This is a genomic window from Dehalobacter sp. CP, assembly GCF_047652685.1.
Classification (GTDB): domain Bacteria; phylum Bacillota; class Desulfitobacteriia; order Desulfitobacteriales; family Syntrophobotulaceae; genus Dehalobacter.
Genome location: NZ_CP157399.1, coordinates 2,482,797 through 2,598,139, shown reverse-complemented (window position 1 = coordinate 2,598,139; position 115,343 = coordinate 2,482,797). Strand labels below are relative to the sequence as shown.

Here is a 115,343-nt window from a genome sequence, read left to right as displayed (position 1 = left end):
CCAGTGAGGACTGGCTGGAACCGATATATGAAGAGATGAAGCTTAGATTATGTGAGCATGAAGTGCTCCACGCAGATGAAACCACGCTGCAGGTGTTGAAAGAACCGGGAAAGACGGCGCAGTCAAAGAGTTACATGTGGCTGTACCGCACCAGCGGAGATACAAAACACCAGATTGTAATTTATGACTATCAAGTTGACAGAAAACATACCCATCCTGGAAAATTCTTAAAAGATTTTACAGGTTACCTTCATACAGATGGATACGAAGGTTATCATAAGCTTCCTGAAAACATAATCGTTGTGGGCTGCCTGGCACATCTTAGGCGGAAGTTTTTCGATGCCTTTAAAACCCTGCCCAAGGAGAAACAACCGGAATCCAGTGCGGCAAAAGGGGTTACCTATTGTGACAAGCTGTTCCACCTTGAAAAACAGTTTGCTTCCCTTACCCCGTATAAACGCCTTCAAGAGCGCAAACGCTTGTCAAAGCCTGTATTTGATGACTTTTACAATTGGATCAATGGGCTTGCTGCTTTGCCTAACACACTTCTTGGTAAGGCGGTACATTATGCCAAGTCCCAACAAAAATATCTTAAGAGATACCTGCTGGACGGACGTCTTGAAATTTCAAACAACCGTGCGGAACGTAGTATTAAACCTTTTGTAATCGGTCGAAAGAACTGGATCTTTACTAACACACCAAACGGCGCCAGGGCCAGTGCGATTTATTACAGCCTAATTGTGAGTGCGAGAGAAAATGGCTTGAATCCATTTGAATATTTAACATGGATTTTTACAAATGCCCCTAACTTAGGAAGAGCGGGTTACATATCTGAAATTAAAGACTTTTTACCTGGTAGTGCAGCCTTGCCGGAGAAAGTATTCACCCCGCAGCCCGGTAACGGAAGTCCGGAAAAATATGCGTGGGAGGAAGACTGATGAAGGTTGGAAAACATACGGCGTTTATGATAGATTTTATCTCTGATTTTGCTGACGGAAAGATATCAAGATATCTCTTCGAAATGGATTATTCAGGCTATGTTATTGAGCATTTTCCGAAGATGAAAAGGGAGAATGCTCGTTTAGCACAAAAATTCGTCAGCACTGTCGATGATGTCTTCGAATATGCTCAAGCTAACAACATATCTGATGATGATTTTAGGATAATGGTTAACAATGCTCTTTGCGATCTTCTTGGAGTGGATGAGCCTGATTTAATGTAGCTCACGTCTGAATCTGTTTGACGCTTACTAATATTGGAATGGTTCAGCACGTTTCTATAATGACTTACGTACTCTTCATGTATGATAAAAGAAACTTTTCCTGTGAGGCACTTCAGGTGTCTCTTCTTTTTTGGGGGTATTGCTGATTTCGTTCCTTTCCTATTCCAGTAGTGCCGCAAATTGCCCGGCGCTCGTCTGGTCGAGCCAGGCCAAGGACCAGCAGCCTATCCCTCCGAGGTTAAATTCGTTTAGCAGGCTGAGTTTGCCGGACCAGCTCCGGCTGTCATCGTAGTACACAGTCCAGCGATGACCGTGTTCATCCGTATAGCAATACGTCGGTGTCCCAATAGGATTGGAGGGCGAGGTCTCTCTATTCGTTATTGCGCGGTATCTTTCAGCAGTCTGGGTTGCTGCCGTAAGGCCCAACGCCTTGGATACCCAGCGTGTCCCGTCCTGCCGCCAGGCTCTGCCGTAGAACGGTATGCCCATCAGCGCCTTCGAGGGAGGAATCCGTGTAACGGCATACGCCATGACCCGGCGCACCCAGTCCGGCGGCGCGATCGGACCCGGGGCAGAAGTGGCGTAATGCAGGTCATAGGACATAATCTGTACGTAGTTGGCATATCCGGATAGCTCGGCGTAGTTATACTGAACGCACCAGGGCTCTGCTATTTCGGAAGTCCGGGACATCACAGAGACGAGCGTGAGCTTTCCTTTGGCGGATAACTGCGCATAGAGGTCTTTCATTAAAGCGGTAAGTCCCGGACCTGTATCGGTCGGGAGCGCTTCAAGATCGACCAGAATCCCGTCCGCTCCGGTATCCCGGATGAGCTTCAGGCAGCTTTCCTTGAAAATACTGTGTTTCAGCGGGTCACGCAGCATATCCCCGGCAGACTTGCCGCTGCCCAGGACCATCGGAACCACTTTGGCTCCACTGCGCTGTCCGAGAGCGACCAGGTACTTCGGTATTTCAGGATCGGTAAAGACGTTGCCAAAGCTGCCATCCGCCTGCAGCGGTCCTGCAAAATTCGGCGATAAGATTGAGAGGGTGGCCGTTGAACTCGCTGGAACACAGGGCAGCTGTTTTTCGTAGGCAGCCTTGCTGCCGTATCCGTCCCAAAAATACAGGGATGTTTTCACGTTAACGCCTCTTTTCAGTTAATTGCTCTCAGTCTTTGTTGTATTGTTATTACAAAATATGCATATACAATGATTATAGTATTCCTGAGACGTTGATCGTGATTATAACTTCAACGAATTTAGAAGAGCTGCAAGCGATATTTGCCTTCAGCTCTTTGCCAGTTCTCGTTTTACTGAGGGATCGTTTGTTGAGCAAATGTAACTACTGAATACGTTCTTTCAACAGCGGATATAATTCCGGCGCACTGACGTCATTGACCGACCCCATGGACCAGCCGGCAATGCCACCGAGGTCGAATTCATTCACCAAGTCCAGTTTCACGCCCCAGCTTAGCCTGTCATCAAAATAACAAGAATGTTTTCTATTGTTTTCATCGACATACGTAAAGGTCGGGACGCCTATCGGATCAGTCAGCGTGTTTGCTCGGGTTATCGTTGCTCCGGCTTCTGCAGCAGTTTTCTTCGCTATAGTCCAGCCAAAAGTTTGAGATATTACCCAGCCGTCACCGGTGTTATTAACCCGCCAGTCCCGTCCGTAATAGGGGATACCCATTAGAATTTTTTCTGAAGGGACCTTTGTAACAGCGTAAGACATCACCTTACGAACCCAATCGACCGGCGCGATCGGCCCCGGATTCGATGTAGAATAATCATAGCTCATGATTTGCAGATAATCCGCATACTGTGCCATATCATGATAATTGAATTCAGCGTACCATGTTTGCGCATCAGATGTTTTGGACATTACTGAAGCAATTACCATCTTGCCCTGCGGATGCAAAGTGGAATAAAGCTGGGCCAGTAGGTCAGTAACTTCTTCTTCCAGATCATCATCTAGTATTTCAAAATCAACGTCGATGCCGTCTGCATTTGTTTCCTGAATCATCTTCACAGCGCTTGTCACAAATTTATTCCGTTTGGCAGGATCGCTCAGCATATTGTTCCCTAACTCCCCGTCAACCATAACCAGCGGGAGGACTTGGACGTTCTTACTGTGTCCCAGGGATACGAGATACGTGGGAGTTTCGGCAGTGCTAAAGCGATAAGCAAAGCTGCCGTCATCCTGTAAACCCCCGGCGAAATTCGGAACAAGGATATCGATATAGTCAGCAAAGCTATCGGGCACGTAGGTAAGCAACCGTTCATATTCAGACTTCACCCCGTAGCCCGTCCAGAACTGCAAGGATATTTTGGAACTGGTGCTTCCGATCCGGACAATATTTTGTATTGCTGTACTGATCACATCAAAACCGCCCAAGAAAAAGAAATTATTCACACTGGCTCTGTTTGTTCCAAGATAAGCTGTAGTCGGCGTATTCAGCAGGGCATTTTCATCCTTCGGAACCAGTAGAATCGGGTTATTGTTTCTAGCGGCGAGCACAGAGCCTGCCAGTGCATCCGGGAAGGAGCTGCCTGTCGCGATGATCATCTTATCCATATTGAAAGGAAGGCCTTTCAGAATGGCCACATTGGTCTTGTAGCGGTCCAGATCACTCAGCCTGCTGACAGTATACCCGGCTGTTTTGAGCTGATTTGCAGCCGAAGCGCTAATTGCGCTTTCACCGCCGATCAAGGTGATCTCCGTGACACCGAGTTTCTGCAGCGCATTCAGGGTTGCCGTGGGGACTTTCTGCGTATCGGTCAGCAGAAGCGGAATTCCATTGGCTGCGGCGTAGGAAGAAATGCTCAACGCATCGGCAAAGACTTTGCCGGAAGCTAGGAAAGCCCGTGTGCTGCTTTCCACAGAAGTGGTTGAAATATTAGCAGCTGTTTCATAACGATCATTCCCTTGAATCCGGTAGGTCGTTAAGCCATTTGCTTTCAACGCATTTTCGACGCTTGCCGATATCGCGCCTGTTCCGCCAAGGATAAAGACCGAGGAAGCATTCAGACGCTGGATTTCCTGAAGGACTTCCGGGCGCAGCCGGTTGGATTCGGTCAGCAGCAGGGGTCCGCCGCCTACCACAGCACTGTTGGCCAGAACAGCCCCGGCCAGGGCGTCAGGAAATGCATCTCCGCGGGTCAGGACGACGCTGCTGGCATTGGTCCAGTTATTTGAAGATATTTCGACTGCGGTCTCATATCTGGTCTCTCCGGCAAAACGAGTAAAAGAAGTGGTACTGCTGTCTGCAGCATAGGCGGATTTAGGCATTTCTCCCGTCCCCATAAACAGGCTGCACGTAAAGAAAGAAGCCAGGGTCAGAGTTGCTATTCCTTTTCTAACCAGGCTTGTCGCTCGCTTTTTTTGATGACTATTCATTTTTAACTTGAACATAAAGATTCTCCTCCATATATTCTGTCTGGCAAAAAACTGGATATCTCTTTATTTCGCCATCAGACTCGAAAGTCCTGTTCAAAATGCAGGAAAATATAAGATCTTGCCGAATTTGTGAAAAACATACAAAAACACAAAAAATGTGAGGACACAAAAATGCTGCCTATAAGCACCAGGAATCCGCTAAAACAAAAAACGATCCGATTGAGAATAAATTCCCTTCTAAGCGTAAAAAGTTTTTCAGCATTTTTGCTTTGTTTTATTCTGGTATTTCAGGGCATACCAGACGGCCTGGGGGAGGCCACAGCTGCTATAGAGATATCTGATTCTTCGACACTGCCGGCCCAATCTGAGCAAACCCTAAGCGAAAACAGCGAACAACTGTTTATAACGGAAGAATACGATCCGGCATCCGTACGTTTGGTCGTTGAGACAACTCAGAACACCGATCTCGATACACTGGCTGAAGCTGTCGGAGGCGAGATGGTAAGGACCGGACCGCTTGATTATTGCACACTGCAGTTTGAAGGAACCAAAGATACAAATGAAGCAGCGGATATCCTGCAAAAAACACTTCAAGTCCCGGGAGTTCTAAATGCGTCCTGGAGTAAAAAATATCAGACGGAAGGTGCTGTAGATACGAAAGTTTTCACTACAGCTGTCAGTGATCCCGAATACAGTTATCAGTGGGGGCTGCAAAGGGTAAGGGCCGACCAGGTCTGGCAAGAAGGTGTAACCGGCCAAGGGGTCGTGATTGCCGTGATTGACACCGGCGTAGACCTCGATCATCCGGATCTGGCGGATGCAAACGGCAGCAATCTTGTGAAAGGGTATAACGCGATTACGCGAAGTACCGCGACCTCAGCTGTACAGGACGACAACGGACACGGCACTTCTGTGGCCGGACTGATTGCCGCCCGTAATAATAATAAAGGCATTATCGGAGTCGCCTATAATGCGAAAATCATGCCAATTAAGGCCATGGACAGAAACGGCGAAGGAGAGGATGCCGTCATCGCGGACGGTATTATCTGGGCCGTCGATAACGGTGCTAAGATCATTAATATGAGCCTCGGTTCCGATGAAGAAACCAAAATTCTTGACGACGCGCTGCAGTACGCAGCTGATAAAGGGTGCCTGCTGATCGGAGCTTCAGGTAATGTTTCCGGAAGCACTTCCCAGGTCTACAGCCACCAGACGGTTGCGGGAACCAGCGAGGTGTCTTATCCTGCGGCGAATCCGAACGTTTTGGCTGTCTCGGCTTTGGATTCCTCTGATGTGATTACGGATTTTTCCCTGACAGGACCGGAGGTGCTGCTTTCCGCTCCGGGCAAAAGGATCCTTACCGATTACTGGTCAAATACAGAGACGGGCTGTGCCTATATGACGGGGACCTCGATCGCGGCACCGTTTGTTACGGGCGCCGCAGCCCTGCTCTGGAGCAAATATCCAGGATTGACGGCCGATCAAATTAAGCAGGCCCTGATGGAATCGGCCTATGATCTTGGACAGAAAGGCCGGGATGATGATTACGGTTACGGCCGGCTGGATATCTATCGTTCACTGAAGACATTTGGAGCCCTGCAGCGCTATACCTCTCCGGCCGCTCTGGGCTGGGAAGGCGGCATCGTATCTGCGGGCAGTGCCGGAGAGGAACCGGCTGTCGAGCTGGCCGTCCCGACCGGAGCCTTTGCGTTGCAGGTCGACAGCACCGGAACGGAAAAAAAGATCAACATTTCCATATCTGAAGCAAAATCTCCGGGCAGTTTTCCTGAAGGGATCATTTCCGGCAGTGAAGCGTTTGCAATCAGTTGGGGAGAAGTACTGCCTGAAAAAGTCCTTAATCTGACGGTCAAAGCAGAACTGCCTGCCTCATATGCATACGGATCAGAATCAGGCTATCTTGCCTATTTATATCGATGGAGCGGCTCGAGATGGATCAGGGCTGGCGGGGGATTTTCGACAGTAGTTGCAGCGGTCAAAGTCTCCATCTATGAGCCTGGGACTTACCAGGTCGGCTGGAGTCCGGCTCCTGCTAACGACCGGATCGCCGGATCGGACAGGATCACGACCGCGCTGGCCATTGCGAGGGAGGCGTTCCCTACCGGCGCGGATACCGTCGTGATTGCCCGGGCTGATGATTTTCCCGATGCGCTGGCCGGAGCACCGCTTGCTTACAAGTACCATGCACCGATCCTGCTGACGTACCCTAACGAGCTGCCGCAGGAAGTCTATCAGGCGGTGCAGGATTTAAATACGAATAAAATTATCATTCTCGGCGGCACAGGGGCTGTTTCAGCTAACGTCGAAGCCAAGCTCGCCAATATTGCCGCTGTAAAGCGGCTGGCCGGAAACAACCGATATGACACTGCCGCGGCTGTCGCCGACATGCTTGGCACAAAAGGGCAGGCAGTCGTGGTCAGCGGGGCCAACTTTCCGGATGCAATTGCAGCGGCTTCTTTCGCGGCAGTAGAAGGCAAACCAATTTTATTGACGTCTTCCGGAATATTAAACAGCGAAACCCTGCTTGCCCTGAAGAAAAGTTCCATTACCGCTACGGAAGTGATCGGCGGGAGCGGAGCAGTCTCCGGAAATGTACTGTCAGAACTGCCTTCCCCGGTCAGAATCGGCGGTGCGGATCGTTATGCAACGTCTGCAGGCGTTCTCCAAGAACATAAAACTGCAGGACAGGTACTATATATAGCCACAGGAATGAATTTTCCCGATGCACTGACCGGAGGAATTTTGGCAGCGACAGGCTCATCCAATATTTTGCTCGTTTCCCAAAGCGGTCTGTCTGCCAGTCAAAAAGTTTTGCTGTCATCATACAAAGGTAAAACGGTGATAGCGATCGGCGGGGCAAAAGCATTGCCGAGTACTGTCTTGACGGAGATGCGGCAGCTCGGATTACTGTAAAATAAGAAGCAATTGGGCTCCTGCGTCAGTTAAATGGCCAAAAAATCGTCTTTATAGAGGGACTGTGAACAGAATGTCACTAAAAAAACACTGGAAATTTCTGCGCGAATATTGTAGAATAACATAGCGCGATTAATTTGGGTGATTATGTCAATTTCTTAAGGAATACCAATGTTTCCTGTGAAAAAAGTTGTGTTCTTATGCAGGAATATTGAGTTCTTTAAAGAATAATATATGGAGGTATGAGAAGCTCATTACATAAGCTTCTCTTTACCCATAGAACGTCTAAAGGGATAACCGCCCCTGAGGAACGAGGCTCAGAGGGGGGACGCCCCCGGGTTGGGTGGTGCCTTTAGATATTGCGCAATGTCTAAGGATAATCTTTGCGACACTGTTAAGGGGGGTGAAGTTAGAGGTTCCGCATCGAGTAAAGGGAGACCGAATTCAAAAATAAAACATAAATTAAACAATTGAATTAAGCTTTCCCGAAGACAAAAAAACCCTTTTTAAAGAAAGAGAGGAGATTTGACTAAATGAGTAGAACGAAGAAGATAGCCGTATTAGCTATCATTGCTATGGTTCTGACCCTGATGCCTGCTGCGTTGTTTGCTGCTACAGCTGACAGCACCAGACTTTCCGGTGCAGGCCGCGTAGAAACCGCTCTTGATATCGCCAGTGCAGGAACGTGGGGTTCCACAGTAATTCTTGCTCCTGCCGACGATGCCAACCTCGTTGACGCTCTGGCTGCCGCACCTTTGGCAGGCCAGGAGAATGCCCCGATCCTTTTGACCTTCAAAGGTTCCTTAGATGCTGCTGTTAAAGCTAAGATCGCAGCTCTGGGTGCAACTAAGGTTTATGTTGTCGGTGCTATTTCCGATGCTGTTGCTGCTGAAGTAGATGCTATGACTGGCGTAACTGTTGAAGCACTGAAAGGTAATGGCCGTCAGGCTACTGCTGCTGCTATCAATGCTAAGTTGACCAGCCCTGCAGGTACTTTTGTAGTTGGCTATGATGCTGTTCCTGACGCTCTGTCAGTTGCATCCTATGCTGCTAAAAACAAATTCGCTATCGTTCTGGCTAGCCAGGATGGAAGCGCTGCTGGTTCCAGCCTCGTTGGTGCTACCAAGTATATTGTTGGTGGTACTGCCAAAGTTGATGACATTACCGGTGTAACCCGTATTTCCGGTACTGACCGTTTTGCTACCAACTCCGCTGTGGCTTCTACACTTACTTTCACTTATGACAGAGTATATGTTGCTAACGGTGTATCCTGTGTAGACGCACTGGCAGTTGCTCCTTTAGCAGCTAAACACAGTGCATTCGTAGCTCTGGCTAGTAGCAGTGATGTTGCTGCAGCTGCAACTGTGAATGCTAAACTCTTATCAACCAGCAAAGTAATTGCTGTAGGCGGAATCAATGCTGTTTCTGATGCTGTCAAAGGAAAAGTTGCTTTTGGCCTTAACACGATGGCTATTAGCTCATTGACAGTCACAGGTGCAAAGAAATTGACTGTGAACTTCACCCAGGCAGTTGACACAGCAAAAGCTGTTGTTGCTGTTAAAAAAGGTGGAGTAACTGTCAATATTGCTTCCACTACTTTCTCAACAGATAAAACTTCTGCAGTAATTGAACTTTCTGGGAAAATCACCAAAGGTGATTATACAGTATCCGTAACTGGACTTACTGCAGAAGCTATCGCGAAAACTGTTACCGCAGCTGACGAAGCTGTAGCTAAGATTGATATTGCAGCTAATGCAATTTATGTCAATGCTACAACCGCGACTGCATATTATCATGTTTACAATCAGTATAATGAAGAAATTACTAAAACTGCTAGCCTAACCAGTGCTACATCAGCCTCTGGTGGTGTTGTACTCACAGCTTCGACTGGTATTGCCACATTTACGTTTGCTGCAGTCAAAGTTGGTGATAGCGTCACTTTAACCTTAATCGACACTGCTTCTGCTGTATCTGTGGCTAAAACGCTTACAGTATCTGATAAAGCAGGTGCCAATGATTTCACAATTGAATCCCTTTACAACGCAGACGGCAAGACCTTAAATGCTGATTCAACAGTTGGTGACTATAAATTAGTCATTCAAGCAAAAGATCAGTATGGTAATAAGATGGGTGCTGCTGCTCTGGCTGCTGATCTCTTAGTAACCGTGAGTGATACCACTATTGCAAGCCTAGCTGGATACAATCCTACAACAAATGTTGCAACATTTGCTACAACAAAAATAAACAATGTTGACACAGTAACGATTGCTCTCGCGGGCGCTCTGAAGGCTGGTACTACTAAGGTTACCTTAATTTCTAAGACTACAGCGAAGATGGCTACCTTTGATATCGTTGTTAAAGACGGTGTACAAACTGATGCCATCGGCCTGACTGCTCCTGACGTATTAGCAGTAGGCGAAGATGCTGTTATCCAGGTTGCTGCAACTGACAAAAACGGTGATGCAATCAACAAGGTCGCTGAATTTGCAGCTACGACTGTCAATGTAACCGATACTGCCGGTGCATCTGCTGCAGTAGTTGGTGCATTCAAGCTTAACCCGACGACAAACAAAGTTGAGCTGGTAATTCCTACCGCAAACATTGGAGTTGTAAAAGGTAAAGCTACTGTTACAGTGATGAGCGAAACCAATAAAGTGACAATTCTTCAACTGGATGTTAAGGACAAAGCTGTCCCGACTTCCTTTGTTGGTTTCACTGCTAAATCTAAAGTAGTTCCTAACCTTTATATTAACGGAACGATCGCTATTTCTACTGCTGATTTGATCATTGAAGACCAATATGGCAGAACACTTAAAAAATCCCAGATTGATGCCTTCCTCGGCACAGATGCAGATGCGACAGTTGCAAATGCAGGAAAGTATATCATTGCATTTGAATCTGATAATGCAAGCATCGTTGTAACTGACAACTTAACTGCAACTGTGACCGGCGGTGGTTTCACAACTACAGACGCCGCTGTAAACCTTACAGCAGCTGCTACTAAGGGATCGGCTACAATCTCTGCAAAACTGTATGTTGGCGCTGCTGGCACAGGCACTTATGGCGTAGTCGCTGGTTCTGGTTATGACTATGCAATGGGCGTTAAAGACAAAACTCAAGTTGTAAGCTATGAAGTTAAAGATCCGGGCAAAATTTATGATGACGTTGCAGCAGGTTATACAAAGACGTTAACGCTCTATGGTATACTCTCCAATGGCACAAAAGTTGAGATCCCGAATACTCTCTATACCGTATCAAGCAATAATCCTACAGTTACCTTAGCAGCCAACGTAGTTGATGCTAATGCTACTGTCGGAGCTGACAAAAAAGATGTTACCGTTACTTTAAGCTTTATCGTTGATGCTCATCTCTCTACTGTACAGCTAGCAAAAGATATTATTGTTTCTTCAGCTCCGCTTACTGCAGTTGAATTAGAAACAGCCTCTGCTGGTGGCTTGACAGTTAACGGAAATGGCGTTAAAGGCGCTGCAGCTGACGTAACTGTAGCAAAACTGAAGGCTTTGGTTCAGACTGTTGACCAATACGGCGCAAAAGATGCAGGCGGTGTTGGCGCTAACGTTTGCACCATGACAATCACAAATATAACTGGTGGTACCGTTCTAACAGGTGGTACAAATGGAACTGTTACTCCTACCTTTGTTACTCCTCCAGCTGCTGGAGACACCTTCGATGTAACTATGGTTTATGGAGCAAAAACCATAGTATTCAAAGTTGTTGCCCAGTAATTATTTAAGATAGTGCTTAATCTTCGAGAGAGCATATCTTGAAAATGGATGACTGAATGCAGAGCCGGTTACCTCAATGGTAGCCGGCTCTCTGTTGTGTGGTAAGCGCTTAACAACAGAGTGCCTTATGTAAAAAGGTGATCCATGTGATAATAGACTTCAAAGTTTTCAGAGTTTTTCAAGTCAAAGTTTTTCAAGTTTTTCAAGTACTCTGAAATACGATAGTGGAGGGATCACAATGGATGAAATAACCCCAGTTAAAAGTAAGCGTCAAAGACACCATCACATAGAATTGTAGCCTTGAAGATAGTACAATCACAATAAATATGGTTGAAAAAGTTGAAAAAGTTTGCACACTTTTTCAACCAAAGCGGAGTGGTTGTATGAATATACAAAAAGTCACAACAGAGTACCGACTATCACAGTGGATGCAGGTGATACAGGACCGGCAATGCAGCGGACAGAGCATTAAGGATTTCTGCCAGGAGAAAGGAATAAGTAAGCATGCATACTTTTATTGGCAGCGACAGTTACGAAAGGTTGCATGTATGGAACTTTCAAAACGGAAAGAAGAAACCATCGTAAGCTGTGTCCCGGAAGGGTGGATGCAACTTTCCCAAGGTCAAGAAATAAAATCAACGCTGGATATTGAAGTCGGTGGCTGTCACGTCACCGTGGATGCGGAGACGGATCCTGAACTTCTGAAAAAAGTCTGCCGCATATTGAGGGTGCTGTAATGAGATGGAGTGACAAACCCGTGTACCTATGCTGCGGGCATACCGATATGAGGAAATCAATCAACGGACTCATGGCGCTGGTTAAAGACAACTTTTCCATCGATCCGTTTTCAGAAGCATTGTTTGTATTCTGCAACCGGCATCGGAACAGAATAAAAATCCTGGAATGGGACGGCGACGGATTCTGGTTGTATTTCAAACGTCTGGAGCGCGGACATTTTCGCTGGCCGGCAAAGGGAGACACTGCCACCATGGTTCTTGAAACCAAAGAATTATCTTATCTTATTGAAGGTGCGAAACTGGAGAAAAAGCTGAAACGAGAAGAAGTTTTCGAGCGGCAAATCTCTTGAAATATTTATCTCGAAACAGCGTTTAGAACCGCATGAAATCTAGCTTTTTTGCGGTTTTTATGGTATAATTTTCTTATGAAAACGCAAGAAACTTCAGCAGAACAACTGCTTGGAATAATTGAAGAAAAGGACCGCAAAATTGCTGAATTAGAGCAACAAGTACAGTGGTTTATGTCACAGATCCGCCTTGCTAAGCATAAACAATTTGGCGCATCAAGTGAAAAGACAGACGGTATTCAGATGCTCATATTCAACGAGGCCGAATCAAGCGCCGATATAAGCAAGCCGGAACCGAAGCTTGCCGAGGTAAAAGCGCATTATCGTAAACGGACACGCCTTACAACTGACAAATTGCCGAAGGATTTACCTGTTGAGGTAATTGAACACGAGCTTCCGGCAGAAGAGTGTATTTGTCCGAATTGCAGCAGTCAGTTACATACAATGGGCAGGGAAACTCGCGAAGAACTCAAAGTCATTCCTGCCAAAGCAATCATTGTACGGCACGTACGGCATATTTACGCCTGCCGTAATTGTGAAGGAACTGCCGAGCATGTTCCTATCATAAAAGCAGATATGCCGGAACCTGTCATCAAAGGCGGATTTGCTTCCCCCGAGACAATTGCCCATATAGCGGTACAGAAATTCATGATGGCATCCCCACTATACCGACAGGAGCAGGAGTGGAAACAAAACGGCATCCTGCTTTCCCGGCAGACGATGTCAAACTGGATGATCAAAGCCAGTGAGGACTGGCTGGAACCGATATATGAAGAGATGAAGCTTAGATTATGTGAGCATGAAGTGCTCCACGCAGATGAAACCACGCTGCAGGTGTTGAAAGAACCGGGAAAGACGGCGCAGTCAAAGAGTTACATGTGGCTGTACCGCACCAGCGGAGATACAAAACACCAGATTGTAATTTATGACTATCAAGTTGACAGAAAACATACCCATCCTGGAAAATTCTTAAAAGATTTTACAGGTTACCTTCATACAGATGGATACGAAGGTTATCATAAGCTTCCTGAAAACATAATCGTTGTGGGCTGCCTGGCACATCTTAGGCGGAAGTTTTTCGATGCCTTTAAAACCCTGCCCAAGGAGAAACAACCGGAATCCAGTGCGGCAAAAGGGGTTACCTATTGTGACAAGCTGTTCCACCTTGAAAAACAGTTTGCTTCCCTTACCCCGTATAAACGCCTTCAAGAGCGCAAACGCTTGTCAAAGCCTGTATTTGATGACTTTTACAATTGGATCAATGGGCTTGCTGCTTTGCCTAACACACTTCTTGGTAAGGCGGTACATTATGCCAAGTCCCAACAAAAATATCTTAAGAGATACCTGCTGGACGGACGTCTTGAAATTTCAAACAACCGTGCGGAACGTAGTATTAAACCTTTTGTAATCGGTCGAAAGAACTGGATCTTTACTAACACACCAAACGGCGCCAGGGCCAGTGCGATTTATTACAGCCTAATTGTGAGTGCGAGAGAAAATGGCTTGAATCCATTTGAATATTTAACATGGATTTTTACAAATGCCCCTAACTTAGGAAGAGCGGGTTACATATCTGAAATTAAAGACTTTTTACCTGGTAGTGCAGCCTTGCCGGAGAAAGTATTCACCCCGCAGCCCGGTAACGGAAGTCCGGAAAAATATGCGTGGGAGGAAGACTGATGAAGGTTGGAAAACATACGGCGTTTATGATAGATTTTATCTCTGATTTTGCTGACGGAAAGATATCAAGATATCTCTTCGAAATGGATTATTCAGGCTATGTTATTGAGCATTTTCCGAAGATGAAAAGGGAGAATGCTCGTTTAGCGCAAAAATTCGTCAGCACTGTCGATGATGTCTTCGAATATGCTCAAGCTAACAACATATCTGATGATGATTTTAGGATAATGGTTAACAATGCTCTTTGCGATCTTCTTGGAGTGGATGAGCCTGATTTAATGTAGCTCACGTCTGAATCTGTTTGACGCTTACAGTTAAAATCCAGTTCCGTATGGAACAGTGGGTGCGGTTGATTAAGGAATTTCAGGCTAGTGGTATGACCGTAAAATCTTGGTGTCAACAGAATAATATAAGTGAATCGGCATACTACTACTGGCTGAAACAAATCCGCATGAAAGCATATTTACATCAACTTCCGACTACACAGCCTGAAAACAAGAAGCCCGTCGAATTTGCAAAACTTCATGTGGATACATTAAGAACTGGTGCTGCCGTCATCATTCATCTTCCATCCGCAACGGTTGAAGTCAAGGAAGGAACATCCCAAAAAACTCTTGAAGCCGTTTTGCTAGCTTTAAAATGAGACATTACAGCAGCAAAAGAGATCTACATCGTAAGCGTCAAACAATAAAGTGTATAGAAAAAAAGCAAAACCCAGTGTAAACTGAGGTTTTGCTCTATTTACAGATTTCCTGAACTTCCGGACTCCACGGCAGATAATCCTCAAGGATTTCAGGATACTGACCGAACTGTTCACCCGGTAGCCGGTTAAGAATATAGTAAAGATATTTGTAAGGACTTAGGCCATTGGCTTCAGCGCTTTCAATCATACTGTAAACGGCTGCGCTTGCCGCGGCTCCTCTGGGACTTCCGCTGAACAGCCAGTTTTTGCGTCCAATAGTGAAGGGCCGAATACAGTTTTCTGCCAGGTTATTGGAAATACAGCAGTTACCGTCTTCCAGATAATTCATCAGTTCTTGCTTTTGGTTTAAAGCATAATTTAAGGCCTTACTCAGTTTGGATTTGGGAAGAACTTTGTTTTCGACAGAATCAATCCATGCCCAAAAAGCATCCAATACTGGTTTTTCCTGTTTCAGACGTTCGAATTTGCGTTTTTCACTTGTCAGATTTTCAAGAGTACTTTCAATTTCAAAAAGTTTGTTGCAATAAGTAATCCCCTGACCAGATAGCGTATCATCGGGACCACGGATGTCTTTAGGCAAAGCATCGACAAAATTTCTGCGAAGATGTGACCAGCAAAGACAGCGTATGATGTTCTCGACCTTTTTGTAACCGGCGTAAGCATCCGAGTGAAGGTATCCCTTAAATCCCTCCAGAAATTTTTGTGGGTAAATTCCATTTCTTCCGGGCTCATACTCAAAGATCCGGATAGGATGCTCAGTATGCTTTCCGGTAGTGTATACCCACATGTAAGAATCACTTGTATTCTTGCGACCTTCCTCATTCATCACCTGAACAGGAGTCTCATCAGCATGAATATATTTTTCTTTAAGGAGCTCTTGATGCATAACTTTTAGGATGGGGGTCAGCCAATCGCGGGACGCAGCTATGATCCAGTTAGCCATGGTAGCGCGGCTTAAAGACAAACCGAGCGTCTTCCACTCTTTTTCCTGACGGTAAAGGGGAAGCGCGTTTACAAACTTCTGGTGCATGACCCAAGCCACTGTGGAAGGAGTCGCTAAGGAGTGCTGAATAACCGAATCAGGTATCGGGGATTTCTCCATGTAAGGCAGACCATTTTTGCGGCAGCTGCGGCATTCGAAGGTCTCACGGTAAAGGTCAATTACCCTAAGCTTAGCCGGAATATATTCAACTTCTGTACGCACAAATTTTTCACCGACGGATTTAAGCGGGGTATTGCACGTTTCGCAAAAACGTTCATCTTCAACAAGGGTACAGAGCTTTTTTTCATGCGGCAGATTTTCTAAAAGTTCTTCCCGCCGGCCATTTACTTTCTTTCTCCGGTAACCCTCGACCTTTTTCAAGTCAGGTTCCTTGGACTTCGGATCGGTCTCGGTTTCCGCTTCATTAAAAAGAGACATCTGTCCTAAGGATAGAACGGATGTCTTCTCTGTGCTTCGGCCATAGAGTTTACGCGTTAGATGGTGTACGGTTTCCAGAAGGAGTCTATTTTCCTTCTCCAGTTCGGATATGCGATTTTCCAGCGTTTTGATCTGTTCAGCCGTACTCATCAAATTACGATATCCTTTGCGTTTTTCGCTGCTTATATTTTACCATAAAAATACCAAACAATCCAGCATTTATGCGGACTTTCGGCACTTTTCCCAAAGTTTTTACAGGGAAAAACACTTCTCTTTACCCAGTTTTTTTACGGCTTTTGGTTGATCAATGGACAGTCCTTCCATAAGCCAGCGAAACTCCTGGGAAGTGACGTTGCGGACTGCTTCGGAATTCTTCGGCCACCTGAATTTACCGGCTTCCAGCCGCTTATATAATAATACGAAGCCATCGCCTTCCCAGTAGAGTGCTTTCAGTCGATCATGCCGGTGGCCGCAGAAGAGAAACAGACTGTTCTGGAATGGGTTTAGCTGAAAGTTCTGCTGGACTAAAGCGGCCAGCCCGTTAATGGATTTGCGCATGTCGGTATACCCGCAGGCGATATAGATTTTCTCTGCTTTGGAGATATCACCGAACATTTTGGAGCGCCCTCAAGGTATTTTCTATTAAGGCAGGTGCTGCGCTGTTGTGGATTTCCAAGCTTACGGCACCCAAGCTCACAACAATATCTGCTGATGAGTCCTGACGTTTATGGTCAGCGTCGGCTACAGGAAACGCAATATTTACCGGCACGATTGGATTCTTTTCGGCATTCAGCGCGGGAAGGGCTTCGCAGGCTGCTTCACGGACACGTTTCAGCCAGTAGAAGTAAGTCGTCTCGCTTAAACCGTGCTCCGCACACCAGTCGGCAATTTTCTGCCCGCTGCTGCGGCATTCACGGATGCGCTGGGCCCACTGATTCAATCGATATTGTCGAGTGGCTTCTCTGCTATCCATCACTAACTCCTCCTTTTGGAGTTTTTAAAGTAAACTTGAAAAACTCCAATAACTCTAGTTTAGAGGATATTATCTCACTGCTTTAGTGATGTTTCCATACACCGACTTATTAGACGGTTACTCTACATCGCTTGCGGTTATACGGATATGCGTAAATCTATTGACGGACTAGCAGCCCTTGTCCAGGAAACCTTCGGCATTGATCCTTTCGCATCCAGTCTCTATCTGTTCTGTGGCAAGCGTCGGAATCGTATCAAAGCCTTGCTCTGGGAAGGCGACGGATTTGTACTTCTTTATAAGCGCCTCGAAAACGGAAACTTTAAATGGCCCAGGTCTGCAGATCAGGTGAGGTCTCTTACATGGCAGGAGTTCAAGTGGCTGATGGAAGGTCTGGAGATAGATCAGCCAAGAGCCATAAAGAAGGTGAAACCAGGCGCTTTTTGCTGAGGTTAAAACGGCTGAAAGTGCCGTATTTACTGGATTTTAGCCCATTTTTGTGGTATAATAAAACCATAAAAACCGTTGGGAGAAAAGCCGTTTTATGGTTTCAAAGGACACCTACATCGAGCAGCTGGAAAATACAATAAAGAGCCTGGAACAGCAGGTAAGTAACCTTACCGAGATGGTGCTCCTTCTCCGCAAAGGGAAATTTGGCAGTTCCAGTGAAAAAACGCCGCGTGAGGAAATCAGTGACCAACTTAGCCTGTTCAATGAGGCAGAGTTAGAAGCCGATCCTCATGTCCCTGAACCCGTCGTAAAGGACGTAAACGGCTATAAGCGGCGAAAGGCCAAAACGAAACGGGAGGTATTACTTAAGGATCTTCCTGTCAAAGAAATCTTATGTGAGATTCCCGAGGAAGATCTTTACTGCGGCAACTGCGGAGTCACGCTCAAGCCGATTGGTAAAGAGACCGTCGTGAGGAACTGGAATACATTCCACCAAAATTGCAGATTATCCGGTATGTGCGAATGTCCTATGAGTGTCTCAAATGCAAGCATACGGATACACCTTATATAGAAAAAGCACTGACACCATCTTCTCTCATGCATCATTCTCTGGCATCGCCCAGCACGGTAGCAAATGTCATGTACCAGAAGTACGTGAATGCCATGCCACTCTACCGCCAGGAAAAGGACTGGGAGCAGCTTGGTTTTTCCCTCTCAAGGGCGACGATGGCCAACTGGATCATCCGGTGCTCACAGGATTACCTGTATCCCGTTACCAGATACCTTCGGGAACAGCTCCTGAAGCGAGATGTCCTCCATTGTGATGAATCACCGGTCCAAGTATTGAAGGAGAATGGCCGAAGGCCACAGTCCAAGTCTTACATGTGGCTGTACCGTACTGGAGAAGACGGGAAGGAGCCCATTATCCTGTATGACTACAGGACAACAAGAAGCGGCGAAAATGCCGCCGAATATCTGAAGGGATTCAGCGGGTTCCTGCACAGCGACGGATACTCAGGATACAATAAGCTGGCAGAAATTGTTCGATGCGGCTGCTGGGCTCACCTCCGCCGCAAGTTCATAGAGGCCATCCCGGATAACCGGGCGAAAGATTCTCCGCTAACAAATGCGGAAATCGGTCGGGATTATTGCAATCGGCTGTTTAAAATCGAAGATGGGCTGTCCGAACTTACATCGGAAGAAAAATATGCCAAGCGTCTTGAGCTGGAAAGGCCGGTTCTAGATGCCTTTTGGTGCTGGCTGGACTCCCTTCATATACTGCAGAGCTCTGCCCTCGGCAAAGCAGTGACCTATGCAAAGAACCAGAAACAGTATATGGAGAACTACCTACTTGATGGAAGGTGTTCCATTTCCAATAACGCGGCCGAAAACAGCATCCGTCCCTTTACTCTAGGAAGAAATAACTGGCTATTTGCCGATACCCCAAAGGGTGCCTCCGCAAGCGCTGCTGTGTACAGTATTGTGGAGACCGCTAAGGCGAATGGGCTTAGTGTCTATACATACCTGAGCTATCTGCTCATGTACATGCCGGATACAGATTATCGAAATAATCCGGAGGCTTTGGAAGAACTGATGCCTTGGTCGCCTCGAGTACAGGAAGAGTGTAAAAAATGATTCGCCGCGCCGGTTGAGGATTGCCATTATAGCTTATTTGAATTGATATTTAAAGGCACTCTGTTGTTAAGCGCTTACGAATAATAAGTTTAAAGATAGTACAATCACAATGAATACGGTTGAAAAAGTTGAAAAGGTTTGCAAACTATTTCAACCAAAATTGGAGTGGTTGCATGAATATACAAAAAGTCACAGCAGAGTATCGGCTAACACAGTGGATGCAGGTGATCCAGGAACGACAAAGCAGCGGACAAAGCATAAAAGAATTCTGCCAGGAGAAAGGTATAAGCAAACATGCCTACTTTGACGCTTACTTTTAGATTGAGGATTATCGCATCATAGTGTATACTCTTTGTGGAGCTTATCAAATAATTTAGAGTAATCGGGGGTAGTCCAATGCATAAAAAAGCATATATTATCGTGTTGATACTGGTCTTGGTACTTATTGTGCCTTATACAGCTTTTGCAGATACTGATGATGACGATGATAAACTCGTTCCTATTAATACACTTGAGTTCAACGAGATAGAAGATCTCATGCTAGCAAGAAACCCAGTAATTAAAGGAAATATGAAAAGCTTCAGTGATTCTTATGACGGCAAGAACAAGGGGATTACAGTGGCTAACGACTATTTGTCCGAATGGAATGCCAAGAACATTGCCTTTGGTACCGGTGATGGTACTAACCCTAAAGATGAGGCAGCGATCGCATATTTACTAAATGCTCAGAAAAATTTACTTTTAATGCAAAAAGCCTCCTATGAAAGTGGGGATAGTATTAATACGATAGTCAATATTCAAAAAGGGAATAATTCGCTGATTTGGGGTGTCGAAAACCTTTATATATCATATAATACTCTCATTACTCAGTTAGAAGATTCAAAGGCAAAACAATCATTGGCCGAACGACAGGTCAAGATTATTAAGATTCAAAAAGACCTCGGTATGGCCACGGAATTAGACGTGGCTAAGGCGGAAAACACGTTGTCCGAGCTTGAAATGAATATTCAAAGGATTAATGTTTCCCAAAAAGCAACGATTCAGCAGTTAAATGTGAGTTTGGCACAGGATAATAATACAGAATTAACAGTCAAAAAGGTACCTGAAGTTACAGCAGCTCAAATGCTTGCTATTGATCCTGATGCCGATTATCTTATAGCCAAGACCAAAAGTTATGATATTCAGATAGACTCTAGCTCAGATGATTCTCAAAGAAAGTTTAAGAATAGTTTTTACCAGGCTTATCAAACTGTGCTGGATAAGCAAAGAATACTTGACATAGAGCAGAGAAAACTTTTAGCTGTAGAGAGCGAATATAAGACTGCACAATTAAGTTATAAGTTAGGGAAGATTTCACTGGTACAATTCGAATCAACGAAGTGCACTTTTATTAGCCAGCAGACAGCTATTGAGACTGCAAAAAACACGCTTGCTGTAGCGTATAGAGCATATGAATGGGCTAAACTTGGGCTTATCGTAAATTCTGCTTTGTGACCAATGGGCGCTGCAGTTCTCTAACAATATTACGAGAAAGACCGATTACTTAGGTGAACGGAAAGACCTTTTTTACCACTGGCAGATTGGGCTTGCTCGACCAAAACATACGGTGATAAGGACCAAAGTCCCTTTTCTACCTCCCATTGGTCTGAAAAGACCCAAAACAATTGAACTTCAAAAGTATCTGTACTATAATGGCTTCAGCCAAAACGATAATGGCAAATCTGTCGAAAGACGGAGACGCAAAGCCACGGGTCTAACACCGAAAGGTTATGACAGCCGGGTTACCGAAAGGGGTAGATAGAATGATCCATAAGAAGATTCTGGTTTCAATTCTTTGTGTCCTGCTAATCATTGCGGTCGCTCCAACTTGTGTATTTGCTGAAACAACCACGGATGGAACCACAGTTATCGAGGATGTTTCAACGAGTGCTCCTGATACGGCCATAGAGCCCGCTACAGATTCAATAACGACTGACCCAACGACAGACACAACAACTGATTCAACGACGACTGATACAACAACAGATACACTAACAACCGATTCCACAACAATGGATTTGACCGGCCGGGCCTCAGCTGAAGATGAAGCCGGCGTAACACCGGACAGCTGGCTCTATTCAATCGAACAGATGATTGAAAGTGTCCAGGTTGCTGTAACTTTCTCTAATGAAGGAAAAGCGGAACTGCTCGTTGAGTTTGCCAATGAAAGGCTGGCCGAGGCGGAAATCATGTCCGAACAAAACCAGTTGGATTTGATGAAAAAGGCTCTGATAGCGTACTCGGATACAATAAAGAAGGCGAACTTCCAGGTGCAGCAGATGATCGAAGATACCCAAGCAGCTGAAGGTAGGAACACGACGGCTACAGATGCTACTGGGGATGATGGGACCGTCACTACTTTCACAGATGAAACAGCTGTAAATGATACTGCCGAAAAGGACACGGTCGCAGCTGACACAGAAGAGAATACGGTGATCAGCAATCTGCTTGCCAGCATTGAGCTTGTTCAAAGCGATGCAGATAAAGTCGTCTTAAAAATCAGCGGCAATCTGACAGAAGATCAGGCTGAGATCATGCAGAATATCATTAAAGTCGAAGTTCAAAACACCATTGCGATCAAAGCTTATGTGGCTGCCAAAAAAGCCTATGGGGATGCGGTGCAGCAATTTGCAGCGGCCAAAGCAGAGTTGGGTGAAGCCCGTGCTTCAGGTGACGAGGCTGCCGTTGCCGCTGCCCTGGAAAAAGTCGAACAGGCTGAACAGTACAAAAACGACATGCAGGAGCTCAGGAAAGATGTTCAGAAGATCAAAGTAGAGACGAACAAAGAAACGAAGGAAGTCTTGAAAGAGCAAACCCAAAACATAAAAGAATATAAGAAGGCCAATAAGGGCCAAGCCGTGAGCGACCAGGAAGATAGCCTGGAAGCAGGGGACGAACAGGATGCAACGGCTGTAGATAATCAGGATGTAACGGTTACTGGCGATCAGACTGCCATAGCCGATGACCAGCCTGCTTCGGATGAAACAACAGTGGATGGCACAAGTGATGAAAGTGGTGGAACAGTCAATGCTCAAAGTATTCAGAACACAGTCACGAATACCTCTTCAAATAACGGACATAACGGTAAAGGGCAAGGAAAAAGATAGGACTTTATATTTTCGATAACTGAGAATCATTCAAATAGCATAAAATGCAATGCCTCCCAAAAAGAAAACAGACAGCCACCAGGCAAATGATATGCTCCCTTCGTAGTCAATGTCATTAAGTTAAGGCCTAAAAAACACAACCATCCAGATTAAGATGGTTGTGTTTTTCTTATACATACAGGTGGGCATATAAAATTTATCAATTGTAAAAAAACACTTGACAAATAAATAAAAATCGAAGGCTTCGCCTTGAAAATGAGGACATTTTTAAGGAGGCCTTCTAAAATGAAAAAGAAAGCATATCCAGAGCAGGTACGAACTGCGCTGCACCAAGCAATACGCTCAATCACAGCAGATTTACCGGCTTGCGTGAAACGACCAGGGCAAGATTTTTCACGCGAACGGAAATTATCACTGCATACTATGCTGCTTATGCTTGTAGGCATGGGAGGCAATAGCCTTTCAAAAGAATTATATGATTGGCTGGGTTATTCGTCAGAGACTGCAACCGCTTCAGCATTTGTCCAACAGAGAGACAAAATTCGTCCAGAAGCACTGAAACTACTGTTTCACGAATTTACAAGATTAGCAGTATCGGAGAATTCATTACAAGACTACAGGCTGCTCGCTGTTGACGGTTCGGATTTGAGACTTCCGTCAAATTCAAATGATGGATTCTCCTCCATCAGGAACAGCGAAGATAGCAAAAATTACAATCTTGTGCATTTGGACGCTATGTATGACCTGATGGGCAAGGTTTATGTCGATGCATCCGTGCAACCCAAGAAAGGCATGAATGAGCATAAAGCCTTAGTATCCATGGTAGACCAGTCTGAAATCAGCGGAAATGTAATTGCAATCATGGATCGGGGATATGAGTCATTCAACAATATCGCTCATTTTCAGGAGAAATCATGGCACTATATCATCCGGGCGAAAGAATCCTATGGGATTATATCAAGGCTTTCTCTACCAAATTGCCCGGAATACGATGAAGAAATCACGTTAACCCTCACCCGGTGCCAAACCAAAGAAACGTTACCGCGTAAGCGTCAAAGACACCATCACATAGAATTGTAGCCTTGAAGATAGTACAATCACAATAAATATGGTTGAAAAAGTTGAAAAAGTTTGCACACTTTTTCAACCAAAGCGGAGTGGTTGTATGAATATACAAAAAGTCACAACAGAGTACCGACTATCACAGTGGATGCAGGTGATACAGGACCGGCAATGCAGCGGACAGAGCATTAAGGATTTCTGCCAGGAGAAAGGAATAAGTAAGCATGCATACTTTTATTGGCAGCGACAGTTACGAAAGGTTGCATGTATGGAACTTTCAAAACGGAAAGAAGAAACCATCGTAAGCTGTGTCCCGGAAGGGTGGATGCAACTTTCCCAAGGTCAAGAAATAAAATCAACGCTGGATATTGAAGTCGGTGGCTGTCACGTCACCGTGGATGCGGAGACGGATCCTGAACTTCTGAAAAAAGTCTGCCGCATATTGAGGGTGCTGTAATGAGATGGAGTGACAAACCCGTGTACCTATGCTGCGGGCATACCGATATGAGGAAATCAATCAACGGACTCATGGCGCTGGTTAAAGACAACTTTTCCATCGATCCGTTTTCAGAAGCATTGTTTGTATTCTGCAACCGGCATCGGAACAGAATAAAAATCCTGGAATGGGACGGCGACGGATTCTGGTTGTATTTCAAACGTCTGGAGCGCGGACATTTTCGCTGGCCGGCAAAGGGAGACACTGCCACCATGGTTCTTGAAACCAAAGAATTATCTTATCTTATTGAAGGTGCGAAACTGGAGAAAAAGCTGAAACGAGAAGAAGTTTTCGAGCGGCAAATCTCTTGAAATATTTATCTCGAAACAGCGTTTAGAACCGCATGAAATCTAGCTTTTTTGCGGTTTTTATGGTATAATTTTCTTATGAAAACGCAAGAAACTTCAGCAGAACAACTGCTTGGAATAATTGAAGAAAAGGACCGCAAAATTGCTGAATTAGAGCAACAAGTACAGTGGTTTATGTCACAGATCCGCCTTGCTAAGCATAAACAATTTGGCGCATCAAGTGAAAAGACAGACGGTATTCAGATGCTCATATTCAACGAGGCCGAATCAAGCGCCGATATAAGCAAGCCGGAACCGAAGCTTGCCGAGGTAAAAGCGCATTATCGTAAACGGACACGCCTTACAACTGACAAATTGCCGAAGGATTTACCTGTTGAGGTAATTGAACACGAGCTTCCGGCAGAAGAGTGTATTTGTCCGAATTGCAGCAGTCAGTTACATACAATGGGCAGGGAAACTCGCGAAGAACTCAAAGTCATTCCTGCCAAAGCAATCATTGTACGGCACGTACGGCATATTTACGCCTGCCGTAATTGTGAAGGAACTGCCGAGCATGTTCCTATCATAAAAGCAGATATGCCGGAACCTGTCATCAAAGGCGGATTTGCTTCCCCCGAGACAATTGCCCATATAGCGGTACAGAAATTCATGATGGCATCCCCACTATACCGACAGGAGCAGGAGTGGAAACAAAACGGCATCCTGCTTTCCCGGCAGACGATGTCAAACTGGATGATCAAAGCCAGTGAGGACTGGCTGGAACCGATATATGAAGAGATGAAGCTTAGATTATGTGAGCATGAAGTGCTCCACGCAGATGAAACCACGCTGCAGGTGTTGAAAGAACCGGGAAAGACGGCGCAGTCAAAGAGTTACATGTGGCTGTACCGCACCAGCGGAGATACAAAACACCAGATTGTAATTTATGACTATCAAGTTGACAGAAAACATACCCATCCTGGAAAATTCTTAAAAGATTTTACAGGTTACCTTCATACAGATGGATACGAAGGTTATCATAAGCTTCCTGAAAACATAATCGTTGTGGGCTGCCTGGCACATCTTAGGCGGAAGTTTTTCGATGCCTTTAAAACCCTGCCCAAGGAGAAACAACCGGAATCCAGTGCGGCAAAAGGGGTTACCTATTGTGACAAGCTGTTCCACCTTGAAAAACAGTTTGCTTCCCTTACCCCGTATAAACGCCTTCAAGAGCGCAAACGCTTGTCAAAGCCTGTATTTGATGACTTTTACAATTGGATCAATGGGCTTGCTGCTTTGCCTAACACACTTCTTGGTAAGGCGGTACATTATGCCAAGTCCCAACAAAAATATCTTAAGAGATACCTGCTGGACGGACGTCTTGAAATTTCAAACAACCGTGCGGAACGTAGTATTAAACCTTTTGTAATCGGTCGAAAGAACTGGATCTTTACTAACACACCAAACGGCGCCAGGGCCAGTGCGATTTATTACAGCCTAATTGTGAGTGCGAGAGAAAATGGCTTGAATCCATTTGAATATTTAACATGGATTTTTACAAATGCCCCTAACTTAGGAAGAGCGGGTTACATATCTGAAATTAAAGACTTTTTACCTGGTAGTGCAGCCTTGCCGGAGAAAGTATTCACCCCGCAGCCCGGTAACGGAAGTCCGGAAAAATATGCGTGGGAGGAAGACTGATGAAGGTTGGAAAACATACGGCGTTTATGATAGATTTTATCTCTGATTTTGCTGACGGAAAGATATCAAGATATCTCTTCGAAATGGATTATTCAGGCTATGTTATTGAGCATTTTCCGAAGATGAAAAGGGAGAATGCTCGTTTAGCACAAAAATTCGTCAGCACTGTCGATGATGTCTTCGAATATGCTCAAGCTAACAACATATCTGATGATGATTTTAGGATAATGGTTAACAATGCTCTTTGCGATCTTCTTGGAGTGGATGAGCCTGATTTAATGTAGCTCACGTCTGAATCTGTTTGACGCTTACGTTACCGCTTCTAAAAGCATACCCCCATCGGTATCGATGGATACAGCCACATACGACATTTGACTTCATTAAACCGAAAGATTCCAAGCTTTATGATTTACATTTTCGTGCCGTTCGCTTCGCTATTGCTGATGGTGTGTATGAAACGGTTTATACAAATCTCAATGCCGAAGATTTTCCGCCGGAGAAAATAAAACAATTCTATAATCTGCGCTGGGGAATTGAGACATCTTTTAAGGAACTTAAATATGCTGTGGGTTTGGCGAGTCTGCACAGCAAAAAGAAGGATTTTATATTGCAAGAGATTTTTGCCAGACTAATTCTATACAATTATTCTTCCATTATCATGCACCACATCAGTATTTCGGAAGATTTGCGAGTAAATTTTCCAGTGGCTTTAAATATATGCCGTCAATTTTTGAGAGAGTTAATTCCAGCGGTCCAAGTTCTTAAACTGATAGGTAAGCACCTTTCCCCAATACGCCCTGGCCGACAATTTCCTAGATATCAAAATCCGATTTCAGCAGTAGGGTTCCAGTACAGAATTATTTGACATGCGTGAAAGGACTTTTAAGATGCTTTTCGGGCATCTGCTTTTGTGTTGCTCAAAATTCAAAAACACCTGCGTTTTCTATGTTATTCCGTGTATACGACAACCCCAGCGGTATCACTTTTCTACTGCTGGGGTTTCTTAATAAGCTTATCTTAATGACATTGCCTTCGTAGTAGACAGTTAAAATAATAAAACTGTTTCTATGAAGGGAGCATATTTTTTATGGGACGGAAAACAAAAGTTCCAATAGAGGAAAAATTGAGAGCAATTGAAGATTATCTTTCTGGCAAAAGTGGGACATCTCAAATCTGTTACGCTTAAAGACCTTGAACAAAAGAAATCTTTAGCGGAGAAACAGCTGATTGTATTGAAAAAGCAATACGTCCTCGGAATGATCACAGGCTTATCTGTAGCGAATGCGACAAATTCTCTTGACTAGCTCAACGCAAATATTAAGAAGCTGACTTATACTAAAACTGCCATGGTATAGCAACTAAACGTGAATCTGGGGCAGGATGCTGATATTGATCTGGCTGTCGGCATAGTACCGGTGATATCAAAACAACAAATTTCCGCTATCAATGTCGATGCGGACTATTTGACTGCAAAAGGCCGGAGCTATGATGTGTTATTGGATTCTAATTCAGATAATTCTAAGAGTAAGTTTAAAATCGACTTCTACCAAACGTATCACACACTTTTAGAAAAACAAAGCGCTTTAGGCTCCGCGCAACAAAAGCTGACAGCGGCGGACAGCAAATTTAAAATTTCCGAGTTAAAATATAAAATGTCCAGTATTTCACTGCTCCAATACGAAGCGGATAAGAGTGAGTATCTGAGTCAGCAAATAGCCGTAGAAATAGCGGAAGAGACGCTTACCCAAGCTTATCGTGCTTATGAATGGGCTAATCTAGGATTAATTGTAAGCGCTGGGTATTAGAAAGGTCCTAACGTGTAGGTATTGGAATAGCCATGATTGGATCCGCCATTAACTACTAGTCGGAAAGTATATGTCTGGCCACTGGCGAGACCCGTTACCGTTGCCGACGTAGAATTTTTGTCCAGCCACGTTGTATTGGAATTGACCCAGGCCGTTCCTCCATCAGTAGATTGCTGGAGGACAACGCTAGACGCATTGGCGGCTGCGCTAAATGTAAAGCAGGCCAGTCCGCTGACAATTGTACCACTGAAATCAGATATTGGGACACCTATAGGGACAAGGGAGAAGGTATTGGAGTCTCCTGCCCGATTCCCTCCCGTTACAACCAGTTTGAATAAGTAGGTCTGACCGTTGATAAGACCTGTAACTACAGCAGAGGTAGAACTGGAACTCAAGACAGACGTCGTCGAGGAGTTCTGCCAGGTTGCGCCGCCATCAATGGATTGTTTTAGACTAATCTGCGTAGCCCCTCCCGGGGGGCTAAAATATAACGTTGCGTCACCGTTACCTGTAACTCCGGAAAGATCATATATGGGGATATTTGCGATTGAAGTATTGTTTTTTCCTTCGGAAAGCCATTGGCCGGAGACATAAGCTACATAACCTTTAGCTACGTTCGCTGTTGTGGTGGTCACATAAATTACGACTTCGTTACTGTTAATGTTAGCTGTACTGATCGTTCCTGTACCGCTTATGGTTTGTGTCGCGTTGGCGTTAAGCGTTTTAATCGTTGTCATTTTTCGCGTTGTCGTCTCCAACTTTGCTGTTATTCCATCGCAGGCAACGTTGACCGTGCCGAAATCTCCTTTTAAAGTCACCTGGTCGCCACGAATCATATTTACTATGGAGAATCCTACCGATGAGGTGTTCTCGTAACCATCAAGAGTGCAATTCGATAAAACTATCGTATTCTGTACTTGGGATTTTCCTTTAAGATGGATGACTGCTTCTTTTCCAGAGGGGACATCGATTACCAGGGTTTTAGACATAAATGTATCGCAGCAAATACCATCCACCGATCCCCCTCCCCGAATGGTCGTTCGGCCTTTGACGGTTACATTTTCTAAGGTTACTGTTCCGTTTCCGATACCTTCACCGAGTAGTAGGTCGCCTTCAATGACCGTATTTCGGACCGTGATATCCGATGCTTCGATTGCCAGACTTCCGGATATTGTCGTTTCCCCTGATGGAGGCCCATAGGTTCCCTTTTGGTTAAAAATGCTCCTTAAAACTTGGTTTTGACTGTGGGTATAGCCATTTAGAACACTGTTAGGAATCGTTTCTTCTCCGCCCAGGGTAAGTAGATGGCTGGAAACGGTCATTTTTTTGAGGATAAAATCTTCGGATGGCCCGATAGGAATTTTACCACAGAGGACAAGGGGAGATGATGTTTGGGCCGCAAGAGCTATCCCTGCAAGTGAGTTCGTTAAGCCTGCTTTGTTTTCCGCGCTAGCGAGATATATTATATTAAAGTCGAGGTCTTTGGAGAATTTATCAAGAACTGCGCGGTTCGTAGCATAGCGGTCGTTGCCTGCCAGTCTGAGGGGAGAAGGGGCTTGATCCTCAATATTTTTGCCGACGACTCCCGTGCCGCCGATAATATAGGTGCGAGTTATTTTATAATTACTCAAGTGCATTTTTACCACCTCAGGCAAGTTATCCGCTGGCGTAAGCAGGATGGAGTACCCTTTAGCGGCGGCCACTGCGGAGATAGACAGTGCATCCGCGAAGTTTACTCCGCTAACTAGTGCGACCTCTTTGGTGCCAAGTCTCTTCGCAATTTCGACAGAAGTCACATATCTGTCCGAACCATAGATCCGGTCAGTGGTTTTTATACCAATTGTTTTCAGGGTTTGCTCTACATCGGCGGAGATTGCCTCGTATCCGCCTACGAGGATCGCCTTGGTTGCTCCTAATCGTTGTATTTCGTTTTGGGTATATCTATTGATAGTATTTTTTTCTGTGAATAGGATGGGGGCATCGTATTTTTTGGCTAAAGGACCTGTACAGAGTGCATCAGCCAACGCGTCTCCTTCGACTAGAACCACATAATCGGATTTTTTCCATCCTTCCTGCGAGATGGCCACAGCTGTTTGGTAGCGATCCGTACCCGCTAGCCGATTTTCATCAGCCCTAGCAATGTTCGGACTAGGCAGAATGATTAGCATCAGAACAAAAAAGCCTATTATAAGAAATGTAGAAAGTACTTTTTTCCTTAGATGTAGATATTCTAGATATTTCACTGCCAAATCTCCTTCATATAATATAGAATTATCGCTATACAAGTTATTATTTCCCATTCTAATCCTTATCACTTTCTAATTCTCTGTGTGTGACAATATTCCTCCAAATAATATGATAGAAAAAGTCATAAAATGTACAAATGTAATTAATCTACTAGGTACTTATTGAAAAAAACGATGGGATAAATAAAACATAAAGTACATAACAGGGGCACCCGAGAGGCACCCGAGGGGACAGGTTCATGATTGATATCATCCTCACAAGTTGATCTAGATTTGACAAACATTATAAGAAAAGAGAGGGGACGTAACCGAAACATGAAGTTACGCCCCCATGGGTATCAAGTTTACCATAGTTTAGACCCTGGGATCACAGTGGTAGGATGCCTAGCTCACATGAAGAGAAAATTTACGGATGCGATTAAGGCCTTAAGCCCGGAGGAGCAAAAGAAGACCGTTTACTTCAAGGGACAGGAGTACTGCGATTACCTGTTCCACATTGAAAAGAAATACAATGATGCTGACCCTGGAGAGCGTCGGATAAATGGCTGTTTCATGATAATCTTGTTATGAAAGAGTAACAGAAAAATGAGACAAATAACGCTGAAATCCACTTTAATCCTCCTTAGAGTTTTTTGAGTAAACTTGAGAAACTCTAATTTAGAGGATTTTCTCACGGATCTAAGAGAGTTTTCATACACATTCTTATTAGACGCTTACAATGATTTTAATATGATTCGGGCCTGCTGGTTTACAGTGAGCTCTTTTTTACGCCACTAGAGTTTACGCTTACTTTTTAATTATTTAACATGCGAATATTTTATATAATTTCAACATAAAGTAAATTTAAAATTAATTTTTATGGGACAAAAGTCTCATTTTTTATACCCCAATGGTCTGGAATAAGTCCGAAAACCTTGATTTTCAAAGTATTCTGGAATATAATGGCCTCAGCCAAAACGATAATGGCAAATCCGTCGAAAGACGGAGACGCAAAGCCACGGGTCTAACACCGAAAGGTTATGACAGCCGGGTTACCGAAAGGGGTAGATAGAATGATCCATAAGAAGATTCTCGTTTCAATTCTTTGTGTCCTGTTAATCATTGCGGTCGCGCCAACCTGTGTATTTGCTGAAACAACCACGGATGGAACCACAGTAACCGAGGATGTTTCAACGAGTACTCCTGATACGACCACAGATCCCGCTACAGATTCAACAACGACTGACCCAACGACAGACACAACAACAGATGCAGTAACAACCGATTCCACAACAATGGATTCGACCGGCCAGGCCTCAGCTGAAGATGAAGCCGGTGTAACGCCGGACAGCTGGCTCTATTCAATCGAACAGATGATTGAAAGTGTTCAGGTTGCTGTAACTTTCTCTGATGAAGGAAAAGCGGAACTGCTCGTTGAGTTTGCCAATGAACGGCTCGCCGAAGCGGAAATCATGTCCGAACAAAACCAGTTGGATTTGATGGAACAGGCTCTGAAAGTGTACTCGGATACGATAAAGAAAGCCAACTTCCAGGTACAGCAGATGATCGAAGACAACGAAGCAGCTGAAGGTACGGATACGACGGCTACAGATTCTGCTGCGGATGATGGGGCCGTCACGACTTCCACAGATGAAACAGTCGCAGAGGACACGGCAGCAACTGACACAGAAGAGAATACGGTGATCAGCAATCTGCTTGCCAGCATTGAGCTTGTTCAAAGCGATGCAGATAAAGTCGTCTTAAAAATCAGCGGCAATCTGACAGAAGATCAGGCTGAGATCATGCAGAATATCATTAAAGCCGAAGTTCAAAACACCATTGCGATCAAAGCTTATGTGGCTGCCAAAAAAGCCTATGGGGATGCAGTGCAGCAATTTGCAGCGGCCAAAGCAGAGTTGGGTGAAGCCCGTGCTTCAGGTGACGAGGCTGCCGTTGCCGCTGCCCTGGAAAAAGTCGAACAGGCTGAACAGTACAAAAACGACATGCAGGAGCTCAGGAAAGATATTCAGAAAATCAAAGTAGAGACGAACAAAGAAACGAAGGAAGTCTTGAAAGAGCAAACCCAAAACATAAAAGAATATAAGAAGGCCAATAAGGGCCAAGCCGTGAGCGACCAGGAAGATAGCCTGGAAGCAGGGGACGAACAGGATGCAACGGCTGTAGATAATCAGGATGTAACGGATACTGGCGATCAGACTGCCACAGTCGATGGCCAGTCTACTTCGGATGAAACAACAGTGGATGGCACAAGTGATGAAAGTGGTGGAACCGTCGATGCTCAAAGTATTCAGAACACAGTCACGAATACCCCTCCAAATAACGGACATAACGGTAAAGGGCAAGGAAAAAGATAGGACTTTATATTTTCAATAACTGAGAATCATTCAAATTGCATAAAATGCAATGCCTCCCAAAAAGAAAAACAGACAGCTATCAGGCAGATAAAGTGCCAGGGCTGTCTGTTTTTGTGGTCTTCATCTGTTTAGGCCGGTACTGCCCGCTTACGCTTGCGGAGGATCATAAAGGTCATTGGTCGTAGTTTCGATGACCTTTATATCCTTTACCCCTGTAAGGGCACCGTTTGCCGTGAGGAATATCCCGCCTGCTATAAGCGCGTTCATAACGTCCATGGCTTCAGCCAGCTGAATATCCTCTCGCGGTTGGGGAACTGTTAGGGAAAACGTGTTCTCTCCGGTGGTCGCGAAAGTTAATCTTGCTGTTCGGTTGGTGGTCACAGCCAATTGAATCACCTCCTTGACGCCTGAAATTGCCCTCCGCTTTACGCTTCGTTTGTCAATTCATCCGTTCTTCTGAAGTAAACGTCAAGCAGCGTATATTCCGACAGACTGAAGATGGCGTGAGCCGCCTCATAGACAGCTTGATTCGAAGCATTGTAAACAATATTGTTAAGGGTTCGCTGTTTGGTTATCGGAGCATCGGAGGTGCTGACTCCGGTCTGATAAACCAATACCAGAGCGGCGCCGGATGGTGCTGAAACAACGGCCATTCCAATCATCTCCTTTCTCTTTTATTGGACAGCTTACTTGCTGTCTTGTATATACTATGCTTGGCTTGTCCAAAGGTTCCCAAAAAAAATCAGGAACGAACTCTAAGCGGTTTCTTGGGGGGCGGCCACTCTTTAATCGTCTCTGCCATGTATTCAATCAGTCGATTGGCCTCTTTTCTTTTTTCTTCTTTCAGGTTCGGATCGATATGGGCCAGATTGGTGAGCGCTGTCGTCAGATCGAAGAAGGTATCGGCGATTGTTTTGCAGCAAGCGTTGCATTTTTCTACATACTTGATGTGAGCGTCCGGGTCATGTTCGGTTTTAAGGTTGTGGGTAAAAGGGGCTGTTATTGCAGAGGGGGCATCACCGGCAGAGGAGGCATTGTTGGCAGATTGCGCTTCTGCATTGATATTTTCCGGATTCGTTGGCCTTGTTGCAGCCTTAGCGTGCTCCTTTTTTAATTCGGAGATGGTGCTGTCGATCGTCTCCAGCCCTTTTTTAAGTAGCTGATTCTCCTGAAGCACCTGCTCCTTCGCCTGATTGGCCTGATCTCTGTCCTTCAGAGCCTGCTGAAGCTCCTGTTTCGTCATACTGCCGACGTCATTGTGCGTGATGAATTCCTCCCGTTCCTCTGCCGGGAAACCCAGTAAGAGGAGGGCCTGGGTATAAGTCAAATGGGACACTGGTGTCCCATTTGAGCTGTCGGATACTTCAGGGAAGTTAGGCCCGTACTCTTCGTAGAGCTTTATCAGCCTGGAGGCAGTTCGGCGAGAATAGTTCACGGACTCTTCCAGCCACTTAATCCATTCCCCGTGTTTGACCAGATCTTTGGCTTCCAGCAATCGACGGCCGATTTCAATGGCGCCGGCAAGCAGGATTTTTTTGGTTTGGCAGGTTATCATATTTATCTCAGCCGCTATGACAAGCGGTGTGCGTTCGGTGATCGGATTATCCATGCCGCCCGCCCTTTCATTATGAGTCTAATTACAGCATATGCAGATGGGTTTCGGATGGTGAGGGCTTGGTTTTGTGACGTAACAGACAGAAGTAATAGCAATGGCAAAAGATAGCTAAAGATAGCAGGAATAGCTATAGACAATAAACGCAGCGCAATAATAAATAAATCCCACGGGTTTTGAATCCGTGAGATTTTTAATATCAAAATGATTTGTTATTGAGACTTTGTTTTATACGGGCCTTCTCTGCAGGGATCTGATGGAAATTTCATGTTCGCCAAGTACCTGGATAATCGATTTTTGGTCATCTGAGATCTTGTCTAATTTATGATTGGTCTCTGTCCGAAATTCCATCAGTCCGGCTGTTTGCTCAACAACAACATCCAGTTTATGTTCAACCTTACAGAGTCGTTGATCCATGGAATCCAGTCGTTGGTCGATATCGTCGAATCGTTGGTCGATACCGTCGAACCGTTGGTCGACACCATCGAATTGTTGGTCGATACCATCGAATTGTTGGTCGATACCATCGAATCGTTGATTAATACCATCAAATCGTTGAGAAATGTCTTTCTTCATTTCTCTGATTTCACGAAGCACGATAGTCTGAAACTCATCATTGGACATAGCGGCTTCCCTCCAAAACAAAATGGATCCTTTAATAGATATTATGCAATATAAAAAAGAAAAAAACAACCATAAAATTCCAAAAATTTACAAAATAATGTTGCCATTTATGGGAAGAAAATATTTGGTAATATCTAACTTGAACCCATTGACCCAAGGCACAAAGGAAGATAAGATAAGAGAGGTGACGTGCCGACTGACCAGTCGGTCGCGACGGCCACGGCCGCAACCACGACATTCATGAATATGTCCCAAAAAGAATAGACTTAGAAAGATATTGATTTACGGGGGAGTAGAAAAATGAAATTCAAAATGAAACGGTCTGAGCAGGGTGGCAGCCCGGACTTGAAAAAACCGATTGGGAAGAAGAAAATGATCATTACCGTGATTGCAATCCTGCTTGTCCTTCTGGTCGGGGTAAGAATCTACGGTGCGATACAATCTGCTGCTGAAAAGAAGGCGGCAGAACAAAACAGACAGAATTATGTCCCGGTGGAAGCGTTGACCTTACATAAACAGAGCATCTCTTCTGCGATTACCTTAAGCGGCAAAGTTGAAGCGGATAAAGAAGCTTCCGTGGTCGTCGGCACCCCGGCCAAAGTGGCGGCGGTCTATACCAAAGTTGGGGACCGGGTCAGCAAGGGCCAGGTACTTTTCAGCCTTGATAAAACCGATCTGATGTCCAGCTATAACCAGGCTTCAGCGGCCTATCAGCTGGCGCAGGCCGGCTATGAAACCAATATGGCCAATTATGAAAACAGTAAAAAGAATTATGAGAATATGAAACAGCTGTATGAAATCGGCGCGGTCAGCAAGTCGGAGCTTGATCAGGCTGCCGTGGCGGCTTCGGATGCGGTTCTGGAAACGTATAAAGGCCAGCTGGCTCAGGCCAAGGCTGCTTATGACGCGGCGCAGAAAGCCCTGAATGATATGGATGTCAAGGCGCCGATCGACGGTGTCCTTACAGCGCTCGATGTGAAAATTGGGTCGATGGTGATGAGCGCCGTTTCTCCGGCCAGGGTGGTGGATTTGAATAAAGTGTTTGTTACAGTAAGCCTCAGCGAGCAGGAGATCAACAGCGTGCACAGCGGCCAGTCGGTTCAGATTGAAGTGCCTGCGGCTTCAGTGAAAGTCAAAGGGGTTATTGACAGTGTAAGTATTGCAGCCAATGCCCAGGGCAAATACGCGCTCAGAACCTATATCGATAATAAAGACGGAATCATCAAACCCGGCATGTTTGCCAATGTGACCTTAAACATTGCCGGCAAAGATAATGTCTTGGCTGTGCCGACCGATGCGGTGATTTTTCACGGCGGAAAAGACGTCGTGTATGTTGCCAAAGATAATGCTGCAGCCGAGATGGAAGTAACGACAGGACTTGAGAGCGGCACCGAGACGGAGATCGTCGGCGGACTGACGGAAGGGGACATCGTCATTATCAAAGGGCAGAACTTTGTGCAGGATGGTACGGAAATCAAAGTCGTAACTGTTGACGGCAAGCAGGTTGCTCAGGAAACGACGGATACGGCAGCTTCGGCGCAAACAGGGGGAGGCGTTCAGAAGTGAAAATATCTGAAACGTCGGTAAAACGCCCTGTTACAGTCCTGATGCTTGTTTTTATTATCATCATTCTCGGATTTGTGTCCTTCACGCGTATTCCGCTGGACTTGATGCCCGAAATGGAATTGCCTTATGCAATCGTGAGTACATCCTACAATGGAGCAGGCCCTCAGGAGATTGAAAACCTGGTCACGCAGCCAATCGAAAAGGCTGTTTCCACAGCCCAGAATGTCAAAAATATCAGCTCCATCACTTCGGAAGGCAGTTCGCTTGTTATTCTGGAGTTTAATTATGGAGTCGATATGGATCAGGTTGCCCTCGACCTCAGAGAAAAAATTGACCTGATTAAAGATTACTTCCCCGACGGCGTCAGCAGCCCGATGGTCTTGAAACTCAATATGAATTCAACCCCGGTCTTGACGCTTTCTATTTCGTCATCGACGATGAGTCTCTCCGAACTGCAAACCCTGTCGGAAGATACGATCCAACCGAGACTGGAAAGAGCGGAAGGGGTTGCTTCCGTGTCCGTGACCGGCGGAACCAAGGATATTATTGAAATCCGGACAAAAAGTGAGAAATTAGCCGGTTATGGCATTAGCCTCGCTTACCTTCAGGGAATCCTGGCTTCGGAGAATGTCAACCTGCCCGGAGGTACAGTCAAGAAAGGGACCCAGGAGCTGACTGTCAAAACGACCGGGGAATTCATGTCGGTAGCTGAGATCGAGCAGCTGCTTATTCCGCTGCCTACCGGCGGAAATGTTCAGCTGAAAGATTTAGCCGATATCGAATTAAAGCCGGATCAGCAGACAACCATTTCCAAAGCGAACGGCAATCCCGGTGTCAATATTTCGATCCAAAAACGTTCCGACGCCAATACAGTCCAAGTTGCGGAAGCAGCCTATGTAGAGATCGACAAAATCCAGGATGAACTAAAAGACGTCAAGATTACGGTGGTCATGGATAATGCAGCCTATATCAAGGCTTCATTGTATTCGGTCGCGGAGCATGGGGTTATCGGCGCTCTCCTGGCGGTACTGGTCCTGTACATTTTCCTGCGAAATATCCGTTCTACCCTGATTATTGCTTCAGCTATCCCGATTTCCATTATTGCGACGTTTTGTCTGTTATATTTTACCGGCATTACGCTGAATCTGATGACGCTGGGCGGATTAATGCTTGGTATTGGCCGTCTGGTTGACGATTCGGTCGTGGTGCTCGAAAATATCTACCGCTTCCGACAGAACGGCTATTCCAGGGTCGAAGCGGCAGTGAAAGGATCTTCGGAAGTAATCATCGCTGTCATGGCTTCCACGCTGACGACGGTCGCAGTCTTTTTGCCGATCGTCTTTGTCCAGGGATTAACCTCCACACTATTCCGGCAGTTTGCCTTGACGATCGCGTTTTCGCTCGGAGCATCGCTGGTCGTTTCGATGACGGTTGTCCCGATGCTCGCTTCCAAGCTGCTGAAAGTAGAGCGGAAGAATCAGACTGCTGGTTTTGCTGATGCTGGTAAGACAGGGGAAACGGATAAAGCATATACACAGACCGAAACGGCTGAAGCATCCGAAACATCCGAAACATCCGAAACAGTGAAAGTAGCCATAACGGATGCAGCGGAAGATGAAGAAAATGGCAGGGGGTTCTTCCGTACTCCTGCGTTCCTGGCGAAAGCCCACGATAAATTTGACCAGGGCTATGAAGCGCTGCTCCAGGGGTATAAAAAACTGCTCAGATGGGCCCTGGGCCACCGGAAACGCGTTTTTATCGTTACAACCATTGTCTTTGTCGTTTCCATTGCCTCTGTTGCCGCTGTTGGGACAGAATTCTTCCCGACGACGGATGAAGGCATGCTCTCGATCAGCGTTACGCTTCCTGACGGGGCAAAGGTCGGCGATACCTCGGCGGTCATGCGTGAAATTGAAACGAAGATAGAAGATATTCCCGAGATCGATACCATCTTCCTGGATGCCGGATCATCCGGAACCATGAGCCTGACAGGCGCACAAGGCAACGTTGGTACCTTTACTGTGAAGCTGCTTCCTTTAACGGATCGGAAACGCGGCGTTGTGGAGATCTCCGATGAAATCCGGGACCGGATTAAGGACGTACCCGGGGCCAAAACCAGTGTCGCAGCAACCCAGTCCGTGATGAGTGCCGGTGATCCGATCAGCATCACCATCAAAGGTGAAAATCTGGATCAGCTGAAGAAGATCGGAGACGATTTTGTCACCGTGATTAAAAAAGTCCCGGGAACCCGGGAAGTTAAATCCAGCTATGAAGACGGAATACCGGAAGTTGAAATCAACGTGGACCGTAAGGCGGCCAGCCAGTATGGTCTGAGTGCCGGAACAATCGCCTCTGCGGTAAAAGCATCGATCAGCGGGGCAACCGCGACACAGTTTAAATACAATGGGACCGAAATCGATGTAAAGATCAAAGGGGACGAAACGTTTAATCGGAATCTCCAAGCCCTTGAGCAAATCCCGATTACCACGAGCCTCGGCTATACCGTTACGTTGGGCGAAGTGGCGGATGTTTCCGTCAGCCGCGGTCCTGTCAGCATCAGCAGGGACAACCAGGCGAGGACCCTGACGGTCTCCGGTCAGATCAGCGGCAGGGACGTCGGCAGTGTCTCCAAAGATATTCAGACGGCGCTGGCAGATTACCGGATGCCGAATAATTATACCTATGAAATGGGCGGACAGCAGCAGGAAATGGTCGATGCATTCAGTGACCTATTCCTTGCGCTCGGACTTGCCGTGATTCTGGTCTATATGGTCATGGCTTCCCAATTTGAGTCGCTGGTTTATCCGTTTGTCATCATGTTTTCCATCCCGCTTGGATTTGCCGGAGCGTTCTTAGGATTATTCATCACCGGCAAACCGTTAAGCGTTATGGCGATTATCGGGGTGATCATGCTGGCCGGTATCGTTGTTTCCAATGCGATCGTTCTGGTCGACTATATCAATACACGACGAAGAACGTACAAGGAGGACGTGCATGAGGCAATCATCAATGCAGGACCGATCCGCTTGCGGCCGATCATCATGACGACGCTAACGACTGTTCTGGCCATGCTGCCGCTTTCACTCGGGATCGGGGAAGGCTCGGAGTTTCAGGCGCCGATGGCCATTGTCGTTATCACAGGTCTCCTATTTTCAACCCTGGTTACCCTGGTGCTGATTCCGGTCATGTATTCTTTCACGGATGATCTGTCCAACAAATTCAAACGCAAATTCAGAAAAGACAAAAAATCTAAACCGGTGATCGCAGTAAACACGGATCAGCATACCCTTTAACCTGTAATCAAGAGAAAAAGCTTTACTCAAAAAAGCTGTAATTAAAAGATGGAGAATTTGATTTTACAGGCATCGGATAAAGGGGGGAACAACGGTGACCAAGGAACGGAAAAAAACTGAAATCCTACGGGCAGCCAGCAAAGTATTTTATATCAAAGGCTTTGAAGGAACAAAAATGGACGATGTCGCCAAAGAAGCCGGGATCGGCAAAGGGACCGTCTATGAATATTTTGACAGCAAGCAACAGCTCTTTGAGGAGATGGCCGTTTATAACTGCGAAGAGCATGGACGCAATATTCAGGACATTTTGGAAAAAGGAGGCTCTTTCAAAGAAAAAATCAGAGTTCTGGCAAAATATCAGGCAGAGCTGGTCAAGGAGCATATGCCGATTGCCAGGATGATGTCCTGTTCCAAGATTATGGTCCGGGAAATGGGAGCGGTCTTTATCGAACAGAATATCCGGGTCGGAGAGATTATCAAAAAGCAAGTCGTGCAGGCCATAGACCAAGGGGAAGTCAGGGCTGATATTGATCCGGAATTTGCTTCGGCGGCAATCATGGGCACAATCATGCAGTTTTGCGGCAAAAAAGTGATATTTGCTGAGGCCATGCCTGAGGAAGCGGACTACGATAAAATCGTTCAGGTCCTGATATCGGGGATTGGAAACGAAGCCGGATAATAACAGAAGATAGTGAGCAGATCATAAAAAAATTAAAAAACAAAATTAAAAAAACAAGTACGTTTCCGATGAACTCAAGGCTCCGGGACGTACCTGCTTTTTATTAGGTAGAATGTTGACTCGAATATAGCTTCGTTATATCTTGAAATTCAGCTTGATGACGCCGACCTTGACAAGGGCTCTATAGAAAATACAGGCCAGCGGGAACAGGAATACGCCGAGGACCCCCATCACTTTGAAACCAACCCAGATACTGATCAGGGTCGTCAGAGCGCTTAAACCGATTCGTTCGCCCAGTATTTTGGGTTCAATCACTCTCCGTACGACAATGATAATGATATACAGAATGACCAGACCTGCGGCCAAGAACAGCCGATCCTGGAAAAGTGAGACAATAGCCCAGGGCATGAGCACGGATCCGGTACCGAGGATCGGCAGGATATCTACAATTACAATCAATAATGAAATGACTGCCACGTATTTTACATGGAGGATAGCGAGACCGGCGAAAGCAATAATATAGGTGATTGTGCTCAAAATGATCTGCGCTTTAAAAAACCCTAATGTAGCATTGCGCAAATCACTTAAGACGTAAGCGACTTTCAGCTTGGAGGAATCTTTGAAGAAGGAGTAGAAGAAACGGTGGATATTGCTTAACTGGAATGTGAACAGGAAAACGGATACCAGGTAGATAATCGACAGGAAGAACATGTTCGGTATCGCCGTGGAGATACTAAGTGTTGAGGAACCGATCGTGGATACCAGGTTGATGTTAGCCAGGTCATTGATCCATTTCATGATCATATCGTTTATTTCGGGAGGCAGCAATCCGATCGTTTCCTGGATACGCCCCGTAAGGTTCAAAAACCAAACCTGAATTGCCGGGCCGTTTGATTGAATAAAGTCAAGCAGGTCCAAAAACTGAACATAGAGCTTACTGATGATCAGGTAGAGGAAAATAAGAATACTGGTAAGAAAAAACAGGTAGGTCACAGACACCGAGAGTGTCTTGCTTTTAAATCTAGTGACCTTGCTCAACCATGCTGCGGCAGGCTCCAGAAAAAGGGCCGTGAAGTAAGCAAGGACAAATGGCATAAAATGCGGAAGAATCTTATAAAGGCCATATGGAATGACGAGGGTTGCAACAATGATTAATACGGCGATAAATACTTTTTTGGAGTAATCAAGAAGATTTGACATTGTCCGAACCTTTCTTATCAGCGATGATCAGAAAAATATGTTTTTAAAATAGTCCTGTTTAGATAATATTATCGGAAAAGCCTTGAATATGCAATCAAAGTCTGGGAAGTACATGACAAATAATCTTGAAACGGAAAGGGGAATGCCCGTTTCCGTCGAATTACTGCTAAGATAAAAACTTAAACAAAACTTAAACAAAACTTAAACAAAACTTAAACGAAGCTTGAACATGTAAGATCATTGAATTTAGGCCGGACCTGCAAATCATACAGGAGGAAATAAGAACGTGAAACTTGGCAAAAGTCTAAGATTTTTGATGACAGTGCTTCTGATATTCTGTCTGGGGTTGGGACTTCCGCTGCAGGCTTATGGCGCGGAAAACGATACCCTGGATGAAGTCAGAACAATCTTGCAGGAGCAATATGTCGATGTTGTTCCGGATGAGGTACTGAACGCGCCGACGGTCGAAAAAATGCTTCAGAGGTTGGGTGATAAATACACCGAGTATATGACCGCGGCCGAATATGATGAGATGATCAGTTCACTGAATATGTCCTTTTCCGGAATCGGGATAGAACTGGAAATGGTACAGCAGGGGGTCAAGGTTACCCGGGTCATTACTGGTTATGGGGCTGATAAGGCAGGAATCAAACAAGGGGACATTATCCTGGAAGCAGATGGCTATTCCCTGGCGGGAAAGACCTCGGAATATTGCGCCGGCAAACTTCGGGGGCCGGAGGGAACCAAGGTTCGGGTAAAAGTCAAAAGAAACGCTCAAATCCTGAGCTTCACTGTCGTACGGATGAAGATCGCGATGCCGCTAGCTGAAGGCCGGGTGCTGGAAGGGCATATTGGCTATATCGCAGTTAATTCCTTTGGCGAGGATGTTGCATCGCAGTTCGGCAAGCAGGCCCTGGCCCTGCAGGAAAAAGGTGTAGACTGCTGGATTATTGACCTGCGTAATAACTCCGGAGGGTATACAAAAGCAGCAATGGAGCTGTTGGGTTATTTTATTGGGGATAAAAGCGCGTATATTATGAAAGCAAGGGGAAACCTGGGTATTGTCGATACAGCCGTCAAGCAGGCTTTCACGTTGGAAGGGCCGATTGTCTTGCTGATCAACGGGTACACGGCAAGCGCTTCTGAGATTACATCGGCCGCGCTGAAGGACTATGGCAAGGTGACCGTCATCGGGGAAACGACCTACGGTTCAGGCCGGGTTAAGGCTTTGATCCCATTAAGCAACGGAGACTATTTGAAAATGTCCGTTTACAGGTTTTTCTCTCCGTACTATAACCCGATTGATGAGATCGGAATCAAGCCTCATCTGGATTTGACCGGTGTTAATGAGCTGAGTACGGCTGTTTTGATGCTTAAACACTATAAGGCTGATGAGAAAGTGAATGGCATAGGAGACAACTCAGCAGATAACGCAGGAGATAAATCACAAGATAAATCAGAGTATATCCAGCTGGAGGCGGGCCCTTATCTTTATCCGCTTTCGGTAAAAGAGCTTCGTCAAACCGAAAATTGGGTACTTGGCAAGAAAATCTTGGATTCCGCTTATGTAACCACAACACTTAAACTCGGAGGCCCCAACGGTTGGGAGCCATTTCCCGAAGAGGTTCTCCAGGACCGCTGGCAGATCTACTACCCGCGATATGAAAAGGCCGGAGATCTTAAGAATATCCCACTCGGTAAGGTGTTCAACGTGAGCTTTAACCGGGAAATGGATTGGAATTCCGTAACGGCAGACAGTATTGAACTGATCAATACTGCTACAGGAGAAAGAGTCAAGTGCGCATACACGTTTGTCGATCAGCAGCGTATGACGGTGAAACCGGCAACGAAACTTCAGGCCGATACCGGGTATTGGCTGGTGATACATCCTACAATCAAGGATGCTAAGGGCCAGGTAATTACCGGGGGTGTAGCGTCAGCCACAACGGTGAAATAACTTTTCTTTGTGATTCTTATAACAAATGACGTATAAAAATCACCTTTTATGGGAAAGAATAGAAATAGATTAATCCCAAGAGGTGATTTTTTTTGGAAGACCGACGATGCCGGAAAGGTTTGGCGGTGATGCTGACCACGGCGATTATCCTGACTGCTACTGCCCAGACCGTATATGCTGTACCTGAAAAATCAAGAGAATTGCTCTATTCCCGGGTATTGGAAATCCAACAGACTGTCCTTGAGAATGTCATGTCAGATGCCAGAGATATTATTCTGACGAAAGCAAATGAGAATCGTATATTTCGAATTCTTTTGGACAAATTTTCCGGACAGACGGAAAATCAGATTTCCTTCGTGATCGAACAGCTGCCTTTGAAAAATAAAGTGAGTACTGCAAACATAGAGCCAGATACGGTGATTGAGACGGCTAAACTGGCCGAATCGGCTGATTCAGCAAATTTGATTAATTCGGTGGATACACCCCAGAAGCCTGAACGGGTTACTTCGGATGTTTCCCGCAGCAGTCAAATTGTTTATGACCAGGAAGATGTGATACTTTTAGCAAAAATCATTTATGCAGAAGCCCGTGGAGAAAGCTTTGAAGGTCAGGTTGCCGTAGGGGCAGTGGTTCTAAACAGGGTGGAAAGCCCGAAATTCCCGGATACGATCCGGGAGGTCATTTACCAGCCGGGACAGTTTTCTGCAGTCCTTGACAGGCAGATTGAACTGACACCGGGAGATGAGGCCTATCAGGCTGCGCTGGAAGCGCTTGCGGGGCAGGATCCAAGCGAGGGTGCTCTCTTCTATTACAATCCGCAGACAGCAACCGACAGTTGGATCAAAACCCTAGATGTTGTAAAAAACATCGGAAACCATAATTTCTGTGTCTAACACAGGAAGAGATATGGTTAATAAGATAAATAAGGGTATATGGCTATAAAGCTATAAGACTTAGGGTCCTTTCCTCAAAGGAAGGCAGCTGAAGCAAATCAAAAGATTTGTCTGCAGCTGCCTTCTGTGTCAAGGAGGACATAACGGTCGAAAGCGGAACTGCGGCCCCCAGACTTGCTCTAACAAGATGAAAGAGTTAAGTAAGCTTCACGGTGTCACAGCTGCAGCCTGCTTTTCATATTATGACATAGCACAACACAGCGCAATTTGTAAACATATGAGGAGGTTAAAAGATGTTCGGACATAACAAAGGGTTAGGAATCTTTCCCCAGAGTATGGGGGGTATGCCCGGAGAATCGATGGGTATGACGCCGAGACAGCTCAATTTGGTCGCTTCCGAAGGCTTTAGCGGAAACGGAATGGCGACGATCGGGATGGATAACAATTTTTCGGTCATTGCGCACCTACCGCCCGCCCATACATTTAGTCCTTATGCTCCGGCAGTTTATGTGGCTTATCTGGTTGACGGCAAGGGAAAGAACGGATTTTATGCCGGAACGCTAAGACCGGCCGGCAATGGAATGTATCAGGCTAATTTCAGAAGTCCCGTGCCGCTCGTACATTATGACAAAGTTGTCATTTCACTGGAGAGCCCGCAGTCCATCATGCAGTCCCCGCAGGGTCCTATTGTCATGAAAGTCAAAGAAGGCTTTTTCCCAGGGCTGGGACCGGTTAAAAAAGCCGGCAGCAATATGTGGGGAAAGGTGAGAGGTTTTGTCGGCAGCAGGTTTGGCAGCAAAGATGAAATCAGCCAAAATCAACCTTCTTCCGGGCAAAATTCCGGGCAGACTCCTGCCCAGCCGCCAGTTCAGCAGTATCCTCAGCAGCCCCAACAGTCCCAGACTCCGCAATATTCACAGCAGCCTCAGAATCAGCAATATCCCAATTATTCGCAGAATCCTCAGTATCTTCGGAATTCACAGCAGCAGTATCCGCAGTATGCTGCTCAGCAACGTACTTATCCGCAGCGTTATCCGCGATGGGGAACGCAGATGCAGCCAAACAGGCAAAGGTATGACCGACCGTATATGCCGCAGGGCGGATATCAGCAGGGAGCGGTTTATGGACAGAACGCTGCTTCACAAGCTTCAGCTATGCAAAGTCCGATAATGCAAACTCCAGTGTCCCCGCCACCGGTTCAACCTCTGGAATTTCAGCCGGCCGCTGAGGTGACAGAACAACCTAAGAGCCAGACGATACAGCAAGTATCGGCTGACGAGATGAAGGAGTCATAACGGGCAGTAAAGTTCATCTTTTACGTAATCTTGGAACCAATATGGATAATCCGACAAAACGTTGATAAAACGCATCTGACTAACCGGATGCGTTTTATCACGAGCTCTCATTCGCTGAATCCGTTCCGTTAAAAATAGCCAGCAGGCCGTAGAGGATAAGGGAAACCAGCGGTATCAAGTATCCCGGAACATTATCGATAGATGTAAGCTTAAAAGCATATAAGGTTGAGGCACGGCTTTGCACAGGCGTAAAAGGAGCACTCAAAGAAATGTTAATGATCAATCCTTCTTTAGGAATCAGCGGGGTCCCAGTCATTTTAAGCTGGAGTGTTCTGTCTTCCCTTAAAGCGCTGATGTCCGGCAAAGCCTGACCGTATTCTCCCGGAAAGAATATTCGCGCCGAAACCGGAACAGCGGACCATTTATAGAATAGGGCCGTTGCAAGTTCCAGACCGACAATAATAAAATACCCATGCGGAATCATGATTTTGGTTAGCGGGATGATCAGAGTACCGACTGGACCGTTGTTACTTGGATGGAGTGCGTTGGAGAACAGGAGGGAGATATAAAAAGGGACCGCTGCCGCTATTATATTTTCTTCAATTGAAGACTTGGTAGAAACAGTATTTTGATAAATTTGACTGCTGTGATGGGATACGGTAGACATTTTTGGCATTGGCCCCCTTTAAATTATTCAGTATTGCCCTAGTTATTTTGTGTTTCAGCTAAATCTTTTCGCTCCGGCAGAGCTATGAGTTTCTACTGGTTTTCATTGTGATTACTGCCCGTTCCGGGAGCATTTCACAGGGAAGATGGGGGGAGACCGTCAAAAAGTAGTCTGAGATTCAGGGCAATCAATAATAATCAGCTAACTGAGCAGGATATTGATTTCCTATCCCTTTTAGAGCGAGAAAAGGTTAAGCGACCGAATAGGATGTTTACTTATTTGCCTTTAGGGTTTAGCCGGTTTAACAGCTCTGAAACATTGAGCCCTTCAGGGATTTGAAAGCCTTGCGGGATCGTCATGGCAGGGCCGTTTTTGTCGCCTCCGATCGTATCCAGAAGCTGCTGGGCAAGATTTTGGATTTCTTTGGGGAAAGGCAGCTGTTCGGCACTGGGCATACCGTAAATTGTGGTTGTGATCGTCAGGTTCACAGTTGCCATTATTTTCTCCAGATCCTGCTGGATGGAGAAGAAGCTTCGGATGGAAGGATATAGTTTGATCAGGCGCATTTTTAAGTCGATGAGCGCTAAGGTATCCTTTTCAGATACCACTTTACTGAACATTTGAGCGGTCAGGATTTGGCGTTCTTTATCCTGATATGCCGCAAAAGCTTTGGCAGCTTCAGGTTCGTTCTGGATTTTGGCTTCTGCTTCTTTCAGCCTTTGCACTTCCGGCGTTTGCAGAAGCGCTTCGCCGAGTTCCCGTGCTTTAACAATGTATTCCATAAGAATCAGGCACCTCCTTATGTATCAGGTTATGCAGTTCAAAATGCCGGAGTGCCTTAAAATGCTAAACAAACTGTAATCAACAGGAAACGGAGAACGAAAAAAGTTTTATTCAGGAAGGATTTAAGGGAAATATGTAGAAAAATATTGCGATGAGGAGGAATGTACATTGCGCACTTACCGTATGGAAATTAGGGTTATTCAGCTTTCCGTATTGATGGCTGTTATTGTATTGGTCTTCGGGTATGTAAATGTTTGGAACGGAGGAACACCGGAACAGTCCGCCAGCGGCAGCTCGACAGGCCAGAACAGCGGAGAAGGCACTAAAGCCGGTACAGAAAATGGAGCCGGCAATACCAATGGTGATACTGTTTTGAATGGCAGCGGCACGACTGTCAATACCAAAATAGTATGTCTTGGTGATTCATTTACATACGGTTATCCGGGTGAACCAAGTAATTCCTGGCCGAAGCATCTTGCGGATGTCCTGAAAGTGGAAGTGGTCAATGCCGGTCAGACCTATCAGAATGCATCCAGCCTGCTGGATCGCTTTGAAGAGGATGTAATTGCTGAGAAACCGGGCACAGTCATTATTTTTGCCGGCGTTGGAGATGCGATCCGCGGAACCCCATTGGAAGAATACCAAAACAATATCAAAGCCATGGTCGAAAAAGCCACGGCCAATCAAATCAGGCCTGTTCTGGTGCTGCCGGTTCCTTTCCCTGACACGGATGAGCTCTATAAACAATACAGGGAATGGGAAACAGCTTATGCACAGAAGCAAAAGATTACGACACTTGATTTTAAAGGAGTACTGTTTGGCGGCGGGGACGAGATCCTCAGAAAATATTCCGATGACGGGAGATATCCGAATAAGGACGGCTATCAGGCCATGGGCGATTATGCCGCCACAGTCCTGCAGTAATATTTAGCGTATTAATAAAAGTTTGAGACAGTCTTCGGGCTGTCTTTTTGACGTCCACGGATGGCGCTTCGCTTATACCATGGACGGCAAGAAACGGCAATATCAATGTGGTAAGAAGACGGAGATAAACCCAAAGAAAATAAATCCGCCCAGTCCTCCAACAAAGGCCCAGACCGGGTGGTCTTCCCGGGACAGCGGCCATAATTCGGCCAGAACCAGAAACACCATTGCCCCAGCGGCCAGGGCTACAAAAAAACAGAGCGAGGTATGGACGAGTTCCATGGCCACCCTGCCGAGCAAGGCGCCAAGCGGAGTAAATATTGCAATCAGGAGAGTCAGTGCCAGAATCTTCGGTTTTCTGATCCCGGCCATTACCAGAGGTGTAGCAGTGGCCATTCCTTCAGGCAGGTTATGCAGAGCAATGCCAAGAGCGATGAATGTACCCAATTGACCGGCGGATTCGTGACCCGCAGCAATGGCCATTCCTTCAGGTATATCATGAAGCGCTATGCCTGAGGCAATCAGGATGCCCATCCGTTTCAGACGGCTGTATCTATGATTGGGAAGCTGACGGTTTCTTGCTTTGAGCAGTCTGTCGGCAGACGACATCAGTATCATACCGGCCAAAATCCCGCCCAGGAGGGGTCCCGGCTGTTTGAAGGATGCAGCCAGCGGCAAAAGATCAAAGGCCACCACAGCAAACATGACGCCTCCTGCTGCGGACAGTAGAACGGCCAGAATCCAATCCGGAGGGTCTCCCAGAAAAAGCACAATCAGGCAGCCGGCTGTTGTGGCCAGTCCGGCAATTGTGCTGATGTACAACAAATACAGCGGAGATTGGAAGTCCAGGAGCATTTTTTCACCCGATTCCTTCGGCAGATTGTCAGCAAATTTGACAGGGTCTTATGAATCTTATTTTCAGACTTCAATAAATATTCGCACTACCTAAAAAACTTCTGAGACGCACTGAATAGAAAACTTCTTCATTGGAAATAATTTACATAGAAAGAAGTTTCTCGTATATAATTTTTAAATTTACAAGGTATTGGGAGAGGGAAATTAAATGTTAATATTTGTGAATAAAAGCATAATAAGGTTAATCGTCTGCCTGGTCTTGTGTTTTAGCTTCTTGGCGATCAATCCCTGCGGCCAGTCAGCAAACAGCGCGGAAACCGAAGCGTATGACAGTACAAGTCTCATTCGATTTCATGTTATCGCGAACTCGGACAGTGAACAGGATCAGCTGCTGAAATATGCAGTGAGGGATGAAGTTTTGAAGGCTGCTTCCCCGAACCTGGCTGAATCACAATCCCTGGCCGAATCCAGAGAAATCCTTCTGAGCATGGAAGGCCAGTTGCTGGAGATTTCCAGGAGCGTGGTCAAAGAGTGGGGAAAAGCTTATCCGGTGACCCTTGACTATGGTGTATTTGCTTTCCCGACAAAATCTTACGGCAATATTGTACTCCCGGCGGGAGACTACGAAGCGGTTGAGATCAAGATAGGAAATGCTGAAGGGGCTAATTGGTGGTGTGTTTTGTTCCCGCCTTTATGCTTTGTTAATGTCGAGGAATCCACATCACTTCCTGTTGACGGCAAGCCTGCTGTGCCACTGAATACAGCCAAACAAAAAAAGCCGACCTATCAGGGGAAAGAAATCGGCTTTTATCTGGAGCGTTTTTTCTAGTACTTTATTAACCCTATAATGATCATATTATGGCGAGCAATTTTTCCGCAATACAGCGCTGCCGTCAATATATGAAGATTAGGGTTAACATGGTACTATATTCCAAGGATCTCTTTGAGTCGGCGGGCCTGAGTGCGGCTGACTGGGACTTCGCTTTTGTCCCTGTCCTGCACAATCACAGTATACGTACCATTAAAGTAAGGGATGAGCTCCCTCATTTTTTTTATATTGACCAGGTAGCAGCGGTGGGTTCTGAAGAAAGTTTTTGGATCGAGTCTGGATTCCAAATCCCGCAGTGTATAACGGGTCAGGTAGAAGTCGGCTTCTGTTTTGACGTAAACATTGTCCTTGTCTGTGGAAATATATATAATTTCTTCCGGCCGGATCAGGATGGTTTTCCCGTTATGTTCAGCAGCAATCACTTCCAGGGGTTTGAATTCGGGGATATCCTCCTTGACCGGTTCGGCTTTGGGTTGAACGGGAGCAGGTGTTCTGCGCTTTCTTACCGTATTTAAGGCTTCTTCCAGCCGCTTCGGATGAATCGGCTTAAGAAGATAATCGTAAGCATGAACACTGAACGCATCAAAAGCAAATTCTTCATGGGCGGTCGTAAAAATTACCGCCGGTTGTTTCGGACTCTGGGAAAGCTTTCTGGCAAGTTCAATGCCGTTTAAGCCGGGCATATTAATATCGAGAAAAATGACGGAATAGTCGACACTATCAATCAGTTCCATGGCTTCAAGCGCGTTTTCTGCTTCCCCGACAATTAGCACGTCTTCAAATGATTTCAAGAGATAGCGTAGTTCTTTACGGGCCGGGGATTCATCATCAACCAGCAAGGCTCTTATTTTCATATTTTTTACCTCCCTGAATTCTATTTCTTTGGGACAAAGCATATTATCTTTTTAGAAATTTCTTTTTAGCGGACATTTCTATATTCATTTTAGAAAGGAGAACTTCCTATGAGAAAAATACGGCTGCTGCTGACTTTCGTTCTGCTGATCGCAGCCATTATGCTTCTGGTCGGCTGCAATGTCCTGAATGACCTGATCAAGGAAGGGGGGGGTGATGCTCCTTTAAGCAAACTTCTGGATAAGACTGCTCAGGAAGATACGGTCGAAGTGACTACAGATTCTCAGCAAACGGAACAAACTGTAAAACTTTATTTCGCAGATGCTGACGGAAAAGTCTTAATCGAAGAAAACCGAACAATTCCCAAGACACTGAGCCTGGCCCGCGAAACAGTAAGCCAATGGCTGCTGGGGCCGGCCGGAAGATCAAGTGCTTATCCGATGGTAAACCCGCAGACGGTGTTATTGGACATTGGAATCAAAAACGGCATTGCCACAGTAGATCTTAGCAAGGAATTTCTTGAGCCTTACAGCAATGTCGCGGCCGAAACTGCTCTTTACGGTTTGGTCAATACCTTGACTCAGTTTCAAACTGTCCAGATCGTAAAGATCCGGGTCGAGGGGAAGGACATTCAAACCTATCGCGGAATCGGTCTGGAGAACTTAAGGTACCGTAATGATTTGATCGGCTACGCCTCAGGAACCGTGCAGGATGATGAAGTAACTGCTAAAGTATCCCCAAGCGAAATCAATCTTTTCGAACAATAACTTCAATATTTTACCATTTGTTGAAAAGATCAAGATACGTTATGATATTAATTATATAACACCTATCGTTAAAATCATCAATAATATTTGAATTATGAAAATTTTACTAGTGTTAATTTCCGGAATATGGTAAAATACTTTAAAAATGATATGTGCAAATATATACTTATATATAGGGGTTATCTATTTGATTTTTGAGGTGGGGTGTTCGCATGTTAGAGAACAGAGAGTTAGCAGGTCATCTTGACCATTTGCTTCAAAGGCTCACCGTTTCTACCCAAAGGCAAAAGAGTGATTTCGCAGAAAAGCTTGGTATTTCCCGTCAGCAGTTTGAAGTTTTAACGATTATTTTTGAAAAGGGCCAGATTACGATGGGTGAGCTTTGCAAGGAAATTTCTTCAGCCTGCAGTACGGCAACGGATCTGGCTGACAAGCTGGAAAGAGCCGGCTATGTGGAGCGAATCAGGGAAAAACGGGATCGCAGGATTGTAAGGCTTAATATTTTACCCAAGGGAGAAAAACTGGTCAAATCGGTAATTGAGACAAGGACCGAAAGGCTTGAAAGTATTCTGGAATCTTTTGAACAGGAAGACCGGATGCGTATTATCGGCATTCTGGAAACCTTATCCGATAAATATGAGAGGCTTTCCAGAAAAGAGTAAAAGTCGAATACAACGGTTATCGAACATTTTTGTCGAAGTAAGATCTTCCCGGCAAAGATGTTTTTTTTTTGACGGCAAGGAATGGCAAACCTTTTTTTAAAAGTTATATTTCTTGAATCCCGTATTTGCGCTATACTGAATAAAAGTGTTCCGGACAAAAAGCGGAGGTAAATTGTGAAAGAGATTCATGTTAACGAGGTCATTTCCGCAGTGGAGAGACTGTGTATTGAGGCGAACTGTATTCTGAATCAGGATGTTATTGATGCGTTGAACAAGGCTCTTGGCATTGAGGAATCCTCACAGGGCAGAGAAGTGCTTCAGCAGCTTTTGGAAAATGCGGAGATTGCAGCCAAAGAAAATATACCGATATGTCAGGATACCGGGATGGCGGTATTGTTTGTAGAAGTCGGCCAGGACTTACATATTGTCGGTGGAGATTTGACGGGAGCCCTGAATGAGGGCGTACGCAGGGGCTATGAAAAGGGCTTTTTGCGTAAATCTATCGTCAAAGATCCTTTTAACAGAATCAATACCGGAGATAATACACCTGCAGTTATTCATTATGAAATCGTATCAGGGGACAAGATTGGGATTACGATTGCACCGAAAGGGTTTGGCAGTGAAAACATGGGTGCCTTGAAAATGTTTAAGCCTTCGGATGGTTTGCCTGCAGTAAAGAATTTTATCGTGGAAACGGTGGATAAAGCCGGGCCTAATCCCTGTCCACCCATCGTGGTCGGAGTTGGACTCGGAGGTACGATGGAAAAGGCTGCCTATTTGGCTAAAAAGGCTCTGCTTCGTCCGATCGGGGAATCGAATCCGGTTGAAGAATATGCCCGGCTGGAACAGGAGCTTCTGACCCAAATTAATCATTTAGGAATAGGTCCCCAGGGTTTTGGCGGCCGGACGACAGCGCTGGCCGTAAATATTGAGGTATTTCCGACGCATATTGCAGGGCTGCCCGCAGCTGTAAATATTAATTGTCATGTTACCCGACATCGTCAGGTCGTTTTGGAAGGGAGGGTTTCTTCCTGTGAGTAATAATAAAACGGTTGAAACCCGGAAAATTTCAGCACCGCTGGATGATACAACTGCTGCTTCTCTCAGATGCGGTGAAAAGGTGCTGATCAGCGGAGTCGTCTATACCGGAAGAGATGCGGCTCATAAGAAAATGGCTGAGGCCTTAGCCCGGGGAGAGGGACTGCCCTTTGATATTAAGGGACAGGTGATCTATTTTGTGGGACCCGCCCCGGCTCCTCCAGGTAAAGTCATCGGATCTGCCGGACCGACAACAAGTGGCAGAATGGATGCCTACTCTCCTGGTCTGCTGGCCAAAGGTTTAAAGGGGATGGTCGGAAAAGGACTTCGTTCTCCTGAGGTCATACAGGCCATCAGGGAAAACGGCGCAGTCTACTTTGGGGCGATCGGCGGTGCCGGAGCACTCCTGGCTTCTTGCATCAAGAAAGCTGAGGTCATTGCCTATCCGGAACTTGGAACGGAGGCAGTCCGGAGACTGGTTATCGAAGATTTTCCTGCCATTGTCCTGATTGACAGTCTCGGGCAGAATCTTTACGAGACAGGAAGGAAAGAATATCAAATATTGGGGTGATGGTTTGTTCTATCCTTTTGAACTGGAAAAGTACCTCGAAGAATTGCTTCCTGCCAGGGATGGGCTGCTTCGAGAGATGGAAAGCGTTGCTTTGGAGGAAACAATCCCTGTGGTTACACCGGCAGTCGGTCACTTCCTTGAGCTAATGGTCAAGATGACGGATGCCAAGCGTATTCTGGAGATCGGTACGGCGATCGGTTATTCCACCGTTTATCTGGCCAGAGGTGCAGCCGAAACCGGAGGCAGGGTTTATACGCTGGATATGAACAGAGGGAGGCTCAACAGAGCAGAAGAATATCTGAAAAAGGCCGGTCTTGCCCATTTGGTTGACTTCAGCTGTGAGAATGCACTGCACTGTCTGCCGAAACTGACGGAAACTTACGATTTCATATTTGTAGATGCAGCCAAAGGGGAGTACCTGGATTACCTTGATCTTATCACACCGCTCATTTCCCCTGGCGGTGTTCTGGTGGCAGATAATGTTCTATTCAGGGGCTGGGTTGTGCCTGGTTCGGTTTTTGACCGAAAGTATGACAGGATGGTCGGTTGTATGAGGGATTTCCTGCAGCTTCTTTCCTGTTTGCCGGGATTTGAGGTAAGCGTGCTTCCGTTTGGCGATGGTATTGCGCTGGTCAGAAAGAACAAGTAGGAATTCGGGCAAGATATGAAATGAGGATTAACGTATTTAACTAGGATATTTGGTTAATGTATTTGGTAAGGATATTAGGATATACGAGGAGAAATATGTCAGGTAAGAAGGCTGCGAACGGGTTTCTTGCAATTGTCAGCGGATTGATTCTGATCGCCGTCATGTTGCTGACGGTGATTGAACAATGCGTCTTTGATCTCAATTTCTTCCGGTCGGAATATGCCAAACTAGACACGGTATCCGTGACCGGGATGCCGGAAAAGGATCTGATGGTGACGACCATGGAACTGCTGGCTTATATCCAGGGGGACAAGGATAACCTCGACATCCGTGCAGAGATTAATGGTCAGGAAAGACAGGTGTTTAATCAGCGGGAAATCGTCCATATGGCAGATGTTCAGAGGTTGTACTTGGGCAGCCGCATGGTCCGCAACGCAGGTCTGATTGTCCTGCTTCTGTTTCTGATCTTACTAAGGATAAGCAACGGGAAGAAATACTTCCGTTCCTGGGCCGGCGGCTTTCTGGCCGCGGCAGTCGTATTTCTCTGTATATTCGGGGCAGTAGGGATTGCGGTCTGGCGGGATTTCCAAGTGTTCTGGGACAGTTTTCACTATCTGATTTTTACGAATGATCTTTGGCTGCTTGATCCGGAGACCGATATCCTGATCCAAATGGTGCCGCAGCAGTTCTTCTTTGATTTGGTTGTCAGGATTCTGGCTCTTTTTGCTTCTGCCGTACTGATCCTCGCTCTTGTTGCTGGAAGAATCCGGTTCGTCTATCAGAAAGTATAAGCACCGTTGAGCTTGATGACCGGTCATATAACTGATAAATATCAATAATAAATTTTTGAGAACAGAAAGGGAGTTCGATAATATGCTAAGATTTGACGGAAGACAGCCCGATGAAATCCGATCTGTGAAGATTACCAGGAAGTTTACGGATCTTCCCGAAGGCTCCGTCCTGATTGAGGTTGGAAAAACCAGGGTGATTTGCACGGCTACTGTTGAAGATAAAGTACCGCCATTTAAAAAGGGGACCGGCAGCGGTTGGGTCACAGCGGAATACGCTATGCTTCCGAGGGCGACAGCCGTGCGCAATCAGCGTGAGGCTTCCAAGGGAAAATTGGGCGGAAGGACAATGGAAATTCAGCGGTTAATTGGCAGGGCGCTGCGTTCCATTGTCGATCTGAGTAAACTTGGAGAAAGGACCATCTGGCTGGATTGTGATGTCCTTCAGGCAGACGGCGGGACCAGGACCGCTTCGATTACGGGTGCTTATGTTGCTCTGGCTGATGCTGTAAACTACCTGCTTAAAAATCAATTGATTAAGCAGGACCCTTTAATAGACAGTATTGCGGCCATTTCTGTAGGCAAAGTAGATGGGATACCTGTAGCCGATCTTGCCTATGAGGAGGATTCCAAAGCCGAAGTCGATATGAATATTGTGATGACCGGTTCGGGGCGTTTTGTAGAGATTCAGGGTACTGCAGAAGGTCAGCCGTTTGACCAAGAGGATCTGAATGCATTCTTAAACCTCGGGGAATCGGGTATTCAAAAACTCAGCGCATTGCAGAAGGAAGCGCTGGCTAAAGAGCTTCCGGTAGCATAGTCCGAAGGAGGTTTGTAAAGGATGCAGGTCTTGCTTGCGACAATGAATAAGGGCAAAGTAATGGAACTGGAGGGATTGCTTAAAGACGAAAAAATTGAAATTCTGTCGTTAAGCGATCTTCCGGATTATCAGGAGGTTGAAGAGTCTGGCAGTACATTTGTCGAAAATGCTTTTATTAAGGCGCGGGCTGCCTGTGCCGCGGGAAAAATGATTACGCTGGCAGACGATTCAGGGCTTGAAGTGGATGCTCTGGCGGGAGCGCCCGGCGTTTTTTCGGCACGCTATGCCGGGGAACCGAAAAATGATGAACGTAATATAGAAAAACTTCTGACAGACCTGGAAGGCGTTCCCGAGGAAAACAGGACTGCCCGCTTCCGCTGTGCACTGGCGATCGTCTGTCCTGACGGCCAGGAATATTTGACGGAGGGCTCGGTTGAAGGAAGAATACTGACCGTGAGAATTGGAACCGGTGGGTTCGGTTATGACCCTGTGTTTTACTTGCCTGACCTCCAGAAAACGATGGCCGAGCTTAGTCTTGATGAAAAAAATTGTCTCAGCCACAGAGCCCGGGCTTTTGCAAAAGCAGTTCCATTGCTGACAGCGTTCAAATCATTTTGATCGTTATTTTGATAGTTAAATGACAATCTGAAGTATAAAAAGATCAATAGAAAATTGAAGAAATTTGAAATGCATAAAATTAAAATGTTTCTTGACTAGTTTTTTCTCTTGGGATATACTATTCATTGTCACAAAAAGCGGCGGGGTATAGCGCAGTTTGGTAGCGCGCCTGCCTTGGGAGCAGGAGGCCGGGGGTTCAAATCCCTCTGCCCCGACCATAATCAATGCTGCAGTGATTAAAATATGCGCCTGTAGCTCAGCCGGATAGAGCATCTGCCTTCTAAGCAGGTTGTCGGGGGTTCGAATCTCTCCAGGCGCACCATTTTTCGTTTAAAAGTGTATTTCTCAAAAACAAAAAATTATTCATGGTGGATGTGGCGAAGTGGTTAACGCACCGGATTGTGGCTCCGGCACTCGTGGGTTCAAGTCCCATCATTCACCCCATATAAAAGATTAAGCTTTATCGCAAGATAAAGCTTTATTATTAGGAATGATGGGACTTGAACGGGCGGAAAAAGGAAATGCGACCTATGGAAGCATTTACCCGCCCCGGCGTGATAGCCGCGAAGCGGCGGAGCAAGTCCCATCATTCACCCCATATAAAAGATTAAGCTTTATCGCAAGATAAAGCTTTTATTTGTCTAACGAAAACCACCTGCTATGCAGGTGGTTCCAAAAAGCTTTAGCTATGAGTAGAAAAACTACCTCCGGTTTTGATAAAATAGTGCAGGTTTGGCAGCCGCACTAAAATGGGAGGTAGTAATCCAAATGGATACGGAAAGTTTATCACACACGCAATGGAATTGTAAATATCATATCGTGTTTACACCAAAATACAGACGGCAGCTGATTTATGGGCAAATAAAAGCGGATATAGGAAAGATAATCAGGAAGCTATGTGAGTACAAGAAGGTAGAAATAATAGAAGCCAATGCATGTCCGGACCACATACACATGCTGGTATCGATTCCGCCGAAGATAAGTGTATCGAGTTTCGTAGGATATCTAAAGGGGAAGAGTTCGCTAATGATCTTCGACAGGCATGCAAACTTGAAATATAAATACGGGAACAGACATTTCTGGTGCAGAGGATATTATGTGGACACAGTAGGACGCAATAAGAAGGTAATAGAACAATATATCAAAAACCAACTTCAAGAGGACATAGCATCTGATCAAATCAGCCTGAAAGAATTCATAGATCCGTTCACAGGAGAGCCAGTGGACAAAAGTAGTAAAAAGAAAAAATAGTGCCCCTTTAGGGGTGGTTTGAAAAAATGTGCGGCTGAAAGACTTTTCAGCGAGCCTTGAGGCTCTGCCAAGTAAAATGCCCTTATAGGGCTAGAGCAAACCACCCGCTAAGCGGGTGGTGCTGATTTTATATTTTCACGGAGCAGCTGCCTGCGTCGTGGCGGAGGCTTCCGCGGATAGACCGCTCTGGCCGCTGCTGTTCAGTGCAATGATTTTATAATAATAGGTTGTCTCCGGATCTAGGCCTGTATCCGTATAAGGGGGTGCTGCCACATTTTCCGCTATCGTACTGTAGGTGCCCTCGGGACTGCCGGCGGCTGCGCTAACGATATTGGAAAAATAGCCTATACCGGAACTCCCAATAGCTTTGATCTTATAATAATGAGTATTGCCTGATGTCAGGCTGCCATCCGTATAATTGGCATATACCGTCGAGGCAACCTCTGTATAGGTGCCTGAATACGAAGCTGAGCGGTAGACAGCGTAAGAGGTCATTCCACTGATTAAATTCCAGGAAAGATAGATTTGCCCTGGTCCGGAGGATTTCGCTGAAAGACTTGAGAAAGATGCAGGGGTCGTGGCGTCGGCATAGGAAGAAAGTGCGCTTGTTTCGTTGTTATCAGCAGTCTGGACCTTAAGTAATAGGTTTGACTGGAGGCTAAACCGGTGTCGGTATATTGGTTTGTGGTGACCGAATTAGTAAAAGAGTAGGTTCCGGAATAGGAAGTTGACCGGTAGATATTGTACTTGTCCGCACCGTTTACTGCAGTCCACGTTAACACAATTTCATTCGGACTGAGCGCAGAAGCGGATAAGTTTGTTGGAGCCGACAAAGCGGCGGCAGAAATCTGAGGCATAGTCAGGAAATTGACGAGGAAACATAAGAGTATCACCAACGATTTAGACCTGATTTCTCCCATATGTTATTCACCTTCCATAACAATCTCTTTTAGGGGACCATGAAACAAGTATACCATTTTTTGGTTTATTATCTGTAAATTATTTGTAAATCCTTTGGAGTATTCAATTTAATTTTTTATTGTTATTCTTATTAAAATCATCCATAATAGAAATCAGCAAGAAGATGGGGGGCCTGTTTGTGACAGAAAGATATGTTCAGACTGTGGAAAGAGCGCTGGATATATTGGAAGTGCTGGCCAGTTCAAGGGAATCATTTGGTGTGACTGAAATCGGCAGCAGGATAGGGCTGCATAAAAGCACGGTACATCGGATTATTCAGACTTTATGTTATCGAGGATATGTCGAAAAAGAAAAAGATAGGGAACGGTACCGTCTCGGGATAAAAATAATTGAAGTCGGCAACGCATTTTTCAATCAGCTTGAAGTCCGGAAGATTGCCGAACGCTATCTGGAAAGCCTGGCCAAAACCTTTGATGAAGTGGTTCATCTAGTCCTGCCCGACAACGGCGAAGTGGTGTTCATTGATCATAAAGAAAGTTCCCAGTTAATCGGCATGTACTCCAAGGTAGGCAGCAGAGGCTACATGCATTGTACGGCGGTTGGTAAAGCGATTCTTTCCACTTTGCCGGAAGAGGAAGTAAGGCTTATCCTGCAGAAGAAGGGTATGCCCCGTTTTACTCAGCAGACGATTACAGATCCGGAAAAACTGATTGAACAGCTGAAGGAAATAAGAAAAACAGGCATTGCAGTTGCCGCTGAAGAAACTGAAGTCGGGGTCATTAACATAGGAACACCCATTTATGATTATTCGGGCAGAACCATTGGCGCGATCAGCATTTCCGGACCCATTAATAGGCTGATGGAGAAAGGGATTGAAAAGGTCGGTCAGGAAATCAAGCGTGTTGGTCAGGATATATCCTTCAGATTAGGATATTCTGGCCGCTGATATTACAGTAATCTGCCAAAAAACGCTTGACGGAAGTAAAGAATCAGTACATAATATTAATACTATATTTTCAAATATTTCAGAATCTTTTTGTGGTGGTTTGCATAGGATAGCCAAAAGATCAGACATCAAGCTTTAGCCCCAAAATTGAAGAGATGGACAAAAAATATGATGTAGTAAAAAAGTGAAACGGCGTTTCAAATGATAAAACAAACTTATTTTTTATATGTATAAAATGAAACGATGTTTCATCAAGTAAAACAACAGTAGGGAGTGATTAATTATGATGAGAATTTCATCAATAGCTTATAATCAGGACAGAGATTGTATGGGATGCGCTGTTAGAGATGAAAAGCAAATATCCACCTATATTCTGTCTTTTCAGATTGCAAACCAGTTGCTGTCGCGTTATCAAGGGAAATGGGATATTTCCAGCAACGGGATTACACTTCGTTTTACGGACCTAGGCCATCCGCTGACGATTGATTATGATTCCGGGATCATTAATTACGGATCCCTGACGACAGCGTTTTATCATCGCTATAACCCTGCCAAGGGGCTGGCAGTGCTGGTCGAGGATATTTGTTCCGACCTTGCGATCCCGCAAAGTGAGCCCATTGAATATGAAGAATATGTATTTAGATTATTCGTCAAACTTGTGGAAATTTTCCATGCCCGATGCAATGTTCAGATATTACCTGGTAAAAATGAAGGCGAATGGGAAATCCGTTTAGGCGAGGGGGAAGCTTCAGGCTGGATCGGAAAAGATGGAATTGCCGAGAACCGGTTTGGTGAAAAAATGGATATAAAACAATGGCAGAGTCTTAGAATTGAAAAAGCAGCGCTTTATGTCTTTGGGTTTAACTCTTTCTGCAAAAACTTCCAGTGTCCGATCAAATAAGGACACTATTTTTTTTGACGGCCACGGATGGCCTAATGTCGCGGTTCCATGGAGGGAAAGGAGCGACAAGGCCACGGATGGCCTAATGTCGCGATTCCATGGAGGGAAAGGAGCGACGTTTTTTTGTATTAATTTTGTTTGACAGGGCAAATTTTTTTAAGTATAATACTGTTTGCGTGTTAGAACCGTCAGAAAATTGATAATCGGTTTTCATTCCAATGGGGTATCGCCAAGCGGTAAGGCATCGGACTCTGACTCCGACACCGGTGGTTCAAATCCATCTACCCCAGCCAACTTTTACATGCGGGAGTGGCGGAACTGGCAGACGCACTGGATTTAGGTTCCAGCGGGTAACTCCGTGCAGGTTCAAGTCCTGTCTCCCGCACCAAAATTGATGATTTCGAGACAGTTGACCTATAAAGAAGGTTGACTGTCTTTTTTGTTTCTGCGTTTCCAGCCTTAGATTTTCGTTTCTTACGCACAAATCGATAAAATGGAGGCGCTGCAACAAAAAAGTTGCAGAAGATATAACGCCAATTGTGAAAAAATCGAGAAAAAGTATTTAAATGTCGACCGTCAGTTATTATAATATGGATGTAGCAGGAATAATCCCGGATTCTTGGACTAGAATATCTTTCATATATAATTATCTGATCCGGTTCATAATATGAATAGTAATGACACCAAATGAAGAGAGTGTTTGGAAGGGGAAAAAGAAGTGTCGGGAATTCTGATTTTTTCATCAAACTATGGTGAAGGACATTTCCAGGCAGGTGAAGCACTCGCCGAAGCTTTTCGTCATCAACCTTCGCCAGTAGAGGTAAAGCACTTAGATTTTGGTTCTTTTTTTTACTTTAACACGGATTATTTTATGAGGAAAGCCTACTCAACAATGATCAAGAAGACGCCAAAACTCTGGAGAATACTCTTCGAAAAGACGGCAGGACTGACTGCCGAAGACTGTCGGAAGTTTGTGCGGGGGTTGGAAACGAAGAAGCTGTTGGACTGCATCTGGAAGTTCAATCCTGATGTGATTGTAAGTACCCATTTTATACCGGCTGCCATACTGGGCGAATTGAAGCTGAAAGGGCTCCTTTCTGTTCCGCTAGTCACGGTGGTGACGGACTACCTTGTTCACGGCGTATGGATCCACTCCGGAACGGATAAGTATATTGTAGGTTGCAAGGATGCATGTACCAAGCTCGTGGAGGCAGGAATAGCGCCCCAGAACGTGATTCAGTCCGGGATCCCTCTCCGGTTAAGATTTGAAGAACCCATGCAAAAAAGCGCCGCTAAACAAAAACTTCGGCTTGACCTGAACCGGAAGACGGTACTCATTATGGGCCTTAACGGTAAGCCCGTGAGCAATGTCGCAGAACTGAAGGATATTGTCCGGAACCTGGCTCAGGATATTCCGGCACAATTATTGGTGGTTTGCGGCTACAATAAAGAACTGTACCATGCGCTTAACAGTGAAATTCGGGAAACAAATCTCTGCATCAGACTCTACGGTCATGTCGACAATGTTCAGGAACTGATGGCAGCCTCTGATCTTATGATCACTAAAGGAGGAGCACTGACGATTTCCGAAGCACTGACCATGGGACTTCCCTTGCTGATGTACAGACCGATCCCGGGGCATGAAAAAGGGAATGCTTATTTCGTTGAACAAGCGGGAGCGGGGAAGGCTTTCGGTACCCCAGATGAACTGATACGTTACACAGTAGAGCTGTTCAAGCATTCGGCCAGACTGGAGACAATGAGTTCTACGGCCCGGATGATACTGCCGGTCAATCCTTCACAGAATGCAGCTGCGTATATTTTGACACTCAGGAAAAGTACCAAGACCAATCCATTCAAAACAGAAGCGATGTAGTACCCGGCAGAAAATCTGCTCGCCATTATATTCCAAAATTAGGGTTAACAAGGCACTAGATTTAAACAGAATATCAAGCGTTTTCCTTGATTCTTTGAAAAACTTCTGATAATATTAACTGGTCAATATCAGGTTTACTGGAAAGGGGAAACGGATGTTTCCTCTTTCTGAAATTATTACTTTTTTTCCAGGGGCTTACTCTTAAGCTAGGTTTGCATCTTTTTGAAAAAGGGCAGAATATCCTGGTGTGAAATGTTGATACTATTTAAATATAAAAATATAATGTAAGGTTAAATTCCAAGGAGGAGCGGACATGTCTGTCAAGATCGAAAAGAAGAACAATAACATCTACGAAATGGAAATTACGGTTGGGGTTGAAGAGGTTTCTGCAGCTTTTGACCGGGTGATGAAAAGAGCTGGCCAGGGACTCAGCATACCAGGTTTTCGCAAAGGAAAAGCCCCCAAGCATATAATAGAAAGGTATGTTGATAAAGACGCTGTGAAAAATGAAGTGATGGAGCAGGTCTCTTACCCGGCTTTATTTGAAGCCTATAAGGAGCATTCCATTATGCCAGTTTCCAGACCGGCTATGCAGGTCATCCAATTTGAGGCAGATAAAGATCTCATTTTTAAAGTTACGGCAGAGACCAAACCTGATGTAGAGCTGGGACAATATAAGGGTCTTGGTATCGAAAAACAGGCTGTTGAGGTTACAGACGAGCAGGTGGCCGAAGAACTGGAACGCCGTCAAAACAGACATGCTAAACTTATTCCGGTTGAAGACGGAGAAATCATTGACCAGGATATCGTCACGATTGACTTTGAAGGATTCCTGGGTGATGTGCCGTTTGAAGGAGGAAAAGGAGAGAATCACGAGTTAACCATCGGTTCCGGCACTTTTATCCCAGGATTTGAGGAACAAATAAAAGGTTCTAAGAATGGTCAGGAACTTGAAATCAATGTCAAGTTCCCGGAAGGCTATCACAGCGAAGAGCTCTCTGGAAAAGATGCCATGTTTAAAGTCAAGATCAATGGTATTAAGAGAAAAGAACTGGCTGCTCTGGATGACGAGTTTGCCAAAGACGTCAGCGAATTTGACACGTTAGAAGAATTGAAGCAGGATATTAGAGAAAAGATGATTTCAGCTGCAGAAAGCAAACGTGACAATGAATATAAGACCGAAATTATGAAGAAGGTTGCTGAAAACGCAGTCTGTGAAATTCCTGAAGGAATGAAACAGGAACGCATTGATGCGTTAATGGAAGACCTGCAGCAGAACATGGCCTATCAGGGGATTTCCATGGAGCAGTATTGCCAGTATGTCAATACCAGCATAGAAGCGCTTCGTGAATCCTACAGTCAGCAGGCAATTGATGGGCTAAAAACTGAACTTGTCCTCGAAGCAATTGCGGAAAAAGAAGGAATTACGGTTACCGATGAAGAAATTGAATCCGAGATTAATAGAATGGCTATGCAGTATGGCAGGACAGCTGAAGAACTGAAGTCAGCTCTTGAAGCTCGCGGCGAGATGCAGATGTTCAAAATGAGTTTAACATCAGAGCATACCGTTGATTTCCTGGTCAAGAACAATGGAGCCGGGCAGGAAAGTGCCCCAGCACAGAACACGGATTCAGAGAGTAATGTTGCGGAGGAAAATGAATAAGATAGTTATTGCGACAATGATAAGGGAATTCTCAGTAAAGGGGTGAGCATATGGCAAAGTTTAACGATGAAAAGAATCAACTGAAGTGTTCCTTTTGCGGTAAAACACAGGAACAGGTCAAGAAACTGGTAGCAGGTCCCGGGGTATACATTTGTGATGAATGCATCGAGCTCTGTAATGAAATCATAGAAGAGGAGCTCCAGGATGATGTAGGCTCAGAAATTGGAGAGATACCTAAGCCCAAAGAAATCAGAGGTATTCTTGATCAATACGTTGTCGGTCAGGACGAAGCAAAAAAAGCATTATCTGTTGCAGTTTATAACCATTACAAGCGTATCAGCATTGGCATGAAGGTCGATGATGTCGAACTTCAGAAATCCAATATTATTATGCTCGGTCCAACAGGTTCCGGTAAGACGCTGCTTGCTTCTACACTGGCTAAAGTTCTTAATGTTCCATTTGCTATAGCGGATGCAACCTCACTGACGGAAGCCGGCTATGTCGGAGAAGATGTTGAGAATATTCTCCTCAAACTGATTCAGGCTGCTGATTATGATATTGAGAGGGCGGAGCGAGGGATCATCTATATTGATGAGATCGATAAGATTGCCCGAAAATCTGAGAATCCATCCATTACCAGGGATGTATCAGGTGAAGGTGTCCAGCAGGCACTGCTCAAAATTCTGGAAGGCACAGTAGCCAGTGTTCCTCCACAGGGAGGACGCAAGCATCCCCACCAGGAATTTATCCAACTCGATACCACGAATATCCTGTTCATTGTCGGCGGGGCTTTTGATGGTATTGACAAACTGATTCAAAACCGTATCGGCAAAAAAGTGATGGGTTTTGGGGCGGAAATTCAAAAGAAAAATGAAAAGAACGTCGGGGAATTCTTAAGGCAGATCCTGCCGGTAGACCTCTTAAAATACGGATTAATCCCCGAGTTTGTCGGAAGACTTCCTGTTATTGTCACCTTGGATGCTCTGGATCAGGATGCGCTGGTCAGCATTTTGACCCAGCCCAAAAACGCCTTGGTCAAACAGTATGAAAAACTGCTGGAAATGGACGGCGTAGGGCTGGAATTCAAAGAAGATGCGCTTAAAGCCATTGCTGAAGAAGCGATTCGCCGTAATACGGGAGCGAGGGGTCTCAGGGCGATTATGGAAGAAATCATGCTGAACGTGATGTATGATATTCCAACCCGCTCGGATGTCACCAAGTGCATCGTTACCAAGGATACAATCCTTCAGCGGATTGAGCCTGAGCTTATCACAGTGGATAGCAAGAAGGAAGAATCAGCTTAAGTAGAATAAAGTCAAAGTAAATGTTTACAGCCGCCGGCGAAGAAATTTGCCGACGGCTGTTTTTGGCTTTTGATTGATCTAGTTAAAGCATTCGAAAAATACCTACATTAAAATATTTTCTGGCATGCAGACTAACCTAAACGGCCTTATGATCAGTCTGGGGGCCACAGTTCCGCTGTGAGCGGAGCACGATGCGGAGCGCGGCTTTTTGCGCCAAGGAGGGCGCAACAGCCGAAAAGTGGTATTGTGGCTCCCAGACTTGCCCAATTCCTTTAAATAGTGGTGTACTACTCGTCGATCTTCGCTGCAGCAATGATCCTTACTGTCAGCACTGCAAAGCAATGGGACATTTCCGTTATGGCAGCGTCAACGGAGCTGTAGGAAATTAAGAAATCATTCAAAGAATCACGCAGGAAATCAGCCGGTAAGTCGTAGCCGCTCCTGAGACGGTCAATGATGATTTTTCCTTCGACGGCTGCCTGGGCAGGTGATAATAACTGCCATTCCAATTGATCCAGCAGATGGACATAGAGCGTAGCCGGAATCACCAGTTCCTCTTCGCGCTCAATCTTCTTTAACCTGTTCAGAAACTCGTGCTTATTCAACGATTCCAGTTTACTCGATTCCGCTTGATAGGTAGATCCAGATCCCTGACATTCTAGGACACCGATGCCCTTCTGGTATTCCTGCCAGAGGGTTTCTTCATTGATACCGAATCTTTTCAGGCGGTTCAGCAGACTGAACTGGTATTCCGGACAAAGACCGGTCTGCAGGAAAAGAGCCTCCTTCACAGCTTGTTTGACGGTAATTCCGATCAGTTCTCCCAATTTGCTGTGTTTGCCGGCATAGAAAAGCCGGGAGCCAGACTTGCTGTTGCAGATGATGACCGTCCCGTCTGTGCCTGATCCTGTGGCGATGCCTCTGGAGTAACAGCTGCCGGCCATAAGCTCCTGCAGGGCAGCCGTTTTGGCTTCTGTACAGGTCACAAGTGCTCGGGTCAGGGTCTCTTCCGGAAGATCGGCATTGATATACAGCAGAATATTAATCGTTCCAGCCGGAATGGTTACCGTTTCCCCCTGCCGTTCATGAAAAAAAGCGGGATCACCGATCCGGCCGCCGTTCATTTCGATGCCGCCGGTTACCACTGCGGTGACAGTTAGATCTTCGTAGCTTGCTGTCCGAATAGCCGCATTATTCATGGCAGCAGCCGTCAGAAGGCCTGCAGAGGCTTCAGGATCAAGACCCAATTCCGCGGCAATCAGCTTCATATGTTCCTCATAGACGGCTGGAGTGATGTCACACCTCAAACCCATCCCGGAATTAATATCGTGGTTAAAAACAAATTTCAGGTTTTCGCGGTAACCACCGTTTAAATGGGCGGTACTCAGGACCTTGCGGTCATCCTTGAAAGAAATAATGATACTGTCTTTATAGCGCTCAACAGTATCACCTGTTTCGTAAGTCCACAGAAGCAAATCATTTTCCTCCGATCCTACCTAATAGTTCCCGGATACTGCCGAACTTCTCTGCGCCGTGCTGCATCATGCCGGCAAGAAGGCTGTTAGCTTTGCCACCGGTAAAATCTCCTGTGTAATCCCACTGTTCTGATTCAGTTTCCACAATCATTACCTTTTTGTTTTTAAGGTGTAAGGCCACGGAAACCTGTTCTAAATTGACGATGTTCCCGTACCCGAAAGGGACGGACAAAACAATGATCAGGTCTGCTTCATTTAGAAGCTCTTCGTTCATGTTAAAGGCTTCGGCGGAGATGGGGGCAAAAGGAGCTTCTTCGGAAACGGCAATGCCGAGCTCTTTGGCTTTTTTCCAGTCCGAATCTCCAATGTTCAGGACGCCGCAGCTCACCTGATAACCGGCCTGAACCAATTGTTCCATCAGATAGACACCGCTTCCGCCACCGCAGAGTAAATGGATACGTATATCCCTGGCAGCCTCACTCCGGTCCTTTTTTTTACTTAACGGAATAATATTAAAGCGTCCGGTGATTTCATTCGTAGTAATCGCAACTTCGATATGGTAGCTATCCCGGATCTTCTGGGCTGTCAACACTTCAACAGGACTGCCATAAGCCACAATTCTGCCTTTATCGAGAAGAATGATTTTATGGCTGAACTGGGCAGCAAGGTTAAGGTCGTGCAAAACAGTAATCACGGTCAGGCCTTTGGTTTTATTCAAACGATCCAGAAGCTCCAGTAATTCGTATTGGTGCTGGATATCTAAATGAGAGGTGGGTTCATCGAGCAGCAGCACTTTGGGTTCCTGAGTTAAGGCTCTCGCCACAATGACTCTTTGCCGCTCGCCTCCGCTTAGTTCGTTCACAGAACGGTCCCTCAGATGCCAAACGTTTGTCAGTTCCATCGCCCATTGAGCAATCTCCATATCCTTTTCAGAATCGCCCTCAAATCTCTTTTGATGGGGCATTCTGCCCATCAGTACCGTCTCCATGACAGAAAAAGCAAAATCCCCTCCGGTATCCTGGGGGACCACTGCGATCGTTTTGGCAAGATCTTTTTTCCTAATCTTAAAAATATCCTGATCATCGAGCAGGACAACTCCTTTTTGGGGAGTAATTTCTGCGGTAATATTTTTCAGCAGGGTAGATTTGCCGGACCCGTTGGGGCCGATGATGGACACAAAGCTGCCCTTGCTGATTTCCAGACTTAAGTCTTCCAGAATATTTTTACTGCCATAGGTGAATGTAAGGTTGCTGGCAATGATTGAAGAATCCACTTATATTACTCTCTCTTTCTTTTTCTTCAGCAGATAGATGAAGAAGGGTCCGCCAAAAAGCGCAGTGATGACACCAACAGGGATTTCCTGTGAACCCAGGCATGTCCTGGCAATCGTATCGGTAATCACCAAAAAGGTCCCACCCACCAGAAAGGAGAGTGGAAGCAGGACCCGGTGATCCGGACCAACCATAATCCTGACAATATGCGGAACGATCAGTCCGACAAAACCAATGGAGCCGCAGGATGCCACGGCTCCCGCTGTTGTCAGGGAGGTGGCCATCAGCAGAATGATTTGCAGTTTCCCAAGATTGATGCCAAGATGCTGGGCGGTACTGTCGCCGAATACCATCGCATTCATTTCCTTCGCTAAAGCGAATAAGACAATTACGCCAATAAGGATAAACGGCGCAGCAAGTTGGATATGCTCCCAGCTCTTGTTGGCAAAACTGCCCATGAGCCATAGATAAATTTTATCGATATCATCCGTATTCAAAACCATCAGGAAAGACATGACTGCTGACAGGAACGCACTGAGTGCGACCCCTGCCAGCAGCAGTGTCGTGACAACGACTTTTTTCCCGACTTTGGCTAGGGAGTAGACAATCCAGGTTGTCAGAAAAGCACCGATAAAACTGAAAACAGGAATTTCGATCATGCCCAGGAAACCGCCTGCGCCGGTGATGATGGCGACCGTCGCACCCAAACCTGCTCCGGAGGATACACCCATTACGTAAGGATCGGCCATCGGGTTTTTAAAAAAACCTTGCAGGGTGCCTCCGATGACGCCCAGAGCTCCGCCAACCAAAGCTGCCAGAATGACCCTCGGAACACGCAGAGACCAGATAATCGTTTGATGGACATGGGAATAGTCTTCAGCATGAAACCAGTGATTCAATAAAGGTACTTTGCTCATGATAATTCCGGCGCTCTCTTTAAACGAAATATCTGCTGAGCCGACCGTTGTGCAAAAAATGCCCACAGCAATCAAGAACAAGGTGAAGCAGATCAGCAGGTACTTCCAACTTTTCCGGTTGTTTAAAACATCCATGATTGATAGCACCGTTAACTTCCAAAAACTTCAGGATGAATAATCTTTGCGATTTGCTCCAGACCGTCGATGACTCTTGGGCCTGAGCGGCTGATCAGGTTGTCGTCGACAGCATATACCTTGTTGTCTTTCACCGCACTTAAGACTTCATAGCCGGTCCTGTTTTGGATATCTGCAGGGGTATGGGCATGAGTATTGATGATGTAATAATCCGGATCGGCTTGGAGCAGACTTTCCATGCTGTAATTATAAAATTTTTCAGTATTGCCGGCAGCAATATTGACGCCTCCGGCAACTTCGATAAGGTTATTGACAAAACTGGTTGAACCGGCCGACATTAGAGGATCGTCCCAAATTTCCACAAACACGGTCGGCTTGGCGACGTCTTTGAGTTTGGAGGTTATATTTGTCATTCTGGTTCTCATATCTGCAGCGACTTTCTTGGCTTCTGCTTCCTTACCGGTCAGAGAACCGGCCAATTCGATATTGCTGATAACCTGGTCGATCGTATCGGCATCGAGTACAACAACCGTCACCTTCAGCTCTTCAAGCTTCTTGATGACATCTTCCTGCACGCCGGCTGCAATAAAGACCATATCGGGCTCGGCGGCGACAATCGTTTCCAGATTCGGGTTCTTAAACCCGCCCATTTTTTCTTTAGTCAACGCTTGTTCGGGATAATCACAGTAATCGGTTACACCGATAATTTCCTGATCAAGGCCAATGGCAAAAAGTATTTCAGTAATAGCAGGGGCTAAAGAAATAATTTTCTGGGGGTAGGCGTCAAGGGTGATCTGTCTGCCCATCGTGTCTGTAAACGTTTTTCCCTTCAAGGCTTGCTCATTTTGCGCTGAGCAGCCTGTGGCCAGTCCAAGGGCCAGGGTAAGCACCAGGAGCAGAATCAGCAGTAGTGCAGTTGGTTTCTTCTTCATAATCATTTCTCCTTTGTTTCGATTCTTTTTAATAAACAAAATAAAAGTCTCTTATATTCTAAGAGACTTTCCCATTCTAAGTCGTTTAATCATTGAAGGAAGTGTTCTTACCATTACATCATCTTCCCAATCCTAGGCAGGTCTCCTGGCTTACGGGTCATTCTCCTCCCGGCCTTCCCAGATCATATCCAGTGGCATTCGGAATTCGTCTCCGCATACAGTGGTGGGTCCGCGCCGGTTTCCCGGTCTTCCCTATTCTCCTCATCTTGAGGCACCTGGGATTAATCATTCATTTCTCATTTCCCTACGCTAACAATATTGCATAGAAGAAACTTTTTGTCAATCTGAATTTTTTTTAGGAATCCTTCCGGCTTTTCGGACGCTTTCCCGCAGGAGATATTCAATGTGAGCGTTGACGCTCCGGAATTCGTCGGACGCCCATTCTTCAATAATGCTGAATAGCTTTGGATCGATACGCAGCGGAAAGTTCTTCTTGTCTGCCATTATCCTGCTCCTGCCGACGCTTTTTAATACAGGGTGCCGGTATTGAGTACTGGCTGAGCTGAACGGTCGGAGACAATTGCCACAAGTAGATTGTTGATCATTGCCATCTTGCGTTCGTCGTCAAGTTCAATTGTCCCGCTGTTTTCCAACTGCTGAATGGCCATCTGGGCCATTCCGACAGCACCTTCCACAATTTTCTGACGGGCGGCCAGGATTGCGTTGGCCTGTTGCCTCTGAAGCATGGCGCTCGCAATCTCGGTGGCATAGGCCAGGTGGGTCAGGCGGGCTTCAATTACTTCCACGCCGGCAAGTGTAAGGCGTTCCTGAAGTTCCTTCGCAATCTCTTCGGCTACTTCCTCGGTGTTGCCCCTTAAGGAAACGTCACCTTCTTCATAATTGTCATAAGGATATTTGGTTGCAACATGGCGCAATGCTGTCTCACTTTGGATTTCTACAAACTGTTCATAATTGTCAACATCAAATACAGCTTTAGCCGAGTCAACCACTTTGATGACGACAACCGCAGCAATTTCAATCGGATTACCGTCGACATCATTGACTTTCAAACGCTCACTGTTGAAGTTGCGGACTTTTAGGGAAATCTTCTTTGCGGCAACGAACGGAACCGTCATCCAGATGCCAGGTTCGCGAATGCTGCCGATATAGCTGCCGAAGAAGGTCAGTACTTTGGCTTGATTTGGCTGGACAATCTGGATGCCGGTTGAGACAATCAGTGCCAGAAGAAGCAGAATCACTGCCAGGACGATATTCGTGAATCCTGTTTCTTGGACTGAGGCGACAATATTAAATGTTGCAGCAGCCAAAAGGGCTAAAAAAATGAGAATGCCTAAGAACCCGTTAATTTTCCATACTTTTTTTTCGATCATAGTTTATCATCCTTTCTTGGAGAAAAATCCAGTCGATCGAACTGGACCAACCAACTGGATCAAACATTTAATTGATATGATAATGATATCACTTTAATATAATTAATGCAACTGGTTCCGCGGGTGACTTTGGCAATATGTTTTGAATCTTTCGATCTGGTAAATACTACATAGAGAGTCTTGAGCAGGAGGTACAGAAATGGAAGGTTTAGGGTTTGGGTCACTACTGGCGATGATTCAGCTGGCTTTTGTATTGGTTGTCGGAATTTATTTCTGGACGATGTTAAGGCAGCAGTACTCGACGAGATCTGCTGTGGAGAAGGAGTCCGTGAAACAAAAAGAAAAGCTGCAAAGAATGCGTAAAATATCTTTGACGATCCCGCTGTCGGAAAAGACCAGACCGGAAGTCTTTGCGGAGATCATTGGACAAAAAGAAGGCGTGAAAGCACTTCGGGCTGCTTTGTGCGGGCCGAATCCCCAGCATGTCCTGCTGTACGGGCCTCCGGGCGTTGGTAAAACAGCCGCAGCTAGGCTTGTCCTTCAAGAAGCTATGAAAAATTCGCTCTCACCGTTTAAAAGTGAGGCAAAATTTATTGAAGTTGACGGTACGACGGCTAGATTCGATGAGAGAGGGATCGCTGACCCGCTGATTGGTTCTGTCCATGATCCGATTTATCAGGGAGCTGGCGCCATGGGGATGGCGGGAATACCGCAGCCTAAGATGGGTGCAGTCACCAAAGCCCACGGTGGGATTCTTTTTATTGATGAAATTGGTGAACTTCACACTATCCAAATTAATAAACTGCTTAAAGTAATGGAGGACCGCAAGGTTATTTTGGAAAGCTCGTACTACAGCTCTGAGGACAGCAATGTCCCTGAGCACATCCACGATATTTTCCAAAACGGCTTGCCGGCAGATTTTAGAATGATCGGTGCGACGACCAGAAGACCGGAGGAAATACCGGCGGCAGTACGCTCACGCTGTATGGAAATTTTCTTCAGGGCGCTTCAGCCGGAAGAAATTGCAGTCATCGCCAAAAATGCTGCCGAAAAAATTGATATTGAGATCACAGACGGAGCATTGGAAGTTCTTAAAAAATATGCCACGAACGGCAGAGAAGCTGTCAATATCGTACAGCTGGCGGCCGGAGTCGTTCAAAATGAAGGCCATCGCTGTATCGATGAGGAGAATATCGAATGGGTGGTTACAACCGGACAATACACGCCAAGACCGGAGAAAAAAATTCCGCCTTTCCCCCAGATAGGATTGGTCAATGGCCTAGCAATCTACGGAGCAAACCTTGGCATGCTCCTGGAAATCGAGGTCACAGCCTACCCGGTAAGGAACCGTAAGGGAGAGCTCTATGTAACCGGAATTGTTGAAGAGGAAGAATCAGGTTATGAGGGTAAAAAAACGCGCCGGAAAAGTATGGCGCGCTCCTCGCTGGAAAATGTTCTGACCGTGCTTTGCCGGGAGCATAGGATTGAACCGCGTCATTACGATATCCATGTCAATTTCCCCGGGGGAGTTCCAATGGATGGTCCGTCTGCAGGGACAGCAATGGCGACCGCGGTGTATTCAGCAATTAAGAAATGCAAGGTAGACAATACCGTAGCTATGACCGGGGAGTTATCGATCCGGGGTAGAGTAAAACCGGTTGGCGGGATCAGTGCCAAAATTGAGGCAGCCGTCCAGTCAGGGTGTAAAAAAGTATTTATTCCGCAGGAAAACTGGCAGGCCAGGTTTGCTCACTGGGAAAAGGACATCCAGATCATTCCGGTGGAAACGCTCGATGAGATATTGAATGCAGTACTGCAACCTGTTCTGCCGATCACCGACATGGTCGAAGTGGATTTGTCGGAAAAGGAGGTGTCGCTGAATAAAGTGCTGAAAAGGATAAAAATTCCATCCGGCAATTTGCATGAACAAGGTAAACCGTGTTAAAATATAGCACTGGCAAGTCTTTTGAGGGGAGATAAATTATGCAAGAAAGAGAGATACCGATCCTTCCGCTTAGAGGAATCCTTGTCTTTCCCTATATGGTGATTCATCTTGATGTTGGCAGGGAAAGATCCATGGCAGCCATTGAGGAAGCAATGCTCTTGGATCGCCAGATTCTTCTACTATCGCAAAAGGAAATGGAAATAGACAGTCCGATGATTGATGATCTGTATACAGTTGGCACAATTGTCGATATTAAACAGCTTTTGAGACTTCCCGGCGGGACAATGCGCGTTCTCGTCGAGGGGATTTGCCGTGCCGAGGTCAAAGAATTTTTGGCGGAAGATCCTTTCTTTAAAGCGCAGGTAGAAAGATTCTCCGGTAATGAGCGTATGACCCCCGAATTGGAGAATATGACCAGAAGTCTGACCCACCAGTTTGAGGAATATGCGCGTCTCAGCAAAAAAGTATCCCCCGAAGCGATTGGATCGGTGCTTGCTGTAAAAGAGCCCGGTCGGATGGCTGATTTGGTGGCTTCCCATCTGAATTTAAAGATAGAGGATAAACAGGTGGTTCTTGGCGCGATTGATGTAAGCGAACGTCTGGAAAAGCTCACCGAACTGATCATGCGTGAAATCGAGATTCTCGAGCTGGAAAGACGCATTGGGCTCAGGGTCCGAAAACAGATGGAAAAGGCCCAGAAAGAATATTACCTGCGGGAGCAGATTAAAGCGATCCAGAAAGAACTGGGCGACAAGGATGAAAAACAGGCTGAAATTGAAGAATATAAAGAGAAGATCGAAAAGGCGAATCTGACGGATGAGGCCAAGGAAAAGGCCTTGAAAGAACTGGATCGCCTCGAAAAAATGGCTGCAGCTTCCGCTGAAGGAACCGTTGTCCGGACGTATATTGACTGGATCATCGCACTCCCCTGGAATAAGGCGAGCAGGGACAAAGGGGATATGCATAAGGCTGAAAAAATATTGGAAGAAGACCACTATGGTCTGGAGAAAGTCAAAGAGCGGATCCTGGAGTATCTTTCTATCCGTAAACTCACGCCAAATATGCGCAGCCCGATACTTTGCTTTATCGGACCGCCCGGAGTAGGTAAAACCTCACTCGCGAAATCCATTGCGAGGTCTCTGGACCGCAAGTTCGTCAGAATGTCCTTGGGCGGCGTTCGCGATGAGGCGGAGATCAGAGGTCACCGCCGGACGTATATCGGCGCATTACCCGGCAGGGTGATCCAGGGGATACGCAAGGCGGAAACGAAAAATCCGGTCTTCCTATTTGATGAAATTGATAAAATGTCTTCAGACTTTCGCGGGGATCCTGCTTCTGCCATGCTTGAAGTGCTTGATCCGGAGCAGAACCATTCCTATGCGGACCACTATCTGGAGGTTCCATTTGATCTTTCCAAAGTGCTGTTTATCATGACAGCCAACTATATCGAAAATATTCCGCGTCCGCTTCTGGACAGGATGGAAGTCATTCATTTAAGCGGCTATACCGAAGATGAAAAAGTCAATATTGCGGTTCGGCATCTCGTACCGAAACAGATGAAAGTGCATGGGTTGAAAGAGATTGTTGTCCGGCTGGATAGCGCCTGCGTCCTAAAGATTGTCCGGGGTTATACCAGGGAATCCGGAGTCAGGAATTTGGAACGCGAAATTGCTAATGTGTTGCGTAAAGTAGCGGTCCGTGTCGTGAAAAAGGAATGGGAGCCGAGGACGCTGACACCGGAAGATATTGAAACCCTGCTCGGAGCCCCCCGCTATTTTTACCGAACAGTGGGCTTCGAACCGGAGATCGGCGCTGCCGTCGGCCTGGCTTATACTGAAGTCGGAGGAGATGTACTGACCATTGAAGCTACGCCTCTGGCAGGCAAAGGAAGACTGACGCTGACTGGAAAACTTGGCGATGTGATGAAAGAATCGGCGCAGGCAGGATTGACATTTGTCCGTTCCCAGGCTGAGAGCTTGGGGATTAGCAAGGATTTTTACGATCAGCTTGATTTGCACATTCATGTGCCGGAGGGAGCTGTACCGAAGGACGGACCGTCCGCCGGCATCACGATGGCGACGGCAATGGCTTCGGCGCTTTCTTCCAGAGCTGTCCGCCAGGATGTTGCGATGACTGGAGAGATCACCCTACGCGGCAATGTGCTGCCGATTGGCGGACTGAAGGAAAAGGTGCTGGCCGCACACAGGGCGGGTATCAAAACGATTATTCTTCCCGAAAAAAACCTGAAGGACCTGGAAGAAATTCCGGAAGAGATCAGGAAAGAACTGGAATTCCGTTTTGTCAAACGAATGGAGGAAGTTCTGGATATAGCCCTTCTTCCGGTTTCTAAATCACAAGAATTCCTGCCGCAGCTGCCGGTCTATAACACGGATTTTACGCAGCCTGAAAGCAGGCCGTTGTAAGCAGCTCAAATAATCTGCTGCTAAACAGGTTTCAGTCTTATATACCGGCAGACGGGAGACAGAGGGGCGTTTTAGTATCTTGTTTCAGAGGAAACAAAGAAAACGTCCCTCTGTGTTTTCCTTTGTTTTCTAACTCCTTAGTCGGTCTCCCGATGTATTTGTCTCCCTTGGATTAATCCCGATTTTGGAGTACAATATTAGCTGTTGATGTTTAAGGACATCGTTGGGACATAACATAATTGGGATATTGTACTCACGATGTTCCGTTGAGGTGATAGTGTGATTTTTCGTAAAGCTGAATTTATGATTTCGGCAGTGAAGCCGCAGCAGTATCCTGAGGGAACAAGGCCGGAGCTGGCTGTCTCAGGCCGTTCCAATGTAGGAAAGTCTTCTTTGATCAATAAACTTGTCAATCGAAAGGCACTGGCCAAGGTCGGCAAAACGCCCGGCAAAACGCAGACGATCAATTTTTTTAATATTAATGATGAATGGTATCTTGTTGATTTACCGGGTTATGGCTATGCAAAAGTGCCTCAGGAGACCCGAATGCAGTGGGGGAAGATGATGCAGACGTACTTTCGTCTGCGTGAAAATTTGAAAGGCGTCATTCAACTGGTTGATATCCGCCATCAGCCGACCGAGGAAGACAGGCTGATGATCGAAATGCTTAAGGTCAACAACATACCTGTTCTGGTGGTAGCGACAAAAGCAGATAAGATTGCGAGGGGACAACGACCCAAATATCTCAAAATCATTGCGGAATCTTTCAAAATGTCGGACTGGAAGACGATTATTCCTTTTTCTTCAGAGGACGGTACCGGCCTTCAGGAATTGAATCAGGCCATGGATGATATTATTTTTCCCGATACGGAAGACAAGCCCGGAGAGTGATCCGGAAGAATAATTGATGAAGAAGAGCAATAGATTTTGAAGAGTAATGCAAAATAAAACATAGAATAATTTAAGAATTATATGGAAAATAATAACATTAATAGCTTTGAAGTAATAGTTTAAGAAAAATAGTTTATTGAGCTAAACGGGAGAGAAAAAATGATCGATATAATTTTTTTGGTTGTCAGTCTGGGTATTATTCTTCTCGGTGCAGAAGTGTTTACAAACGGAATAGAGTGGCTTGGCAGGAAGCTCAATCTGGGTGAAGGGGCTGTTGGCAGTATCTTTGCCGCGGTAGGAACCGCTTTGCCTGAAACATTGATTCCAATTCTCGCGATTCTAACTTCCAGTGGTGCAAGCGGGCACGACATTGGAATAGGGGCAATTTTAGGAGCGCCGTTTATGCTTGGAACACTTGCTTTTTTCGTCACAGGGATTGCTGTGCTGATTTTCCGAAGAACAAACAGACCGATGTATATTCATCCGGAAGTCATTGAGCGGGATCTAAAGTTCTTTCTGATTGTCTATTTACTCGCAATCGTTGCTTCTTTTTTACCGACACACTCTTTGAAAATGCTGATCGTGATTGTTCTTGTGGGGGCTTATTGTGCCTATGTTTACCGGACAATTAAATCAAGCCATGGTGAAGCGAATTTAGAAGAGGAACTTCCTGTGTGCTACTTTTCCCGCAGGGGGGAGCCTAGACTGATTGTCATATTTGTTCAGATCATAGCTGCGCTTGCAATTATCATTGCAGGCGCGGAGCTGTTCATTAATTCTGTTCAGGCTGTATCGACGGCTGCCGGAGTCCCTGTGTTCATCCTGGCAATTATCATTACGCCGATTGCAACTGAACTGCCGGAGAAATTTAACAGTGTTCTCTGGGTGCGTCGTGGTAAGGACACATTGGCCATGGGAAATATCACCGGAGCAATGGTCTTCCAGAGCTCGGTCATTCCGGCAATTGGCATTTCGCTGACCTCCTGGGTTCTGGAACCGCTGGCCCTGGTCAGTGCGCTGCTTGCCCTAGCCTCCGCATCCCTTCAGTATTTCATCATCGTCAAAACAAAAACCCTCTATCCTGCAATCCTGATGATTGGCGGGGTATTCTATGCGGTCTTCTTATTCCTTTCCCTAAGAGCGATTTAATTCCGAGCGGAAGATATCACAGAAAAAAATAGACAAATGTTCCCAAAACTATGAATAAAGGTTATCCCGGTTTTAATATATTATAATAGGATAATATATGAAACCGGGTGATTTTTTATGGGAACAAGCATTCTAAAAGGCATTACCATAGGTCTGCTCGTCACGGTTCTGACCCTCCTGGCTGTACTGGTCACAACGCTGACTGGAATTGATGAAAAGATCATCGCCTATCTTGTGGATTTTGGTCTTTTGCTGAGTTGCCTGGTAGCCGGTTTTCGAGCCAGCAGAGACTCCGGCCGGCTGCTTCCTGCAGGACTGGCTGCCGGGGGATATGCTGTGGTTGGCATACTGCTTTTGGCTCTTTATTTTCCGATTGAAAGCCTTGGCGCCGTCAAAATCATTTCCGAGGGAATAGGTCTTGGATTGCTGGCAGGGGTACTCGGTACAGGTTTTCTTGGTTCCGAGCCTGTCTCTTATGAACGGCTAAACAGTATATCGCATCCAAACAGTCTGCGGCCATCTAAATGGCCGTTAGAGGAAGACCGGAAATCCACAACTGAGATTCGGAGAAATTCCAGTTGGTACGGTGAAGACCCGAATGCGGAAAGGGCCCGGATCTACGAACTGTGCAGCAAAAAACCGGAACTCACGGAGGAAGAAGAAGCTTTCAACTGGTGGGAAGTCGAAACCAAGAGGCAGCTTCGGCGACGGTAACTATACAATCTAAAAGCGTTGACTTCATTTAAGCTTCTTTTCCACTTGCATTGTTTCAGGGTGAACGAGCAAGAGGGAAGAGGTTTTTTCTTCATTGAAAGAAGTTTTAGTATAGGTAATCCATATACAGGAAAAGCTAAGCCGAATGATGAGTGCCGCGGCGGACAGAGTAAGAAATGAAAGCAATTGGATAGCTGAAAACAGGGGTGCCGATGATGACGAAAAGAGAAAAAACTATCCTATTTTTCTTATTGACTTTTATTCTTCTGCTCAGGCTCTATCACATGAATGTCGGTCCTGTTGAAATTGAGGAGAGCTGGCGGCAGGCTGACACAGCATCAATCGCCAGGAATTTTGCGGGTTATGACTTTCATCCGTTTCATCCCAATTTGAATTACGACGGGACGTTTCCAAATATTCCGGCATTGGAAATTCAAGTTACGACTTATCTGATCGCGATCCTGTACAAAGTATTCGGCTATCATTATTTTCTGGCAAGGGCTGTTCCGATTGCTTTTTTTTTGATCTCAGCCCTATATCTGTATCTGCTGGCACGCCTGTATCTGGGGTGGAACGGAGCAGCTTACAGTCTTCTGATTTATGGAATCCTTCCGATTAATCTGTATTATTCCCGGGCGATTATGCCGGAGTCCGCAGCCCTGATGTTCTGGATCGGAGGATTTTACTATTTTAACCGATGGATTATCAAGCAAAACAATAGCAGGGGTTGTCAAAGAAACAATCACAGGAATCATAGGAATAACGGCAATCATAGGAATGATGATGTAAATGATCGCGATTATGGCGATCTACGAAGCAAATACGGTTTGCTTATTTTGAGCTCGTTTTTTTTAGCTTTGGCAATCATGACCAAACCGCCTGTGATTTTTATTGGAATCCCCATGATGTATCTCTGTTTTAAGTATTATGGGCGGAAATGGCTGAAAATGCGTGTTTTTTGGATATACGGCTTCATTACGGCAGCACTTCCAGCCTGCTATTACTATTTCAGTACTGCCGCTGCGGAGTATAAATTTACACTGGGCATTACCCGTAATATTATTTTTAAGCAGGCGATTACCGCCTTTTACAGTCCGGAAGCACTTTACTTTTTCACGGTAAATTTGCCGAGGGCCCTTGGCATAAGCGGGCTGCTTCTTTGCCTTGCAGGGATATTTTTTCTGCAGGAAAAGCAAAAAGTATTTCTGGTTTGGTTTATCGCTATGATTTTGGAGGCAATCTTGATTGTAAGCGAGATCCGGGCATTTTATTACCTGATATTTTTGATGGTGCCGTGCTGTTTGCTGGCCGGTAATCTTTTGGCCAGGGCGGCTTCGGGTCCAGTGGGAAAAATTGCAGGAGTGGTATTGGTGCTGCTCCTAATGAAGGAAAGTTATGATCTGGTCAAACCGATGTTCACCATCAATACGGTGATGGCGCAACAAGTAAATGTAGTAAAGCAGCTGACGGATCAGGACGATCTCCTTGTGGTCGGTTCTCTGGATCCGTGTATGCTGGACTTAACGGACAGAAGGGGCTGGCGGTACAATCTTAGGCTGTATGCTGCAACACCCAAAGATCCGACTCAGGAACTGGACGATTATATTGCAAGAGGAGCCAAATATTTTGTGCCAATTCAGGGGAAAATATATGGGGATCTGGATGAGAGGCTGTTGAGCTATATCGAAGGAGAATATCCGAAGATCGAGGTCGTACAGGGTTACCCGATTTATGTACTAAAGTGAGCGGTGACAGCTTATCCGCAAACTTGCGTTTATCTTTTGGAAATACTGCCTGGAGGAGGTGAGTGATATGAAGGTCCTGATTGGCTTGCCCGCCTATAATGAAGCAGCCGGGATTATTCATTTATTCAACAGCATTGCATCCTACCGAGAGGTCAGCCGGTATAATATTCAGGTCCTGCTGGTGGATGACGGCAGCAGCGACAATACTGCAAAAATTGTAAGCACTTACGCCCAGGATCATGGTTATGTAACACTGGTCAGGCACCACGGAAACAAGGGCCTCGGAGAAGCCGTCAAAACAATTTTGCGTTATGCACTGGAAAACCTGAAGGATGACGATGTCCTGGTTACCATGGATGCCGACAATACCCACAGCCCTTTGCTGATTGAGAGCATGATTGAAACGCTGAATAGTCGGGATCTTGACTTGGTTGTGGCCTCCAGATTTACTTCGGGAGGATATGAAATTGGGCTGAAAGTCTTGCGAAAGTTATTCAGCCGGGGTGCCAGGTATTTCTTCAAATTGTTTTTCCGCATCAGAAACCTTAATGATTACTCATCTGGTTACAGGGCATACCGGGTGAGAATAATCAGAAAGGCACAGGAACGCTGGAAAGAACTGATTACAACCAACGGATTTGACTGCATGGCTGAGATCGCTGCTAAATTCAGTAGGATGGGGGTTAAAGCCGGGGAGGTACCGCTTATTCTTCATTATCAACAGAAAGAAGGGGCCAGCAAAATGCAGGTGTCAAAGACAATTAGAGGTTACTTTGCGCTGCTGGCTAAGGTGAGATAAACGAATGATTTATTTGCTGGCCTTGATTTCCATTGCACTGGGATCGACCGGGCAGTTCGTTCTTAAGCTGGCGGCAGGGGAACTTCGGCCGGACAGCGGAATCTGGAATCTTGTTTATTCGATGATCAGCCTGAAGATGGTCTTTGCTGTAAGCTGTTTTGTTTTCAGCATGTTGATGTGGATATTTGTCCTGAGAAAGCTGGAGCTCAGTATTGCTTATCCGATGGTCAGTCTGGGCTATATCCTGGTGATGCTGCTTTCCTTTTTCTTTCTTCAGGAACAGGTTTCAGCCGCCAAGGTCGGCGGGACTTTATTGATTGTGGCAGGGGTCATCGTACTAAACATGAAGTAATGTCCTGCTTTAAGAATTTCTGACAAAAAGATTACCTGAGTCCGTTCAACGGACTCAGGTAATCTTTTTATTGTCTGATGTGTTAAATCTATTGTTTTCTAAAATTTTTAATATTTTTAAAAGGAATATCATGTCGGGGCTTGAATCTTAGGCTTCATTGTTCTTTTCGGACGCGCTTTTACGGCCATTTCCTTGTAGTTGGGCGGTTTGCTGGTTGCTTCTCTGGCAGCAGTGTCTTTCTTGTTTGCGTCCTTGATTGCTTCGCTGTTTACTTCCTGAATGATGACCAGAATCATTGGACGTCTGCCGGTTCTCTGATAGAGGTGTTTTCCGACAATATCTTTGACCTTGTTTTTGATTGGCGCCCATTGGTTGATACCCTTTTGCTGGCATTCCTGCATAGCCTCTCGGATCAGGCACCTGACTTCGCTGATAATTTCTTCCGACTCCCGCACATAAATAAATCCGCGGGTCACGACATCAGGTCCTGCAACCAACGCACCAGTCGGACGGCTGACAGTCAGAACAGCAATCAATATCCCGTCCTGCGACAACTGCTTACGGTCACGCAGTACAATATTGCCGACATCACCGATCCCGAAACCATCGATCAAAACTCTGCCTGCCGGAATACTTTCGGCCATTTTAGCGCCCTCGTCCGTAAATTCCAGAACACTGCCGTTTTCGGCAATAAAAATATTTTCTTTAGGGATACCGACCTGCTGCGCGAGTTCAGCGTGCTTGACAAGCATACGGTACTCACCATGCACAGGAAGGAAGTATTTCGGTTTCACCATGCTGAACATTAGTTTAAGTTCTTCTTCGCTGGCATGTCCCGAAACGTGCATTCCTGAAATCTGCTCATAGATGACATGCGCACCGAGTTTGAGCAGTTGGTCGATATTACGGGAAATGGCTTTCTCGTTGCCGGGAATCGCGCTGGCCGAAATAATGACCGTGTCGTTCTCACTGATTGAGATCTGGCGGTGATCGCCGCTGGCTATTCTGCTTAAGGCCGACATCGGTTCCCCCTGGCTGCCTGTAGTCAGGATGCAGAGCTGGTTGCTGGGATAATCCATTGCCTTGTCTACCTCAATCAGGGTTCCCTCCGGCATATCAAGATAACCCAGATCCATCGCAATATTAATGACATTGACCATGCTTCGTCCGATTGCGGCAACTTTGCGTTGGCATTTGACCGCAGCGGAGATCGCCTGCTGCAGCCTATTAATATTTGAAGCAAAACTAGCAAAGATAATTCGTCCTTCGGCATGGAAAAAGGCTTCATCAATATTTTGGCCGACAGACCGTTCGGACATGGTAAAGCCGGGACGGTCGACATTTGTGCTGTCGGACATCAGGCACAGAACGCCGTGTTCCCCTAATTCGGTAAATTTGTGTATATCCAGGACATCGCCGCTGACAGGTGTATGGTCGAGCTTAAAGTCCCCGGTATGGACAATGGTACCAATCGGTGTATGGATTGCCAGGCCGACAGAGCCCGGGATACTGTGGCTGATGTTGATGAATTCAACCCGGAAAGCGCCGAGTCGGACTGTATCATTCGGATGAATGACGTTGAGTGTCGCTTTTGTAATATTTGCTTCCTTCAGCTTGGACTGAATCAAGCCAATTGTAAGGCGTGTCCCATAAACAGGGACATTAAGATCCTTCAATAGATAAGGGAGAGCCCCAATATGATCTTCATGGCCATGGGTAATGAGTATCCCTGCAACCATTGCCTGGTTTTCAATCAAATACGTATAGTCCGGAATCACGATGTCAATACCTAAGAGGTCTTCATTCGGAAATGTCAGACCGGCATCAACCAAGATAATTTTATTATTATACCGGATGACGGTCATGTTCTTGCCGATTTCCCCGAGACCTCCGAGGGGAATAATTTGCAGTTTGTTCTCTTTTGTCAAAAACTTTTACCTCCATATTTTATGTTGTGTCAAACAAGCAGAAAACAAGCCAAAATACGGTTAAACCCAAACGCCCCGGTGTTTAAGCATATTTCAGTAATTTTTTATTAGCCGTTCTGAGGCACATTAATTATTATTATATCACGTATTTGTGTTTTTAAACAAATATTGCCTGGAAAACCTTTCAGATAATACGATTTTGAATGGGATCCTTTCGCTTAAAACCTTTTGACTTTTTTTTACTGCCTCAGTATAATAAAGAAAACTTCGCTGGCGCCAAGTCTTTGGCGGTCGCTTCTTGCCATCCTTGGCATCGCGGCATTAAGCCATCCGTGGCTGTCGGCAGCATTAGCTGCACTTAGATGTAACAGAAAGTAAGTATTCATTCTGACACACTAAAGAAAACTTGGCTGCCACCAAACCTTTTGTTGTTGGCGGCAGTATAGAATTTAGAGTGGAATTGGCAGAGGGGCTGAAAGATTTCCCGATTCATTGCCGGCTGGAACTGTACAATCGTATACTATTCCGGTATGAAGTATGTTATGTGAGTCTTTCGTCCTTTGGGCCGGAAGATTTTTTTGGTTCGAAAGGAGCCTTTTTATGAGTGAGGATCAACAGATGGCCAAAATATATGATCCTGGCCAGGTAGAGGAAAAATGGTATCAGTATTGGGAACAGAACGGATTTTTTACGCCAAAAGTTGAACCGGAGCAGAACCCTTTCAGCATTGTGATGCCGCCGCCGAACGTAACCGGGTCTTTGCATCTCGGACACGCGATGGATAACACGCTGCAGGATATTCTGGCCCGTTATAAAAGAATGCAGGGATATAATACGTTATGGCTTCCCGGGACAGACCACGCGGGTATTGCCACCCAGGCCAAAGTTGAGGAACAGCTGGCCAAAGAAGGAACGAACAGACACGAACTTGGAAGAGAAAAATTTCTGGAAAGAGTCTGGGCCTGGAAGGAACAGTATGGCGGTACAATTACCCGTCAGCTGCGCAAACTAGGTGCTTCCTGTGATTGGTCACGGGAACGGTTTACCATGGACGAAGGATGTTCCAAGGCTGTAAGAGAAGTCTTTGTCAACCTGTATAACAAAGGCCTGATTTATAGAGGGAACTATATTGTTAACTGGTGCTCCAAGTGCCATACGACCATTTCGGATATTGAAGTCGAGCATAATGAACGGGAAGGAAACCTGTGGCATATCCGTTATCCGGCAGCGGATGGCGGGGAAGGCGTTGTTGTGGCGACGACCCGTCCGGAAACGATGCTCGGAGACGTGGCGGTTGCCGTCCACCCTGAGGATGAACGGTACCGGCATCTTGCAGGAAAGAATGTGATCCTTCCTTTAGTGAAAAGAGAGATTCCGGTGATTACCGATGAATATGTCGAGAAGGAATTTGGCACCGGCGCGGTCAAAATTACGCCTGCGCATGACCCAAATGACTTTGAGATGGGGCTCCGCCATCATCTGGAGCAGATTAATATCATGAACAGCGATGCCACCATCAACGAAAATGGCGGCAAATACCAGGGACTGGATCGTTACGAAGCACGCCGCCGGATTGTCAAAGATCTGGAAGAGCTTGGCCTTTTGGTTAAGATAGAACCGCATATGCATGCAGTGGGGGAGTGTTACCGCTGTTCCACAGTGGTTGAGCCCCGGGTCAGCAGGCAGTGGTTTGTGAAAATGAAGCCTTTAGCTGAACCGGCAATCAAAGTCGTGCAGGATGGCGATCTGCAGTTTGTGCCCGATCGTTTTGCCAGGATCTATACAGGCTGGCTGGAAAATATCCGGGATTGGTGTATATCGCGGCAGCTCTGGTGGGGTCATCGTATTCCGGTCTGGTATTGTCAGGATTGCGGAGCTGAAGTTTGCGTGAAAGAGGATCCGGCGGCATGTCCGAAATGCGGAAGCCATCACCTGCAGCAGGATCCCGATGTTCTGGATACGTGGTTTTCTTCAGCGCTCTGGCCGTTCTCAACCATGGGATGGCCCGAGAATACCGCTGAACTGAAACAGTTTTATCCGACGAGTGTTCTGGTTACCGGCAGGGATATTATTTTCTTCTGGGTAGCCCGGATGATTTTTATGGGACTGGAATTCCGGGAAGATGTTCCGTTCCACAAGGTGATGATTCACGGGTTGATTCTTGACCCGCAGGGGCGCAAGATGAGCAAATCACTTGGCAACGGTGTCGATCCGATCGAAGTCATTAATCAATATGGCGCGGACACCCTGAGGTTTATGCTGATCACCGGCAACACACCGGGTAATGATCTGAGATTCCATTTTGAAAAATTAGAGTCCACCAGAAACTTTCTGAATAAAATCTGGAATGCCTCCCGTTTTGTGCTGATGAATCTGGAGGACTACCAATCGGAAGCTAAGGAACAGCCTGCCGGACCGTACGCTGCTGAGTTTACCCTGGCAGACAAATGGATCCTGTCACGCTATGAAGATACGGTTCAGAATGTCACAGCTGCTTTAGAGCGCTTTGACCTTGGGGAAGCCGGCAGACTGCTCTATGAATTTATCTGGAATGAATATTGTGACTGGTACATTGAGCTGACCAAAAAACGGCTCTATGCGAAAGAAAACCAATCTGAACGCCAGACCGCCCAGCGCATTCTCTTTGAAGTACTGGAAGGTACAATGAGACTGCTTCACCCGTTTATGCCGTTCTTAACTGAGGAGATCTGGCAGCATCTGCCCATCAAAGGAAAGACGATTATGCTCAGCTCCTGGCCGCAGGTTGAAGGATATCGCAACGAGCAGGTTGAAAAGGATATGAATGTCCTGATGGATATTATCCGGGCAGTGCGCAATATCCGGGCAGAAATGGGTGTCGTTCCGGGCCGCAGGGCAGATATCTTGCTTATTGCTCCCGAAAAAGAGATGCTGGCTGTACTGCAAAATGGTCTTGAGGATATCCGGCAGCTTGCAGTTGCAGAAAACATTACAATTTTACAGCAGATGGAGAATAAGCCGCCGCAGTCCGCCAGTGCGGTTCTTACTGGGGTTGCTGTTTATGTACCGCTGAAGGGGCTGCTTGATTTGGACAAAGAAGTTGCCAAGGTCCGCAAGGAAATCGAAAATATGATCAAGGAACAGAAACGGCTGGAAGACAAGCTTGGGAACCCAGGGTTTACCTCGAAAGCGCCGGAAGAGGTCGTTCAAAAGGAAAGAGAGAAACTGGATGATATCATGGCCAGAATGCGTTCTCTGAAACTGAGATTATCCGATTTAAGCGAAGAGCTTGAATAAATCTGTAAAGGATTGAGGATAATGACGGAATACGAAGAGACACTGGAATATATTAAGAACCTGACGAAGTTCGGTATTAACCTCGGACTGGAACGGATCAAGGCTTTGCTGGATCGTCTGGATCACCCGGAAAAGAAATTGAAAGTGATTCATATCGGCGGCACCAACGGGAAGGGATCGACGACGGCAATGCTTCAGTCGATTATGAAGCAGGCTGGTTATCGCGCGGGAATGTTTACATCCCCCCACCTTCATAATTTCCGAGAAAGAATCACGATAAACGGAGAGATGATCTCACCGGAAGATGTGGTTTCAGGGATCAATAAGCTAAAACCCCATCTGGAGGAAATGGAGCGTCTCGGGATTGAACATCCGACCGAATTTGAAGTTTGTACGGCGCTGGCCCTGTGTTATTTTGCTGAAAAACAACCCGATCTGGTCCTTCTGGAGGTCGGTCTCGGCGGTGAAATTGATTCCACCAACGTCGTTACCCCTTTAATATCTGTGCTGACCAGTATTGGCATGGATCATATGGATTATCTTGGAGATACGCTTCAAGCAATTACTGGGGTCAAGGCCGGCATTATTAAGGATGGCGTTCCAGTGGTCACTTCCTCGGACAAGCCGGAAGTTCTGAAGGTCATCGAGGACCGGGCTGCCCAAAAAGGATCCAGGATGATTGAGGTAGGCCGCGATGTACATTGGCGGCACCCGGGCGATGCTTCGCAGCGTTTTGGCTATGAAGGCTTGTACTGGTCTTATCCGGATCTGGAGCTCGCGCTTCTTGGGGAACACCAGTTTACCAATGCAGCGGCTGCACTAGCTGTCTGTGAAGTATTGGTTGGAACGTATTCCCTGAATATATCTGAAAGTGCCGTCAGGGAAGGTCTCAAAGCAGTCCGCTGGCCGGGCAGACTGGAACTCTTGCTGCAGAGCCCGAGAGTTCTTCTGGACGGGGCACATAATGCCGATGGGATGATGTCTCTGGCTAAGGCGCTGCAGCAGTACGCCGGCGGACCTTTGAAAAGAAACAGGCTGTTGCTTTGTCTTGGCATGCTCAGGGACAAAGAAATAGAAAAAGCCGTTGAGATTATCGCACCGCTGGCCGATGAAATCATCGTGACCAAGCCGGATTCCCCAAGGGCTGGTGACTGGGAGTATGTAGCCAGAATCGCGGAGAAGTATCTAGTGCAGGAAAACGTATCGACGGTTGAAGATCCTGCGGGAGCAGTAAGAAAAGGGCTTGAAAAAATGAAGCCGGGTGATCTGCTTTGTGTCACCGGCTCCTTGTACATGATCTCCGGGGTAAGAAAATTTTTACTGGATCATTATACGCATCAGGAATAATCCCACTCCACGCAATTTCTGCCGTGTTTTTTGGCTTGGTACAAGCAGGCATCGGCTTTTTCCAATATGCTGTGGCAGCATTCGTAATTGGCCGGTATCATACTGTATCCGCCCACACTGACGGTCAGAGCAGCGTGGCTGCCGGCGGGATTGTTGAACAGTTGGGATATACTGACATGGTAACGTATTTTTTCGGCGATTTCACTTCCGGCAGCCGCATCCGTATCCGGAAGAATCACGACAAATTCCTCTCCGCCATACCTGGCCAGAAATTCGTGAGGTTCATTCAAGCATGAGCGGATGATCTGGGCAACTTTAACAAGCGCTTCATCGCCTTTGGAGTGCCCATGCTGATCGTTGAATTTCTTAAAGAAATCAACATCAATCATGATCAGCGAAAGCGGACGCTTGTTGGTGGCTGCAAAGCCAAATTCGGCAGTAAGTTTTTCTTCAAAAAATCGCCGGTTTGGGATCTCGGTAAGACCATCCAGGTGAGACATTCTCTCCAGGAGTTTTTGCTGATGAATGAACCGTAAAGTGTTCTTGACCCGGGCCTGAATAATTGTTGGCTTAAAAGGTTTGGTGATATAATCTACAGCACCCAAATTAAGCCCTTTTTCTTCATCTTCAATGGAGTCAAGGCTTGTCAGGAAAATAACGGGGATGTTCCTGGTCCGTTCATCGTATTTTAGCTGTTTGAGAACTTCATAACCATCCATTTCCGGCATCACGATATCCAGCAGGATCAGGTCAGGAGAGTACCTTCTTAGCAATTCCAGGGCTTGTCTGCCGTTTCTGGCAGAGATAAACTGATATTCGGCTAAAGTTTTTTTAAGAAAAATAAGATTAAAGTCCTGATCATCCACTGCAAGAATCAAATATTCTTCCATACCGGCATATCCTTCCTTATTGGGATACTTATTTTTCCAGAAAATATTATAACATATTATGGAACTAAAATTTATTTTATTTTCAAAATATTTAAGCGCTGATCATATACCATGTACTAATTATTGCCGCTCCTTCATATGATCGGAATAGAATGATTTGAAGGAGTTGCCTGATGGGAAAAAAATTTAGATCAGGTGTTTTGATTTCAATCATAATGGTAATACTAGGATTATCCGCTGTCGGCTGGTTTGTATGGTATACTGGAAAGATGTTTGTCGGGCTTGTTTCCGCAGAGACCGCCGTTACCTCAGAAAACCCGTCAGAAACAAACAGTGAGATTCTCAACTTGCCGGAAATCAAACTTTGGACCTGTCAAATCGGTGTTTATAAGGATAAAGAAAATGCCGAAGCATTGCTGCAGAATTTGCATAACAAGGGTTGGCAGGCCGTGATCATCAGTAAGGAGCCTTATCAGGTTGCGGTGGGTGCCTTTGGCGCCGATGAAGAGGCGTTTTTTTGTTACCAGGGCTTATTGGAAAACGGTATTGATTCATGGGTCAGGGAAGTGACGTATCCTGCTTTGCACTATAAGGTCAGCGGCAGTGAAACGGAAACGGTTCTGGAAATCCTCGAGCTGGCGAATTCATTATGTGCAGGTCTTGGACAAGACAATGGTCAAACTGATGCCGCAGAGAAAATTCAGGATGTTAAAGACAGCGATTATCCGGAAGATTTCAGGCATTTGCAGGATAATTTGAGCGCCCTTAATGCTTCCCTGGATGGTCAGGGGAATCTTCAATATAAGTATAATCAGCAGCTTCTTCAAGTCTTTGCTGAGTATAAATGGGTTACTTACAAGTATTTTGAACAGAATCCCTGATTATTTTGGGTAGGGTCAAAAAACACGATTAAACAGTAATATCTTGCATTTCCTTCGGTTTAATTGCATTTTCTTTAGGTAGTGATATAATTAACTTATCTTTGAAGTAGACGAAATGGGGGATTTGGATTTGAAAACCTTGAAAATTCCTGAAGCAACGATTATACGGCTTTCCGTATATTCTCGTTATTTGACAGAGATAGACCGCAAAGGAATCATAACGATTTCTTCAGGTGATATTGCTGAAGGAGTAGGCGTAAGTCCTGCTCAGGTTCGTAAAGACCTTGCTTATTTTGGGGAGTTTGGGATTCGCGGAGTAGGTTACAATGTTAAAGACTTGCATAAAAATATTCTTCGGATCATGGGTCTGAGCAATGAGTGGAGCGTTTGCCTCGTAGGATTGGGCAACCTCGGACTCGCCCTGAGTACGTATAAGGGTTTTAAAGAACGCGGATTTTCGATCATTAATATTTTTGACAATGATCCCCAAAAAACTGGGATGAAGATTAACGATATCGAAGTATTACCGATTGAAACGATGGAAGAAGTCGTCGCCCAAAACCAGATCCAGATCGGGGCAATAACTGTCCCGGCATCTGCAGCCCAGGAAATTGCCGATAAACTTGTTAAAGGCGGAGTCCAGGCCATTTTGAATTTTGCACCTGTCGTTTTAAATGTTCCTCCCACTGTAGAACTCAGAAATGTGGATTTGTCTGTAAACCTTGAAGTGCTGACATTCAATCTGGGCGGAAAAATGGCTTAGAACCTAGAATCGATCATTTGTACATGAAGGAAGGTATTCCAGATACGCTAACGCTGGATGCCTTCTTTTTCTATTCTGAAATGGATTAAGGCTTTATTAATTTTGTATTTAAAGGTAAAATGAATTATTAAACATTTTTAAGCAATTTTTAAGATGCACAGAGAGCTTTTGGGAGGGAAGAGAATGGCAGACAAGCGTATTTCAATTTACGACACGACGCTGAGGGACGGAGCTCAGGGAGAAGGCGTTCACTTCTCAGCCAAAGATAAACTTTTCTATATGCAGAAAATGATTGAAGCCGGCATCGACTATGTGGAAGCCGGCTGGCCGGGTGCGAATCCCAAAGATGATGAGTTTTACCGTGCGATGGCCTCCTGGGCGGATTCTGCCGAAAGTCAGGACTGGCGTTTCCGGACGAGGGTCGTTGCATTCGGCAGCACCTGCAGGGTCGGCGAATCTCCGGAAAAAAGTGATTCATTGAACGGACTGATTGCTTCCGGAGCGAATACCCTGACGATCTTTGGGAAGACATGGAAACTTCATGTTGAAACGGTCTTAAGAACAAACCCGCAGGAAAACTTAAGAATCATCAGAGAATCTGTTGAATATCTTGTGAAAGCCGGCAAGGAAGTCTTCTTTGATGCAGAACACTATTTTGACGGTTGGCAGGACGACCCTGCGTTTGCGTTAAGCTGTCTGGAAGCCGCCATGCTTGGCGGAGCGAAAGGACTTGTCCTCTGCGACACGAATGGCGGTACCTATACCAGGGAGATCACGAACGGGGTGCAAGTTGTCAGGCAGGAGCTTTCCCCTGCCGTACTCGGTATTCATACTCACAATGATGGAGGGCTGGCTGTCGTAAATACGTTGGCGGCTGTTGAGGCAGGAGTGGATCAGATCCAGGGAACCTGGAACGGCTTCGGGGAACGCTGCGGCAATGCGAATTTAAGCACGCTGATACCCTGGCTGCAGCTGAAATTAGGTTATCAACTGCTTGAACCTGATGTTCTGCACAATATTTCTTATTTAAGCAGGTATGTGGCGGAACTCGCCAATTATCCGTTTGATGAGAAACAGCCGTTTGTGGGCAGAAGCGCTTTTGCTCATAAAGCGGGTATGCATGTCGACGCGGTCATGAAGAATAACAAAACCTTTGAGCACATTGACCCTGCTTCGGTCGGGAATGAACGCCGGGTTCTGATCTCCGATCAATCCGGAAAAGCAAATTTGTGCTTGAAAATGCGCCGGTTCAAACCTGAGATTGAAAAAGATGATCCGCTCGTGGAACTGGCGATGGAAAGAATTAAGAATGCCGAAAACGAAGGATTCCAGTATGAGACGGCAGAGGGAAGCCTGGATCTGCTATTACTGGAGATCCTCGGCAAATACGAACAGCCGTTTACACTCGAAGACTATCACGTTTGGAGTGATCCGCTGCGCGGTGAGCTCGACTCTGTAGCGGTTGTGAAAGTGCAGGTCGGAGACAAGCAGGTTCATATTGCAGCCGAGGGAGACGGGCCGGTTCATGCACTTGACCAAGCTCTCAGAAGCACTTTGGGTGCCTTTTTCCCGGCTATTGAAGAGAGTGAGCTGACGGACTATAAAGTTAGGGTTCTTGACGGTTCCCGGGGCACAGGTTCAGTTGTCCGGGTTGTGGTTGAAACAAAGCATGGCGTCAATACCTGGGGAACGATCGGGGTATCCAGCAATATTATTAAGGCCAGCGCCAAAGCGCTGCTCGATGCGCTCTATCTGGTTATCTTGAGCTCTCAGGGCAAGGCATAGACTTTTGCATTTTTGTCGCAAAAGTGCCAATACACGCTAGACTTGTCAAAAAAAGGGAATAGTGCTAGACTAATAGAAGACTTAACAGCCGGGGGACGATGACCCTGGCTTGTTAAATATTTACTTCATTCATGCTCCGTTCACAGCGGAACGGTGGCCCATAGACTGATCATAAGTTCGGGCAGGAGGGCTTCGTAAGTATTAATTGTTTATAGCGATGTAGATGATTTTGAAGGAATAGAAAGATGCTTAGGATGTGACAGAATGATGTTGATTTTGGCTTCGGCTTCGCCGCGGAGGCGTGAGCTTCTGGAGGAATGGGGATATGACTTCAGACTTGTCAGTGCTCCGGTCGACGAAGTTCTTCCACCGGATGTTTGGCCTGAGACAGGCGTACAGGATCTTGCCAGACGCAAGGCACTTTCCGGATTTGAAGCGTGGCTTGATTTAAGCGGTTCGGCCGATGATTTGGTTTTAGGCGCCGATACCCTTGTGGTGCTGGACCATATTGTGCTCGGAAAGCCTGCTGACGAGGAGGAAGCGGAACGAATGCTTCTTAACTTAAGCGGAAAAACACACCGGGTGATGACCGCAATTGCGTTAGCCGCAATGGACAAGGTTCGGCAGATCAGCGTAGAGACTGCTGTTGAGATTACAACTGTGTCTTTTCGGGAGCTGAAGGTTCAGGAAATCAAGGATTATATTATGACAGGGGAACCGATGGATAAAGCCGCCGCTTACGGGATTCAGGGCGGAGCTGGCGGGTTTGTGACAGCAGTCAGTGGTTCCTGGTCGAATGTGGTTGGACTGCCGATGGAGCTTCTGGTGCGAAAGCTTGAGGATAAGGGGATTTCCCCTAAAAAATAAAAGGTACCTTAAAATACGAGGAAAAAGAGATGAATTACCGCCGGCTAAAGGACTTGCCTGAAGATTTAAAACCAAGGGAACGTCTTCATCAGCATGGTTCGGAAAACCTATCCACCAAAGAAATACTGGCGATACTGCTGAGAACCGGTTCAAGAGGGGAAAATGTCCTGGAACTATCTGAACGAATCTTGACGGAAACGGGCGGACTGACTGGCCTGGCCAGATTATCTGTTGATGAATTAAAACAGGTTCACGGCATAGGACCAGCCAAAGCGGCTCAAGTCAAGGCAGCCTTGGAAATCGGCAAACGGAGTGTCTGCGCTGATCCCATGTCACGCCCGGTGATCAACACGCCATCAGACGCGGCCGATCTGGTCATGGAGGAGATGCGGAAGCTCGACCGGGAACACTTCAGGATCATACACTTAAGCACCCGGAACAATGTACTGGGCATAAGTCCTGTATCGGTCGGGTCTCTCAATTCATCCATTGTGCATCCCAGGGAGTGTTTTAAGGATGCCATCCGGCGTAACACGAATACAATTATTTTGCTGCATAATCATCCGAGCGGCGATCCTTCGCCCAGCAGGGAAGACCTTGATATTACCAAAAGGCTTGCCGAAGGCGGAAAAATATTAGGGATTGAGGTATTGGATCATATCATCATTGGGGATAAAAAGTATGTCAGCCTGAAAGAACAGGGGATCATCTAGCCCGACCTTTAGCCTAACAGTACCACTGTCGAAAGATCACCACAAATATAAAAAAATATTGAAAAATAGGAAATATTCATTAATTTGATGCAAAAAAATGATATAATAAAACGATGCCATAGCAATACGAAATATGGTATGAAAAATTCCACTTTGTGGGAGACTGAGAAAAGACTGCCAGGCATCACTTGAAATTTGAAATGATTTATCTTGAAGGGAGATTTACAAAACATGGTTTTTTCCAAGGACCTCGGAATCGATCTGGGAACCGCCAATACCCTTGTACATATGAAAGGCAAAGGAATCATAGTACGGGAGCCTTCAGTGGTTGCTATGGATATAGAGAAGAACGAGCCTCTGGCGGTTGGAGACAGAGCCAAGGAGATGATCGGAAGAACTCCGGGAAATATTGTTGCCATCAGACCGTTGAAAGACGGCGTAATCTCGGATTTCAATGTTACTCAAAAAATGCTTAAATATTTTATCAACAGGGCTTTAGGATCAAAATTCTTATTTGCGCGGCCCCGGGTCGTCATTTGTGTGCCGTCCGGAGTTACCGCAGTTGAAAAAAGAGCTGTCAAGGAAGCAGCTCTTGCAGCCGGAGCAAAAGATCCGATCATTATGGAAGAGCCAATGGCTGCCGCCATCGGAGCAGGCCTGCCCGTGAGTGATCCTACCGGCAATATGATTGTCGATATCGGCGGAGGCACAACTGAAGTCGCCGTGATCTCGATGGGAGGCATCGTTACAGCCGGCTCGATCCGGGTAGCCGGAGATGAGATGGATGATGCCATTATTGCGTATATCAAGAAAACTTATAACCTCTCCGTCGGTTATCAGTCGGCTGAGAACATCAAAATGGAGATCGGAGCGGCCTATATGCCGGAAAAAGGTTTGACGTATGCCATCAAAGGACGCGATCTCCTGACAGGTCTCCCCAAGAACGTTGAGATTACTTCCGAAGAAATTGTTGAAGCCTTAAATGAGCCGGTAAATGCTATTGTTGATGCGGTAAAGAACTGCCTTGAGAAAACACCTCCGGAACTGGCGGCAGATATCATGGACAGAGGCATTATTATGGCGGGAGGCGGATCACTGTTAAGAAATCTGGACAGGCTAATTGCCGATCAGACAGGGATACCCGTCCACCTTGCTGAGGATCCGCTTTCCTGCGTTGCACTGGGTACCGGTAAAGTGCTTGAGAATGAGGAAATTCTAAGAAGGATTGCCGCTATGCAGAAGAATTAAAAGCGGGAGGAGAAATCGGTGGGGAAAAAAATAAATCCCATGGGTATAGCCGTTCTCGTTTTTGCTGTTCTGCTGATCACTTTGACGACGATCCATTTGACCGGACTCGGCAGTCAGTCTCCGAACCCTGTCGGGAACGCCATGCAAAGAGTACTTTCACCGATAGAAAGTGCGATTTGGAATCTGGGAGATGGGATTAAAGATAATTTTCGGGCGATTTTCAGTTTTCGGACTGTCAAAGCAGAAAATGAGGAACTTCGTAAACAGGTAGAAACGCTCACGGGAGACAATCTTCAGCTCAAACAACAGGTACTGGCTGCCCTGCGCTATCAGGAACTTGATGCTGTTTTTCAAAGTCCCTCGCTGGAGAGCTATGAGAAAATTGGAGCCACCATTATAAACCGTAATCCTTCAGCCTGGTATCAGACAGTCACCGTCAATAAAGGCAGTGATCACGGCGTAAAAGTGGGTAATCCTGTTGTTGCCAATCTGGGTCTGGTCGGGAAAGTCATTTCTGTCACCCCGAAGACCTCGGATGTTTTACTGCTACTCGACGGAGAGGGACAGGTTGGCGCCTTTGCCAGGGGTAATAAAGGTGAGGCAATTTTTGGGATTGTCAAAGGTACGTATAAGAAAAACACCAGGCTGAATTCCTCAGGAGAACTCGAAATGAATTTCCGGCAGGACGATGAAGTCAATGCAGGAGATTTGGTATATACTTCGGGTTTAGGAGAGGTCTATCCCAAGGACATTCCGATTGGTGTTGTTACCGAGATTAAAATTGATGCGAAAGGCTTGCTGAAGGTAGCCTCGATCGAACCCATTGTTGATTTTGATTCTCTGGAGGAAGTCTATGTAGTGAGCATTCCGGAGGGCAGTCGATGAAACGTTTTATCGTAATGTTACTGATTCTTATTGTCTGTCTCATCCTCCCGGGGACAATCTTCCATTATTGGTCATGGGCCGGCATAAAACCTGATTTGGCCATGCTCTGGGTTATTTATATCGCTCTGCACCACCGACCGGCTCAGGGAATTGTGTATGGGTTTGTGATCGGCCTGATTGTGGATTTCTATCTCGGAAGGTATATCGGACTCTATGCGATCATTTTAGCTGTCGTTGCACTGCTGATCAGTATGCTTCAGCAGCGCTGGTACAGAGAAAACATTCCGCTTACCATGGTACTCGTCTTTATCGTAACGGTTCTCGGGCAGACCCTGATGGCCTTGATTGCAACCACCGCTGGACTTAACTGGTACCTCGGCGATGCTGTAAAGGTCATTCTGGGCATTTCTTTCTACAACTGCCTATTGGTTCCGCTTACCTATCCCTTCGTCCACAAGTCTTTTACAGAAGGAATTTTGCAGCCTAAAAAGAAGATCGAACAACAATTATAGTGTTGGTTAAACATGATTGCTTAATAGGAGATGAACACGATGGAAGAAAGGGAGAGACAACCCTATCAGAGGCGATTAACCTGGCTCAGTGTGGTTGTCGTTCTTCTTTTTTTAATTTTAGGATTTAATCTATGGTGGCTGCAGATTGCCAAAGCGTCCTATTATTCGGATCTGGCTGCCGGTAATGTGATGAAAACGGTCACGACGTCCGCAGTCCGCGGGGAGATTGTGGACAGCAACAATATCGTTTTGGCCCAAAGCGTGCCGAAGTTTGCGCTGACCCTGGACTGGACGGACCTGCAGAAAGTGAACACCAACTGGAAAGATGTTGTTGCTAATCTCGCAGAATATATTAAACCGTACTGGCCTTATCCGAACCAATCGGTAGAATTGATTACCGAGGATCTTTTGGTGATGATTCGTAACCAGCAGTGGAAGAGCTACAAGACGGTTGTCATTCTGGAAGATATACCGAAAGAACTACAGGCGATTATCGCCGAGCACAGCAATGAGCTGCCCGGCGTCAGCATTGAACCGATAGCGGAAAGGGTTTATCCGCAAAAGACACTGCTTGGTCAGATCTTAGGCTATGTTCGGGAAATAAGCGAGAGTGAAATTGAACAATTCAATGAGCAGGCAGAGTCCAATGATGATGAATATCGCTACACTCAGGGTGACCTTGTAGGGAAAATGGGTGTGGAAAAAAGTTACGATACCTGGCTGCGCGGCAGTCATGGTGTAGAAATTGTCAGCGTCGACAGCAACGCGAGGCCGATCGACAAAGAAACGCTCCAGGAAGCCCAGGCGGGTTATACCCTGCAGCTGACCTTAGACAGCAAGATGCAGCGTGTCGTGGAGAACGAACTGGACAGAGTGATCAAGGATATTCAGAAGACCCATCCTGATGCCCAGGCCGGCGCGGCGGTAGTCATCGATGTTAATACAGGCAAAATACTGGCCATGGCTTCCCGTCCTTTCATGGATCCGAATGACCTGATCGGGACAATTTCGGAGGAAACTGCTCAAAAGTATTTCAGCAGTGAAGATGCCGCGTCATTTAACCGGGCGCTGACCGGTACGTATCCTCCCGGTTCGACTTTTAAGATGATTACGGGAATGGCTGCTCTGGAAGCTGGTGTTGTTACGCCGGACGATACTTTCATGGATACCTTGTCTTCGCTGGGGTCCCCGGATGTGCAAAGTGCAGGGGTTGCCGAGTGGGGTGGAAATAATTTTGGCAGGGTGAACCTTTATAGCGGCCTTGCACATTCTTCCAATATCTATTTTCAAATTATTGGCCGCAGGGTTTTTGAAAAAAATCCTGAGCTGATCAAAAAAATTGCCAATGAATTTGGCTTAGGTGTTAACAGCGGTGTTGATTTACCGTATGAAGCGGAAGGGAATGTGCCTTCTCCAGCCTGGAAGAAATCTTATTATAAACCTTATTACGATAAAAAAAGAGAAGAAAAGCTTCAGGAAATTGGGGATAAATATGCGCAGCTTCTGGCCAGTGCAAAAGATCAGGATGAGAAAAATAAGCTTCAGCATGATAAAGAAGATGAAATTGCTCAGGCCGAACAGGAATATAAAAATAACATTAATGAGTATGTAAACTGGCGGTTGTACGACAGTTATAATAGTTCGATTGGTCAAGGCGCAAACCACTATTCAATTCTTCAGATGGCTAACTATGTCGCGACCATTGTCAATGGCGGAAAACATTACAAGCCTTATGTTGTGGACAAGATTCTTGACCCTGTGACCGGGAAAATCGTCCAGCAGAACCAGCCGGAAGTTCTAAACGAAGTTTCTGTTTCCCAACAAAATATTGAAACGATCAAAAAAGCAATGTCGGAAGTAACGAGCGGTGGGGGGACAGCGGCCTGGCTTTTCAGAGATATACCGGAGTTCACCGGCGGCGGTAAGACCGGTACGGCCCAGATCGGTTCGAAGGGAACGTCCAAAGAAGAAGCTTATAACGGAATGTTTGTCGCGTTTGCACCGTATGACAATCCCCAGATCGCGTTTGCCGGCGTGGTGGAATATGGCGGACACGGCAGTGAAACATCGGGTTATGTCGCGAAAGCAGCGTTTAAATATTATTTTGGCTGGAAATAGTCATATAAATAAGAAATACCGGGGAATTTGATCCTCGGTTTTTTCTCTTTGCGAAAGGAAAAGCAAACGGGATTGTAGAATCTTCTTACACAGAAACAGATCAAAGCTCACGCTGGGCTAACAAGGTACTGGTTGGAATTCTGAAGAGGGGATTTATTTTTTACTTGGAAATGGGAAATTATAACTAAAATGTAAGACAATGCATTAATCATTTATGATGAAAGGCAGGCTTGGTTATGGGTGAAACAATTGTAGTAACTTCAGGGAAAGGTGGCGTAGGGAAAACTACTACAACAGCAAATTTGGGGACAGCCCTGGCTTTTGCCGGATTTAAAGTTGTATTGGTCGACACGGATATCGGCCTTCGCAATCTTGATGTTGTTATGGGCCTCGAGAATAGGATCGTCTATGATATTGTCGATGTTACAAGCGGCAGCTGCAGGATCAAACAAGCACTCATTAAGGACAAGCGGTTCAACAGCCTGCATCTGCTTCCGGCTGCTCAGACGAAAGACAAAACAGCAGTAAGCCCCGACGAGATGGAGGTTCTCTGCGAAGAGCTCCGTGAAGAATTTGATTATACGCTGATCGATTGTCCGGCTGGGATTGAGCAAGGCTTTTACAATGCAATCGCCGGTGCGGACAAAGCAATTGTCGTTACGACGCCGGAGGTCAGTGCTGTCCGCGATGCCGACAGAATTATCGGACTATTGGAAAGTTCGGATCTGCGTAATCCAAAACTAATTATTAATAGAATCAGACCACGGATGGTTAAACAAGGGGACATGATGGACATTGAGGATATCGTTGATATCCTGGCTATTGATCTTCTTGGTGTGGTACCGGAGGACGAGAAGATTATTGTATCGACCAACAGAGGAGAACCCGCAGTCATGGACGGCATTTCCAAAGCGGGCGAAGCTTACCGGAGGATTGCACAGCGGGTAAGAGGCGAAGAAGTCCCATTAATGAACCTGGATGTATCGAATTCCCTGATGGATAAACTGAAAAATTTAGTTGGCATACGCTAGCCCTGCACTGGGGGGAGGTAATTATGTTGTGGGAATTATTATATCGTGTGCTGGGCAAGGACAATTCCGGAAGCCGTAGTCAGGCCAAAGATCGGCTGCGGCTGGTTCTGGTTCATGACCGTGCCACGATATCACCCTACCTGATGAATCGCTTAAAAGAAGATCTGGTCAAGGTGATATCGAATTATATGGTGATTAACGAAGAGGGATTGGAGGTATACCTGAATCAAGATGAGAAGGAAGTCGCGCTGATGGCCAGTGTTCCTGTGAAGAAAATTAGAAGGGACTATATGGAGAGAACACAGTCGATTTCATGAGTAAACCGCTCAAGGCAAACAAAAAGGAAGCATTGAGCTTCTTTTTTTGTGAACAAAACTTTACATGGGTGTATCGGAACTTGAAGTTTAGGATTGATTTACAACAATTTTAAGACGTAAAGCCCAAGGGTTTTTGGAAACGAATCCAGGAACTCTTCTTATTTTGATGGTTAGCCTCCAACCAGGCCGTCCCAAAATCGACACCAGGTGTCGATTTTGAATGCGCATTGGGATTTGGGACAGGCCGTCTATATGAGGTTTGTCACACTCGTAAGCCTGGACAGCTGGAGTCGGGCCGGGATGAAGATGTTCAACGTATTTTAGTAAGAAAAAACCCTTTACTTGTCAAGTTATCATTGTGAACGGAGAGATCTGTGATATAATCTTGGGTAGCAGCCGATATATGGAGTATTGTATGATAAAAGAAAGAAATTGGAATTTTATTAGAGGTCTCGATCTTGGAATGGTCTTGGCAGTTGTGCTGCTTTTAGGGGCGAGCCTGCTGATCTTAAGCACGGCTTCCATTAATGTTATGGCGTCAGACCCGTATCATTATGTGAAAACTCAGGTGGTCTGGATCGCTACAGGAATTGTTCTTGCAGTCATTGTTGCGTTTACTGATTATGAAAACTATAAAAAAATCGGTATCTGGATCTATGCTTTCAATATATTCCTGCTTCTTCTGGTTTTTGCTTTTGGTTCTGAAGCGAAGGGTGCGCAGCGCTGGATCCCTATCACCTCTACGCAAAGCATTCAGCCCTCGGAATTTGCCAAAATACTGCTGATCGTTACGTTTGCCAGCTTTCTCAATGAGAGGGAAGGAAAACTGAATAATGTAAAGGACTTTATTTCCCCCCTGCTGTTTGTATTGCCGCCTACTTTATTAATATTTCTTCAGCCTGATTTGGGGACTGCGATGGTGTTCGGGGCGATTTTCATTGGAATGATGTTTGTTGCCGGAGCGAACCCGATTAAATTCGGGGCGGTGATTGTCGGTTGCATTGGGACGGCCATTGGTGCTGTTGCATTGCACTTAGCTACGAACCTTCCCGGACCGCTGAAATTTCTGGAAGGGTTGCCGTTGCCTTTGAAAGATTATCAGATTAACCGGTTTATTGCTTTTCTGGACCCCGCCAAGGATACTTCAGGAGATGGATATCATGTTATTCAGTCGGTTTGGGCCATAGGTTCCGGAGGCATTTGGGGCAAAGGGTACCAGCAAGGCACCCAGGCCCAGTATAATTTTTTGCCAGAGCATCATACAGACTTTATTTTTTCAGTTGTGGGCGAGGAATTTGGCTTTATCGGAACATCGATACTGTTGTTTATATTCTGCATCCTGCTTTTGCGGATGATTACCGTAGCCACCAAATCGAGAGACAGGTATGGGGTCCTGATTGTCTCCGGAGTCGTATCAATGATTGTTTTCCATGTTTTCATCAATGTTGGAATGGCTTCGGGAATCATGCCTGTCACCGGAATTCCTCTGCCGTTTATTACTTCCGGCGGCAGCTCGATGTGGGCAAATATGCTCGCGGTCGGGCTGGTCTTAAGCGTAAGTCTCAGAGGAGAGCGACGAATGTTCTGATACCTTCAAGGACAAAAGTTAACAAGCCATTATTCGAATCTGTAAAGAAATTCCTAAAAGAACATTTTCGTCAGGAAGATGTTCTTTTTTGCGTATTTGTTCATATTCTTTATTAGGGTTGTCTCCCTGAAGGAAAACCTTTATAAGGCGGTGGATGAATGGATCCGTTTGAGCGCTGGGATGACTGGGAATTTGAAAAGGCTGCCCGGGAGATCGGACGTGGTTATAGGGATGATCAGGAATATGTCAGGAGCAACTGGAAAGATCGTCGGACTTATTTTAATGAAAAAACTTCCGGAGGTCTTTTGGCCGGTTGGAACGGCAGTCAGAAAAGAGTACTTCTTTCGGCTTTTTTGTTTTTAACGATTGTTTTCAGTGCCAGCGGAGAGGACCTTGTTTCCAAAGGCGTCTATGCTGTTTATCAAGGCGGTATGAGCAGTGGAAATATCTATGTGGCACTAAACACGATGGCAAAAGAAGCAATAGGCCTTCAGAACTCTGAAAGCCTGCCGGTGAATTCTGTAAAAGAAGAGATTTTTTATCCACCTGTAGCCGGAGCTGTCAAGGTAGCGTTTGAGAGCAAAAATGAGGATGGGACGATCAGCAGCGGCATTGAAATTGAAAGTGCGCTGGGGACTGCTGTGCTCTGCCCCCAGGAAGGAGTTGTACTCGAAGTCAGTGAAAATGAAAAATTCGGAAAAGTGATACGGATCAACTTTGGCAATGGCTGGGAGGGCCTTTTGGGGAATTTTGGCGATATTAATGTTGAACGGGGTGAACCTGTTTCGATGGGAAAAAAATTGGGGACAGTCGGAGTCAGCTCAGCACGGGAAAAACCCTGGCTCTACCTAGAACTGCAAAAAGACGGTCAGCCGGTCGACCCCTTGACATACCTAATTCAGAACTAGTATATAAATTCAAAAATTCCGATTGTACTTAGTACTTTTAATCGATCTGCCAGGGATGGGGAGAAAGAGGGAGATGAAGATGAAAGTTAAGGTTCACCCGACCTTTATCATCCTATTAATCCTATGTATGCTTGCCGGTCAGGTTGTCAGGGCACTTCTAGTCTTTGGCCTGGTTATTGTTCATGAAGCCTGTCATATACTTGCTGCAAGAGGTTACGGGATCAGGTGTAGGAGTATCGAGCTCTATCCCTATGGGGGGACGGCCGTTCTTGACGACAGCTTTGAAGGGAAAAAGAAGGAGGAGACAATCATTGCCTTTGCTGGTCCAGCCGTCAATATCGTGTTATTCTTCTTCATTCAGATTCTTCGCGAAAACGGCATTTTGAACGGAGCATGGGCACTGGAATTTGCCAAAACAAATTTCTGGCTGGCAGCCTTTAACCTGCTTCCTGTTCTGCCGCTTGACGGCGGCAGAATGGTCCGTGGCCTGCTGGCGGGGTCTTTTGGCTTTGTCCCGACCACCCGGCTCCTGGCGGCAGCCGGTAAATGCCTTGGGGGTGTTTTTATTTTCGCTGGTTTCCTGATGCAGGGAATGGGCTTCTATATTTATGAACCGGTTCTTTTTATTGTTCTTGGCATCTTTTTCTGGATTGGCAGCGGCAAAGAGCTGGACAATGCCAGAATTGTTTTTTTAAAGCAGCTCTGCCGCAAGAAAGAGCGTCTTTTGGCGCAGGGGTTGATGCCCGGAAGGAGTCTCGCGGTAAGTAGGGACACTGCGCTTAAACAGATTATTGATAAGTTTTCTGCTGATCATTTCAGTCTCGTCAGTGTAATGGGTAAAGACGGTAAGATCGAAGGAACGCTAAGTGAGACTGAAGTTATTCAGGGCATGATGGACTTTGGACTCAATTGCATGGTCGGAAGATTAAAGGAATAAAAAAGATCATATAGAATGGAATACTGTGGTAATGATTCAAAAGCATGTAAATATCATGCACCGGTAAATATGGAGGAGCATTCAGACCGGGAAGCTCATTCGGTATTCCCTGATTAATGTGCTAAAACTTCCTGGGTCAGCACCCTGAAGGATCATAGCTTGGGACTTCTCAAAAAGGTGTTTGTGGACATCTTCTCTGTCACCCAGAAAGCGAATCATCTTTTTCAGACCAGGATCGCTGGTCATTGTCAAATGTGTGTCATAAAGCATTTTTGCGCGGATCTCAGCTTCAGCATCGGCCTGCAGCATCGCAGCAGGATCAAGGCTTTGATCGACATAGGTCAGGTTCCAGGGTATACCCTCGGAATTGACGTAGCAAAGTGGTGGTCCTCCAAGTCTGTTGACCGCCTCAGCAATCATCTCCATATGGCTATGTTCTTCTGCTGCGATAAGACCCAATAACTCCCTTACAAAGTGGTTGGGCATATTAGCACGGTGATTCATATACTGGGTGGCTGCGGAGAACTCGCTATCTTTCCCGCCGTAATGTTCCAGCATGATCCGGCCGAACTGCGGGTCGGGATAATTGACTTCTACTGGAAATAACAGCGCATCGGCATATTTGAACATAACTTTCCCTCCAATACTTCTTTTCACTTGCTTTCATACGAGCAATTACTGTATTATATTATCCTATCTGAGAATTGGTCACTCTGTCTTTTCAGCTCCGAAGAGGGTTGGACTGGCAGACCGGCTATTCAAATAGGTGAAGGGAGCTGGTACCCTATCAACATGAAAACGAACACGACCTATACCTGCACTGTGAATACACCTCTTGGAAAAATGACAGCTGCGGCAGTCCAAGATGAGCTAAGCGGTTTATGGTTCATTGGCCAGAAGCATTATCCTGTCGTTACTTCCGAATGGACAGAGAATCCGGAATATCCCGTTTTTGAGACGCTGCGTCGGCGGCTGGATTTTTATTTTTCGGGACAAGAAGGACAAACTTGGGAAGAGGAACAGGCAGCAAGCACGGCAAGAAACGCGAAAGGTATCATGGCAGGTATTTCAGTCCCCAAAATGGATTTGTGTCTGGCTCCTGCGGGAACCGACTTCCAAAAGACTGTCTGGGAGATCCTGCTGCGGATATCGTATGGAAAAGTCATAACTTACGGGGAAATTGCCCAACGTATTGCCCTGGACCGGGGGTTAACCTCGATGTCCGCCCAGGCGGTAGGCAGTGCAGTCGGGCATAATCCGATCTCCATTTTGATTCCGTGTCACCGCGTGATTGGCGGCAATGGAAAACTTACCGGTTATGCCGGCGGCCTGGAAAAAAAGGAAGCCCTCCTGCGTCTGGAAGGTAGGTCTTTGCTTAAGAATAAGGTGTTGTGCTATAATAATTTATCCACAACAAAAATACTTTAAGAGACCCGTCTCTGTAATATATAGACAAACGTCAAGCGGAGCAGGGATGCAGAGCGCGGCGCCCGACGGCTATGGATGGCCTAGTGTCACGATGTCATGGATGGCATAAAGGCCGGTCAAGGCCGTTATATTGCCCAAAACCGCTATATATTACGAGACCTACCCGGATAAATAGGCCAAGGGGGAAATACATATGAATCAGAAGGATCATGAATGGATCCGCCAGAAACTCGACCGGATTTTACCGCAGGTGATTAAGCCTGGTCGTTATGTCGGCGGTGAATGGAATATGATAAAAAAAGACTGGGAAAAGACAGATGTACGGGTGGCATTTGTCTTTCCTGATGTATATGAAGTCGGCATGTCCAATCTTGCGTTACGTATCCTGTACGGACGTATCAATTCTTATGAAGAGTTTCTCTGTGAAAGGGCCTTTGCTCCGTGGCCGGATATGGAAGAAAAGCTAAAACAGGGAGGGATCCCGCTCTACACACTGGAATCTTTTCGTCCTCTGCTGGATTTTGATGTGGTCGCTTTCACGCTGCAATATGAGCTCAGCTATACCAATTTATTAAATGTTCTGAAGCTCAGCGGGATACCGTTAAAATCCGAAGACAGAAAAAACGGGACGGAAAGCGGGGGCGCGTATCCCTTTATATTTGCCGGTGGTCCATGTGCCTACAATCCTGAACCTCTGGCGCCTTTTGTAGATTTCTTTTTCCTGGGGGAAGGGGAAGAACAATTTCCCGCAGTTCTTCACGTGATTCAGCAAGCCAGGAAAAACGGAAAACTGAAGGAAGCTATTCTGGTCGAACTGGCCCAGATTCAGGGAATCTATGTGCCGGGTTTTTATGAGGCCGAATACAAACCTGATGGTTCGATCCAGCAAATCACAGTTAGGGAAGGAATTTCTGAGACAGTCAGAAAGGCAGTGCTGCAGGACTTCAGCTCGGCCTACTTCCCGGAAAAAGTGATTGTCCCGTATACGGAGGCTATTCATGACAGGGTAATGCTTGAGGTCATGAGGGGTTGCACCAGGGGATGCCGCTTTTGTCAGGCCGGAATGATCTACAGGCCGCTTCGGGAACGGTCTCCTGAAGCATTGCTGGAACAGGCGGAGGAATCCATCAAGACCACCGGTTATGAAGAAATCTCACTTGTTTCGCTGTCGACCAGCGATTATACTTGCATCAACGGTGTCCTTAAAGGTCTGATGGCTAAAATGGAACCCAAAGGGGTCAGTGTATCCCTTCCCTCACTCCGCCTGGATTCATTTGATGTTGAGATTGCCGAACAGGTCCAAAAAGTACGTAAATCCGGATTGACCTTCGCGCCGGAAGCCGGAACCCAGCGCTTAAGGGATGTTATTAATAAAGGCGTAACGGAAGAGGATCTTTTAAGGACGGCGGAAGCATCCTTTAAAGGAGGCTGGAGCAGTATCAAGCTGTATTATATGATCGGACTTCCGACCGAAACCTATGAGGACCTGGACGGAATCGTCGAACAGGCCAGAAAAGTCCTGGAGTTGTCCAGAAAACTTGGAAAACGCGGCTGCAGGATCACGGTATCGGCAAGTTCGTTTGTTCCTAAACCCCACACACCTTTTCAATGGGTGGCCCAGGATTCTATGGTGGTTCTACGGGAAAAACAGGAATACCTCCGCAAGAGACTGCGGGACTACCGGATTAAATTTATCTATCATGATGTGGAAGCAAGCTTTCTGGAAGCCATATTTGCCAAGGGTGACCGAAAAGTTGCGGAGCTACTGGAATGGGCGGTTAACGCAGGTTGCAAATTTGACGGGTGGAGTGAGCATTTTCGGTATGATCTGTGGAAGCAGGGAATGGAGGAAATCGGCATCGATCCGCATTTCTATGCCAACAGGCAGATAGCGGAGGATGAAATTCTTCCCTGGGATCATCTGAGCTCAGGGGTCAGAAAATCTTATTTGCTTGAAGAATACAAGAAAGCCCTCGCAGAGGCTGTCACGCCTGATTGCCGGGAAAAATGCAGCCACTGCGGAGTCTGTCCGGATCTGGCCAGACCCGTAAAATTCAGTGCGCCTTAACTTTATACAGAACCTAGCCTTGACTGCAGATGGTCTGGGTGATCCCGATGAAATATTCAGATTCACGGATGATGTGTTTGATTACAGCTGCAGCAGTCGGATTCTTCTTGACTGCCTGACTCAAATCTAGAATTTCAAAAAGGAATTTTACAAACCGGCCGCTTTGTTCAAGAGAAAAGCTGATCAGACGAAGAGCCTGATCGGCGACAACCGGTTGCGTATTGCCATATCTGACCAATGTTTCAGTGAGCTGGATAACCTGGCTATGCGTCCTTGTCAGAGACCGTTCCCATTCTTTAAGTTCTTCGACAAATTTTCTTTCCAGATCCGGCACAATTTCCCGGATGACGTTCGTATGCTCATATTCCTGGTGTTTCCAGAAGTTGGCCTCATCCAGCAATCTTAGCGGCGTCTGTTCGCCAGAAGAAAATTGCATTGAAATCCCTCCTCGTTTACAAGTAATGTATTCGGCTTTTTTACAAACATGCCGGAATAAAGAAAGGCTTTACAACAAAGCTTTGGAAGATAGCTCTGATATTTTTACCTTGGAAAGATTGGAAAAGAGGCGGTTATGATGAAGATAAGGTTGGCCTACACCAAGAAAGGTGAAGCCCGATATATTGCGCATCTGGATCTAACCAGAATGTTGGACAGGGCCCTGCGCAGAGCCAAAATTGAAGTGGCTTTTTCCGAAGGATTCAATCCTCATCCGAAGATTGCTTTTGGTCCCCCTTTGCCGGTCGGTGTGGAAGGAGAACAGGAATATGTCGATATCGAAGTCAAAGAGAATAAAGAACAAGAAAAGGAAGCTATTCGGGAAGAAGCCGGAGAAGCAACAGAAGCCGGGGCATATGATATTGGGAATATCGTTGAGCGGCTTCAGAGCCAGCTGCCCGAGGGCATAAAAATCATAGGCGCTGGGATCGCAGTAAAGGGAAGCAAGGCACTGATGGCTGTGATTAATCTTGCCAGATACCGGACTGAAGTGCCTCTCCTTCGTCCGGTCGAGGCAGAAGAACTCCGTAAAGTTTGCCAGAACTGGCTGAACAGGGACGAAGCAACAGGGATTCGCTATCAGCAGGGCAAAAAAATAGAGCGGAATATTCGTCCGTTTGTTAAAAACATAACACTGATTTCTGAAGAAGGGGTTATTTCTGGGGATGCTCAGAATTATCAGGTACAACTGCGCCTGGATATCATTACCGGAAACGCTGGTTCAGTCCGGCCGGTTGAAATCCTGGAAAGTCTGAAAAACATGGAAGGACTTCCGGTGGATATTTCAGGCGTAACGACAATACGGGAAGGCCTGTTTATCGAACAGTCCGACGGGGTGCTCAGAAACCCACTCGAAGTGATCGCAGCGATATAGTGTCATCTTAAAAATTTGGATGTGATACTAAGCCTGAAAGCAGGGATAAGATTGAAAGAGATTGTCATTACCACTGAGGATGATCGGATGAGGGCTGCGGTACTGGAAGAAGGCAGACTGACAGAAGTCCTGGATGATTCAGGAAGAGAATCCCGTTTGGCCGGCAATATCTACAAGGGGAAGGTCAGTAATATTGTTACAGGCATACAGGCTGCTTTCATCGATATTGGGCTCGAGAAGAATGCCTTCCTCTATGCGGGGGATATTGTCAATCCAGAATATGTCCAGGTGCAAAATGTACCCGGATCGCCGGTGCCACCGATTGAAAGCCTCTTAAAAGAAGGCCAGGAGGTGATTGTTCAGGTCACCCGGGAAGCTGTCGGTAATAAAGGAGCCAGAGTTACGACCAATCTTTCACTGCCCGGGCGTTTTGTGGTACTCTTGCCCGGAAACCGCGGATATTTGGGGATTTCACGTAAAATAACGGAGGAAACAGAAAGAGAACGTCTTAATCAACTTGCCCAGAATCTCAGCATTGAGAATGCTGGTCTGATTGTCCGGACGATGGCGGAAGGCGTCGCGGAAAAAGAACTGGCTGATGATATTGAAAAGATTTTAGAAATCAATCAGACCTTAACGGAAAGAATCAAAAGCAAGTCTGGCAAAGGGCTGATTTACAGCAGCAGCGACCCATTGTCCCGTCTTTTAAGGGAGACAATCGATGAAGAGGTAACCAGGGTTATTACCGATGACGGGGAAATGGCTGAGCTGCTCCGGACAAAGCTCCGGGAAGTCAGATGCTCAGTTTCCGGGAAAATATGGACTGATTTTAAAGGGAATTTGTTTGAACGCTATCATATCGGTGATGAAATCCTAAAAGCATTAAAACCCAAGGTTCCGCTCGAAAGCGGAGGCTATCTGGTGATTGAACAGACTGAAGCCCTGACCGCCATTGACGTCAACTCCGGAAAATACACTGGGGAAAGCTCCCTGCAGCATACCCTGCTGAGTCTGAATATGGAGGCTGCTTCAGAAATATCCAGGCAGATAAGACTTAGAAACCTTAGCGGGATTATTATCGTCGATTTTATTGACATGGAACAAAATGAGGATTGGAATCAGCTGCTGGAAATGCTGGAAAAGTCTTTTAAACAGGATAAGGTCAGATGTAAAGTAGTGGGCCGCACCAGGCTGGGGCTCGTTGAGGTAACACGCAAAAAAGAAGGTCAGACCTTAGCTGCCAGGAACACCGAAAAATGCCGGGAGTGCGGCGGAAAAGGCTGGCATGAGAGAAGAATGAATTGAACTGTAGGATTAACTGATTGACGAATATAAGGAAAAATGCTAAGATATTAGAACGTGGTGGCTTCTCACCACAACCGCACTTATTAGGTATGAACTGGTTTCTTGCCGTTTAAGCGGCAGCGAACCGACCTACGCAGGCGAGTCTGGGACTGGGAGGTGTAGAAAAATGTATGTAATTATCGAAACAGGAGGCAAACAGTACAGAGTTAAGGAAGGCGATGTCATCAATGTTGAAAAACTTGATGCAGCTGTCGGCCAGGTTCTCGACCTGAATCAGGTACTGCTTGTTGAAAAAGATGGTAATGTAACGGTTGGAGCTCCAGTTGTTGACGGCGTGACAGTTGTCGCAAAAATTCTGGAACAGGGCAAAGGCGACAAAGTCATTGCATTCCGTTATAAACCCAAAAAACACGTTCGTGTTAAAAAAGGCCATCGTCAGCCTTACACGAAGCTTTCAATTGAAACAATCAATGCTTAATGGTTGAAATTAGAATACGATCAGCATGTTCTTTTTAGGAGGTGATCTTCATGGCCCACAAGAAAGGTGTAGGAAGTACACGAAACGGCAGAGACAGTAATGCGCAAAGACTCGGAGTCAAACGCTCTGACGGACAGTACGTTTTGGCAGGAAATATTCTTGTTCGCCAACGTGGAACCAAACTCCATCCTGGCAAAAACTGCGGCATCGGCAAAGATGATACGCTGTTCGCGCTCACAGATGGTTACGTAAAGTTCGAACGCAAAGATAAATTCCGCAAGCAGGTAAGTGTTCATGCGGAAAACGGGATTACTCAAGCCCAATAACAGATTACACGTCATACCCCTGGGTTAGCCCGGGGGTATGTTTTATTGTTAATTATCTTTGGTAAGGAGAAGAAAAATGGTCAATCTTGATAAAAAGATCCTTTATGAGCAGTTGGATAATTTCCAGATCCTTCGGCATGATTTTCTGAATTATTTTCAGGTCATCAAGGGGTATTTGCAGCTGAATATGCCGGACAAAGCGTTGGCTTATATTGATGAAGTCCTGGGGGAGATTCGGCCGCAGCAAGATATTTACAAGATTGGCCAAAAAACACTGCTTGGTATTCTCCTGGGATGGTATTTTAAGCTGCGTCTGAAAGGTGCAGAATTTGTGTTGGATTTTCCTTCGGAAATGAAAAATGAAGAATTTTGGCTTGATCATTGGCAGGAAGAATATGCCCTGAGTTTTTCTGGATACACTAAAGACTGTTTAGACCTATTCGTGCAGGGAGATCAGGATGTTGAAACATTAATGGCAAAGATCCAGTTCGGCGTTGTCGGCGGAGGATTTTCCTGCGAATTCAGACTATATAAAGCAGACAATCTTTCTGAGCAGAATGTATATTCCACAGTCTATCGGAAAGCATAAGTGCTTTCTGATAGGTCTAAGCGCAGCTAAGGCTGACGCCAAAGGCTTGGCGCCAGCCAAGTTTTCTTTAGAAAAATCCGAATGAAGGGGTTAATGAATGTTTTATGATCGCGCAAAAATATATGTAAAAGCTGGAGACGGCGGAGCAGGAGCTGTATCTTTCCGCAGGGAGAAGTATGTTCCGTTGGGAGGGCCTAATGGCGGAGACGGCGGCCGTGGCGGGGATATCATCCTCGAAGCGGATGAGGGTCTGCGGACCCTGGTGGATTTCCGCTATCGCCGCCATTATAAGGCAGACCGCGGCGAACATGGGCAAGGCAAGGATATGCACGGAAAAGGCGCAGAAAACCTGGTGTTGCGTATACCGGCGGGAACGATAATCAAAAATGAGGGTACAGGCGAAATTCTGGCTGATCTTACCCGGCATGGGCAAAGGATCACCATTGCCAAAGGCGGCCGGGGCGGCCGTGGAAATGCCCGTTTTATGAGTAATACAAACAAGGCTCCTACAGTGGCGGAGCGCGGAGAACCAGGGGAAGAGCTTTGGCTTCTGTTTGAACTGAAGCTTCTGGCAGATGTCGGCCTGGTGGGATTCCCGAACGTCGGAAAATCCACACTGATCTCGAGGGTATCGGCTGCCCGCCCCAAGATCGCAGACTATCATTTCACGACCCTAATCCCGAATCTTGGCGTCGTTCAGGTAGAGGATGAGAGTTTTGTCATGGCGGATATCCCGGGAATTATCGAAGGGGCTCATTCCGGCGCAGGACTTGGACATGAATTTCTGCGTCATATCGAGCGTACCAGACTGCTTCTTCATATCCTGGACATTTCGGGTTCCGAGGGCAGAGACCCGCTGGAAGACTTTAAAATCATCAACCAGGAACTCAAACTGCACAGTCCAGCCCTTGCTGAAAGGCCGATGCTTGTTGTTCCGAACAAAATGGATGTTAACGGTTCCGAGGAAAATCTCCGGCGCCTCCGTGAGGAATTTGGGGATGCCTATGAAATCTACCCAATTTCAGCGGTAACCGGAGAGGGAATCGATAAATTACTGCACAAGGTGATACAAATCCTTCCTGAAGTACCGCTGATTGGACTTTCAGCTGATCCTGATGAACATCGCATGGTGCAGGTCCAAAGCGAGGACAGATTTGTCATTACGCGTGAAAACGGCATGTATATCATTACAGGCAAAGAGATTGAAAGACATGCGGCGATGGCCTACCTTGATACGGATGACGGTGTCATGCGCTTCCAGAATATCCTTAAAGTGATGGGAGTCGACGATGCACTGAAGGAACAGGGGATCAAAGAAGGTAATAAAGTATCGATCGGAAAGTTGGAGTTGGAATGGTCGGAGGGAGGACAATAGCATGCTGACAGGCAAACAGAAAAGGTTTTTAAGGGCTATGGGGAATGAAATGGAACCCATTTTAATCGTTGGCAAAGATGAAATTACAGATAATATGATTAAACAGGCCGCCGATGTGTTGGAGGCAAGAGAGCTGATTAAGGGACGGGTGCTCCAGAATTGTGCCGATGCCCCGAAAAATATCGCCTCCGAGCTGGCCGAAGCTACCCGTTCAGAATTGGTTCAGGTGATCGGGCGGAATTTTCTGCTCTATCGGAAGGCCAGCGAAAAACCAAAAATAGAGCTGCCCTGACATATTTTTTTTTGCTGCCTTTACGGGGCCGAATGCGTCATGCATGACAAAGAACGATTCACTATAGAGGGCGCAGCCTGACGTAAACGGCTATAGGTTACGGAGACTTGCCTAATAATAAAAATTTAGGAGATAAATAATGGAACGGAGTGTTCGCGAGTCAATCGCCGGCAGACGCCGGATTGGCATCATGGGAGGAACGTTTAATCCAATTCATTACGGCCATCTGGTGGCTGCGGAGACAGCCAGGGTCGAATTTGCGCTTGACAAGGTCTTATTCATCCCCACAGGCATTCCTCCGCATAAAGTTGATTACCAGATTGCAAATTCGGATCTGCGTTTTGCGATGGTCGAAATATCTATCCGCGACAATGAGAATTTTATCGCATCCAGAATTGAGATCGACAGGGAAGGCCCTTCATACACCTATGACACTTTAAAAGCCCTGCATCTGTTGTTCCCCGAACAGGAACTTTTTTTTATCACCGGTTCGGATGCGCTCCGGGATATTTTGAATTGGCGGGAAGCAGAAGGGATTATTGGAATATCCCAAATTATCGGGGCTTCGAGACCGGGGTATGAAATTGGTGTTTTTTTGGGAGAATTATTTGACAGATATCCTTATGCCCAAAACAGAATATTCGAGATGGAAATTCCCGCTCTGGCTATATCTTCGACAGATATCAGAAAAAGGATCTGGAATAACAAGTCTATCCGTTATTTGCTTCCAGAAGAAGTGCGGCGTTTCATCATAGAAAATAATATTTACATCAGTAAATAAACATTTGACTTCCGATAGGATTGTATACTATAGTAATAGTTGTTTCATACTATAAACAAAATTATTTTAGAGGTGAATTCCATGACAAAAACCCTGTACGTGGGCAATCTCCCCTGGAGTACGACTTCGGAGGAACTGACTGAGTACTTTGCTCGGTTTGGCAATGTAATCGGCAGCAGAATCATTACCGACAGAGAAACCGGTCGCTCAAGAGGCTTTGGCTTTGTAGAAGTTGCTTCAGAGGACGCCGAGCGCTTAGCAGAAGAACTTAACGGCAGTGAGTTCAATGGCCGTTCATTGACAGTAAACGAAGCGAGACCTCGCCAAACTGTCTAATGTTTTTGGTTAGGGGTTTCTGTTAAGATAAATTCTGATCTTTAATGAGTCATAGGGCTCTATATAAATAGCACGAAGAATCCTGGTTTATCTTACATTTTCGGACCCTGGACCCGAGAGAATACGGTACAGCAAACTGTACCGTATTCTTGTAGTTTGCCCACGGGTGGCCTAATGCCGCGACGTCCGTGGAGAGGAAGGCGTTAAATAGCCTTTACGGTGCAGCGTTACCAAGGATGATATAAAGCTGCCGGTATCATGGACGGCAAGGAGCGCTAAACTAAGAGAGGTTGAACGTTGTGAACGACCGGCTGGAATATTTCAGGACTTTAGCCTCACGAAAACTTTCGCTGGAAAGATTTCAGCACACGCTTGGGGTAGAAGCTCTAGCCGTGGAACTTGCCCCGAAGTTCGGTGTAAAAGAGGGAGATGCGGGCTTAGCTGCGCTTACCCATGACCTGGCTAAGGAGTATATTTATCCGGAACAGCTGAAAAAAGCCCGGGAATGGGGCCTTATTCTTTATCCGGAAGATCTGGAAATTCCCCAGGTTATTCACGGAAGAGTCGCAGCTTATATGCTGCAGAACCTTTACGCGATAAAAAACGAGGATGTCCTGAATGCGGTTGCGAATCATACCTCGGGGAGACCGGGTATGTCCCTTCTGGAAATGTTGATTTACAGTGCCGATCTCACGGAACCCGGGAGGAATTTCCCCGGTGTAGACAAGCTTCGTCAGAAGTTGTATCATGACCTTAAGACAGGTACACTGGCTTGTGTGGAGCATACCTTGTACTATCTGAAGGAGAACAATAAACCGATTCATCCGCTGACGATTCTGACGTATGAAGATTTGAAAAATGGAAAAGCGTCTAAAGGAGGTTAGAATTTGGAAATAAGTCATGACCAGCTGCAGAAAGTAGTTGACTTTATTGATGATAAAAGAGGCGGAAATATTTTGACCCTTGACTTAAAGGGAATATCCGTCATTGCAGATTATTTTATGATTGCCACGGCAAACAGCACAACTCAGACCAAAGCAATTACCGAGTACCTTGCAGAAAAATTACCCGAGATCGGGATTTCGGTTTTAAGGATAGAAGGGCTTCCTGAAGCTCAGTGGGTGCTGATCGACTGTGGGGATCTGGTTATACATATTATGACACCAGATACCAGAGAGTTTTATAGTCTGGAAAGACTGTGGGCCGATGCCCGGGAAGTCGTATTATATAACTGATTTTTGATTCTATATAGAATTAAAATCTAAACGATTAAATCATTAATTTGAATATCCAATCTAATATTTTTACGCTTTGAAGGAAAGCAGTACCTGAAAGGGATGAATCAGAGAGACGGCGGTTGGTGTGAGCCGTTTTCACCAGGCGGGGAACTCGTTCTTGAGCAGTGTCCGGGCAGCAACGGATGCCGGTGAGAACCGTTATAATCTTTAAGCGCACAGAATTAGGGTGGTACCGCGGGAGCAAACTCTCGTCCCTTGGGGATGGGGGTTTTTATCTATTTTTGCAGAACAATTAAAGACTGTTCTGTTGGAAAGAACTTTGGAGGTCGGATCTATGCAGGAAAGATATTTGTTCAACGAGATTGAGTCAAAATGGCAGAAAGCCTGGCTGGAGAACAAAGCAGGAAAAACTGAGGAGAATAGCGGTAAAGAAAAGTTTTATGCACTTGCCATGTTTCCATACCCATCTGGAAATTTACATAT

At 46.0% G+C, this 115,343-nt stretch carries 112 protein-coding genes, 5 tRNA genes, 1 pseudogene, 3 riboswitches and 1 other annotated feature (2 of these 122 cut by a window edge); of the genes and pseudogenes, 90 read left to right on the top strand and 28 right to left on the bottom strand.

Features of this window, described 5'->3' with window-relative positions:
- Positions 1-938, top strand: partial view of an IS66 family transposase gene (gene tnpC / locus AAH944_RS12930; protein ID WP_353852839.1) — the 3' portion only. It extends 664 nt beyond the left edge of the window; 938 of the gene's 1,602 nt are visible here — the last part of the coding sequence; its start codon lies off the left edge, out of view; it ends in the stop codon at positions 936-938.
- Positions 938-1,222, top strand: a complete 285-nt coding sequence (locus AAH944_RS12925; RefSeq protein WP_068884324.1) for a hypothetical protein — start codon at positions 938-940, stop codon at positions 1,220-1,222. Before tnpC (AAH944_RS12930) ends, AAH944_RS12925 begins: the two co-directional genes overlap by 1 nt.
- 159 nt (positions 1,223-1,381) lie before the next feature.
- On the opposite strand, the gene AAH944_RS12920 is transcribed toward AAH944_RS12925, so the two are convergent.
- Positions 1,382-2,362, bottom strand: a complete 981-nt coding sequence (locus tag AAH944_RS12920; RefSeq protein WP_287895955.1) for a glycosyl hydrolase family 18 protein — start codon at positions 2,360-2,362, stop codon at positions 1,382-1,384.
- A gap of 202 nt (positions 2,363-2,564) precedes the next feature.
- A complete protein-coding gene (locus AAH944_RS12915) occupies positions 2,565-4,637 on the bottom strand; it encodes a cell wall-binding repeat-containing protein (protein WP_287895956.1) in 2,073 nt (690 codons plus the stop codon).
- A gap of 156 nt (positions 4,638-4,793) precedes the next feature.
- On the opposite strand from AAH944_RS12915, the gene AAH944_RS12910 reads away from it, so the two are divergent.
- The 7 genes from AAH944_RS12910 (at position 4,794) to tnpA (AAH944_RS12880) (ending at position 14,706) form a co-directional block, all read left to right on the top strand.
- Positions 4,794-7,553 carry a S8 family serine peptidase gene (locus AAH944_RS12910; RefSeq protein ID WP_287895957.1) on the top strand — a complete coding sequence of 920 codons (2,760 nt, stop codon included), beginning with the start codon at positions 4,794-4,796 and terminating at the stop codon, positions 7,551-7,553.
- A 533-nt stretch (positions 7,554-8,086) separates the two neighbouring features.
- Entirely contained in the window at positions 8,087-11,299 is a 3,213-nt protein-coding gene (locus AAH944_RS12905; RefSeq protein WP_287895959.1) for a cell wall-binding repeat-containing protein, read from the top strand.
- A 383-nt stretch (positions 11,300-11,682) separates the two neighbouring features.
- Positions 11,683-12,036 (top strand): IS66 family insertion sequence element accessory protein TnpA, encoded by a 354-nt coding sequence (tnpA, locus tag AAH944_RS12900; protein ID WP_415535038.1) that lies wholly within the window; start codon positions 11,683-11,685, stop codon positions 12,034-12,036.
- On the top strand, positions 12,036-12,386 hold the full coding sequence (gene tnpB / locus AAH944_RS12895) for an IS66 family insertion sequence element accessory protein TnpB (RefSeq protein WP_415535039.1): 351 nt from the start codon (positions 12,036-12,038) through the stop codon (positions 12,384-12,386). Before tnpA (AAH944_RS12900) ends, tnpB (AAH944_RS12895) begins: the two co-directional genes overlap by 1 nt.
- Before the next feature lie 75 nt (positions 12,387-12,461).
- Positions 12,462-14,063 (top strand): IS66 family transposase, encoded by a 1,602-nt coding sequence (tnpC, locus tag AAH944_RS12890; RefSeq protein ID WP_353852839.1) that lies wholly within the window; start codon positions 12,462-12,464, stop codon positions 14,061-14,063.
- Positions 14,063-14,347 (top strand): hypothetical protein, encoded by a 285-nt coding sequence (locus AAH944_RS12885; RefSeq protein ID WP_068884324.1) that lies wholly within the window; start codon positions 14,063-14,065, stop codon positions 14,345-14,347. The genes tnpC (AAH944_RS12890) and AAH944_RS12885 overlap by 1 nt, the downstream gene beginning before the upstream one ends.
- Positions 14,348-14,394: 47 nt before the next feature.
- A complete protein-coding gene (gene tnpA / locus AAH944_RS12880; protein ID WP_287896872.1) occupies positions 14,395-14,706 on the top strand; it encodes an IS66 family insertion sequence element accessory protein TnpA in 312 nt (103 codons plus the stop codon).
- Between the two features lie 94 nt (positions 14,707-14,800).
- On the opposite strand, the gene tnpC (AAH944_RS12875) is transcribed toward tnpA (AAH944_RS12880), so the two are convergent.
- From tnpC (AAH944_RS12875) to tnpA (AAH944_RS12865), 3 genes are all read right to left on the bottom strand, one after another.
- Positions 14,801-16,336 carry an IS66 family transposase gene (gene tnpC / locus AAH944_RS12875; protein WP_287896874.1) on the bottom strand — a complete coding sequence of 512 codons (1,536 nt, stop codon included), beginning with the start codon at positions 16,334-16,336 and terminating at the stop codon, positions 14,801-14,803.
- 102 nt (positions 16,337-16,438) lie between these two features.
- Complete coding sequence (tnpB, locus tag AAH944_RS12870; RefSeq protein WP_287896876.1) at positions 16,439-16,801, bottom strand: IS66 family insertion sequence element accessory protein TnpB; 363 nt, start codon at positions 16,799-16,801, stop codon at positions 16,439-16,441.
- Positions 16,791-17,159, bottom strand: a complete 369-nt coding sequence (tnpA, locus tag AAH944_RS12865; RefSeq protein ID WP_287896878.1) for an IS66 family insertion sequence element accessory protein TnpA — start codon at positions 17,157-17,159, stop codon at positions 16,791-16,793. Before tnpA (AAH944_RS12865) ends, tnpB (AAH944_RS12870) begins: the two co-directional genes overlap by 11 nt.
- 66 nt (positions 17,160-17,225) lie before the next feature.
- Here tnpA (AAH944_RS12865) and tnpB (AAH944_RS12860) point away from each other — a divergent pair, with 66 nt between their 5' ends.
- The 13 genes and pseudogenes from tnpB (AAH944_RS12860) to AAH944_RS12800 all read left to right on the top strand — a co-directional run bounded on the left by tnpB (AAH944_RS12860) (position 17,226) and on the right by AAH944_RS12800 (position 27,738).
- A complete protein-coding gene (gene tnpB, locus AAH944_RS12860; RefSeq protein WP_415537887.1) occupies positions 17,226-17,606 on the top strand; it encodes an IS66 family insertion sequence element accessory protein TnpB in 381 nt (126 codons plus the stop codon).
- A gap of 94 nt (positions 17,607-17,700) precedes the next feature.
- Positions 17,701-19,241 (top strand): annotated as a pseudogene (gene tnpC, locus AAH944_RS12855) (IS66 family transposase).
- Between the two features lie 173 nt (positions 19,242-19,414).
- Positions 19,415-19,561 carry an IS66 family insertion sequence element accessory protein TnpA gene (gene tnpA, locus AAH944_RS12850; protein WP_199269239.1) on the top strand — a complete coding sequence of 49 codons (147 nt, stop codon included), beginning with the start codon at positions 19,415-19,417 and terminating at the stop codon, positions 19,559-19,561.
- A 76-nt stretch (positions 19,562-19,637) separates the two neighbouring features.
- Positions 19,638-20,735: a TolC family protein gene (locus AAH944_RS12845; RefSeq protein ID WP_158208561.1), complete on the top strand. Its 1,098-nt coding sequence runs from the start codon at positions 19,638-19,640 to the stop codon at positions 20,733-20,735.
- 210 nt (positions 20,736-20,945) lie between these two features.
- Positions 20,946-21,030, top strand: a riboswitch (cyclic di-GMP riboswitch).
- A gap of 13 nt (positions 21,031-21,043) precedes the next feature.
- Positions 21,044-22,387, top strand: a complete 1,344-nt coding sequence (locus AAH944_RS12840; protein WP_415535216.1) for a DUF5667 domain-containing protein — start codon at positions 21,044-21,046, stop codon at positions 22,385-22,387.
- A gap of 285 nt (positions 22,388-22,672) precedes the next feature.
- Complete coding sequence (locus tag AAH944_RS12835) at positions 22,673-23,467, top strand: transposase (RefSeq protein WP_287896530.1); 795 nt, start codon at positions 22,673-22,675, stop codon at positions 23,465-23,467.
- Positions 23,468-23,552: 85 nt separating this feature from the next.
- Positions 23,553-23,906, top strand: coding sequence for an IS66 family insertion sequence element accessory protein TnpA (gene tnpA, locus AAH944_RS12830; RefSeq protein ID WP_415535038.1), 354 nt, complete (start codon positions 23,553-23,555; stop codon positions 23,904-23,906).
- Entirely contained in the window at positions 23,906-24,256 is a 351-nt protein-coding gene (gene tnpB, locus AAH944_RS12825) for an IS66 family insertion sequence element accessory protein TnpB (protein ID WP_415535039.1), read from the top strand. The genes tnpA (AAH944_RS12830) and tnpB (AAH944_RS12825) overlap by 1 nt, the downstream gene beginning before the upstream one ends.
- 75 nt (positions 24,257-24,331) lie before the next feature.
- Positions 24,332-25,933, top strand: a complete 1,602-nt coding sequence (tnpC, locus tag AAH944_RS12820; protein WP_353852839.1) for an IS66 family transposase — start codon at positions 24,332-24,334, stop codon at positions 25,931-25,933.
- Complete coding sequence (locus AAH944_RS12815) at positions 25,933-26,217, top strand: hypothetical protein (protein WP_068884324.1); 285 nt, start codon at positions 25,933-25,935, stop codon at positions 26,215-26,217. Before tnpC (AAH944_RS12820) ends, AAH944_RS12815 begins: the two co-directional genes overlap by 1 nt.
- 17 nt (positions 26,218-26,234) lie before the next feature.
- Complete coding sequence (locus tag AAH944_RS12810) at positions 26,235-26,798, top strand: transposase (RefSeq protein ID WP_287895699.1); 564 nt, start codon at positions 26,235-26,237, stop codon at positions 26,796-26,798.
- A 268-nt stretch (positions 26,799-27,066) separates the two neighbouring features.
- Positions 27,067-27,237 carry a hypothetical protein gene (locus tag AAH944_RS12805; RefSeq protein WP_158208560.1) on the top strand — a complete coding sequence of 57 codons (171 nt, stop codon included), beginning with the start codon at positions 27,067-27,069 and terminating at the stop codon, positions 27,235-27,237.
- Between the two features lie 60 nt (positions 27,238-27,297).
- The gene (locus AAH944_RS12800) at positions 27,298-27,738 is read left to right on the top strand and encodes a hypothetical protein (RefSeq protein ID WP_287895701.1); all 441 of its coding nucleotides are present in this window, start codon (positions 27,298-27,300) and stop codon (positions 27,736-27,738) included.
- On the opposite strand, the gene AAH944_RS12795 is transcribed toward AAH944_RS12800, so the two are convergent.
- On the bottom strand, positions 27,735-29,981 hold the full coding sequence (locus AAH944_RS12795) for a cell wall-binding repeat-containing protein (protein WP_287895703.1): 2,247 nt from the start codon (positions 29,979-29,981) through the stop codon (positions 27,735-27,737). The genes AAH944_RS12800 and AAH944_RS12795 overlap by 4 nt on opposite strands.
- A gap of 318 nt (positions 29,982-30,299) precedes the next feature.
- Here AAH944_RS12795 and AAH944_RS12790 point away from each other — a divergent pair, with 318 nt between their 5' ends.
- Together AAH944_RS12790 and AAH944_RS12785 are read left to right on the top strand one after the other, a co-directional pair.
- A complete protein-coding gene (locus AAH944_RS12790; protein ID WP_287895705.1) occupies positions 30,300-30,554 on the top strand; it encodes an IS66 family transposase in 255 nt (84 codons plus the stop codon).
- A 384-nt stretch (positions 30,555-30,938) separates the two neighbouring features.
- Positions 30,939-31,023: riboswitch (cyclic di-GMP riboswitch) on the top strand.
- 13 nt (positions 31,024-31,036) lie between these two features.
- On the top strand, positions 31,037-32,338 hold the full coding sequence (locus AAH944_RS12785; RefSeq protein ID WP_415535215.1) for a DUF5667 domain-containing protein: 1,302 nt from the start codon (positions 31,037-31,039) through the stop codon (positions 32,336-32,338).
- A 147-nt stretch (positions 32,339-32,485) separates the two neighbouring features.
- Here AAH944_RS12785 and AAH944_RS12780 read toward each other — a convergent pair whose 3' ends face one another.
- From AAH944_RS12780 to AAH944_RS12765, 4 genes are all read right to left on the bottom strand, one after another.
- Entirely contained in the window at positions 32,486-32,725 is a 240-nt protein-coding gene (locus AAH944_RS12780) for a DUF2922 domain-containing protein (RefSeq protein ID WP_287895709.1), read from the bottom strand.
- Positions 32,726-32,763: 38 nt separating this feature from the next.
- Complete coding sequence (locus AAH944_RS12775; RefSeq protein ID WP_287895710.1) at positions 32,764-32,991, bottom strand: DUF1659 domain-containing protein; 228 nt, start codon at positions 32,989-32,991, stop codon at positions 32,764-32,766.
- 89 nt (positions 32,992-33,080) lie between these two features.
- Complete coding sequence (locus AAH944_RS12770) at positions 33,081-33,947, bottom strand: DUF3102 domain-containing protein (RefSeq protein WP_415535214.1); 867 nt, start codon at positions 33,945-33,947, stop codon at positions 33,081-33,083.
- Between the two features lie 231 nt (positions 33,948-34,178).
- The gene (locus AAH944_RS12765; protein WP_415535213.1) at positions 34,179-34,595 is read right to left on the bottom strand and encodes a hypothetical protein; all 417 of its coding nucleotides are present in this window, start codon (positions 34,593-34,595) and stop codon (positions 34,179-34,181) included.
- Between the two features lie 279 nt (positions 34,596-34,874).
- On the opposite strand from AAH944_RS12765, the gene AAH944_RS12760 reads away from it, so the two are divergent.
- The 3 genes from AAH944_RS12760 to AAH944_RS12750 all read left to right on the top strand — a co-directional run bounded on the left by AAH944_RS12760 (position 34,875) and on the right by AAH944_RS12750 (position 40,112).
- The gene (locus AAH944_RS12760) at positions 34,875-36,140 is read left to right on the top strand and encodes an efflux RND transporter periplasmic adaptor subunit (RefSeq protein ID WP_287895711.1); all 1,266 of its coding nucleotides are present in this window, start codon (positions 34,875-34,877) and stop codon (positions 36,138-36,140) included.
- Complete coding sequence (locus tag AAH944_RS12755) at positions 36,137-39,433, top strand: efflux RND transporter permease subunit (protein WP_415535212.1); 3,297 nt, start codon at positions 36,137-36,139, stop codon at positions 39,431-39,433. Before AAH944_RS12760 ends, AAH944_RS12755 begins: the two co-directional genes overlap by 4 nt.
- A 94-nt stretch (positions 39,434-39,527) precedes the next feature.
- On the top strand, positions 39,528-40,112 hold the full coding sequence (locus tag AAH944_RS12750) for a TetR/AcrR family transcriptional regulator (protein WP_415535211.1): 585 nt from the start codon (positions 39,528-39,530) through the stop codon (positions 40,110-40,112).
- Positions 40,113-40,247: 135 nt separating this feature from the next.
- Here the strand turns inward: AAH944_RS12750 and ytvI are convergent, their stop codons facing one another.
- Positions 40,248-41,312, bottom strand: coding sequence for a sporulation integral membrane protein YtvI (gene ytvI / locus AAH944_RS12745; protein ID WP_415535210.1), 1,065 nt, complete (start codon positions 41,310-41,312; stop codon positions 40,248-40,250).
- 286 nt (positions 41,313-41,598) lie between these two features.
- Between ytvI and AAH944_RS12740 the strand changes: the two genes are divergently transcribed.
- The 3 genes from AAH944_RS12740 to AAH944_RS12730 all read left to right on the top strand — a co-directional run bounded on the left by AAH944_RS12740 (position 41,599) and on the right by AAH944_RS12730 (position 45,457).
- Positions 41,599-43,269 carry a S41 family peptidase gene (locus tag AAH944_RS12740; protein ID WP_415535209.1) on the top strand — a complete coding sequence of 557 codons (1,671 nt, stop codon included), beginning with the start codon at positions 41,599-41,601 and terminating at the stop codon, positions 43,267-43,269.
- Between the two features lie 92 nt (positions 43,270-43,361).
- Positions 43,362-44,162 (top strand): cell wall hydrolase, encoded by an 801-nt coding sequence (locus AAH944_RS12735; protein ID WP_415535208.1) that lies wholly within the window; start codon positions 43,362-43,364, stop codon positions 44,160-44,162.
- A gap of 293 nt (positions 44,163-44,455) precedes the next feature.
- Positions 44,456-45,457, top strand: a complete 1,002-nt coding sequence (locus AAH944_RS12730) for a hypothetical protein (RefSeq protein ID WP_415535207.1) — start codon at positions 44,456-44,458, stop codon at positions 45,455-45,457.
- A gap of 97 nt (positions 45,458-45,554) precedes the next feature.
- Here AAH944_RS12730 and AAH944_RS12725 read toward each other — a convergent pair whose 3' ends face one another.
- Together AAH944_RS12725 and AAH944_RS12720 are read right to left on the bottom strand one after the other, a co-directional pair.
- Positions 45,555-46,133 (bottom strand): hypothetical protein, encoded by a 579-nt coding sequence (locus AAH944_RS12725; protein WP_415535206.1) that lies wholly within the window; start codon positions 46,131-46,133, stop codon positions 45,555-45,557.
- A 266-nt stretch (positions 46,134-46,399) separates the two neighbouring features.
- Complete coding sequence (locus AAH944_RS12720; protein ID WP_415535205.1) at positions 46,400-46,906, bottom strand: YlbF family regulator; 507 nt, start codon at positions 46,904-46,906, stop codon at positions 46,400-46,402.
- 169 nt (positions 46,907-47,075) lie between these two features.
- On the opposite strand from AAH944_RS12720, the gene AAH944_RS12715 reads away from it, so the two are divergent.
- Positions 47,076-47,831, top strand: a complete 756-nt coding sequence (locus AAH944_RS12715) for a GDSL-type esterase/lipase family protein (RefSeq protein ID WP_415535204.1) — start codon at positions 47,076-47,078, stop codon at positions 47,829-47,831.
- Between the two features lie 102 nt (positions 47,832-47,933).
- Here AAH944_RS12715 and AAH944_RS12710 read toward each other — a convergent pair whose 3' ends face one another.
- On the bottom strand, positions 47,934-48,686 hold the full coding sequence (locus AAH944_RS12710; protein WP_415535203.1) for a ZIP family metal transporter: 753 nt from the start codon (positions 48,684-48,686) through the stop codon (positions 47,934-47,936).
- A 208-nt stretch (positions 48,687-48,894) separates the two neighbouring features.
- On the opposite strand from AAH944_RS12710, the gene spoIIR reads away from it, so the two are divergent.
- On the top strand, positions 48,895-49,515 hold the full coding sequence (gene spoIIR / locus AAH944_RS12705; protein ID WP_415535202.1) for a stage II sporulation protein R: 621 nt from the start codon (positions 48,895-48,897) through the stop codon (positions 49,513-49,515).
- Positions 49,516-49,610: 95 nt separating this feature from the next.
- Here spoIIR and AAH944_RS12700 read toward each other — a convergent pair whose 3' ends face one another.
- Positions 49,611-50,369 carry a LytR/AlgR family response regulator transcription factor gene (locus AAH944_RS12700; protein WP_415535201.1) on the bottom strand — a complete coding sequence of 253 codons (759 nt, stop codon included), beginning with the start codon at positions 50,367-50,369 and terminating at the stop codon, positions 49,611-49,613.
- A 108-nt stretch (positions 50,370-50,477) separates the two neighbouring features.
- On the opposite strand from AAH944_RS12700, the gene AAH944_RS12695 reads away from it, so the two are divergent.
- The 12 genes from AAH944_RS12695 (at position 50,478) to tnpA (AAH944_RS12640) (ending at position 57,531) form a co-directional block, all read left to right on the top strand.
- On the top strand, positions 50,478-51,134 hold the full coding sequence (locus tag AAH944_RS12695; protein WP_415535200.1) for a GerMN domain-containing protein: 657 nt from the start codon (positions 50,478-50,480) through the stop codon (positions 51,132-51,134).
- 212 nt (positions 51,135-51,346) lie between these two features.
- Complete coding sequence (locus tag AAH944_RS12690) at positions 51,347-51,796, top strand: MarR family winged helix-turn-helix transcriptional regulator (protein ID WP_132102147.1); 450 nt, start codon at positions 51,347-51,349, stop codon at positions 51,794-51,796.
- 174 nt (positions 51,797-51,970) lie between these two features.
- Complete coding sequence (locus AAH944_RS12685; RefSeq protein WP_415535199.1) at positions 51,971-52,837, top strand: fumarate hydratase; 867 nt, start codon at positions 51,971-51,973, stop codon at positions 52,835-52,837.
- On the top strand, positions 52,830-53,405 hold the full coding sequence (locus AAH944_RS12680) for a Fe-S-containing hydro-lyase (protein WP_415535198.1): 576 nt from the start codon (positions 52,830-52,832) through the stop codon (positions 53,403-53,405). Before AAH944_RS12685 ends, AAH944_RS12680 begins: the two co-directional genes overlap by 8 nt.
- A 4-nt stretch (positions 53,406-53,409) precedes the next feature.
- Positions 53,410-54,054, top strand: coding sequence for an O-methyltransferase (locus AAH944_RS12675; protein WP_415537885.1), 645 nt, complete (start codon positions 53,410-53,412; stop codon positions 54,052-54,054).
- Between the two features lie 95 nt (positions 54,055-54,149).
- Positions 54,150-54,845, top strand: coding sequence for a TIGR01906 family membrane protein (locus AAH944_RS12670; protein ID WP_415535197.1), 696 nt, complete (start codon positions 54,150-54,152; stop codon positions 54,843-54,845).
- Between the two features lie 82 nt (positions 54,846-54,927).
- Positions 54,928-55,662, top strand: coding sequence for a ribonuclease PH (rph, locus tag AAH944_RS12665; RefSeq protein WP_415535196.1), 735 nt, complete (start codon positions 54,928-54,930; stop codon positions 55,660-55,662).
- A 21-nt stretch (positions 55,663-55,683) separates the two neighbouring features.
- Complete coding sequence (locus AAH944_RS12660) at positions 55,684-56,280, top strand: XTP/dITP diphosphatase (protein ID WP_415535195.1); 597 nt, start codon at positions 55,684-55,686, stop codon at positions 56,278-56,280.
- A 141-nt stretch (positions 56,281-56,421) separates the two neighbouring features.
- Positions 56,422-56,498, top strand: a tRNA-Pro gene (locus AAH944_RS12655).
- Positions 56,499-56,525: 27 nt separating this feature from the next.
- Positions 56,526-56,602 (top strand) — tRNA-Arg (locus AAH944_RS12650).
- Between the two features lie 46 nt (positions 56,603-56,648).
- Positions 56,649-56,724: transfer RNA gene (locus AAH944_RS12645), tRNA-His, on the top strand.
- Positions 56,725-57,048: 324 nt separating this feature from the next.
- Positions 57,049-57,531, top strand: a complete 483-nt coding sequence (gene tnpA / locus AAH944_RS12640; RefSeq protein ID WP_415535194.1) for an IS200/IS605 family transposase — start codon at positions 57,049-57,051, stop codon at positions 57,529-57,531.
- A 135-nt stretch (positions 57,532-57,666) separates the two neighbouring features.
- On the opposite strand, the gene AAH944_RS12635 is transcribed toward tnpA (AAH944_RS12640), so the two are convergent.
- Together AAH944_RS12635 and AAH944_RS12630 are read right to left on the bottom strand one after the other, a co-directional pair.
- Positions 57,667-58,026, bottom strand: coding sequence for a hypothetical protein (locus AAH944_RS12635; protein WP_415535193.1), 360 nt, complete (start codon positions 58,024-58,026; stop codon positions 57,667-57,669).
- 8 nt (positions 58,027-58,034) lie between these two features.
- Positions 58,035-58,451: a fibronectin type III domain-containing protein gene (locus AAH944_RS12630; protein ID WP_415535192.1), complete on the bottom strand. Its 417-nt coding sequence runs from the start codon at positions 58,449-58,451 to the stop codon at positions 58,035-58,037.
- Between the two features lie 179 nt (positions 58,452-58,630).
- On the opposite strand from AAH944_RS12630, the gene AAH944_RS12625 reads away from it, so the two are divergent.
- The 7 genes from AAH944_RS12625 to clpX all read left to right on the top strand — a co-directional run bounded on the left by AAH944_RS12625 (position 58,631) and on the right by clpX (position 65,142).
- Positions 58,631-59,398: an IclR family transcriptional regulator gene (locus tag AAH944_RS12625; RefSeq protein ID WP_026156257.1), complete on the top strand. Its 768-nt coding sequence runs from the start codon at positions 58,631-58,633 to the stop codon at positions 59,396-59,398.
- Between the two features lie 283 nt (positions 59,399-59,681).
- Positions 59,682-60,299, top strand: coding sequence for a hypothetical protein (locus AAH944_RS12620; RefSeq protein ID WP_415535191.1), 618 nt, complete (start codon positions 59,682-59,684; stop codon positions 60,297-60,299).
- A 219-nt stretch (positions 60,300-60,518) separates the two neighbouring features.
- Positions 60,519-60,592: transfer RNA gene (locus AAH944_RS12615), tRNA-Gln, on the top strand.
- 10 nt (positions 60,593-60,602) lie between these two features.
- Positions 60,603-60,687: transfer RNA gene (locus tag AAH944_RS12610), tRNA-Leu, on the top strand.
- A gap of 330 nt (positions 60,688-61,017) precedes the next feature.
- Positions 61,018-62,175 (top strand): MGDG synthase family glycosyltransferase, encoded by a 1,158-nt coding sequence (locus AAH944_RS12605; protein ID WP_415535190.1) that lies wholly within the window; start codon positions 61,018-61,020, stop codon positions 62,173-62,175.
- A 313-nt stretch (positions 62,176-62,488) separates the two neighbouring features.
- Entirely contained in the window at positions 62,489-63,838 is a 1,350-nt protein-coding gene (gene tig / locus AAH944_RS12600) for a trigger factor (protein WP_415535189.1), read from the top strand.
- A gap of 50 nt (positions 63,839-63,888) precedes the next feature.
- Positions 63,889-65,142 carry an ATP-dependent Clp protease ATP-binding subunit ClpX gene (gene clpX / locus AAH944_RS12595; RefSeq protein ID WP_415535188.1) on the top strand — a complete coding sequence of 418 codons (1,254 nt, stop codon included), beginning with the start codon at positions 63,889-63,891 and terminating at the stop codon, positions 65,140-65,142.
- Positions 65,143-65,429: 287 nt separating this feature from the next.
- Here clpX and AAH944_RS12590 read toward each other — a convergent pair whose 3' ends face one another.
- The 6 genes from AAH944_RS12590 to AAH944_RS12565 all read right to left on the bottom strand — a co-directional run bounded on the left by AAH944_RS12590 (position 65,430) and on the right by AAH944_RS12565 (position 71,263).
- Complete coding sequence (locus AAH944_RS12590) at positions 65,430-66,617, bottom strand: adenosylcobinamide amidohydrolase (protein WP_415535187.1); 1,188 nt, start codon at positions 66,615-66,617, stop codon at positions 65,430-65,432.
- 1 nt (position 66,618) lies between these two features.
- The gene (locus AAH944_RS12585) at positions 66,619-67,890 is read right to left on the bottom strand and encodes a heme ABC transporter ATP-binding protein (protein ID WP_415535186.1); all 1,272 of its coding nucleotides are present in this window, start codon (positions 67,888-67,890) and stop codon (positions 66,619-66,621) included.
- Positions 67,891-68,940, bottom strand: coding sequence for a FecCD family ABC transporter permease (locus tag AAH944_RS12580; protein ID WP_415535185.1), 1,050 nt, complete (start codon positions 68,938-68,940; stop codon positions 67,891-67,893).
- A 14-nt stretch (positions 68,941-68,954) separates the two neighbouring features.
- Positions 68,955-69,872 carry an ABC transporter substrate-binding protein gene (locus AAH944_RS12575; protein WP_415535184.1) on the bottom strand — a complete coding sequence of 306 codons (918 nt, stop codon included), beginning with the start codon at positions 69,870-69,872 and terminating at the stop codon, positions 68,955-68,957.
- A 117-nt stretch (positions 69,873-69,989) separates the two neighbouring features.
- Positions 69,990-70,166: riboswitch (cobalamin riboswitch) on the bottom strand.
- A gap of 45 nt (positions 70,167-70,211) precedes the next feature.
- Positions 70,212-70,376: a hypothetical protein gene (locus AAH944_RS12570; protein ID WP_019224769.1), complete on the bottom strand. Its 165-nt coding sequence runs from the start codon at positions 70,374-70,376 to the stop codon at positions 70,212-70,214.
- 23 nt (positions 70,377-70,399) lie between these two features.
- A complete protein-coding gene (locus AAH944_RS12565; RefSeq protein WP_368293218.1) occupies positions 70,400-71,263 on the bottom strand; it encodes an SPFH domain-containing protein in 864 nt (287 codons plus the stop codon).
- A gap of 199 nt (positions 71,264-71,462) precedes the next feature.
- On the opposite strand from AAH944_RS12565, the gene lonB reads away from it, so the two are divergent.
- From lonB to AAH944_RS12525, 8 genes are all read left to right on the top strand, one after another.
- On the top strand, positions 71,463-73,208 hold the full coding sequence (lonB, locus tag AAH944_RS12560; RefSeq protein ID WP_415535183.1) for an ATP-dependent protease LonB: 1,746 nt from the start codon (positions 71,463-71,465) through the stop codon (positions 73,206-73,208).
- 38 nt (positions 73,209-73,246) lie between these two features.
- A complete protein-coding gene (gene lon, locus AAH944_RS12555) occupies positions 73,247-75,631 on the top strand; it encodes an endopeptidase La (protein ID WP_415535182.1) in 2,385 nt (794 codons plus the stop codon).
- Between the two features lie 279 nt (positions 75,632-75,910).
- On the top strand, positions 75,911-76,522 hold the full coding sequence (gene yihA, locus AAH944_RS12550; protein ID WP_368293215.1) for a ribosome biogenesis GTP-binding protein YihA/YsxC: 612 nt from the start codon (positions 75,911-75,913) through the stop codon (positions 76,520-76,522).
- Between the two features lie 159 nt (positions 76,523-76,681).
- Positions 76,682-77,671, top strand: a complete 990-nt coding sequence (locus tag AAH944_RS12545; RefSeq protein ID WP_368293214.1) for a sodium:calcium antiporter — start codon at positions 76,682-76,684, stop codon at positions 77,669-77,671.
- Positions 77,672-77,788: 117 nt separating this feature from the next.
- Positions 77,789-78,385, top strand: coding sequence for a hypothetical protein (locus tag AAH944_RS12540; protein ID WP_415535181.1), 597 nt, complete (start codon positions 77,789-77,791; stop codon positions 78,383-78,385).
- A 215-nt stretch (positions 78,386-78,600) separates the two neighbouring features.
- Positions 78,601-80,130, top strand: coding sequence for an ArnT family glycosyltransferase (locus tag AAH944_RS12535; RefSeq protein WP_415535180.1), 1,530 nt, complete (start codon positions 78,601-78,603; stop codon positions 80,128-80,130).
- Positions 80,131-80,197: 67 nt separating this feature from the next.
- Positions 80,198-80,929: a glycosyltransferase gene (locus tag AAH944_RS12530; RefSeq protein ID WP_415535179.1), complete on the top strand. Its 732-nt coding sequence runs from the start codon at positions 80,198-80,200 to the stop codon at positions 80,927-80,929.
- 4 nt (positions 80,930-80,933) lie between these two features.
- Positions 80,934-81,281, top strand: a complete 348-nt coding sequence (locus tag AAH944_RS12525) for an EamA family transporter (protein WP_415535178.1) — start codon at positions 80,934-80,936, stop codon at positions 81,279-81,281.
- 128 nt (positions 81,282-81,409) lie between these two features.
- On the opposite strand, the gene AAH944_RS12520 is transcribed toward AAH944_RS12525, so the two are convergent.
- Together AAH944_RS12520 and AAH944_RS12515 are read right to left on the bottom strand one after the other, a co-directional pair.
- Entirely contained in the window at positions 81,410-83,209 is a 1,800-nt protein-coding gene (locus AAH944_RS12520; protein ID WP_415535177.1) for a ribonuclease J, read from the bottom strand.
- A gap of 239 nt (positions 83,210-83,448) precedes the next feature.
- Entirely contained in the window at positions 83,449-83,595 is a 147-nt protein-coding gene (locus tag AAH944_RS12515) for a hypothetical protein (protein WP_415535176.1), read from the bottom strand.
- Between the two features lie 20 nt (positions 83,596-83,615).
- Here AAH944_RS12515 and AAH944_RS12510 point away from each other — a divergent pair, with 20 nt between their 5' ends.
- From AAH944_RS12510 to AAH944_RS12500, 3 genes are read left to right on the top strand one after another with little or no spacing between them, the layout of a single operon-like run.
- Positions 83,616-83,813 (top strand): hypothetical protein, encoded by a 198-nt coding sequence (locus tag AAH944_RS12510; RefSeq protein WP_415535175.1) that lies wholly within the window; start codon positions 83,616-83,618, stop codon positions 83,811-83,813.
- Entirely contained in the window at positions 83,810-86,485 is a 2,676-nt protein-coding gene (locus AAH944_RS12505) for a valine--tRNA ligase (RefSeq protein ID WP_415535174.1), read from the top strand. The genes AAH944_RS12510 and AAH944_RS12505 overlap by 4 nt, the downstream gene beginning before the upstream one ends.
- Positions 86,486-86,506: 21 nt before the next feature.
- Complete coding sequence (locus AAH944_RS12500; protein ID WP_415535173.1) at positions 86,507-87,832, top strand: bifunctional folylpolyglutamate synthase/dihydrofolate synthase; 1,326 nt, start codon at positions 86,507-86,509, stop codon at positions 87,830-87,832.
- Here AAH944_RS12500 and AAH944_RS12495 read toward each other — a convergent pair.
- Complete coding sequence (locus AAH944_RS12495; RefSeq protein WP_287895738.1) at positions 87,823-88,722, bottom strand: diguanylate cyclase; 900 nt, start codon at positions 88,720-88,722, stop codon at positions 87,823-87,825. The genes AAH944_RS12500 and AAH944_RS12495 overlap by 10 nt on opposite strands.
- 173 nt (positions 88,723-88,895) lie before the next feature.
- Here AAH944_RS12495 and AAH944_RS12490 point away from each other — a divergent pair, with 173 nt between their 5' ends.
- The 14 genes from AAH944_RS12490 (at position 88,896) to AAH944_RS12425 (ending at position 103,275) form a co-directional block, all read left to right on the top strand.
- A complete protein-coding gene (locus AAH944_RS12490; protein WP_287895740.1) occupies positions 88,896-89,603 on the top strand; it encodes an SPOR domain-containing protein in 708 nt (235 codons plus the stop codon).
- 130 nt (positions 89,604-89,733) lie between these two features.
- Positions 89,734-90,366 carry a redox-sensing transcriptional repressor Rex gene (locus tag AAH944_RS12485; RefSeq protein WP_287895742.1) on the top strand — a complete coding sequence of 211 codons (633 nt, stop codon included), beginning with the start codon at positions 89,734-89,736 and terminating at the stop codon, positions 90,364-90,366.
- A gap of 183 nt (positions 90,367-90,549) precedes the next feature.
- On the top strand, positions 90,550-92,151 hold the full coding sequence (gene cimA / locus AAH944_RS12480) for a citramalate synthase (protein ID WP_287895743.1): 1,602 nt from the start codon (positions 90,550-90,552) through the stop codon (positions 92,149-92,151).
- A 264-nt stretch (positions 92,152-92,415) separates the two neighbouring features.
- The gene (locus AAH944_RS12475; protein ID WP_287895744.1) at positions 92,416-93,018 is read left to right on the top strand and encodes a Maf family protein; all 603 of its coding nucleotides are present in this window, start codon (positions 92,416-92,418) and stop codon (positions 93,016-93,018) included.
- A gap of 29 nt (positions 93,019-93,047) precedes the next feature.
- The gene (gene radC, locus AAH944_RS12470) at positions 93,048-93,731 is read left to right on the top strand and encodes a RadC family protein (protein ID WP_287895746.1); all 684 of its coding nucleotides are present in this window, start codon (positions 93,048-93,050) and stop codon (positions 93,729-93,731) included.
- A gap of 231 nt (positions 93,732-93,962) precedes the next feature.
- On the top strand, positions 93,963-94,979 hold the full coding sequence (locus AAH944_RS12465; protein WP_015044646.1) for a rod shape-determining protein: 1,017 nt from the start codon (positions 93,963-93,965) through the stop codon (positions 94,977-94,979).
- Positions 94,980-94,997: 18 nt separating this feature from the next.
- Positions 94,998-95,864 carry a rod shape-determining protein MreC gene (mreC, locus tag AAH944_RS12460; protein WP_287895748.1) on the top strand — a complete coding sequence of 289 codons (867 nt, stop codon included), beginning with the start codon at positions 94,998-95,000 and terminating at the stop codon, positions 95,862-95,864.
- Positions 95,861-96,376: a rod shape-determining protein MreD gene (gene mreD / locus AAH944_RS12455; protein WP_287895750.1), complete on the top strand. Its 516-nt coding sequence runs from the start codon at positions 95,861-95,863 to the stop codon at positions 96,374-96,376. The genes mreC and mreD overlap by 4 nt, the downstream gene beginning before the upstream one ends.
- A 39-nt stretch (positions 96,377-96,415) precedes the next feature.
- Complete coding sequence (mrdA, locus tag AAH944_RS12450) at positions 96,416-98,494, top strand: penicillin-binding protein 2 (protein ID WP_287895752.1); 2,079 nt, start codon at positions 96,416-96,418, stop codon at positions 98,492-98,494.
- Positions 98,495-98,730: 236 nt separating this feature from the next.
- Entirely contained in the window at positions 98,731-99,525 is a 795-nt protein-coding gene (gene minD / locus AAH944_RS12445; protein ID WP_415535172.1) for a septum site-determining protein MinD, read from the top strand.
- Positions 99,526-99,548: 23 nt separating this feature from the next.
- Positions 99,549-99,842 carry a cell division topological specificity factor MinE gene (minE, locus tag AAH944_RS12440; RefSeq protein ID WP_015044641.1) on the top strand — a complete coding sequence of 98 codons (294 nt, stop codon included), beginning with the start codon at positions 99,549-99,551 and terminating at the stop codon, positions 99,840-99,842.
- Positions 99,843-100,257: 415 nt separating this feature from the next.
- Positions 100,258-101,430 carry a rod shape-determining protein RodA gene (gene rodA, locus AAH944_RS12435; protein WP_415535171.1) on the top strand — a complete coding sequence of 391 codons (1,173 nt, stop codon included), beginning with the start codon at positions 100,258-100,260 and terminating at the stop codon, positions 101,428-101,430.
- Positions 101,431-101,588: 158 nt separating this feature from the next.
- Positions 101,589-102,338, top strand: coding sequence for a murein hydrolase activator EnvC family protein (locus AAH944_RS12430; RefSeq protein WP_415535170.1), 750 nt, complete (start codon positions 101,589-101,591; stop codon positions 102,336-102,338).
- Positions 102,339-102,411: 73 nt separating this feature from the next.
- Positions 102,412-103,275, top strand: a complete 864-nt coding sequence (locus AAH944_RS12425; RefSeq protein WP_415535169.1) for a M50 family metallopeptidase — start codon at positions 102,412-102,414, stop codon at positions 103,273-103,275.
- Positions 103,276-103,356: 81 nt separating this feature from the next.
- Here the strand turns inward: AAH944_RS12425 and AAH944_RS12420 are convergent, their stop codons facing one another.
- On the bottom strand, positions 103,357-103,905 hold the full coding sequence (locus tag AAH944_RS12420; RefSeq protein WP_415535168.1) for a manganese catalase family protein: 549 nt from the start codon (positions 103,903-103,905) through the stop codon (positions 103,357-103,359).
- Positions 103,906-104,067: 162 nt separating this feature from the next.
- Between AAH944_RS12420 and AAH944_RS12415 the strand changes: the two genes are divergently transcribed.
- Together AAH944_RS12415 and AAH944_RS12410 are read left to right on the top strand one after the other, a co-directional pair.
- A complete protein-coding gene (locus AAH944_RS12415; RefSeq protein WP_415535167.1) occupies positions 104,068-104,703 on the top strand; it encodes a methylated-DNA--[protein]-cysteine S-methyltransferase in 636 nt (211 codons plus the stop codon).
- A 193-nt stretch (positions 104,704-104,896) separates the two neighbouring features.
- Positions 104,897-106,771 (top strand): TIGR03960 family B12-binding radical SAM protein, encoded by a 1,875-nt coding sequence (locus AAH944_RS12410; protein ID WP_415535166.1) that lies wholly within the window; start codon positions 104,897-104,899, stop codon positions 106,769-106,771.
- Between the two features lie 13 nt (positions 106,772-106,784).
- Here the strand turns inward: AAH944_RS12410 and AAH944_RS12405 are convergent, their stop codons facing one another.
- Complete coding sequence (locus AAH944_RS12405; RefSeq protein WP_415535165.1) at positions 106,785-107,207, bottom strand: DUF2935 domain-containing protein; 423 nt, start codon at positions 107,205-107,207, stop codon at positions 106,785-106,787.
- Positions 107,208-107,345: 138 nt separating this feature from the next.
- On the opposite strand from AAH944_RS12405, the gene AAH944_RS12400 reads away from it, so the two are divergent.
- The 12 genes from AAH944_RS12400 to leuS form a co-directional block, all read left to right on the top strand.
- The gene (locus tag AAH944_RS12400) at positions 107,346-108,140 is read left to right on the top strand and encodes a TIGR03936 family radical SAM-associated protein (RefSeq protein ID WP_415535164.1); all 795 of its coding nucleotides are present in this window, start codon (positions 107,346-107,348) and stop codon (positions 108,138-108,140) included.
- A gap of 51 nt (positions 108,141-108,191) precedes the next feature.
- A complete protein-coding gene (locus tag AAH944_RS12395; protein WP_415535163.1) occupies positions 108,192-109,445 on the top strand; it encodes an Rne/Rng family ribonuclease in 1,254 nt (417 codons plus the stop codon).
- Positions 109,446-109,611: 166 nt separating this feature from the next.
- On the top strand, positions 109,612-109,923 hold the full coding sequence (gene rplU, locus AAH944_RS12390) for a 50S ribosomal protein L21 (RefSeq protein ID WP_415535162.1): 312 nt from the start codon (positions 109,612-109,614) through the stop codon (positions 109,921-109,923).
- A gap of 50 nt (positions 109,924-109,973) precedes the next feature.
- Positions 109,974-110,249, top strand: a complete 276-nt coding sequence (gene rpmA, locus AAH944_RS12385; RefSeq protein WP_015044630.1) for a 50S ribosomal protein L27 — start codon at positions 109,974-109,976, stop codon at positions 110,247-110,249.
- 76 nt (positions 110,250-110,325) lie between these two features.
- On the top strand, positions 110,326-110,838 hold the full coding sequence (locus AAH944_RS12380; protein WP_415535161.1) for a Spo0B domain-containing protein: 513 nt from the start codon (positions 110,326-110,328) through the stop codon (positions 110,836-110,838).
- 97 nt (positions 110,839-110,935) lie between these two features.
- Positions 110,936-112,213: a GTPase ObgE gene (gene obgE / locus AAH944_RS12375; RefSeq protein WP_415535160.1), complete on the top strand. Its 1,278-nt coding sequence runs from the start codon at positions 110,936-110,938 to the stop codon at positions 112,211-112,213.
- Between the two features lies 1 nt (position 112,214).
- The gene (gene yhbY / locus AAH944_RS12370) at positions 112,215-112,505 is read left to right on the top strand and encodes a ribosome assembly RNA-binding protein YhbY (protein WP_415535159.1); all 291 of its coding nucleotides are present in this window, start codon (positions 112,215-112,217) and stop codon (positions 112,503-112,505) included.
- Positions 112,506-112,644: 139 nt separating this feature from the next.
- A complete protein-coding gene (gene nadD / locus AAH944_RS12365) occupies positions 112,645-113,286 on the top strand; it encodes a nicotinate-nucleotide adenylyltransferase (protein ID WP_415535158.1) in 642 nt (213 codons plus the stop codon).
- 81 nt (positions 113,287-113,367) lie between these two features.
- On the top strand, positions 113,368-113,622 hold the full coding sequence (locus AAH944_RS12360; protein ID WP_019226560.1) for an RNA recognition motif domain-containing protein: 255 nt from the start codon (positions 113,368-113,370) through the stop codon (positions 113,620-113,622).
- 299 nt (positions 113,623-113,921) lie between these two features.
- Positions 113,922-114,506 (top strand): bis(5'-nucleosyl)-tetraphosphatase (symmetrical) YqeK, encoded by a 585-nt coding sequence (yqeK, locus tag AAH944_RS12355; protein WP_415535157.1) that lies wholly within the window; start codon positions 113,922-113,924, stop codon positions 114,504-114,506.
- A gap of 3 nt (positions 114,507-114,509) precedes the next feature.
- Positions 114,510-114,857, top strand: a complete 348-nt coding sequence (gene rsfS / locus AAH944_RS12350; RefSeq protein ID WP_415535156.1) for a ribosome silencing factor — start codon at positions 114,510-114,512, stop codon at positions 114,855-114,857.
- 67 nt (positions 114,858-114,924) lie between these two features.
- Positions 114,925-115,119: a binding site (T-box leader), on the top strand.
- Between the two features lie 75 nt (positions 115,120-115,194).
- Positions 115,195-115,343: the start of a leucine--tRNA ligase gene (gene leuS, locus AAH944_RS12345; RefSeq protein ID WP_415535155.1), read on the top strand. Its footprint extends 2,344 nt past the window's final position; the window shows 149 of its 2,493 coding nt (coding positions 1-149); its start codon is at positions 115,195-115,197; the stop codon falls past the right edge of the window.

Coding starts and splice junctions, on each gene's coding strand:
- AAH944_RS12925 (WP_068884324.1), top strand. CDS start 938: ATGAAGGTTGGAAAACATACGGCGTTTATGATAGATTTTATCTCTGAT.
- AAH944_RS12915 (WP_287895956.1), bottom strand. CDS start 4,637: ATGTTCAAGTTAAAAATGAATAGTCATCAAAAAAAGCGAGCGACAAGC.
- AAH944_RS12910 (WP_287895957.1), top strand. CDS start 4,794: ATGCTGCCTATAAGCACCAGGAATCCGCTAAAACAAAAAACGATCCGA.
- AAH944_RS12905 (WP_287895959.1), top strand. CDS start 8,087: ATGAGTAGAACGAAGAAGATAGCCGTATTAGCTATCATTGCTATGGTT.
- tnpA (WP_415535038.1), top strand. CDS start 11,683: ATGAATATACAAAAAGTCACAACAGAGTACCGACTATCACAGTGGATG.
- tnpB (WP_415535039.1), top strand. CDS start 12,036: ATGAGATGGAGTGACAAACCCGTGTACCTATGCTGCGGGCATACCGAT.
- tnpC (WP_353852839.1), top strand. CDS start 12,462: ATGAAAACGCAAGAAACTTCAGCAGAACAACTGCTTGGAATAATTGAA.
- AAH944_RS12885 (WP_068884324.1), top strand. CDS start 14,063: ATGAAGGTTGGAAAACATACGGCGTTTATGATAGATTTTATCTCTGAT.
- tnpA (WP_287896872.1), top strand. CDS start 14,395: ATGGAACAGTGGGTGCGGTTGATTAAGGAATTTCAGGCTAGTGGTATG.
- tnpC (WP_287896874.1), bottom strand. CDS start 16,336: ATGAGTACGGCTGAACAGATCAAAACGCTGGAAAATCGCATATCCGAA.
- tnpB (WP_287896876.1), bottom strand. CDS start 16,801: ATGTTCGGTGATATCTCCAAAGCAGAGAAAATCTATATCGCCTGCGGG.
- tnpA (WP_287896878.1), bottom strand. CDS start 17,159: ATGGATAGCAGAGAAGCCACTCGACAATATCGATTGAATCAGTGGGCC.
- tnpA (WP_199269239.1), top strand. CDS start 19,415: ATGAATATACAAAAAGTCACAGCAGAGTATCGGCTAACACAGTGGATG.
- AAH944_RS12845 (WP_158208561.1), top strand. CDS start 19,638: ATGCATAAAAAAGCATATATTATCGTGTTGATACTGGTCTTGGTACTT.
- AAH944_RS12840 (WP_415535216.1), top strand. CDS start 21,044: ATGATCCATAAGAAGATTCTGGTTTCAATTCTTTGTGTCCTGCTAATC.
- AAH944_RS12835 (WP_287896530.1), top strand. CDS start 22,673: ATGAAAAAGAAAGCATATCCAGAGCAGGTACGAACTGCGCTGCACCAA.
- tnpA (WP_415535038.1), top strand. CDS start 23,553: ATGAATATACAAAAAGTCACAACAGAGTACCGACTATCACAGTGGATG.
- tnpB (WP_415535039.1), top strand. CDS start 23,906: ATGAGATGGAGTGACAAACCCGTGTACCTATGCTGCGGGCATACCGAT.
- tnpC (WP_353852839.1), top strand. CDS start 24,332: ATGAAAACGCAAGAAACTTCAGCAGAACAACTGCTTGGAATAATTGAA.
- AAH944_RS12815 (WP_068884324.1), top strand. CDS start 25,933: ATGAAGGTTGGAAAACATACGGCGTTTATGATAGATTTTATCTCTGAT.
- AAH944_RS12790 (WP_287895705.1), top strand. CDS start 30,300: ATGAAGTTACGCCCCCATGGGTATCAAGTTTACCATAGTTTAGACCCT.
- AAH944_RS12785 (WP_415535215.1), top strand. CDS start 31,037: ATGATCCATAAGAAGATTCTCGTTTCAATTCTTTGTGTCCTGTTAATC.
- AAH944_RS12775 (WP_287895710.1), bottom strand. CDS start 32,991: ATGGCCGTTGTTTCAGCACCATCCGGCGCCGCTCTGGTATTGGTTTAT.
- AAH944_RS12770 (WP_415535214.1), bottom strand. CDS start 33,947: ATGGATAATCCGATCACCGAACGCACACCGCTTGTCATAGCGGCTGAG.
- AAH944_RS12760 (WP_287895711.1), top strand. CDS start 34,875: ATGAAATTCAAAATGAAACGGTCTGAGCAGGGTGGCAGCCCGGACTTG.
- ytvI (WP_415535210.1), bottom strand. CDS start 41,312: ATGTCAAATCTTCTTGATTACTCCAAAAAAGTATTTATCGCCGTATTA.
- AAH944_RS12730 (WP_415535207.1), top strand. CDS start 44,456: ATGTTCGGACATAACAAAGGGTTAGGAATCTTTCCCCAGAGTATGGGG.
- AAH944_RS12725 (WP_415535206.1), bottom strand. CDS start 46,133: ATGCCAAAAATGTCTACCGTATCCCATCACAGCAGTCAAATTTATCAA.
- AAH944_RS12720 (WP_415535205.1), bottom strand. CDS start 46,906: ATGGAATACATTGTTAAAGCACGGGAACTCGGCGAAGCGCTTCTGCAA.
- AAH944_RS12710 (WP_415535203.1), bottom strand. CDS start 48,686: ATGCTCCTGGACTTCCAATCTCCGCTGTATTTGTTGTACATCAGCACA.
- spoIIR (WP_415535202.1), top strand. CDS start 48,895: ATGTTAATATTTGTGAATAAAAGCATAATAAGGTTAATCGTCTGCCTG.
- AAH944_RS12700 (WP_415535201.1), bottom strand. CDS start 50,369: ATGAAAATAAGAGCCTTGCTGGTTGATGATGAATCCCCGGCCCGTAAA.
- AAH944_RS12695 (WP_415535200.1), top strand. CDS start 50,478: ATGAGAAAAATACGGCTGCTGCTGACTTTCGTTCTGCTGATCGCAGCC.
- AAH944_RS12690 (WP_132102147.1), top strand. CDS start 51,347: ATGTTAGAGAACAGAGAGTTAGCAGGTCATCTTGACCATTTGCTTCAA.
- AAH944_RS12670 (WP_415535197.1), top strand. CDS start 54,150: ATGTCAGGTAAGAAGGCTGCGAACGGGTTTCTTGCAATTGTCAGCGGA.
- rph (WP_415535196.1), top strand. CDS start 54,928: ATGCTAAGATTTGACGGAAGACAGCCCGATGAAATCCGATCTGTGAAG.
- AAH944_RS12660 (WP_415535195.1), top strand. CDS start 55,684: ATGCAGGTCTTGCTTGCGACAATGAATAAGGGCAAAGTAATGGAACTG.
- tnpA (WP_415535194.1), top strand. CDS start 57,049: ATGGATACGGAAAGTTTATCACACACGCAATGGAATTGTAAATATCAT.
- AAH944_RS12635 (WP_415535193.1), bottom strand. CDS start 58,026: ATGACCTCTTACGCTGTCTACCGCTCAGCTTCGTATTCAGGCACCTAT.
- AAH944_RS12630 (WP_415535192.1), bottom strand. CDS start 58,451: ATGGGAGAAATCAGGTCTAAATCGTTGGTGATACTCTTATGTTTCCTC.
- AAH944_RS12620 (WP_415535191.1), top strand. CDS start 59,682: ATGATGAGAATTTCATCAATAGCTTATAATCAGGACAGAGATTGTATG.
- tig (WP_415535189.1), top strand. CDS start 62,489: ATGTCTGTCAAGATCGAAAAGAAGAACAATAACATCTACGAAATGGAA.
- clpX (WP_415535188.1), top strand. CDS start 63,889: ATGGCAAAGTTTAACGATGAAAAGAATCAACTGAAGTGTTCCTTTTGC.
- AAH944_RS12580 (WP_415535185.1), bottom strand. CDS start 68,940: ATGGATGTTTTAAACAACCGGAAAAGTTGGAAGTACCTGCTGATCTGC.
- AAH944_RS12575 (WP_415535184.1), bottom strand. CDS start 69,872: ATGAAGAAGAAACCAACTGCACTACTGCTGATTCTGCTCCTGGTGCTT.
- AAH944_RS12570 (WP_019224769.1), bottom strand. CDS start 70,376: ATGGCAGACAAGAAGAACTTTCCGCTGCGTATCGATCCAAAGCTATTC.
- AAH944_RS12565 (WP_368293218.1), bottom strand. CDS start 71,263: ATGATCGAAAAAAAAGTATGGAAAATTAACGGGTTCTTAGGCATTCTC.
- lonB (WP_415535183.1), top strand. CDS start 71,463: ATGGAAGGTTTAGGGTTTGGGTCACTACTGGCGATGATTCAGCTGGCT.
- lon (WP_415535182.1), top strand. CDS start 73,247: ATGCAAGAAAGAGAGATACCGATCCTTCCGCTTAGAGGAATCCTTGTC.
- AAH944_RS12545 (WP_368293214.1), top strand. CDS start 76,682: ATGATCGATATAATTTTTTTGGTTGTCAGTCTGGGTATTATTCTTCTC.
- AAH944_RS12540 (WP_415535181.1), top strand. CDS start 77,789: ATGGGAACAAGCATTCTAAAAGGCATTACCATAGGTCTGCTCGTCACG.
- AAH944_RS12535 (WP_415535180.1), top strand. CDS start 78,601: ATGACGAAAAGAGAAAAAACTATCCTATTTTTCTTATTGACTTTTATT.
- AAH944_RS12530 (WP_415535179.1), top strand. CDS start 80,198: ATGAAGGTCCTGATTGGCTTGCCCGCCTATAATGAAGCAGCCGGGATT.
- AAH944_RS12525 (WP_415535178.1), top strand. CDS start 80,934: ATGATTTATTTGCTGGCCTTGATTTCCATTGCACTGGGATCGACCGGG.
- AAH944_RS12515 (WP_415535176.1), bottom strand. CDS start 83,595: ATGAATACTTACTTTCTGTTACATCTAAGTGCAGCTAATGCTGCCGAC.
- AAH944_RS12505 (WP_415535174.1), top strand. CDS start 83,810: ATGAGTGAGGATCAACAGATGGCCAAAATATATGATCCTGGCCAGGTA.
- AAH944_RS12500 (WP_415535173.1), top strand. CDS start 86,507: ATGACGGAATACGAAGAGACACTGGAATATATTAAGAACCTGACGAAG.
- AAH944_RS12495 (WP_287895738.1), bottom strand. CDS start 88,722: ATGGAAGAATATTTGATTCTTGCAGTGGATGATCAGGACTTTAATCTT.
- AAH944_RS12490 (WP_287895740.1), top strand. CDS start 88,896: ATGGGAAAAAAATTTAGATCAGGTGTTTTGATTTCAATCATAATGGTA.
- cimA (WP_287895743.1), top strand. CDS start 90,550: ATGGCAGACAAGCGTATTTCAATTTACGACACGACGCTGAGGGACGGA.
- AAH944_RS12475 (WP_287895744.1), top strand. CDS start 92,416: ATGATGTTGATTTTGGCTTCGGCTTCGCCGCGGAGGCGTGAGCTTCTG.
- radC (WP_287895746.1), top strand. CDS start 93,048: ATGAATTACCGCCGGCTAAAGGACTTGCCTGAAGATTTAAAACCAAGG.
- AAH944_RS12465 (WP_015044646.1), top strand. CDS start 93,963: ATGGTTTTTTCCAAGGACCTCGGAATCGATCTGGGAACCGCCAATACC.
- mreD (WP_287895750.1), top strand. CDS start 95,861: ATGAAACGTTTTATCGTAATGTTACTGATTCTTATTGTCTGTCTCATC.
- mrdA (WP_287895752.1), top strand. CDS start 96,416: ATGGAAGAAAGGGAGAGACAACCCTATCAGAGGCGATTAACCTGGCTC.
- minD (WP_415535172.1), top strand. CDS start 98,731: ATGGGTGAAACAATTGTAGTAACTTCAGGGAAAGGTGGCGTAGGGAAA.
- minE (WP_015044641.1), top strand. CDS start 99,549: ATGTTGTGGGAATTATTATATCGTGTGCTGGGCAAGGACAATTCCGGA.
- rodA (WP_415535171.1), top strand. CDS start 100,258: ATGATAAAAGAAAGAAATTGGAATTTTATTAGAGGTCTCGATCTTGGA.
- AAH944_RS12430 (WP_415535170.1), top strand. CDS start 101,589: ATGGATCCGTTTGAGCGCTGGGATGACTGGGAATTTGAAAAGGCTGCC.
- AAH944_RS12425 (WP_415535169.1), top strand. CDS start 102,412: ATGAAGATGAAAGTTAAGGTTCACCCGACCTTTATCATCCTATTAATC.
- AAH944_RS12420 (WP_415535168.1), bottom strand. CDS start 103,905: ATGTTCAAATATGCCGATGCGCTGTTATTTCCAGTAGAAGTCAATTAT.
- AAH944_RS12415 (WP_415535167.1), top strand. CDS start 104,068: ATGAAAACGAACACGACCTATACCTGCACTGTGAATACACCTCTTGGA.
- AAH944_RS12410 (WP_415535166.1), top strand. CDS start 104,897: ATGAATCAGAAGGATCATGAATGGATCCGCCAGAAACTCGACCGGATT.
- AAH944_RS12405 (WP_415535165.1), bottom strand. CDS start 107,207: ATGCAATTTTCTTCTGGCGAACAGACGCCGCTAAGATTGCTGGATGAG.
- AAH944_RS12400 (WP_415535164.1), top strand. CDS start 107,346: ATGAAGATAAGGTTGGCCTACACCAAGAAAGGTGAAGCCCGATATATT.
- rplU (WP_415535162.1), top strand. CDS start 109,612: ATGTATGTAATTATCGAAACAGGAGGCAAACAGTACAGAGTTAAGGAA.
- rpmA (WP_015044630.1), top strand. CDS start 109,974: ATGGCCCACAAGAAAGGTGTAGGAAGTACACGAAACGGCAGAGACAGT.
- AAH944_RS12380 (WP_415535161.1), top strand. CDS start 110,326: ATGGTCAATCTTGATAAAAAGATCCTTTATGAGCAGTTGGATAATTTC.
- obgE (WP_415535160.1), top strand. CDS start 110,936: ATGTTTTATGATCGCGCAAAAATATATGTAAAAGCTGGAGACGGCGGA.
- yhbY (WP_415535159.1), top strand. CDS start 112,215: ATGCTGACAGGCAAACAGAAAAGGTTTTTAAGGGCTATGGGGAATGAA.
- nadD (WP_415535158.1), top strand. CDS start 112,645: ATGGAACGGAGTGTTCGCGAGTCAATCGCCGGCAGACGCCGGATTGGC.
- AAH944_RS12360 (WP_019226560.1), top strand. CDS start 113,368: ATGACAAAAACCCTGTACGTGGGCAATCTCCCCTGGAGTACGACTTCG.